The 111188-nt window shown below is 72.0% G+C and carries 108 protein-coding genes, 1 tRNA gene and 1 pseudogene (2 of these 110 only partly in view); 58 read left to right on the plus strand and 52 right to left on the minus strand.

What is annotated here, in order from left to right; genetic code table 11:
* Together GGE06_RS31520 and GGE06_RS31525 are read left to right on the plus strand one after the other, a co-directional pair.
* Positions 1-90 carry the end of an aldehyde dehydrogenase family protein gene (locus tag GGE06_RS31520; RefSeq protein ID WP_184932426.1) on the plus strand. It extends 1302 nt beyond the left edge of the window, so only the last 90 of its 1392 coding nucleotides appear in the window; the start codon falls outside the window, past its left edge; the stop codon is at positions 88-90.
* 20 nt (positions 91-110) lie between these two features.
* Complete coding sequence (locus GGE06_RS31525) at positions 111-1190, plus strand: Zn-dependent alcohol dehydrogenase (protein ID WP_116161817.1); 1080 nt, start codon at positions 111-113, stop codon at positions 1188-1190.
* Positions 1191-1237: 47 nt separating this feature from the next.
* Here the strand turns inward: GGE06_RS31525 and GGE06_RS31530 are convergent, their stop codons facing one another.
* The 10 genes from GGE06_RS31530 to GGE06_RS31575 all read right to left on the minus strand — a co-directional run bounded on the left by GGE06_RS31530 (position 1238) and on the right by GGE06_RS31575 (position 10102).
* Positions 1238-2170, minus strand: a complete 933-nt coding sequence (locus GGE06_RS31530) for a PDR/VanB family oxidoreductase (RefSeq protein ID WP_116161818.1) — start codon at positions 2168-2170, stop codon at positions 1238-1240.
* A 4-nt stretch (positions 2171-2174) separates the two neighbouring features.
* Positions 2175-3626 (minus strand): purine-cytosine permease family protein, encoded by a 1452-nt coding sequence (locus tag GGE06_RS31535; protein WP_181924670.1) that lies wholly within the window; start codon positions 3624-3626, stop codon positions 2175-2177.
* Positions 3623-3934, minus strand: a complete 312-nt coding sequence (locus GGE06_RS31540; RefSeq protein ID WP_116161819.1) for a Rieske (2Fe-2S) protein — start codon at positions 3932-3934, stop codon at positions 3623-3625. Before GGE06_RS31540 ends, GGE06_RS31535 begins: the two co-directional genes overlap by 4 nt.
* Positions 3931-4800 (minus strand): iron-containing redox enzyme family protein, encoded by an 870-nt coding sequence (locus tag GGE06_RS31545; RefSeq protein ID WP_184932427.1) that lies wholly within the window; start codon positions 4798-4800, stop codon positions 3931-3933. The genes GGE06_RS31540 and GGE06_RS31545 overlap by 4 nt, the downstream gene beginning before the upstream one ends.
* Entirely contained in the window at positions 4797-5603 is an 807-nt protein-coding gene (locus tag GGE06_RS31550) for a dihydrodipicolinate synthase family protein (protein ID WP_116161821.1), read from the minus strand. The genes GGE06_RS31545 and GGE06_RS31550 overlap by 4 nt, the downstream gene beginning before the upstream one ends.
* 27 nt (positions 5604-5630) lie before the next feature.
* Positions 5631-6164 (minus strand): DUF6190 family protein, encoded by a 534-nt coding sequence (locus GGE06_RS31555; protein WP_184932428.1) that lies wholly within the window; start codon positions 6162-6164, stop codon positions 5631-5633.
* Positions 6154-7332 carry an aminotransferase class I/II-fold pyridoxal phosphate-dependent enzyme gene (locus GGE06_RS31560; RefSeq protein WP_116161823.1) on the minus strand — a complete coding sequence of 393 codons (1179 nt, stop codon included), beginning with the start codon at positions 7330-7332 and terminating at the stop codon, positions 6154-6156. Before GGE06_RS31560 ends, GGE06_RS31555 begins: the two co-directional genes overlap by 11 nt.
* 220 nt (positions 7333-7552) lie before the next feature.
* Entirely contained in the window at positions 7553-8254 is a 702-nt protein-coding gene (locus GGE06_RS31565) for a DsbA family oxidoreductase (protein ID WP_184932429.1), read from the minus strand.
* 35 nt (positions 8255-8289) lie between these two features.
* Positions 8290-9090 carry an MBL fold metallo-hydrolase gene (locus GGE06_RS31570; protein ID WP_184932430.1) on the minus strand — a complete coding sequence of 267 codons (801 nt, stop codon included), beginning with the start codon at positions 9088-9090 and terminating at the stop codon, positions 8290-8292.
* 73 nt (positions 9091-9163) lie between these two features.
* Entirely contained in the window at positions 9164-10102 is a 939-nt protein-coding gene (locus GGE06_RS31575; protein WP_116161826.1) for a DMT family transporter, read from the minus strand.
* A 121-nt stretch (positions 10103-10223) separates the two neighbouring features.
* Here GGE06_RS31575 and GGE06_RS31580 point away from each other — a divergent pair, with 121 nt between their 5' ends.
* The gene (locus tag GGE06_RS31580) at positions 10224-10892 is read left to right on the plus strand and encodes a TetR/AcrR family transcriptional regulator (RefSeq protein WP_116161827.1); all 669 of its coding nucleotides are present in this window, start codon (positions 10224-10226) and stop codon (positions 10890-10892) included.
* On the opposite strand, the gene GGE06_RS31585 is transcribed toward GGE06_RS31580, so the two are convergent.
* The 4 genes from GGE06_RS31585 to GGE06_RS31600 form a co-directional block, all read right to left on the minus strand.
* Positions 10875-11564 (minus strand): TetR family transcriptional regulator, encoded by a 690-nt coding sequence (locus GGE06_RS31585; RefSeq protein WP_184932431.1) that lies wholly within the window; start codon positions 11562-11564, stop codon positions 10875-10877. The two genes, GGE06_RS31580 and GGE06_RS31585, sit on opposite strands and share 18 nt — an antisense overlap.
* 213 nt (positions 11565-11777) lie before the next feature.
* Positions 11778-12692 (minus strand): DMT family transporter, encoded by a 915-nt coding sequence (locus GGE06_RS31590; protein ID WP_116165620.1) that lies wholly within the window; start codon positions 12690-12692, stop codon positions 11778-11780.
* Positions 12693-12758: 66 nt separating this feature from the next.
* Positions 12759-13454, minus strand: a complete 696-nt coding sequence (locus GGE06_RS31595) for an ArsR/SmtB family transcription factor (protein ID WP_184932432.1) — start codon at positions 13452-13454, stop codon at positions 12759-12761.
* 18 nt (positions 13455-13472) lie between these two features.
* Entirely contained in the window at positions 13473-14162 is a 690-nt protein-coding gene (locus GGE06_RS31600) for a TetR/AcrR family transcriptional regulator (RefSeq protein WP_181924671.1), read from the minus strand.
* 61 nt (positions 14163-14223) lie between these two features.
* Here GGE06_RS31600 and GGE06_RS31605 point away from each other — a divergent pair, with 61 nt between their 5' ends.
* The 3 genes from GGE06_RS31605 (at position 14224) to GGE06_RS31615 (ending at position 16411) form a co-directional block, all read left to right on the plus strand.
* The gene (locus tag GGE06_RS31605) at positions 14224-15375 is read left to right on the plus strand and encodes an acyl-CoA dehydrogenase family protein (RefSeq protein ID WP_184932433.1); all 1152 of its coding nucleotides are present in this window, start codon (positions 14224-14226) and stop codon (positions 15373-15375) included.
* A 61-nt stretch (positions 15376-15436) separates the two neighbouring features.
* Positions 15437-15724 (plus strand): YiaA/YiaB family inner membrane protein, encoded by a 288-nt coding sequence (locus GGE06_RS31610; protein WP_030691197.1) that lies wholly within the window; start codon positions 15437-15439, stop codon positions 15722-15724.
* A gap of 60 nt (positions 15725-15784) precedes the next feature.
* The gene (locus GGE06_RS31615) at positions 15785-16411 is read left to right on the plus strand and encodes a TetR/AcrR family transcriptional regulator (protein ID WP_116161832.1); all 627 of its coding nucleotides are present in this window, start codon (positions 15785-15787) and stop codon (positions 16409-16411) included.
* On the opposite strand, the gene GGE06_RS31620 is transcribed toward GGE06_RS31615, so the two are convergent.
* Positions 16402-16863 (minus strand): MaoC family dehydratase, encoded by a 462-nt coding sequence (locus GGE06_RS31620; protein WP_116161833.1) that lies wholly within the window; start codon positions 16861-16863, stop codon positions 16402-16404. The two genes, GGE06_RS31615 and GGE06_RS31620, sit on opposite strands and share 10 nt — an antisense overlap.
* A gap of 116 nt (positions 16864-16979) precedes the next feature.
* Here GGE06_RS31620 and soxR point away from each other — a divergent pair, with 116 nt between their 5' ends.
* Entirely contained in the window at positions 16980-17450 is a 471-nt protein-coding gene (gene soxR / locus GGE06_RS31625; protein WP_116161834.1) for a redox-sensitive transcriptional activator SoxR, read from the plus strand.
* A gap of 58 nt (positions 17451-17508) precedes the next feature.
* Here the strand turns inward: soxR and GGE06_RS31630 are convergent, their stop codons facing one another.
* The 4 genes from GGE06_RS31630 to GGE06_RS31645 form a co-directional block, all read right to left on the minus strand.
* Complete coding sequence (locus tag GGE06_RS31630) at positions 17509-18087, minus strand: hypothetical protein (protein ID WP_116161835.1); 579 nt, start codon at positions 18085-18087, stop codon at positions 17509-17511.
* Between the two features lie 90 nt (positions 18088-18177).
* Positions 18178-19353, minus strand: a complete 1176-nt coding sequence (locus GGE06_RS31635) for an alpha/beta hydrolase family protein (RefSeq protein ID WP_220378602.1) — start codon at positions 19351-19353, stop codon at positions 18178-18180.
* 127 nt (positions 19354-19480) lie between these two features.
* Positions 19481-20824 (minus strand): erythromycin esterase family protein, encoded by a 1344-nt coding sequence (locus tag GGE06_RS31640; protein ID WP_116161837.1) that lies wholly within the window; start codon positions 20822-20824, stop codon positions 19481-19483.
* Positions 20825-20900: 76 nt separating this feature from the next.
* Entirely contained in the window at positions 20901-22145 is a 1245-nt protein-coding gene (locus GGE06_RS31645; RefSeq protein WP_116161838.1) for an exo-beta-N-acetylmuramidase NamZ family protein, read from the minus strand.
* Positions 22146-22308: 163 nt separating this feature from the next.
* Here GGE06_RS31645 and GGE06_RS31650 point away from each other — a divergent pair, with 163 nt between their 5' ends.
* Together GGE06_RS31650 and GGE06_RS31655 are read left to right on the plus strand one after the other, a co-directional pair.
* Positions 22309-23115: an SDR family oxidoreductase gene (locus tag GGE06_RS31650; RefSeq protein WP_116161839.1), complete on the plus strand. Its 807-nt coding sequence runs from the start codon at positions 22309-22311 to the stop codon at positions 23113-23115.
* Between the two features lie 77 nt (positions 23116-23192).
* Positions 23193-23786 (plus strand): TetR/AcrR family transcriptional regulator, encoded by a 594-nt coding sequence (locus tag GGE06_RS31655; RefSeq protein WP_116161840.1) that lies wholly within the window; start codon positions 23193-23195, stop codon positions 23784-23786.
* 14 nt (positions 23787-23800) lie between these two features.
* Here the strand turns inward: GGE06_RS31655 and GGE06_RS31660 are convergent, their stop codons facing one another.
* The 4 genes from GGE06_RS31660 to GGE06_RS31675 form a co-directional block, all read right to left on the minus strand.
* On the minus strand, positions 23801-25015 hold the full coding sequence (locus tag GGE06_RS31660; RefSeq protein ID WP_116161841.1) for an acyl-CoA dehydrogenase family protein: 1215 nt from the start codon (positions 25013-25015) through the stop codon (positions 23801-23803).
* Between the two features lie 6 nt (positions 25016-25021).
* Positions 25022-26044: a phosphotransferase family protein gene (locus GGE06_RS31665; RefSeq protein ID WP_116161842.1), complete on the minus strand. Its 1023-nt coding sequence runs from the start codon at positions 26042-26044 to the stop codon at positions 25022-25024.
* Between the two features lie 132 nt (positions 26045-26176).
* Complete coding sequence (locus GGE06_RS31670) at positions 26177-27088, minus strand: MBL fold metallo-hydrolase (RefSeq protein ID WP_116161843.1); 912 nt, start codon at positions 27086-27088, stop codon at positions 26177-26179.
* A 126-nt stretch (positions 27089-27214) separates the two neighbouring features.
* Positions 27215-27577, minus strand: coding sequence for a winged helix-turn-helix transcriptional regulator (locus GGE06_RS31675; RefSeq protein ID WP_246532884.1), 363 nt, complete (start codon positions 27575-27577; stop codon positions 27215-27217).
* Positions 27578-27647: 70 nt separating this feature from the next.
* Here GGE06_RS31675 and GGE06_RS31680 point away from each other — a divergent pair, with 70 nt between their 5' ends.
* Positions 27648-28283, plus strand: a complete 636-nt coding sequence (locus tag GGE06_RS31680) for an NADPH-dependent F420 reductase (protein ID WP_116161845.1) — start codon at positions 27648-27650, stop codon at positions 28281-28283.
* 46 nt (positions 28284-28329) lie between these two features.
* Positions 28330-29262, plus strand: coding sequence for an NADP-dependent oxidoreductase (locus GGE06_RS31685; RefSeq protein WP_116161846.1), 933 nt, complete (start codon positions 28330-28332; stop codon positions 29260-29262).
* A gap of 4 nt (positions 29263-29266) precedes the next feature.
* Here GGE06_RS31685 and GGE06_RS31690 read toward each other — a convergent pair whose 3' ends face one another.
* Genes GGE06_RS31690 through GGE06_RS31710 form a run of 5 tightly spaced genes read right to left on the minus strand, consistent with a single transcriptional unit; the run spans position 29267 to position 31985 of the window.
* Positions 29267-29584, minus strand: a complete 318-nt coding sequence (locus GGE06_RS31690) for a DUF202 domain-containing protein (protein ID WP_116161847.1) — start codon at positions 29582-29584, stop codon at positions 29267-29269.
* On the minus strand, positions 29581-29976 hold the full coding sequence (locus GGE06_RS31695) for a YidH family protein (protein WP_116161848.1): 396 nt from the start codon (positions 29974-29976) through the stop codon (positions 29581-29583). Before GGE06_RS31695 ends, GGE06_RS31690 begins: the two co-directional genes overlap by 4 nt.
* 46 nt (positions 29977-30022) lie before the next feature.
* Complete coding sequence (locus GGE06_RS31700; protein ID WP_116161849.1) at positions 30023-30556, minus strand: NUDIX domain-containing protein; 534 nt, start codon at positions 30554-30556, stop codon at positions 30023-30025.
* Positions 30557-30568: 12 nt separating this feature from the next.
* Entirely contained in the window at positions 30569-31333 is a 765-nt protein-coding gene (locus GGE06_RS31705; protein WP_184932435.1) for a glucose 1-dehydrogenase, read from the minus strand.
* A 22-nt stretch (positions 31334-31355) separates the two neighbouring features.
* Positions 31356-31985 carry a TetR/AcrR family transcriptional regulator gene (locus tag GGE06_RS31710; RefSeq protein ID WP_116165621.1) on the minus strand — a complete coding sequence of 210 codons (630 nt, stop codon included), beginning with the start codon at positions 31983-31985 and terminating at the stop codon, positions 31356-31358.
* A gap of 94 nt (positions 31986-32079) precedes the next feature.
* On the opposite strand from GGE06_RS31710, the gene GGE06_RS31715 reads away from it, so the two are divergent.
* Both GGE06_RS31715 and GGE06_RS31720 read left to right on the plus strand, forming a co-directional pair.
* Positions 32080-33735 (plus strand): FAD-binding dehydrogenase, encoded by a 1656-nt coding sequence (locus tag GGE06_RS31715; RefSeq protein ID WP_116161851.1) that lies wholly within the window; start codon positions 32080-32082, stop codon positions 33733-33735.
* Positions 33736-33812: 77 nt separating this feature from the next.
* Positions 33813-34697 carry a TIGR03619 family F420-dependent LLM class oxidoreductase gene (locus tag GGE06_RS31720; RefSeq protein WP_184932436.1) on the plus strand — a complete coding sequence of 295 codons (885 nt, stop codon included), beginning with the start codon at positions 33813-33815 and terminating at the stop codon, positions 34695-34697.
* A gap of 66 nt (positions 34698-34763) precedes the next feature.
* Here the strand turns inward: GGE06_RS31720 and GGE06_RS31725 are convergent, their stop codons facing one another.
* Complete coding sequence (locus GGE06_RS31725) at positions 34764-36161, minus strand: GntT/GntP/DsdX family permease (protein ID WP_116161853.1); 1398 nt, start codon at positions 36159-36161, stop codon at positions 34764-34766.
* Between the two features lie 45 nt (positions 36162-36206).
* A complete protein-coding gene (locus GGE06_RS31730) occupies positions 36207-36731 on the minus strand; it encodes a gluconokinase (protein WP_184932437.1) in 525 nt (174 codons plus the stop codon).
* 156 nt (positions 36732-36887) lie between these two features.
* Between GGE06_RS31730 and GGE06_RS31735 the strand changes: the two genes are divergently transcribed.
* From GGE06_RS31735 to GGE06_RS31750, 4 genes are all read left to right on the plus strand, one after another.
* Positions 36888-37589, plus strand: coding sequence for a FadR/GntR family transcriptional regulator (locus GGE06_RS31735; protein WP_116161855.1), 702 nt, complete (start codon positions 36888-36890; stop codon positions 37587-37589).
* Positions 37590-37771: 182 nt separating this feature from the next.
* Positions 37772-39229 carry an amino acid permease gene (locus GGE06_RS31740; RefSeq protein ID WP_116161856.1) on the plus strand — a complete coding sequence of 486 codons (1458 nt, stop codon included), beginning with the start codon at positions 37772-37774 and terminating at the stop codon, positions 39227-39229.
* A gap of 123 nt (positions 39230-39352) precedes the next feature.
* A complete protein-coding gene (locus GGE06_RS31745) occupies positions 39353-40438 on the plus strand; it encodes an S-(hydroxymethyl)mycothiol dehydrogenase (protein ID WP_116161857.1) in 1086 nt (361 codons plus the stop codon).
* A complete protein-coding gene (locus GGE06_RS31750; RefSeq protein ID WP_116161858.1) occupies positions 40438-41067 on the plus strand; it encodes an MBL fold metallo-hydrolase in 630 nt (209 codons plus the stop codon). Before GGE06_RS31745 ends, GGE06_RS31750 begins: the two co-directional genes overlap by 1 nt.
* Here GGE06_RS31750 and GGE06_RS31755 read toward each other — a convergent pair.
* The gene (locus GGE06_RS31755) at positions 41051-41980 is read right to left on the minus strand and encodes an RluA family pseudouridine synthase (RefSeq protein ID WP_181924672.1); all 930 of its coding nucleotides are present in this window, start codon (positions 41978-41980) and stop codon (positions 41051-41053) included. The genes GGE06_RS31750 and GGE06_RS31755 overlap by 17 nt on opposite strands.
* A gap of 81 nt (positions 41981-42061) precedes the next feature.
* A tRNA-Leu gene (locus GGE06_RS31760) sits at positions 42062-42149 on the minus strand.
* A gap of 210 nt (positions 42150-42359) precedes the next feature.
* Here GGE06_RS31760 and GGE06_RS31765 point away from each other — a divergent pair.
* The 3 genes from GGE06_RS31765 to GGE06_RS31775 all read left to right on the plus strand — a co-directional run bounded on the left by GGE06_RS31765 (position 42360) and on the right by GGE06_RS31775 (position 45012).
* Positions 42360-43685, plus strand: a complete 1326-nt coding sequence (locus tag GGE06_RS31765; RefSeq protein ID WP_116161860.1) for a M20/M25/M40 family metallo-hydrolase — start codon at positions 42360-42362, stop codon at positions 43683-43685.
* 140 nt (positions 43686-43825) lie between these two features.
* On the plus strand, positions 43826-44059 hold the full coding sequence (chpH, locus tag GGE06_RS31770; protein WP_116161861.1) for a chaplin ChpH: 234 nt from the start codon (positions 43826-43828) through the stop codon (positions 44057-44059).
* A gap of 140 nt (positions 44060-44199) precedes the next feature.
* The gene (locus tag GGE06_RS31775) at positions 44200-45012 is read left to right on the plus strand and encodes a chaplin (protein WP_184932438.1); all 813 of its coding nucleotides are present in this window, start codon (positions 44200-44202) and stop codon (positions 45010-45012) included.
* Between the two features lie 79 nt (positions 45013-45091).
* Here the strand turns inward: GGE06_RS31775 and GGE06_RS31780 are convergent, their stop codons facing one another.
* On the minus strand, positions 45092-45280 hold the full coding sequence (locus tag GGE06_RS31780; protein ID WP_017241661.1) for a DUF5703 family protein: 189 nt from the start codon (positions 45278-45280) through the stop codon (positions 45092-45094).
* A gap of 47 nt (positions 45281-45327) precedes the next feature.
* On the opposite strand from GGE06_RS31780, the gene GGE06_RS31785 reads away from it, so the two are divergent.
* Positions 45328-45987, plus strand: a complete 660-nt coding sequence (locus GGE06_RS31785) for a hypothetical protein (protein ID WP_116161863.1) — start codon at positions 45328-45330, stop codon at positions 45985-45987.
* 186 nt (positions 45988-46173) lie between these two features.
* Here GGE06_RS31785 and GGE06_RS31790 read toward each other — a convergent pair whose 3' ends face one another.
* On the minus strand, positions 46174-48564 hold the full coding sequence (locus tag GGE06_RS31790; protein ID WP_312883378.1) for an ATP-dependent DNA helicase: 2391 nt from the start codon (positions 48562-48564) through the stop codon (positions 46174-46176).
* Positions 48561-49538 carry an aldo/keto reductase gene (locus tag GGE06_RS31795; protein ID WP_116161864.1) on the minus strand — a complete coding sequence of 326 codons (978 nt, stop codon included), beginning with the start codon at positions 49536-49538 and terminating at the stop codon, positions 48561-48563. The genes GGE06_RS31790 and GGE06_RS31795 overlap by 4 nt, the downstream gene beginning before the upstream one ends.
* 129 nt (positions 49539-49667) lie before the next feature.
* Between GGE06_RS31795 and GGE06_RS31800 the strand changes: the two genes are divergently transcribed.
* Positions 49668-50717, plus strand: a complete 1050-nt coding sequence (locus GGE06_RS31800) for an LLM class F420-dependent oxidoreductase (RefSeq protein ID WP_116161865.1) — start codon at positions 49668-49670, stop codon at positions 50715-50717.
* A gap of 213 nt (positions 50718-50930) precedes the next feature.
* Positions 50931-51716, plus strand: coding sequence for a ferritin-like domain-containing protein (locus tag GGE06_RS31805; RefSeq protein WP_184932439.1), 786 nt, complete (start codon positions 50931-50933; stop codon positions 51714-51716).
* A gap of 1 nt (position 51717) precedes the next feature.
* On the opposite strand, the gene GGE06_RS31810 is transcribed toward GGE06_RS31805, so the two are convergent.
* On the minus strand, positions 51718-52710 hold the full coding sequence (locus GGE06_RS31810; RefSeq protein ID WP_116161867.1) for a magnesium and cobalt transport protein CorA: 993 nt from the start codon (positions 52708-52710) through the stop codon (positions 51718-51720).
* 213 nt (positions 52711-52923) lie between these two features.
* On the opposite strand from GGE06_RS31810, the gene GGE06_RS31815 reads away from it, so the two are divergent.
* The 5 genes from GGE06_RS31815 (at position 52924) to GGE06_RS31835 (ending at position 59690) form a co-directional block, all read left to right on the plus strand.
* Positions 52924-53613: a histidine phosphatase family protein gene (locus GGE06_RS31815; protein ID WP_116161868.1), complete on the plus strand. Its 690-nt coding sequence runs from the start codon at positions 52924-52926 to the stop codon at positions 53611-53613.
* 67 nt (positions 53614-53680) lie between these two features.
* Positions 53681-54271: an Rv2134c family protein gene (locus tag GGE06_RS31820; RefSeq protein WP_116161869.1), complete on the plus strand. Its 591-nt coding sequence runs from the start codon at positions 53681-53683 to the stop codon at positions 54269-54271.
* Positions 54235-55071 (plus strand): Rv2133c family protein, encoded by an 837-nt coding sequence (locus tag GGE06_RS31825; RefSeq protein ID WP_181924898.1) that lies wholly within the window; start codon positions 54235-54237, stop codon positions 55069-55071. The genes GGE06_RS31820 and GGE06_RS31825 overlap by 37 nt, the downstream gene beginning before the upstream one ends.
* A gap of 217 nt (positions 55072-55288) precedes the next feature.
* Positions 55289-56518, plus strand: a complete 1230-nt coding sequence (gene mshC, locus GGE06_RS31830; RefSeq protein WP_116161871.1) for a cysteine--1-D-myo-inosityl 2-amino-2-deoxy-alpha-D-glucopyranoside ligase — start codon at positions 55289-55291, stop codon at positions 56516-56518.
* Positions 56519-56633: 115 nt separating this feature from the next.
* Complete coding sequence (locus tag GGE06_RS31835) at positions 56634-59690, plus strand: NPCBM/NEW2 domain-containing protein (RefSeq protein WP_184932440.1); 3057 nt, start codon at positions 56634-56636, stop codon at positions 59688-59690.
* A 48-nt stretch (positions 59691-59738) separates the two neighbouring features.
* On the opposite strand, the gene GGE06_RS31840 is transcribed toward GGE06_RS31835, so the two are convergent.
* The 6 genes from GGE06_RS31840 to GGE06_RS31865 all read right to left on the minus strand — a co-directional run bounded on the left by GGE06_RS31840 (position 59739) and on the right by GGE06_RS31865 (position 67267).
* Complete coding sequence (locus tag GGE06_RS31840) at positions 59739-60815, minus strand: PAC2 family protein (protein ID WP_184932441.1); 1077 nt, start codon at positions 60813-60815, stop codon at positions 59739-59741.
* Positions 60816-60957: 142 nt separating this feature from the next.
* Positions 60958-62019: an LLM class flavin-dependent oxidoreductase gene (locus GGE06_RS31845; RefSeq protein ID WP_116161874.1), complete on the minus strand. Its 1062-nt coding sequence runs from the start codon at positions 62017-62019 to the stop codon at positions 60958-60960.
* Between the two features lie 101 nt (positions 62020-62120).
* Entirely contained in the window at positions 62121-63725 is a 1605-nt protein-coding gene (locus GGE06_RS31850) for a glycerol-3-phosphate dehydrogenase/oxidase (RefSeq protein WP_116161875.1), read from the minus strand.
* A 6-nt stretch (positions 63726-63731) separates the two neighbouring features.
* Complete coding sequence (gene glpK / locus GGE06_RS31855; protein WP_116161876.1) at positions 63732-65264, minus strand: glycerol kinase GlpK; 1533 nt, start codon at positions 65262-65264, stop codon at positions 63732-63734.
* 35 nt (positions 65265-65299) lie between these two features.
* Entirely contained in the window at positions 65300-66058 is a 759-nt protein-coding gene (locus GGE06_RS31860) for an MIP/aquaporin family protein (RefSeq protein WP_184932442.1), read from the minus strand.
* A 444-nt stretch (positions 66059-66502) separates the two neighbouring features.
* The gene (locus tag GGE06_RS31865; protein WP_116161878.1) at positions 66503-67267 is read right to left on the minus strand and encodes an IclR family transcriptional regulator; all 765 of its coding nucleotides are present in this window, start codon (positions 67265-67267) and stop codon (positions 66503-66505) included.
* A gap of 245 nt (positions 67268-67512) precedes the next feature.
* Between GGE06_RS31865 and metH the strand changes: the two genes are divergently transcribed.
* From metH to GGE06_RS31885, 4 genes are all read left to right on the plus strand, one after another.
* Complete coding sequence (gene metH / locus GGE06_RS31870; protein ID WP_184932443.1) at positions 67513-71025, plus strand: methionine synthase; 3513 nt, start codon at positions 67513-67515, stop codon at positions 71023-71025.
* Positions 71026-71164: 139 nt separating this feature from the next.
* Positions 71165-71863: an HAD family hydrolase gene (locus GGE06_RS31875; RefSeq protein WP_116161880.1), complete on the plus strand. Its 699-nt coding sequence runs from the start codon at positions 71165-71167 to the stop codon at positions 71861-71863.
* 455 nt (positions 71864-72318) lie between these two features.
* On the plus strand, positions 72319-73908 hold the full coding sequence (locus tag GGE06_RS31880; RefSeq protein ID WP_116161881.1) for an ABC transporter substrate-binding protein: 1590 nt from the start codon (positions 72319-72321) through the stop codon (positions 73906-73908).
* A gap of 67 nt (positions 73909-73975) precedes the next feature.
* The gene (locus tag GGE06_RS31885; RefSeq protein ID WP_116161882.1) at positions 73976-75559 is read left to right on the plus strand and encodes an ABC transporter substrate-binding protein; all 1584 of its coding nucleotides are present in this window, start codon (positions 73976-73978) and stop codon (positions 75557-75559) included.
* A 74-nt stretch (positions 75560-75633) separates the two neighbouring features.
* Here the strand turns inward: GGE06_RS31885 and GGE06_RS31890 are convergent, their stop codons facing one another.
* Positions 75634-76311 carry a response regulator gene (locus GGE06_RS31890; protein WP_030691890.1) on the minus strand — a complete coding sequence of 226 codons (678 nt, stop codon included), beginning with the start codon at positions 76309-76311 and terminating at the stop codon, positions 75634-75636.
* Positions 76312-76359: 48 nt separating this feature from the next.
* Positions 76360-77262, minus strand: coding sequence for a RecB family exonuclease (locus tag GGE06_RS31895; RefSeq protein WP_246532885.1), 903 nt, complete (start codon positions 77260-77262; stop codon positions 76360-76362).
* 181 nt (positions 77263-77443) lie between these two features.
* Between GGE06_RS31895 and GGE06_RS31900 the strand changes: the two genes are divergently transcribed.
* The 3 genes from GGE06_RS31900 (at position 77444) to GGE06_RS31910 (ending at position 80287) form a co-directional block, all read left to right on the plus strand.
* Entirely contained in the window at positions 77444-78577 is a 1134-nt protein-coding gene (locus GGE06_RS31900; RefSeq protein WP_221518781.1) for a site-2 protease family protein, read from the plus strand.
* An 18-nt stretch (positions 78578-78595) separates the two neighbouring features.
* Entirely contained in the window at positions 78596-79483 is an 888-nt protein-coding gene (locus GGE06_RS31905; RefSeq protein ID WP_015032448.1) for a tRNA (adenine-N1)-methyltransferase, read from the plus strand.
* 225 nt (positions 79484-79708) lie between these two features.
* Positions 79709-80287, plus strand: a complete 579-nt coding sequence (locus GGE06_RS31910) for a hypothetical protein (protein ID WP_116161885.1) — start codon at positions 79709-79711, stop codon at positions 80285-80287.
* A gap of 17 nt (positions 80288-80304) precedes the next feature.
* On the opposite strand, the gene GGE06_RS31915 is transcribed toward GGE06_RS31910, so the two are convergent.
* Positions 80305-80616: a ferredoxin gene (locus GGE06_RS31915; RefSeq protein ID WP_116161886.1), complete on the minus strand. Its 312-nt coding sequence runs from the start codon at positions 80614-80616 to the stop codon at positions 80305-80307.
* Positions 80617-80856: 240 nt separating this feature from the next.
* On the opposite strand from GGE06_RS31915, the gene arc reads away from it, so the two are divergent.
* The 5 genes from arc (at position 80857) to prcA (ending at position 86495) form a co-directional block, all read left to right on the plus strand.
* Positions 80857-82623 (plus strand): proteasome ATPase, encoded by a 1767-nt coding sequence (gene arc / locus GGE06_RS31920; protein ID WP_116165623.1) that lies wholly within the window; start codon positions 80857-80859, stop codon positions 82621-82623.
* A gap of 182 nt (positions 82624-82805) precedes the next feature.
* The gene (dop, locus tag GGE06_RS31925; RefSeq protein ID WP_116161887.1) at positions 82806-84317 is read left to right on the plus strand and encodes a depupylase/deamidase Dop; all 1512 of its coding nucleotides are present in this window, start codon (positions 82806-82808) and stop codon (positions 84315-84317) included.
* A 160-nt stretch (positions 84318-84477) separates the two neighbouring features.
* Positions 84478-84690 carry a ubiquitin-like protein Pup gene (locus GGE06_RS31930; protein ID WP_015032443.1) on the plus strand — a complete coding sequence of 71 codons (213 nt, stop codon included), beginning with the start codon at positions 84478-84480 and terminating at the stop codon, positions 84688-84690.
* 160 nt (positions 84691-84850) lie between these two features.
* On the plus strand, positions 84851-85690 hold the full coding sequence (gene prcB / locus GGE06_RS31935; protein ID WP_116161888.1) for a proteasome subunit beta: 840 nt from the start codon (positions 84851-84853) through the stop codon (positions 85688-85690).
* Between the two features lie 52 nt (positions 85691-85742).
* Positions 85743-86495 (plus strand): proteasome subunit alpha, encoded by a 753-nt coding sequence (gene prcA / locus GGE06_RS31940; RefSeq protein ID WP_116161889.1) that lies wholly within the window; start codon positions 85743-85745, stop codon positions 86493-86495.
* A gap of 240 nt (positions 86496-86735) precedes the next feature.
* Here prcA and GGE06_RS31945 read toward each other — a convergent pair whose 3' ends face one another.
* Entirely contained in the window at positions 86736-87770 is a 1035-nt protein-coding gene (locus tag GGE06_RS31945; protein WP_116161890.1) for a LacI family DNA-binding transcriptional regulator, read from the minus strand.
* 119 nt (positions 87771-87889) lie between these two features.
* Between GGE06_RS31945 and GGE06_RS31950 the strand changes: the two genes are divergently transcribed.
* The 13 genes from GGE06_RS31950 (at position 87890) to GGE06_RS32010 (ending at position 101598) form a co-directional block, all read left to right on the plus strand.
* On the plus strand, positions 87890-89170 hold the full coding sequence (locus GGE06_RS31950; protein WP_184932444.1) for an MFS transporter: 1281 nt from the start codon (positions 87890-87892) through the stop codon (positions 89168-89170).
* Between the two features lie 69 nt (positions 89171-89239).
* On the plus strand, positions 89240-90601 hold the full coding sequence (pafA, locus tag GGE06_RS31955) for a Pup--protein ligase (RefSeq protein WP_116161892.1): 1362 nt from the start codon (positions 89240-89242) through the stop codon (positions 90599-90601).
* Between the two features lie 117 nt (positions 90602-90718).
* Positions 90719-91654 carry an FKBP-type peptidyl-prolyl cis-trans isomerase gene (locus tag GGE06_RS31960; protein WP_116161893.1) on the plus strand — a complete coding sequence of 312 codons (936 nt, stop codon included), beginning with the start codon at positions 90719-90721 and terminating at the stop codon, positions 91652-91654.
* 58 nt (positions 91655-91712) lie between these two features.
* Positions 91713-92090: an FKBP-type peptidyl-prolyl cis-trans isomerase gene (locus tag GGE06_RS31965; RefSeq protein WP_116161894.1), complete on the plus strand. Its 378-nt coding sequence runs from the start codon at positions 91713-91715 to the stop codon at positions 92088-92090.
* A gap of 128 nt (positions 92091-92218) precedes the next feature.
* On the plus strand, positions 92219-93175 hold the full coding sequence (locus GGE06_RS31970) for a helix-turn-helix transcriptional regulator (RefSeq protein WP_184932445.1): 957 nt from the start codon (positions 92219-92221) through the stop codon (positions 93173-93175).
* Between the two features lie 16 nt (positions 93176-93191).
* Entirely contained in the window at positions 93192-94145 is a 954-nt protein-coding gene (locus GGE06_RS31975; RefSeq protein ID WP_184932446.1) for a helix-turn-helix transcriptional regulator, read from the plus strand.
* Positions 94146-94222: 77 nt separating this feature from the next.
* On the plus strand, positions 94223-94486 hold the full coding sequence (locus GGE06_RS31980; protein WP_116161897.1) for a CpXC domain-containing protein: 264 nt from the start codon (positions 94223-94225) through the stop codon (positions 94484-94486).
* A gap of 35 nt (positions 94487-94521) precedes the next feature.
* A complete protein-coding gene (locus tag GGE06_RS31985; RefSeq protein ID WP_116161898.1) occupies positions 94522-94719 on the plus strand; it encodes a hypothetical protein in 198 nt (65 codons plus the stop codon).
* Between the two features lie 185 nt (positions 94720-94904).
* Positions 94905-95192, plus strand: coding sequence for a Sec-independent protein translocase subunit TatA (tatA, locus tag GGE06_RS31990; RefSeq protein WP_116161899.1), 288 nt, complete (start codon positions 94905-94907; stop codon positions 95190-95192).
* A gap of 105 nt (positions 95193-95297) precedes the next feature.
* Positions 95298-96197 carry a twin-arginine translocase subunit TatC gene (gene tatC, locus GGE06_RS31995; RefSeq protein WP_184932532.1) on the plus strand — a complete coding sequence of 300 codons (900 nt, stop codon included), beginning with the start codon at positions 95298-95300 and terminating at the stop codon, positions 96195-96197.
* A 161-nt stretch (positions 96198-96358) separates the two neighbouring features.
* Positions 96359-99187, plus strand: a complete 2829-nt coding sequence (locus GGE06_RS32000; RefSeq protein WP_116165624.1) for a DEAD/DEAH box helicase — start codon at positions 96359-96361, stop codon at positions 99185-99187.
* A gap of 165 nt (positions 99188-99352) precedes the next feature.
* Positions 99353-100768: a cytochrome P450 gene (locus GGE06_RS32005; RefSeq protein ID WP_181924673.1), complete on the plus strand. Its 1416-nt coding sequence runs from the start codon at positions 99353-99355 to the stop codon at positions 100766-100768.
* A 26-nt stretch (positions 100769-100794) separates the two neighbouring features.
* Complete coding sequence (locus GGE06_RS32010) at positions 100795-101598, plus strand: methyltransferase domain-containing protein (protein ID WP_116161902.1); 804 nt, start codon at positions 100795-100797, stop codon at positions 101596-101598.
* Positions 101599-101619: 21 nt separating this feature from the next.
* On the opposite strand, the gene GGE06_RS32015 is transcribed toward GGE06_RS32010, so the two are convergent.
* From GGE06_RS32015 to GGE06_RS32025, 4 genes and pseudogenes are all read right to left on the minus strand, one after another.
* Complete coding sequence (locus GGE06_RS32015; RefSeq protein ID WP_116161903.1) at positions 101620-102552, minus strand: ADP-ribosylglycohydrolase family protein; 933 nt, start codon at positions 102550-102552, stop codon at positions 101620-101622.
* 89 nt (positions 102553-102641) lie between these two features.
* A pseudogene (locus tag GGE06_RS44290) lies at positions 102642-102725 on the minus strand (ADP-ribosylglycohydrolase family protein); the annotation flags it as partial.
* A 64-nt stretch (positions 102726-102789) separates the two neighbouring features.
* Positions 102790-103239 (minus strand): ABA4-like family protein, encoded by a 450-nt coding sequence (locus GGE06_RS32020; RefSeq protein WP_184932447.1) that lies wholly within the window; start codon positions 103237-103239, stop codon positions 102790-102792.
* Positions 103236-104144 (minus strand): hypothetical protein, encoded by a 909-nt coding sequence (locus tag GGE06_RS32025; RefSeq protein WP_184932533.1) that lies wholly within the window; start codon positions 104142-104144, stop codon positions 103236-103238. Before GGE06_RS32025 ends, GGE06_RS32020 begins: the two co-directional genes overlap by 4 nt.
* A gap of 206 nt (positions 104145-104350) precedes the next feature.
* On the opposite strand from GGE06_RS32025, the gene GGE06_RS32030 reads away from it, so the two are divergent.
* Entirely contained in the window at positions 104351-105001 is a 651-nt protein-coding gene (locus GGE06_RS32030; protein WP_116161906.1) for a MerR family transcriptional regulator, read from the plus strand.
* 40 nt (positions 105002-105041) lie between these two features.
* Here the strand turns inward: GGE06_RS32030 and GGE06_RS32035 are convergent, their stop codons facing one another.
* Both GGE06_RS32035 and GGE06_RS32040 read right to left on the minus strand, forming a co-directional pair.
* Complete coding sequence (locus tag GGE06_RS32035; protein WP_116161907.1) at positions 105042-105878, minus strand: siderophore-interacting protein; 837 nt, start codon at positions 105876-105878, stop codon at positions 105042-105044.
* Between the two features lie 91 nt (positions 105879-105969).
* Positions 105970-106902 carry a 5'-3' exonuclease gene (locus GGE06_RS32040; RefSeq protein ID WP_184932448.1) on the minus strand — a complete coding sequence of 311 codons (933 nt, stop codon included), beginning with the start codon at positions 106900-106902 and terminating at the stop codon, positions 105970-105972.
* A gap of 253 nt (positions 106903-107155) precedes the next feature.
* Between GGE06_RS32040 and GGE06_RS32045 the strand changes: the two genes are divergently transcribed.
* From GGE06_RS32045 to GGE06_RS32060, 4 genes are all read left to right on the plus strand, one after another.
* Positions 107156-108202, plus strand: a complete 1047-nt coding sequence (locus GGE06_RS32045; RefSeq protein WP_181924674.1) for a quaternary amine ABC transporter ATP-binding protein — start codon at positions 107156-107158, stop codon at positions 108200-108202.
* On the plus strand, positions 108195-110009 hold the full coding sequence (locus GGE06_RS32050) for an ABC transporter permease/substrate binding protein (RefSeq protein WP_116161909.1): 1815 nt from the start codon (positions 108195-108197) through the stop codon (positions 110007-110009). Before GGE06_RS32045 ends, GGE06_RS32050 begins: the two co-directional genes overlap by 8 nt.
* Before the next feature lie 143 nt (positions 110010-110152).
* Positions 110153-110704, plus strand: a complete 552-nt coding sequence (locus GGE06_RS32055; RefSeq protein ID WP_116161910.1) for a helix-turn-helix domain-containing protein — start codon at positions 110153-110155, stop codon at positions 110702-110704.
* On the plus strand, positions 110701-111188 hold the 5' portion of the coding sequence (locus GGE06_RS32060; RefSeq protein ID WP_184932449.1) for a helical backbone metal receptor. It continues 469 nt past the right edge of the window; the window shows 488 of its 957 coding nt (coding positions 1-488); the start codon lies at positions 110701-110703; the stop codon falls past the right edge of the window. The genes GGE06_RS32055 and GGE06_RS32060 overlap by 4 nt, the downstream gene beginning before the upstream one ends.

Here is a 111188-nt window from a genome sequence, read left to right on the forward strand (position 1 = left end):
TTCGGCGGGTACAAGCAGTCCGGCGTCGGCCGGGAGCTCGGCGCGCACGGCCTCGCCGAGTACCTCCAGACCAAGTCCCTGCAGTTCTGAGCGCAGAAGGAGCGAACAGCGTGATCCGCGCCGCCGTCCTGCCCGCCATCGGCTCTCCGCTGGAGATCACCGGCATCGAACTCCCCGAGCCCGGACCCGGTCAGGTCCGGGTCAGGCTCGCCGCCGCCGGGGTCTGCCACTCCGACCTGTCCCTGTCCAACGGCACGATGCGCGTGCCCGTCCCGGCCGTCCTCGGCCACGAGGGCGCGGGCACCGTCGTCTCCGTCGGCGAGGGCGTCACCCACGTCGCCCCCGGCGACGGCGTCGTCCTCAACTGGGCGCCGTCCTGCGGCAGCTGCCACCCCTGCTCGCTCGGCGAGGTCTGGCTCTGCGCGAACGCCCTGACCGGCGCCGCGAACATCCACGCCCGCACCGAGGACGGCAGGGACCTCCACCCCGGCCTCAACGTCGCCGCCTTCGCGGAGGAGACGGTCGTCGCGGCGAACTGCGTCCTGCCCGTCCCCGACGGCGTCCCGCTCACCGACGCCGCCCTCCTCGGCTGCGCCGTCCTCACCGGCTGGGGCGCGGTCCACCACTCGGCCCGGGTCCGGGAGAACGAGACCGTCGCCGTCTTCGGCGTCGGAGGCGTCGGCCTGGCGACTCTCCAGGCCGCCCGGATCGCCGGGGCGTCGACGATCGTCGCCGTCGACGTCTCGCCCGAGAAGGAGGCACTGGCCCGGGCCGCCGGGGCCACCGAGTACGTCGTCGCCTCGGAGACCACCGCCAAGGACATCCGGAAGCTGACCGGCGGCCAGGGCGTCGACGTGGCCGTCGAGTGCGTCGGCCGCGCCGTCACCATCCGCACCGCCTGGGACTCCACCCGCCGCGGCGGCCGCACCACGGTCGTCGGCATCGGCGGCAAGGACCAGCAGGTCACCTTCAACGCCCTGGAGATCTTCCACTGGGGCCGCACGCTGGCCGGCTGCGTCTACGGCAACTCGAACCCGGCCGTGGACCTGCCGGTGCTCGCCGAGCACATCCGGGCCGGCCGCCTCGACCTCGGCGCCCTCGTCACCGAGCGGATCACCCTGGACGGCATCCCCGGCGCCTTCGAGAACATGCTCGCGGGCAAGGGCGGCCGCGCCCTCGTCGTCTTCTGACCGTGGCGAGGACCCGCACCGGCCCCGGGCCGGTGCGGGTCCGTCCGTCACAGATCGAGCACGAGACGCTCGCCCCGCGAGCGCCCCACGCAGATCATCATCGTCGTCCCCGAGGCCTTCTCGTCCTCGCCGAGGACGGTGTCGTGGTGCTCGGGCGTCCCGGCGAGCACCTTCGTCTCGCAGGTGCCGCACCAGCCCTCCTCACAGGAGTACGCCACACCCGGCACCACCTCGCGCACGGTGTCGAGAAGGGTCCGTCCGGGCTCCACGCGCAGGGTCCGCCCGGTCCGCCGCAGCTCGACCTCGAACCCGCCCTCGCCGGAGGCCCGCTCCACCGGAGCCGCACCGAACCGCTCCACGTGCAGCGGTCCCGTCCACCGGTCCTCGACCGCCCGCAGCAGCCCCTCCGGGCCGCAGCAGTACACGGCCGTTCCGGCGGGCTGCTCGGCCAGGACGGCGTCCAGATCGGGCAGCCCCTCCGTGTCCTGCGGGACCAGCGTGACCCCGGGGAGTGCGGAGAGCTCCGCGCGGTACGCCATGGAGGCGAGGCTCCGGCCGCCGTACAGCAGGGACCACGAGCCCGGGGGCAGGGAGCGGACCATCGGGAGCAGCGGGGTGATGCCGATGCCGCCCGCCACGAACAGGTACCGCTCGGCGGGCACCAGCGGGAAGCGGTTGACGGGGCCGCGGACGCCGAGGACCGTGCCCTCCCCGACCGAGGTGTGGATCTCCTCGGAGCCGCCCCGGCCGGCCGGCTCCCGCAGCACCCCGAGCCGGTAGACGCTCCGGTCGGCCGGATCGCCGCAGAGCGAGTAGTGCCGGACCGCCCCGGACGGCAGCGTCACCTCCAGGTGCGCGCCGGGCTCCCAGGGCGCGAGGTCGGCGCCCGTGGGATCCGCCAGGAGCAGGCCCCGTACGCCGTCCGCCTCCTCGGTGACCGAGCGGACCGTCAGCCGGACCGTCGACATGGCGTCGGACATCGCATCACCTCGAAGCTCGTGTCGGCGGAAGCAACGGCTCCGGCCACACCCGGCACAGCACCCCGTACAGCACGGCGGCGACCAGGAAGGAGGCCGGCAGGCTCAGGTCCACGCCGCCCGTGAGGCCGGTCAACGGCCCGGTGTACAAGGGGTTGTTGACCCAGAGGACGCCCACGAAGGCGCCGACCGCGAAGGCCGCGGCCGCTCGCGGGTTGACCCCGCCGGTGTACCAGTACCGCCCGCCGCCGCCCGTGGTGAACGCCCGCAGCGCCTCGGCGTCGTACCGGCCCCGGTGGAGCACGTACCCGACGGAGAGCACGGCCGCCCAGGGGGCCACGACGGTGAGGAGCAGCGTCACGAACGCCGACATGGCGTCCATGGCGTCGTACACCACCGCCCCGAGGTACAGCACGGCCGCCGCGAGCAGCGCGACCACCGTGGTCACGGCGGCCCGCGAGGAGCGCCAGAACACCGAGTTGGCGGAGAGGCCGGCCGCGTACAGGCACAGTCCGGCCTGCGGCAGGGTGCCCGCGAAGCCGAAGAGCACCACGGCCACCGCGAACCAGCCCGGCACCGCGTCCGTGAGGCCCTGCAGCCACGGCTCGTCGGGCACGGGGAAGAGGGTCGTCACGTACGCGCCGGTGAGCAGCGCCGCGAGACTGCTGAGGAACATGGAGATCCCGCTGGCCCGCACCACCCGGCCGGTGGGGGTGGCGGCCGGCATGTAGCGGGTGTAGTCGCCCTGGAAGGTGGCGTACGACAGAGGCACGGTCGCGGACGCGGTCGCCGCGAGCAGCCAGGTGTGCAGGGTGCTGTCGAGTGCCAGGGGCCCGCCGGCGTACCCCGGGTCGAACTTCGGCGCGAGCACGAGGGCCGTGCCGAGCAGGATCGCCCCGCCGGTGACCGCGGTGATCCGGTACGTGCGGACCAGGGTCTCGTGGCCGCGCACGGCGACCAGCGCGACCGCCGCCGCGGTCACGAACATCGCGACGGTCAGCGCGCCCGGACCCGTCGGCGTGGAGAACAGCCGGTGCCCGGCGACCATGACGGCCGTGCCGCCCGTCCACACCGCGATGGCGAAGAAGCCGAGCGCCGTCACCACCGTGATGATGTTGCCGACGACCCTGCCCCGCACCCCGAAGTGCGCCCCGCTCGACACCGGATCGTTGGTGCCGGTGCGGACGCCGAACCGGGCGAGCGGCGCGAGCAGCGCCGTCCCGACGGCGACGCCCACGGCGATCGCGCTCGCCGACGTCCACCAGCCGAGACCGAAGACGACGGGCAGCGCGCCGAGCACCACCGTGCCGAAGGAGAACTGCGCGGAGGGCCAGATCCAGCCGAAGTCGCCCGGGGTCGAGGTGCGTTCCTCCTCGGGCACCGGCGCGATGCCGTCGTGGTCGACCGCCGCACGGGGCGGCGTCACGCTGGACGCCGCCCCGGTCGGTGTGGTGGTCATGAGGCGCCCCCGGCGAGGTCCTCGGGACGGTCCTGGCCGGGCAGCACGTCGACCACCCGGAGGGCGGCGCAGGCCGCCCCCGAGGTGCGCTCGCCGCTGGTCAGGTCGAAGGTCGTGTGGTGCAGGGGGCAGGTGATCCGCAGCCTGTCCCCGTCGACCCTGCCGTACTTGAGCCGGCCCCCGCGGTGGGGGCAGACGGCGGCCGCGAGGACCTTGCGGCCGCCGACCTCGACCAGGACCAGGTCCTCGGTCACCTGACGGACGACGGGCTCGCCGGAGCCCCGCCGCCCGGCGGGCACGGCCGTCATGCGACCGTCTCCCGCGCCAGCGCGATCGCCGCTTCCTGGGCCTCGCCGACGATGTCGGAGGCCAGCCGGACGCCCGCCCAGATCTTCGCGAAGTCCGGCTCGTCGAGCGCGCGGATCGCCGTACGCATGTGGTTGGAGTGGTACGAGTCGATGTACAGGTGCTCGGTGTAGTAGGCGTCGTGGACGATCCCGAGGCGCCGCGCCGCTCGGGCGAAGCTCTGGAAGGCGTACAGGACGCTGGTCTCGAAGTAGGCGTACGCCCCGAGGAAGTACTGCGGGGACGACGCGCGGCTCGCCAGCCAGTGGAACATGTTGACGTACGCGTAGCACTCCGGGGTCGTCTCGTCGAGGTAGTCGTCGAGCTCCAGGCTCATGTCGAACTCGGTGAGCAGGTCCCGGTAGAGCTGGGAGTGCGCCTTCTCCTCGTTGCCGCAGCCGAGTTCGTCGATGAGGACCCGGAAGACCGCCATCGCCGAGCGGTACGGCAGCCGGGGGACGACCGGCAGCAGCGACTCGGACTCGGTGAGCCCGTCGAGCGCGAACTGCCGGACGATCACCTTGAACTGGTCGAGCGTCGCGTGTTCGGCGAGGAAGGTCGCGCTCTCCGGGAGCGCGGCCTCCTCCTCGGCGAGGAACTCCTTGAGCGCCTGGAGCAGTTCGCCGGCCGAGCCGAACGCGGGGGCGGAGTCCTCGTAGGCCCGCGCCTTCGGCAGGATCCAGCGCTCCTCGATCGACGCCATCGAGCCGTAGTCGCCGAGGTTGGGCACCCGCCGGTAGAGGGAGTGGAGTTCGCGGTGGGCCGTCACGGGCGGGGTCGCGAAGGAGCGCGCGGCCACCGGGACGGGCGAGGCGGGGGTGGTGCTCATGCCGCCTTCGCCTCCTCGTGCGTGGTGGGGGAGCTGATCACACCGCGGGTGTGCAGCTCCTTCTTGACCCAGCGGTACCAGTCGTCCTTGAAGACGCCGTACTTCTCGCAGACCGTGTTGATCTCGGCCTGGCGGTCCGGGGTCGGGTCGACCAGCATCGCGTTGCACAGGGCGGGCTCCAGGTTGGCCAGCGGGCCGATGAAGCCCTGGATGCCGCGGGCGTCGACGAGGAGGTTCTCCCAGCCCTCGAAGACCGGGATGCCGGTGCCGGCCTCGGCCATCCTGCGGGTGAAGGCGGCGTCGCCGCTCGACTCCTTGATGCCGACGATCCCGGGGATCTCCTTGCAGATCCGGATCAGGGTCTCGAACTCGATGCGATTGCCCGACAGCGCCTCCTCGTTGTAGAGGAAGATCGGAATGTCGAGGGCCGCGCGGATCGCCTGGTAGTGCTCGACGATCTGGTCCTGCGTCACGTCCGCGCCGAACGGCGTGGTGACGACGACGGCGTCGGCGCCGATCTCGGCGGCCGTGCGGGCCCGGTCGATCACCGAGGCGGTGTCGGGCAGCTGGATGCCGGCGAGCACGGGGAGGCCGGCCGCGTGCTTGACCGTGTACGTGACGACGTCCTGCCACTGCCGGGCGTCGAGCTTCCAGCCCTCGCCGGAGGTCAGGGCCGGCATGAGGCCGGTGACCTCGGCGCGGATGTGGTCCAGGAGCCGGACGACGCTCTGCTCGTCGACGGTGCCGTGCTCGTCGAGGGGCGTGATCAGGGGGACGACCGTACCGGAGTAGGTGTCAGGCATGAGTGGGGTGCCCTTCGGAAAAGGTCTTCAGAGGGTGTCGGAGTCGACCGTCAGCACCAGCGAGCGCCGGTAGAGGTCCTCCAGGTACGCGGGGAACGAGGGCTCCGCGGTGGCGCCGACCGGCACGACGGGCAGGCCGGTCGTGCGGAGCAGCCGGGGGCTCGCCGTGTGCAGCTCCCCGCCCCGGCCGATGACCTGGGCGAGCAGCAGGCGCTCGTGCGTGGGCAGGCCTTCGAGCGCGGGGGTGGTGAAGGCCTGCCGCAGGTCGTCCTCGTCGTACGGGACGCGGTCGATGGCCAGGTCGGTGTGGAGGACGTCCATGAACGGGTAGTACTCGTCCTGGATCTTCCGCTCGTAGCCCCACACGAGGTCGTCGCAGCGGCCGACCTGCTCCCAGTTCATGACGACCCGGCCGGCGTCCCCGGCGGCCAGCCGGCCGGCGAAGAAGGCCTTCGCGCCGGTCCGGACGGCGTCGTCCGTGCTGTGCATGCCCATGAAGAGCGTGGCGTCGATGAACACCGTGGGGGCGTGGTCAGTCGCGTCGGGGGCGTCAGGCCGCATAGCGCTCGAGCACCTTCCGCATCCGCTCCATCGCGCCGGCGAACACCTCGGGCTCGCGGGCCAGGGCCAGGCGGACGAAGCGCTCGCCCTTCTCCTTGGCGTTCCAGTAGAAGAAGGTGCCCGGCAGGACGTACACCTCCTCGTCGAAGAGGACGGCCTGGAGCTGGGTGGCGGTCAGGTGCTCCGGCTTGATCCGGAACCAGGCGACGCTGGTGCCGACGACCGGCTCCTGGAACTCCAGGATCGTGCCGTCGAGGGCGGCGCGGGCGGCGTCGCCGTTGGTCTTGATGATGTCGCGGACCGAGGCGAAGCCGTCCTCGATGGAGTCCTCGATGTACTGCGTGACCATGTTGAGGACGAACGGCGAGACGTTCAGCAGGACGCTGGTGTGGAGGTTGTAGACCTCCTCCTGGATGTCCCGGCTGGCGGTGATCATGGCGCACTTGGCGTCCTGGATCGGCCAGGTCTTGCCGGTGTCCTCCATGACCATGTAGGTGACGCCGGACTCCTCGAGCAGCTTGTAGATGTCGACGCGGCCGATGCCCTCGTCGCACAGCGCGAAGGAGGCGAAGCAGAAGTCCATCACCAGGACCTTGTCGTGGTCCACGCAGTAGCGGACGACCTCGCGGAAGCCCTCCAGCTTCTCGGCGAGCAGGGTGAAACCGGTCGGGTTGTTCGGGTCGACCAGGTAGATCGCGTCCGCGTGGACGGCCTCGACCAGGCGCTCGTAGATGGAGTCCTTGTCGTGCAGCACGGACTCGTCGACCGGTCCCAGCGGCACCTGCATGTTGCGCAGCAGGTCGACCAGGTTGTCGAAGCAGGGCTCCACCAGCTGCACGGACATCCCGCGCTGCTTGAGGAACATGCCGGCGACCATCGTGGAGACGCTGGCGGAGTAGGAAAGGAGGGTGCGGTCCATCGCCCGGGCGGTGGGCTGCTGGTGCAGGCGGAAGAAGGCGTCGACGAACAGGCGCTCGAAGTGGGCCTGCTGCTTCGACTCGGACTCGTGCCAGAGCTCGGGGAGCCGCGAGACGATCTGCTCCTGCGAGGCGGACTGACGCTGGTGCGTGTGGGCGTCGGCCAGGTTGAACCGGGTCTTCAGCGCCTCGATCTCGTGCTGGGTGAGGTCGACGAAGGTGCTGACGTCTGCCTTGTCGGTCAACGACATGAAGAACTCCCGCTGTCGATACGAAACTCGTCCGGAATTCCGGCGGCGTAAACGACTGTAGGAGCTTCGAGCGGCCTTGCGAATAACGGCCGGGTCACGCAATTAATAATCACCGCGATGTTCTGCGGAAGAAAAAAGGGAACGACGGCCAGGCATTCCTCGAAAAAGGAATGCCTGACCGTCGTTCCCATTATGTGGCCGCCGGCGGCGGCTTATACGGTTATTCCGTGGCGGCCCGCAGCAGGATGTCCTCGTACACCTTCGGGTCGTCGGAGGCGATCACCGGCCAGCCGATGCCGTACGCGCCCTCCCAGCCCACGTCGATGCCGGGGTTGGCGTGGTCGGAGCCGTCGGGCAGGAACAGGTGGGGGCTGCAGTTCACGCGGTCGCTCTTGGACAGCGCGGCCTGGTCGGAGAGGGCCCGGCGGGCCCGCCCGTCGTCCAGCGCTTCGGTGAGGGCGTCGACGTCGACGGCGCCCGTCTCCGCGGCCACGTCCAGGATCACCTTGCGGTGGCTGATGCACCGCGACTCGGCCCAGAAGGCCCGGCGAAGCCCGAGGTCGAGCTGCTCCGAGGCGTTCAGGCTCTGCTCCTTGGCGGCGAGCACCGCCTCCAGGGCGGGCAGCGTCGTCGAGGGGTACAGCCAGTCCTTGGCCTGCCACAGCTGCCAGCCGGCGGCCGGCTCCAGGCTGGCCATCCGGGCGACCTCGCTGTCCGTGCCCGGGCGCGGGCTCGGGGCGTCGTTCAGCAGTTCCAGCGGGAAGGCGCGCAGGTCGAAGGAGACCTGCTCCTCCAGGCCGAGGCGGGCCCGGGTGGCGTGCAGCCGGTGGATGGCGATGTGCGCGAAGGAACACCAGATGTCGGAGAAGACGGTGACGACTCCGCGCGGCGGGGTCAGATCGGCGGTGGTCGGGTCGGACATGGTTCTCCTCGGTTCAGGTGCGGGCGGAGCGGTGCTCAGCCGGCGGTGGACTCGTGGGCGTCCAGCGCGGCCTCGAGGTCGAGGTCGGCGCCGGGCAGCCAGGCGGGCAGGGACGGGATGCGGGCCATCGCGTCGAAGAGCCGGGGCACGGCGCTCTCCTCGACGGTCGGTCCGTGGGCGCTGAGCAGCCGCGCGGGGCGCAGCGCGGCAAGGTCGTGCACGGGCTTCAGGAACTTCGCCTCGTCGACCAGCGCGGTCCACGGGGCAATGGCACGGTTCAGGACCTCGAAGCCGTGGAAGAATTCCTCCTCGGAAAGGTCGGTGAAGTCCTGCTGAATTTCTTCGACGACGGTGCCGAAGCTGTCGGAGCTGTAGAGCGTTCCATCGGAGTGGTCGAACACGGCGAGCGTTCCGGGTGAATCGAAGGTGGGCGGCCGGTGAAAACTCAGCTCACGATCGCCGACTTTCACGCGACTTCCCGGGTTCGCGGTTACTACCCGTTCCTGCGGAATGCTGAACTCTTCGGATATTCGCGTCAGTGATATCGCGTTGGCGAGCACCTTCGCGTTCGGCGCGGCGTCGAGGATCGCGCGGAGCGCGCCGGTGTGGTCGCGGTCGTCGTGGGTGACGACGACCCAGCGCAGATCGGCCGGGTCGATCAGCTTCCAGAGGGAGTCCAGGAAGCCCTCCCGGTCGACGGGCATGCCGGTGTCCACGAGGAGCGGCTGTCCGGACCGTACGAGGAAGGCGTTCACCGGCTGGTCGCCGAGGCCGGGGATGGGCAGGGCCGAGGGGAGGACGTGGATGTCCGGCCCGGCGGAGTAGGTCGTATCCATGGCAAACCTTTCGTGACGCACCGAGCGGGCCGGGGGCCCCCGGGCGGGGACCCGGGGGAGACGCCGGCCTCGGTCAGACGAGCTGGATGGTCAGGGAGCCGGCGATCAGCAGGGCGAGGCCCAGGGCGCGCGGCTTGGTCAGGGACCGCTGCGGGAGCTTGAACAGGCCCTTGTGGTCGATCAGCGCGGAGGTCAGCTGCTGTCCCGTCACGGTGAGGGCGATGGTCACGGCCGCGCCGATGGTCGGGATGAGCAGGAAGGTGCCGGTGACGTACGCGGCGGCGCAGGCGCCACCGAGCCAGCCCCACCAGGGCATCTTCTTCAGCGGGGCGATCTTGGGCTTCGGGGTCTTCCGGGTCGCGTACAGCACGAGCAGGACGACGGCGATGGTGAAGGTCGCGACGGCGAAGCTGATCACGGCGACCGTGATGGGCTGCTTCAGCTGGGCGCGCAGCTGGGCGTTGACCGCGCCCTGCACCGGCAGCACGCCGCCGGCCACGATGCCGAGGACGAGCCAGCCGACGCGGCCGGCGCTCGACATCTTGGGGGCGCCGGGAGGGGCGGCGGCCTTCATGCCCCGGATGATCACGACGATGCCCGCGAGGACGGCGAGGGCGCCGAGGACGATGCCGACGCTCAGGTCCTTCTGCTTCAGGCCGAGGAGGCCGAAGAGGTCGAGGGCGAGCGAGGCGAACATCTGGCCGGTGACGAAGAGTCCGACGGCGGCGAGGGCGCCGAGCCGTGGGAACAGCAGGATGCCGCTGGTGATGTAGAGCGGGCTGGCGAGTCCGCCGAGCAGCTGCCACCACTCCACGTCGGGCAGTTTGCCGAGCGCGCCGAGCGCGCCGGCGGCCACCGCGAGCACGACGAGCAGCGTGGTGGCCACGCCGAGCTGGATGGTGGAGGCACCGTACGGGGTGCCGACGGCCGCGTTGAGCTGGAGGTTCACCGAGGCCTGGACGGCCAGGAGGCAGCCGACCAGCAGGGCCGCGGCGAGGAGCGCGGTGTGCATCTGGATCTCCCTGGGGCGGGATGGCGAGCGGATAAGTGGACACTGAGTCCGTTTAGCATGCCACGCAACATGGCAAACGGACAAGGTGTCCACTTAGCTTCAGGGGAAGTAAGGTCGATCCATGAGCGACGACGAGCAGCGAGGTCGTGGAGCCGCCTCCGTGCACCGGGTCGGCGGACTCCTCGGTGATCTTCAGTCCGCGGACGACCAGCCGGTCGCCCCGCGCAGGCGCGCCGACGCGGAGCGCAATCGCGCCCAGATCCTTTCCGCGGCCGAGCAGCTCTTCGCCGAACAGGACCCGCGGTCGGTCACCATGGGGGAGATCGCCAAGGCCGCGGGCGTCGGCCGCGCCACGCTCTACCGGAGCTTCCCCGACCCGTCCTCGGTCGCCGTGGCGCTGCTCGACGAGCACGAGCGCCGGCTGCAGGGGCAGCTCATCTACGGACCGCCGCCGCTCGGACCCGGCGCACCCGCCGGGGAGCGGCTCGCGGCGTTCTACCTGGCGATGCTCGATCTGCTCGAACGGCATCTGCCGCTGGCGCTCGGGGCGGAGACCGGCCCGGCGCGGTTCCGGACGGGCGCGTACGGATTCTGGCGCGTCCACGTCCGGACCCTGCTGGTCGACCACGGGGTCGAGGACCCGGACCCGCTGATCGACATCGCGCTCAGTCCGCTGTCACCCGAGCTCTTCCAGTTCCAGCGGCACCAGCTCGGCCTCTCGGCCGAGCGCATCGGAGGTTCGCTGGCGGTCTTCGCCCGCCGGCTCCTCGAGTCAGGAGGCGGTCGCTGACCTGCCCTCCGAAGGCGCCTTCGACGGCGCCGGGGCCGCCGGGTGGACGAGCCCCGGCAGGATCAACTCCCAGATGCGGCCGAGCCGTTCCTCGGCCGGATCGTGCAGGGCGCCGCTCTCCGTCGGCCAGGGCCCGTCGGACGGCGCGCTCGGACGGCGCATCTCCAGCTCCACCCCGGTGATCACATAGCCGATCAGCGCCGCCACCGCCGTCGCGTCCACGCCCGGCCGCAGGGCGTTCTCCGCCACCGCGTACCGCGCGAGCCGGCACACCTCGCGCCGCCAGGGGCACTCGTGCCCGGGGCCGGGGCCGGTCGGCTGCAGCTCGCGGGAGAGCCGTTCGCCCGCCCGCGCGACGGGATCGGTCTCGAAGAGCCGGATCAGGGCGTGGGTGGTGATCACTAATTTGTCGATCGCGGTGCCGCCCACGCCCTCCGTGGACAGGCAGGCCGACTCGACCGTGACCCGCGTGACCGCGCGGGCCCGGCAGCGCACCGCGGTCGCCAGCTCCGCCTTGGTCGCGAAGTGGAAGACGAGGGCGCCGGTCGTCAGCCGGGCCTCGCCGGCGATCCTGGCGAGCGACGCCCGCTCGTAGCCCACCCTGTCGAACACCTGCGCGGCCGACGACAGGATCGACTGTCTCGTCCGCTCCGCCCGCTGCTGAATCGCCATGAGCTCCCCCGTGGACTTGCGAGAAGGGCCGGAGGGTTGTGTTCCGGCCCGCGCCTGTGACCGTCTCGAAACTATCCGGCCGGGGGGCGGTGAAACGCGGTGTTCCGTCCGGGCGGCCGGAACTGGGGCTTGACACCCGTCTTCCTCCCAGGTCGCGGGCGCCCGCCCCGCACGGGCCGCCCGCGAACTGACCGGAACCGGAGGTATGACCTGTCAGGTGGATTCGGCCGTTCCGGCGGTCGCGGCGGCCCGCGCCCGGGAGCGGGATACGGCCACGCCCGCGAGGCACAGCGCACCCCCGGCGAGCGTCAGCAGACCCGGCAGCTCACCCAGGAACACCCAGGCGAGGACCACCACGAGGGCGGGCACGGCGTACGTCGTCGCGCCCATCCGGCCCGCGGTCGTACGGGCGAGGGCGTACGCCCAGGTCGTGAACGCGAGAGCGGTCGGGAACACCCCCAGGTAGACCATGTTCAGGGTCGCCGACAGCGGGGCCCGGCCCACCTCCTCGACCAGCTGCCCGGCGAACGGCAGGCAGGCCGCCGCGCCCACCAGACACCCGAAGGCCGTCACCTGGAGCGCGCTGCCGTGCGCGAGCGCCGGCTTCTGGGCCACGACCCCGCCCGCGTACGCCATCGCCGCGAGCAGGCAGAGGGCCACCCCGAGCACGGAGGCGTGGCCGCCCGAGCCGCCGCCGGACATCGACAGGCCGACGGTCACCGCACCCGCGAAGGAGACCGCCATGCCGGCGAGCAGCCGGGGCGGCAGCGACTCCTTGAGGAACCGCGCGCCGAGCAGGGCGATCAGGATCGGGCCGATGTTCACGACCATCGCCGCCGTGCCCGCGTCGACCTCCTGCTCGCCCCAGTTCAGGACCACCATGTACACCCCGAACCAGAGCAGCCCCGAGGTCACGATCCCCGGCCAGGCGGCTCGCGGCGGCAGCCCTTCCCGTCGTGCGAGCAGCACGGCCCCGAGCACCAGCGACCCGGCGAGCAGCCGGCCGAGCGCGAGTGCGCCGGGGGAGTAGGCCGCCCCGGCGCTGCGGATCGAGACGAAGGCGGAGGCCCAGAGGACGACGGTGACACCGGCGGCGCCGAGCGCGAGCCGGGAGGATTGCTTCTGCATCCCCCGACGGTAGGCCGCGAACGGTTCGGCGCTCACCGCAATATCGGGCGGGGCGGTGCGGCCCGCTCAGCGCAGCGCCGCCGCCGGGACGCCGAGGACGTCCCGCAGGGTCGTCTCGCCCTTCGGGGTCACCTTCACCGCCCGCTCCGACCCGATCCGTACGCACCACCCCGCGTCGAGCGCGTGCCGGCACAGTGCGGCGCCCGCGAGTCCCGCGAGGTGCGGGCGGCGCTCGGTCCAGTCGAGGCAGCCGCGGGCGACGGGCCGCCGCCCCTTCCGTACGAGGGCGATGCCCTGCTCGTCGAACCAGGCCAGGCCCCGGTCCGTGAGCGCGAACCCGGTGTCCTGGCGCAGCAGCCCGCGGTCCGTCATGGCGTCGGTGATCGCGATGCCGAGCCGTCCGGCGAGGTGGTCGTAGCAGGTCCGGCCGCGTGCCATCGCCCGCCCGGCGCTCGCGGCCCGCAGCGAGCGCGGCGGCGCGGGCACCTCGGGCTCGGACCGGGCGGCCAGGTCCTCGACGAGGTGCGCGATGCCGGGGTCGGCGAGGCGTACGTACCGGTGCCGGCCCTGCCGTTCCTCCGCGAGCACCCCGCCCGTGACCAGTTTCCCGAGGTGCTCGCTGGCGGTGGACGGCGCCACCCCGGCGTGCCGGGCGAGCTCCCCGGCGGTCCAGGCCCGCCCGTCGAGCAGGGCGAGCAGGAACGCGGCGCGGCTCTCGTCCGCGAAGAGCGCCGCGAGTGCGGCGAGATCACTGGCTGCCATGGGGCAAGCCTGCCGCACTCACGCTTCGGCGGCGGCCGAAACGTGAGGGGTCCGGGGGTGGGCCGGGAGTGCCTCGTACTGGAGGCGCAGGCCGTCGAGCAGTGCCCGCAGGCCCGTCTCGAAGGCGCCCTCGTCGACCTTCTGGCGGTGTTCCGCGAGGAGGTGGGCCTGGCCGAGGTGCGGGTAGTCGGCCGGGTCGTAGGCCGTCTCGTCGTCGACGAAGCCGCGGGCGAAGGAGCCGAGGGCGGAGCCGGTGATGAAGTACCGCATCAGCGCGCCGATGGAGGTGGCCTGGGCGGGGGGCCAGCCCGCGCGGACCATCCCGCCGAAGACCGCGTCGGCGACCTTGAGGCCCGCCGGGCGGCGGCCGGGGCCCTGGGCGAGGACCGGGACGATGTGCGGGTGGTCGGCGAGGGCGGCGCGGTAGGAGACGGCCCAGTCGTGGAGCGCCGTCCGCCAGTCCCGGGCGTCGCCCTCCGTGAACATCGACAGGTCGATCTTCGCGCTCACGGCGTCCGCGACCGCGTCGAGGATCTCGTCCTTGGTGCGGAAGTGGTTGTAGAGCGAGGGCCCGCTCACCCCGAGCTCGGCGGCGAGGCGCCGGGTGGAGAGCGCCGCGAGGCCCTCCGCGTCCACGAGCGCGCCCGCCGTCTCGACGATGCGTTCTCGGCTGAGCAGGGGCTTGCGCGGTCGGGCCATGGCGCACATAGTAGGCCCGCACAACAAAAACTAGCAGTGGTAATTAAATGGTCGAGTGGGGTGGCACCGCATGAATCTGGAACTGAGCGAGGAGCAGGAGGCCGTACGGCGGCTCGCCGAGGACTTCGTCGCGCGCGAGGTCGCCCCGCACGCTGCCGCGTGGGACCGTGCCGAGGAGGTGGACCGGGGCATCGTGAAGAAGCTCGGCGCCGTCGGCTTCCTCGGACTCGCGATCCCCGAGGAGTACGGCGGCTCGGGCGGCGACCACCTCGCGTACTGCCTCGTCACCGAGGAGCTGGGCCGCGGCGACTCCTCCGTGCGCGGCATCGTCTCCGTCTCCCTCGGCCTGGTCGCCAAGACCATCGCCTCCTGGGGCAGCGAGGCGCAGAAGCGCGAGTGGCTGCCCCGGCTCGCGGCCGGCGAGGCGCTCGGCTGCTTCGGCCTCACCGAGCCCGGCACCGGCTCCGACGCCGGGAACCTGGCCACCCGCGCCGTCCGCGACGGAGACGCGTACGTCGTCAACGGCAGCAAGATGTTCATCACCAACGGCACCTGGGCCGACGTCGTCCTGCTCTTCGCCCGGACGAACGACACCCCCGGCCACAAGGGCGTCTCCGCCTTCCTCGTCCCCGCCGACACCCCCGGCCTCACCCGCCGCCCCGTCCACGGCAAGCTCGGCCTGCGCGGCCAGGCCACCGCCGAACTGGTCCTGGAGGACGTCCGCGTCCCCGCGGACGCCCTGCTCGGCCCCGAGGGCAAGGGCTTCGCCGTCGCCATGTCCGCCCTCGCCAAGGGCCGCATGTCGGTCGCCGCCGGCTGCGTCGGCATCGCCCAGGCCGCCCTCGACGCGGCCCTGCGGTACGCGGGGGAGCGCGAGCAGTTCGGGCAGTCCATCGCCTCCTACCAGCTGGTCCAGGAGCTCCTCAGCGACATCGCCGTCGACGTGGACGCCGCCCGGCTGCTGACCTGGCGGGTCGCCGACCTGATCGACCGCGGCCAGGACTTCGCCACCGCCGCCTCCAAGGCCAAGCTGTACGCCTCCGAGGCCGCCGTCCGCGCTGCGAACAACGCCCTCCAGGTCTTCGGCGGCTACGGCTACATCGACGAGTACCCGGTCGGGAAGCTGGTGCGCGACGCCCGCGTCATGACCCTGTACGAGGGCACCAGCCAGATCCAGAAGCTCATCATCGGCCGGGCGCTGACGGGGGTCTCGGCCTTCTGAGTACCCCGCTGAGTACGCGGACGGATGTGGCGCCCGCCACATCCGTCCGATCCTTGGCGGCATGAGCGACACACCGGTCAAGCAGCAGAACACCGCCGCGTACTACATGCAGGCCGTCATCTCCTTCGGGATCGCGATCGCGGCCGTGGGCATCGGCATCTTCCAGCTCGACGCCAGCGCCTGGGTCCGGGCCTTCCTGGCGATCTCGGTCCTCTATCTCACGACCTCGGCCTTCACCCTCGCCAAGGTCGTCCGCGACCGCCAGGAGGCCGGCCAGATCGTCAGCCGGGTCGACCAGGCCCGCCTGGAGAAGCTCCTCGCCGAGCACGACCCCTTCCAGAAGCTCTAAGCGCTTGCTCACCCTCGTTGTATGGTGTTCGTCCTGACGGGGACCGAGAGGGAGTGTGGGATGAGCGCGGCGGAGGAGACGCCCGGGACCGAGGACATGCCCTGGGGCGAGGTCACGCCCGAGGCGGCCCGGCGGCTGCTCGTGGCCGCCGTCGAGGCGTTCGCCGAGCGCGGCTACCACGCCACCACCACCCGGGACATCGCCGGCCGCGCCGGGATGAGCCCCGCCGCGCTCTACATCCACTACAAGACCAAGGAAGAGCTGCTCCACCGGATCAGCCGCATCGGCCACGACCGGGCCCTGGAGATCCTCAAGGCCGCGGCCGACCGCGAGGGCACCGCCGCTGAGCGGCTCGCCGACGCCGTGCGCTCCTTCGTCCGCTGGCACGCCGAGCGCCACACGACCGCGCGCGTCGTCCAGTACGAGCTCGACGCGCTCGGCCCCGAGCACCGCGCCGAGATCGTGCAGCTGCGCCGCGAGTCCGACGCGACCGTGCGCCGGATCCTCGAAGAGGGCGCGGCGGCGGGCGAGTTCGACGTGCTCGACGTGTCCGGCACCGCGGTCGCCGTGCTCTCCCTCTGCATCGACGTCTCGCGCTGGTTCAACACCCAGGGCCGCCGCACCGCCGACGAGGTCGGCGTGCTCTACGCCGGCCTCGTCCTCCGCATGGTCGGCGTTCAGAAGTAGTAGCGCGAGACCGACTCGGCCACGCAGACCGGCTTCTCGGAGCCCTCGCGCTCCACGGTCACCGCGGCAGTCACCTGCACGCCGCCGCCCGCCTCCTCGACCTTCGTCAGGACGGCGGTGGCGCGCAACCGCGAACCGACCGGGACCGGGGCGGGGAAACGCACCTTCTCCGTCCCGTAGTTGAGGCCCATCTTCATGCCCTCCACCCGCAGCACCTGCGGGACGAACAACGGCAGCAGCGACAGCGTCAGATAGCCGTGCGCGATCGTCGAACCGAACGGGCCCGTGGCGGCGCGCTCCGGGTCCACGTGGATCCACTGGTGGTCCCCGGTCGCCTCGGCGAAGAGGTCGATCCGCTTCTGGTCGATCTCCAGCCAGTCGCTGTGCCCCAGCTGCTCGCCCACCCCCGCGCGCAGCTCCTCGGCGGAGGTGAAGATCCTCGGCTCGGCCATGTGTCCTCGTCCCTTCTCGTACGACATACCGGTCGGTATCTAAGCGCTTGCTCAGCATGTGGGGTCGGCGGGCCGCTGTCAACGGCCGCCGCCGGCGCACCAGTAGGGTTCTGCGGGTGCCGCAGATTCCAGAGAAGATCCACGAACTCACCGTCGGCCAGCTCTCCGCCCGCAGCGGGGCCGCCGTCTCCGCCCTGCACTTCTACGAGACGAAGGGGCTCATCACCAGCCGCCGCACCAGCGGGAACCAGCGCCGCTACGGCCGCGACACGCTCCGCCGCGTCGCCTTCGTCCGGGCCGCGCAGCGGGTCGGCATCCCCCTCGCCACCATCCGGGAGGCACTGGCCCAGCTCCCTGAGGAACGCACGCCCACGAACGAGGACTGGGCGCGGCTGTCGGGGGCGTGGCGCACCGAACTCGACGAGCGCATCAAGCAGCTCGGGCGGCTCCGCGACCATCTGACGGACTGCATCGGCTGCGGGTGCCTCTCCCTGGAGACCTGCGTCCTGTCCAACCCCGACGACCGCTTCGGCGAGCAGATGGCGGGCTCCCGCCTCCTCCCGGTCCGCCGCCCGCCGGCGGACTGACCGGCGCCCGCGCGGGCCCCGGCCGCAACGGGCGGCGGGGCGCGGTCCGCGAGCCGGGTTACGCCGCCGGGGCCAGGGGGCGGCGGGCCCGGGTCAGTGCCCCCGTCGTCAGGACCGCCCGGGGGACACCCACCCCGCAGTCGCCGCACGCCGGGCCGAGCCCCGCCCATTCGATCCGCGGCCCCCCGCACACCGGGCACTCCTCGCCCGGCCCCCGCTCAAGCGCGGTGATCAGCCGCCGCAGCACCTCCGGCAGCGGGTCCGAGGGGTGGACCGCCGGGTCCCCGCAGCGGACCACGCCGTTGCCGCCCCAGACGCGCCGGTGCCAGTCGTCGAGCGCGCCGAGCCCGCGCAGCCCCTCGTGCTTCTCGCGCCGCCGCCGCGCGGCGAACCGCTCCTCGTACGCGAGCCACACCGCCCGCGCCTCCTCCAGCTCGTCGAGCGCGGCCACGAGCCGCTGCGGGTCGAGCTCCCGGTCCTCGGGACCGAATCTGTGTCTGCGGCACAGATGGTCCCAGGTCGCGCGGTGCCCGTAGGGCGCGAACCTCTCCAGGCACTTGCGCAGTGAGTACCTGCGCAGTGCCGTGTCGCACCCCGGATCGCGCACCTGTCTCGCGAGACTCCGGAAACCGGCCATCCCTCGCCACCTCCGCCGCTGGTCCTTCCGCGCTATCAGAGGGACGAACGGGAGCCCCGCCGTGTTCCATCGAAATTCCGATGGCAGCCATCACCGGCCGGTGCGGGACGCCGAGACCACCACCTCCGCCAGCTCGGGACGGCAGATGTCGCTGTGCGAGAGGACCACCTCGGCCGCGTCCACGCTCACGCATCCGGCACCCGGAACCCCCGCGCGCAGGGCCTCGGCGATGCTCAGGCCCACCGTCCCCGGCACCGCCTGCACGCCGTCGTGTCCGATCGCGCCCCAGCGCGGGTCATCCGTGCCGAGCAGCGACTCGGAGTCGTTCGCGAGCCGGGACGCCAGCGGGTACACCACCCCGAGCGCCCTGTCGTGCCGCGAGTAGCAGGCGACGACCGGCCCCCGGACCCGGTTCTGGAGATCCCGCAGCGAACCGGGGCGGCCCGGGTCGTGCGGCAGCCGCGCCGCGAACGCGTAGTGCGAGAAGGCGCCCTGGAGGAGCGTCACGGACGCGACCGGCCGGGCCCCCGCGGGCAGCCCCCGCAGCGCGTACGCGACGAGCCGGGCGCCCATGCTGTGCCCCACGAGGTGGACACGGAGCCCGGGGGCGCTCCGGGCGACCTCCCCGAGCAGCGGCCCGAGCCCGTGCTCGCCGACCTGCCCGGCCCGCTTCTTCATCACGTAGTACGTGGCCTGCCGCAGCACCTCCTTGGCGCCCTTCCAGTACTTCTTCAGCCCTTCGCCGAAGAAGGCCTCCTCATGTGAGTCCTCGAGGGCCCCCGTGAACAGGGCGCACACCTGCACCGGGTCCCCCACCAGGAACTCCGGCACCGGCTCCCGTACCGCCACGGACTCGGCGTCCACGTCCGTCAGCTCCCGCACCAGCGCCCCGAACTCCGCGAACGCCGCCTCCTCCGCCGGCGCCGCGTCGAGGAGTTCCGTGAGCCGCCCGATGACCGGCTCCTTCTCCGGGAGGACCGTCACGAGCGCCCGGAAGTCGGGCACCGGTTCGTCCGTGAACATCATCGAGGGCCAGATCACCCCCGCGTACCCCATCTCGGTCCCCGGCGCGAGCAGCCCGGGGAAGGGGGCGAAGAAGTCGGAGCAGAGGCGGGTGGCGCCGGACGGGGAGTTGTTCCATCCGTGCGCGAACAGCACCAGGTCGCCCACCCCCTGGCGCGCCAGCGCGGCCAGCGCGGAGGCCTGGCCCGGCGGCCCGTCGCCGTCCTTGTCGAAGGTGATCTCCCGGTACGGCTCCACACTCATCCCGGTCACGGCCAGACCCGTCCCTCCACGTCGAGGGGGCCGCAGCGCCGAGTGCGCCCCGTGCGCGGGCGGCGGCTCCTCGGCCAGCATGCCCGCGCACGGCCCCGTCCAGACGTGCGACGGCGGGTCAGCGCAGCCGCGCCGCCGAGATCCGGGGGAAGTGGATCAGGAGGTCGTACGCGGTGGAGAGCCGCATCGGCACCGTGTCGCCCGGCCAGGGGAACACCGTCCCGATGTGCCGGACCGGCCGGGCCGCGCCCAGCCAGTCGCGCGCCGCCGGAGTCGTGTGCCGCATGTCCAGCCAGAAGGGGCCGGACGCGACCCGGTCCAGGGTGGCGGCGCTGCTGTCGGGTCCGAGCGGGGCGACGGTGAAGGTCCGGATCGGCTCGCCGGGGGCTCCGGTGTCGTGCGCGTTGAAGGAGCCCCGGCCGAAGGAGGCGCCGACGCTCAGGTAGTCCCTGCCGAGGAGGTCCCGCAGGAAGGCGCCCTGGAGCCGCGGGTACTGGTCGGGCTTCGGCGTCTCGTAGCCGACGTGCCCGTTGTGCGCGGAGAGCACCATCCGGTCGCCGGTCCGCCGCTGCCACCACACGGTGTTCTCGGCCATGGTCCGGTCGCGGTAGAGCATCGCCGCGGCGACGCCCTCGGGAGTCGTCAGGTCATGGGCGTACTCGGTGCCGACCTGGGCGATCGCGCGCGCGTGCTGCACCGCCCACGCCTGCGCCTCCCGCGCCCCGGGGCCCTCGCCGGGGCCCCGCCGTTCCAGGAGGGCGAGGGCGCGGTTCACCTCGTCGGCCATCCGCCGCCGCTCGGCGCGCGGCTTCTCCATGTAGCCCTTCATCCAGGCCTCCACCTCGCCGGTGGGCCGGGAGTCGCGGTACAGCTCCCGGAAGCGGGGCAGGAGGTCCGGGTGGACGCGGGCGACGTACGAGGTGACGGTGTCGAAGAGGTTCGGTCCCGCGTACCCGAGGTCGTTCCCCATGAAGTGCACCGGGCGATCGGGGTGAAGCCGGTTGTACTCCCGCATCCATCGGAACAGGTCGAGGTACTCCTCGGTGTTCCAGAGGCGGTACGACTCCTGGAACTCGTCCCGCATGATCGCCTTGATGTCGCCGCGGCCGGTGCGGACCCAGTCGTCGACGAGGAGCCCGGTGGACCAGGGGGCCTCCAGGGCGAAGGTGGTGAAGCCCCGGGACTCCACGAGGTGTTCGAAGATCCGGTGCTTGGCGGTGAAGAACTCGGCCGAGCTGTGGGTGGCCTCGCCGAGGCCGACGATCTTGGCCGAGCCGATCATCCGGTCGAGCGGACGCAGATCGGTCAGGGGCCGGGCGGAGCGGGCGAGTTCCCGCGCGGGGTCGGGGCCGGCCGGGACCCCGGCGGCACGGGCCGCGGGCGCGAGGGCGCCCAGGCAGGCGGCGAGGAGGAGCCCGACGAGGGGCAGCCGGGACGGACGGCGTCGTAACGAGAGGTTCATGGGCCCAGCCTGGTCGGCGGGACGTCCCGGGGGACATCCCGCCGGCACCCGTACGGGCCGGGGGCCAACCCCACCCTCACCGGTACAGCAGGTACTCCTCCCGCACCGCCCGGAACGCCGCCAGGTCCGTCTCCCACGCCCCGACGACCTCGTCCACGCCCGCGCCCGCGTCGATCAGGGTCCGTACCCGGGTCGAGCCGGTCAGCTTGTCGATCCAGTTGTCCGCCCGCCAGGCGAAGCCGGACCAGGAGCTCCTGGCGGTGACCAGGAGCCCGATGCCCGTCCGTACCGGGTCGAAGGACTCCCGGTCGTCGACGTGCAGCTGCACCCCGCCGACGGTCTTCCCCTGGAACTTGGAGAAGGTCGGGGCGAAGTACGCCTCGCGGAAGCGGACCCCGGGCAGTCCGAGGGCGTTCGCGGCCTCGGCCCACCTCCGGTCGATCCCCTCGGCGCCGAGGAGTTCGAACGGCCGGGTGGTGCCGCGTCCCTCGGAGAGGTTCGTGCCCTCGAAGAGGCACGTGCCCGCGTAGACGAGCGCGGTGTCCGGCGTCGGCATGTTCGGGCTGGGCGGCACCCACGGCAGCCCGGTGGCGTCGAAGAACTCCGTCCGCCGCCACCCCGTCATCCGTACGGTCTCCAGGGCGACGGGCTCGGTCAGGAACGCGCCGTTGAACAGCCCGGCCAGCTCGGCCACCGTCATGCCGTGCGCCTGCGCGATCGGCTCCCGGCCGACGAAGGTGGCGAACGCCCGGTCCAGGACGGGGCCGAGCGCCGCCCGCCCGGTCACCGGGTTCGGCCGGTCGAGGACCACGAACCGCTTCCCGGCGAGGGCGGCGGCCGCCATGCAGTCGTACAGCGTCCAGATGTACGTGTAGAAGCGCGCGCCGACGTCCTGGATGTCGAAGACGACCGTGTCCACGCCGGAGGCGGTGAAGACGTCCGCCAGCGGCTGCCCGCTCTTCAGGTACGTGTCGTAGACGGGCAGTCCGGTCGCCGGATCGTCGTACCGCCCCTCGGAGCCGCCCGCCTGGGCGGTGCCCCGGAAGCCGTGCTCGGGGCCGAAGACGGCGACCAGGTCCACCCGGTCGTCCGCGTGCATCACGTCCACGAGGTGGCGGGCGTCCGGGGTGACGCCGGTGGGGTTGGTGACGACGCCGACGCGGTCGCCCGCGAGGAGCGCGTACCCGTCGGCCGCGAGCCGCTCGAAGCCGGTCCGCACCCGGCCGTGACCGGGTGCGGCGGAGGCGGGGGCCGTGGACGCGGCCGCGACCGCCCCGAGGGCGCCTCCGGCGGCCAGCAGACTCCGTCGCGACAGGCTCATGCGGGACCTCCTCGGTGTGACGGGAGTGACATGGGCACGCACGCTAGCGCTCCTGACCGCCCCGGGGAACGAGGCGTGCGGAACGGGTCTTCCGCCCCTCCATACCGACCGGTTAGTCTGTCCCGGTCCCGACAGCGGGTCGTCACAGCCGAGAGGTGGGTCCATGACCGCGGACAGGAACGAACCCCGGAGCGCCGGCGCCGACGGGCTCCAGGGCGCCGGAGTCGTCGTCACCGGAGCGGGCGGCGGCATCGGCGCCGCCCTCGCCCGCCGCTTCGCCGCCGAGGGCGCCCGCGTCGTCGTCAACGACCTCGACCCCGAGCGGACCAAGGCCGTCGCCGAGGAGATCGGCGCCCTCGCCGTCCCGGGCGACGCCTCCGCCGTCGTCGACGAGGCCCGCGAGGCCCTCGGCGGCACCGTCGACGTATGGTGCGCCAACGCCGGACTCTCCTCGCCCGGCGACGCCTTCGCCGACGAGGACGTCTGGGCCGCCGCCTGGGACGTCAACGTCATGGCCCACGTCCGCGCCGCCCGCGCCCTCCTCCCGGAGTGGCTGGAGCGCGGCAGCGGCCGCTTCGTCTCCACCGTCTCCGCCGCCGGACTGCTCACCATGATCGGCGCGGCGCCGTACAGCGTCTCCAAGCACGGCGCGTACGCCTTCGCCGAATGGCTCTCCCTCACCTACCGCCACCGCGGCCTCAAGGTCCACGCCATCTGCCCCCAGGGCGTCCGTACGGACATGCTCACCGCCGCCGGATCCGCCGGCGAGCTCGTCCTCGCCCCCACCGCCATCGAGCCCGAGGACGTCGCCGACGCCCTCCTCGACGCCATCGCCGCCGACCGCTTCCTCGTCCTGCCCCACCCCGAGGTCGCCGGCTACTACCGCAACCGCGCCACCGACCCCGAGCGCTGGCTCGGCACCATGAACCACGTCCAGCGGACCTGGGAGACGGGCGCCGGTCGGCCGTAGCGCCGGCGGATGGGAAGATCTAGCGGCGGGATCGCGTTCCCGTGACCGAAAACGATCATCGAGGAAGGCGGCGGAGCATGGCCAGGACGACGGAAGGGAGCGGCGTCCCCGTCCCCCAGAGGCTCCTCGCCGCCGCCACCCGGCTCTTCGCCGAGCGGGGCTACGACCGGACCTCCGTCCAGGAGATCGTCGAGGCCGCCGGGGTCACCAAGGGCGCGCTCTACCACTACTTCGGCTCCAAGGAGGACCTCCTCCAGGAGGTCTACTCCCGGGTGCTGCGGCTCCAGCAGGAGCGGCTCGACGCGTTCGCGGACGCCGACGCGCCCGTCGAGGACCGGCTGCGCGACGCCGCCGCCGACGTCGTCGTCACCACCATCGAGAACCTCGACGACGCCTCCATCTTCTTCCGCTCCATGCACCACCTGAGCCCCGAGAAGCACAAGCAGGTGCGGTCCGAGCGGCGCCGCTACCACGAGCGCTTCCGCGCCCTGATCGAGGAGGGCCAGCGGGCGGGCGTCTTCTCCTCCGCCACGCCCGCCGACCTCGTCGTGGACTACCACTTCGGCTCCGTGCACCACCTGTCCACCTGGTACCGCCCGGACGGCCCGCTGACCCCGCAGCAGGTCGCCGACCACCTCGCCGACCTCCTGCTGCGGGCCCTGCGCCCGTAGGGCCCGTCCGGCGGCTACAGGTACTGCTTCAGCTCCCGGCGCGCCAGCGACCGCTGGTGCACCTCGTCCGGGCCGTCCGCCAGCTTCAGCGTCCGCGCCGCCGCCCACAGTTCGGCCAGCGGGAAGTCCTGCGAGACGCCGCCCGCCCCGTGCGCCTGCACGGCCTTGTCGATGATGTCGACGACCGCGCGCGGGGTCGCGATCTTGATGGCCTGGATCTCGGTGTGCGCGCCCCGGTTGCCGACGGTGTCCATGAGCCAGGCCGTCTTCAGGACGAGGAGCCGCAGCTGCTCGATGGTCACCCGGGCGTCGGCGATCCAGTTCTGCACGACGCCCTGCTGGGCGAGCGGCTTGCCGAAGGCGGTACGGGAGACGGCGCGCCGGCACATCAGCTCGACCGCCCGCTCCGCCATGCCGATGAGCCGCATGCAGTGGTGGATGCGGCCGGGGCCGAGCCGGGCCTGCGCGATGGCGAAGCCGCCGCCCTCCTCGCCGACGACGTTCGCGGCCGGGACCCGGACCCCATCGAAGACCACCTCGGCGTGGCCGCCGTGGGAGTGGTCCTCGTACCCGTACACCTGCATCGCCCGCCGGACCTCGACGCCCGGGGTGTCGCGCGGCACGAGGATCATCGACTGCTGGCGGCGCGGGTCGGGCCCGTCGGGGTCGGTCTTGCCCATGACGATGAAGATCCGGCAGTCGGGGTTCATCGCCCCGGAGATGTACCACTTGCGGCCGTCGACGACGTACGAGTCCCCGTCCCGCCGGATCCGGGTCTCGATGTTCGTCGCGTCGGAGGAGGCGACCTCGGGCTCGGTCATCGCGAAGGCCGAGCGGATCTCGCCGGCGAGCAGCGGCTCCAGCCACTGCTTCTTCTGCGCCTCGTCGCCGAACTGGGCGAGCAGCTCCATGTTCCCGGTGTCCGGGGCGGCGCAGTTGAGGGCGGTGGGGGCGAGGTGCGGGCTGCGGCCGGTGATCTCGGCGAGCGGCGCGTACTGGAGGTTGGTCAGCCCGGCGCCGTACTCCGCGTCCGGAAGGAAGAGGTTCCAGAGGCCCTGCCGCTTGGCCTCGGCCTTCAGCTCCTCCACGACCGCCGGGGTGTCCCAGGGGGAGGCGAGCCGGGCGCGCTGCTCCTCGGCGACGGCCTCGGCCGGGTAGACGTGCTCGTCCATGAAGGCGAGGAGCTTCGCGCGCAGGTCCTCGGTGCGCGCGTCGTAGGAGAAGTCCATGGCGGTTCAGCCCTCCTGAAGGGTGGTCAGGCCGTGCTCGATGAAGACGGGGACGAGCTCGCCGATCCGGTCGAAGCCGGCCCCGACGGTCTGCCCGAGGGTCCACCGGTAGTGGATGCCCTCCAGGATCACCGCGAGCTTGAACCACGCGAAGGCCGTGTACCAGGCGAGTCCCGAGGTGTCGCGGCCGGAGCGGGCCGCGTAGCGCTCGACCAGCTCGGCGGTGCTCGGATGCCCGGGGGCGGTGGCGGTCGTGGAGATGGGGGAGTCCGGCAGGTCGAGCGGCGTGCTGTACATGACGAGGAGGCCGAGGTCGGTGAGCGGGTCGCCGAGGGTCGACATCTCCCAGTCGAGGACGGCCCGGATCCGGCCGTCCTCGCCGGCGAGGACGTTGTCGAGCCGGTAGTCGCCGTGGATCACGGTGGGCGGGGGAGAGGCGGGCAGCGCACGCCCGAGGGCCGCGTGCAGCTCCTCGATGCCCGGCAGCTCGCGGCCGCGCGAGGCGTCGAGCTGCTTCCCCCAGCGGCGCAGCTGCCGGTCGAGGAAGCCCTCGGGGCGCCCGAAGTCGCCGAGCCCCACCGCCTCCGGGTCGACGGCGTGCAGGTCGACGAGGGTGTCGACCAGGCCGAGGACGGTGGCGCGGGTGCGCTCGGGGCCCAGCGGGGCGAGCTCACGGGCCGAGCGGTACGGCGTCCCGTCGACGAAGTCCATCACGTAGAACGGCGCGCCGAGCACCGACTCGTCCTCGCAGAACAGGACCGTCCCGGGGACGGGCACGTCCGTCGCGTGCAGGGCGCTGATGACGCGGTGCTCGCGCCGCATGTCGTGCGCGGTGGCGAGGACGTGGCCGAGCGGGGGCCGGCGGACCACCCACCGGCCGGTGCCGTCGCTCACGACGTACGTCAGGTTCGACCGGCCGCCCTCGATCAGCCGGGCGTCGAGGGGACCGGAGAGCAGCCCGGGCCGCTCACGGTCGAGGTACCGGCGCAGCTGCTCGGGGTCGAGTCCTGGGGGCGGGGCGGAACTCACGTGGGGGTACCTCCGGATCGTCTTCGGCGACGACCATTGTGACCGACCAGTCGGTATGTAGTCCAGAGCCCGCGCCCCTGTGGGCGGTGCCCCCGGCCCGCGTGGGGCACGGAAGCGCCGCCCGCGACGGGACTACGCGTGGCAGGCCACCGGGACCCCGCCGTTCATCGTCGCCATGTCCGAGAACACCGTCACGGGATCCAGCGGCGACCCCTCCGGCAGGCCCTCCAGTTCCGCGTACGCCCGGTGCAGGTTCGCCACGAGCCGCTCGCTCTCCCGCCACGCGGCGAACTCGCCGAGCTCCGCGCGCTGCGCCGTCTCCAGCGGGCTCGCCCCCTTCGCGTACCCCTCGACGGCGAGTTCCCGCACCCACAGCAGGTACCGCTCCGTGGTGTCGTACACCGAGGGATCGGTCACCCGCCCGTGCCCGGGCACGACCGTCGGCGCGTCGAGGGACCGCAGCAGGTCGAGCGCGCGCAGCGACCCGGCGAGGGAGCCCATCGGCAGGAACGGCGTCCCGCCGTGGAAGACGAGGTCGCCGGTGAACACGACCCCCTGCTCGGGGAGGTGGACGATCGAGTCGCCGGTCGTGTGCGCGGCGCCCGGGTGGAGCAGCCGCACCTCGATCGCGCCGACGTACAGCGTGAGCCGCTCGCTGTACGTCACGGACGGCGGCAGGATGTCGACCCGGCCGAAGTCGGTCTGCGGCCACAGCAGATGGAGCTGGTGCCCGGCCGCGAGCTGCTCGGACCGGCAGTTCTCGTGGCCCACGATCCGCGCCTCGGGGCGGAACACCCCGTTGCCGTAGGTGTGGTCGCCGTGGTGGTGGGTGGAGACGATGGTGCGCGGCAGCGGCAGCCCCTCGGCGAGCACCGCGTCGCGCAGCAGCAGCGCGCGCCGCTCGGTGGCGGCGGTGTCGACGAGCAGCGTCTCGTCGACGTCGCCGATGAACCCGGCGTTGTTCAGGCACCAGCCGCCGTCGGGCTGGACGAAGGCGTGCACGTGAGGCGCGAGCGTGACGACATAGGGATCGGTGGCAGACAAGGGATTCCCCCGGATGAGAGCCCGACTGGACAGGGGAAGAGTGCCAGTCGGCCCCGGGCCCAGGGAAGTCGGAACGGACCCCTCCGGGAACGGCGGAAACGGCCGGGACGCGCAGGCCGGAGCCGACTACCCCTCGTCCCACCCCTGCGCCGCCGCGAACTCCTCCCCGTACTCCGCCGACCACCGCCCCAGCGCCTCGATCGGCCCGAGCAGCGAACGCCCGAGCGCGGTCAGCCCGTACTCGACCCGGGGCGGCGCCTCCTCGTACGCCCGGCGTTCCACCAGCGCGTACCCCTCGAGACGTCGCAGGGTCTCCGTCAGGACCTTCGCGCTGATCCCGCCGATCGCCGTCCGCAGCTCGCCGGGCCGGCGCGGCCCGTCCGCGAGCGCGTAGAGGACGACGCCGTTCCAGGTGTTGGCCAGCAGGTCGAAGCCGAGCCGCGCCCGGCAGTCCGCGAGGACCCGGTCGGGAGCCCTGTCGGGAACCAATTGGTAAGTCGCCCCCCGCCTACGGTCGTTGATGACAGCACGCACAACGGTACGTGAGGGAGGACGCCCCATGCGGGTGGGAATACTGGGTACGGGCGCGATGGCGCGGGCGCTCGGCGGAGGATGGGTCCGGGCGGGCCACGAGGTGCTCGTCGGCGGCCGCGACCCGGAACGGACCGCCGCGCTCGCGGCGAGCACGGGGGCCCGCCCGGGCACCCTCGCCGAGGCCGCCCGCTTCGGCGACGCGACCCTGCCGGCCCTGCCGTACGACGCCGTCCTGCCGGCCCTCGGCTCGGTGGGGCCCGTCGACTCGTTCGGCGGGCGGATCCTGATCGACTGCACCAACGCGGTCGGCCCCGGCCCCGTCCTCACCACCGGCGAGGGCCCCGGCGCCGCCCGCACCCTCGCGGCCGCGACGGGCGCCCGGGTCGTGAAGGCCTTCAACCACGTGACGCCGGCGGTGTGGAGCCGCACCCCGCCCGTCTTCGCCGACGGCCCGGTCGCCGTCCCCCTCTGCGGGGACGACGAGGAGGCCCTCGCCCTCGTCTCGACGCTCGCCGCCGACCTGGGCTGCGCCCCCTTCGTCGCCGGCCCGCTGGCCCACGCGGACCTCCTGGAGGCGACCACCGCCTTCCTCATCGGCCTGTGGACCTCGGGCCGTGACCCGCGCGCCATGCTCCCGCCGCCGGCGGCGCTCGGCGGCTGACGCGCCCCGGCTTGCGGGCCGGCCCGGACACCCGGAGGGTCGAGGTATGAAGGCGATCAGCTACAACCGGTACGGCGGCCCCGAGGTCCTGGAGTACGGCGAGCTGCCCGACCCCAAGGTCGGCCCCGACGAGGTCCTGGTCAGGGTGCGGGCGGCCGCCGTCAACCCCGTCGACTGGAAGGCGCAGGCCGGCTATCTCGACGGCATGCTCGACGTCGTGTTCCCCGTCGTGCCCGGCTGGGACGTCTCCGGCGTCGTCGTCCGGACCGGCGTCTCCGTCCCCGAGTACGACGCCGGGGACGAGGTCATGGGGTACGTCCGCGAGGACGTCCTCGCGCACGGCACCTTCGCCGAGTACGTCTCCGCGCCCGTCCGCACCCTCGCCCGCAAGCCCCGCAGCCTCGGATTCGAGGAGGCCGCGGCCCTCCCGCTCGCCGGCCTCACCGCGTACCAGGTGCTCCAGGCACAGGCCCTCGCGGTGCGCCCCGGGGACACCGTCCTCGTGCACGCGGCGGCCGGCGGGGTCGGCTCGATGGCCGTGCAGATCGCCCGGCACCTCGGCTGCCGGGTCCTCGGCGCGGCCAGGGACGCGGGCCTGGAGCGGGTCGCGGAGCTCGGCGCCGAACCCGTCCGCTACGACGAGGGGACGTTCGCCGAGCAGGTCCGCGCCCTCGCCCCGCAGGGCGTGGACGCCGTCCTCGACACCATCGGGGGCCCGTTCCTCGAACTCTCCGCCCGGCTCCTCGCCCCGGGGGGCCGCCTGGCGTCCATCGCCGACGGGGAGGTCCTCGCCCTCGGCGGCCGCTACTTCTGGGTCCGCCCCGACGCCGCCGACCTCGCGGCCCTCGCCGACCTGGCCGACGCGGGCGTCCTCACCGTACGGGTGGCCAGGACGTTCCCGCTGGAGCGGGCGGCCGACGCCCAGCGCGCCAACGCGGCGGGCGGGCTGAACGGCAAGGTCGTCGTGACCGTGCCCTGAGGGGTCACCAGATCACCGCCGCGCCGAAGACCGCGAGCGCGATCGTGCACACCACCGCGAGCAGCGCGCCCCGGTGGGAGAGCGGGAGCGGCCGGGCCGGCCCGAGGGAACGGATCCGGCGGTGGGCCACGGCCAGGAAGGCGATCCACACCAGGGAGGAGAGCGCCCACCCGGTCACCTCCTTGGCCGTGACCTCGTCGCTGACCGTCGCCTTCATCGCGAGCACCGCGACGACCGTGCACGACAGGGTCGTACGCCGCCACGCGAGCCGGGTCCGCTCCGGCTGGAGCCCCGGATCCCGTGCCTCGTCGGCCGGGCTCACTTCCCGGCCCAGCCGAAGACGACGAGCACCACCATGGCGAGCGCCACGACGGCCACCGCGAGGCTGAGCACCGCAGGGAAGCGGGACACCGGCAGGTCCTCGTTGCGCCGCATCGCCCGCTCGCAGCGCACCCAGTGGTTCACCGCCCGCAGGGCGCACAGCACACCGGCGACGAGCAGCGCGAGCGCGAGCCCGACGCGGACGCCCCAGCGCAGGTCCGGCAGGAACTGGTCGACGGCGAAACCGCCGCCGATCAGGGCGAGCGCGGTCCGGAGCCAGGCGAGGAAGGTCCGCTCGTTGGCGAGGGAGAAGCGGTAGTCGGGGGTGTCGCCCTCGTCCCGGATCCGCTGCGGCGCGAACCACAGCCGCAGACTCTGCACGAAATCGCTCACCCGTGCACCCTAACGGCCGGAAGATCGCCCCGCCCGACGCCGGAAGTCAGCCCGCCGTGTGGCCCTCCGCCCGCAGCAGCTCGTACGCCGCGAGCCCGTCCGGTACCCACTCCCAGGCGTCCGCCGTCCCCGGCAGCCGCCGTTCCAGTTCCTCGTCCGTGAGGAAGCCGTGCCAGGCGACCTCCTCCACCTGGGGGCTGACCGGCAGTTCGCAGCGGACCTCGTAGACCGCCGACCACCACTTCCCGGCCACGCCACCGGAGTCGTACAGGAAGCGCGTCACCGGCTCGGGGCGGGGCAGCCCGGAGACCCCGAGCTCCTCCTCGGCCTCCCGCAGGGCCGCCTCGTCGTAGGACTCGCCCGCGCCGACGACGCCGCCGACGAACATGTCGTACATCGAGGGGAAGACCAGCTTCGTCGGCGTCCTGCGGTGGACGAAGACCCGGCCCTCGGCGTTCCGGACCCGGATGAAGACGCAGCGGTGGATCAGGCCCCGCGCGTACACCTCACCGCGTGGGGCCCGCCCGACCACCCGGTCGTTCTCGTCGACGACGTCGAGGATCTCTTCGGAGGCGCTCATGCACCCATGAAATCACTGGCCCATGACGTACTTGACCGTCGGACCGGTCGTCCAGCCGCCGTCCACGGCGAGCTCCGCGCCCGTCACGTAGGAGGCGGCGTCCGAGAGCAGGAAGACGACCGCGCCCGCGATCTCGTCGGCCTCGCCGACCCGGCCCATCGGCGTGTTCGGGTACTTGCCCTCGCCGCGCTCGATGCCGACGGAGGCCGTCATCGGGGTGTAGGTCATGCCGGGGTGGACGGAGTTGACGCGGATCTTCGCCGTGCCGAGCTCCACCGCGCCGATCTTCGTCAGGCCGCGCACGCCCCACTTGGAGGCGCCGTACCCGGCGGTCAGGGCCAGGCCCATCAGGCCGGCGGCCGAGGAGATGTTGACGATCGAGCCGCCGCCGGCCTCCTTCATCGCCGGGATCGCGGCCTTCATGCCGATGAAGACGCCGGTCAGGTTGATGTCGAGGACCTTGCGGAAGTGCTCGACGGACTCGGTCTCCAGGAACGCGCCGGTGGAGATGCCGGCGTTGTTCACCAGACCGTGCAGCCCGCCGAACTCCGCCACCGCGAAGGCGACGGCCGCCGCCCACTCCTCCTCGGAGGTCACGTCGTGGTGCAGGAACCGGGCCCGCTCGCCGAGCGCCTCGGCGGTGGCCTTGCCGTCCTCGTCGAGGACGTCGGTGATCACGACGTTCGCGCCGGCGGCGACGGCCAGCTCGGCGGCCTCGGCGCCCAGGCCGCGGGCGCCGCCGGTGATGAGCACGGTCTTGCCGGTGAGGTCGTTCATGTGAGGTCCCTTTCAGCGGGGTTCAGACGCTCCGGGGCTGTGCGGCCCGGAGAAGCGCGGTGGTGGTCTCGACGAGGTCGGCGAGGAAGAGCGGCTCGCCGGTGAGGGGCTCGGTGCCGTCGAGGTACTGCCGGGCCCGGTCCGCCATCGCCGCGCCCACCACGGTCAGCGCCAGGTCGAGGCGCTCCAGGAGCAGCGGCTCGGGGAGCCCGCCGGCGGCCAGGCGGTCGGCGATCCGCTCGATCAGGCTCCAGTAGGAGGTGCCGGCGAGCGTGGGGTGCGGGGTGCGGGTGCGGACGCCGCTCTCGTGGCTGAGCTGCGCGGAGATCCGCAGGCAGCGGCGGCCCCGGTCGGTGCCCAGCTCGGTGGCCTCGGCGGTGACGAGCGCGGCGACCAGCTGCCGGAGGTCGTCGCCCGCGCCGGCCAGAAGAGGAGCGAGCACCTGTTCCGTACGGGTCTGGCGGCCGGCCATGACCGCGTCGAGCAGTCCGGCGCGCGAACCGAAGTGGTACTGCACGGCGGAGGGGTTGGCCTGTCCGGCCAGCGCCACGATGTCCCGCAGCTGTGCGCCGTCGACACCCTGTGCGGCGAAGAGCTCCTCCGCCGCGCGGATCAGTTTCTCCCGGGTCTCGGGCCCTGACGTCCTTGCCATACCCACATATTAATGCTCGACATTAGAAAACGGAAAGGTCGAGGAAGGGCTCGGACGGTTGACTCGATACATTCGTGTATCCAAGATGCGGTCCATGTCCTACGACGCTGATGTGATCGTGATCGGGGCGGGCCTCGCCGGCCTCGTCGCCACCGCCGAGCTGGTCGACGCCGGCCGCTCCGTGATCCTCCTCGACCAGGAGCCGGAGCAGTCCCTCGGCGGTCAGGCCCACTGGTCCTTCGGCGGCCTGTTCCTCGTCGACTCGCCCGAACAGCGCAGGATGCGCGTCAAGGACAGCCACGCCCTGGCCCTCCAGGACTGGTACGGCACCGCCGGCTTCGACCGCGACGAGGACCACTGGCCGAGGAAGTGGGCCGAGGCGTACGTCGACTTCGCCGCCGGCGAGAAGCGCGCCTGGCTCCACGCGCGCGGGGTGCGCTTCTTCCCCGTCGTCGGCTGGGCCGAGCGCGGCGGCTACGACGCGAACGGCCACGGCAACTCCGTACCCCGCTTCCACATCACCTGGGGCACCGGACCCGGCCTCGTCGCCCCCTTCGAGCGCAGGGTCCGCGAAGGAGCCGCCCGCGGCCTCGTCGACCTCCGCTTCCGCCACCGCGTCACTGGCCTCGGCCGCACGGCAGGAACCGTCGACACCGTCTCCGGCGAGATCCTGGAACCCTCCGCCGCCGCCCGCGGCACCGCCAGCGGCCGCGAGGTCACCGGCACCTTCGAGCTGCGCGCCCAGGCCGTGATCGTCACCTCCGGCGGCATCGGCGGCAACCACGACCTGGTCCGCGCGCAGTGGCCCGCCCGCCTCGGCACCCCGCCCGCCAAGCTGCTCTCCGGCGTCCCCGCCCACGTCGACGGACTGATGCTCGGCGTCGCCGAGAAGGCCGGCGCCCACCACATCAACCGCGACCGGATGTGGCACTACACCGAGGGCATCGAGAACTGGAACCCCATCTGGGCCCGGCACGGCATCCGCATCCTGCCCGGACCGTCCTCCCTCTGGCTCGACGCCACCGGCAAGCGGCTGCCCGTCCCGCTCTTCCCCGGCTTCGACACCCTCGGCACCCTCGAACACATCATGCGGACCGGCCACGACCACACCTGGTTCGTCCTCGACAAGCGCATCATCGGCAAGGAGTTCGCGCTCTCCGGCTCCGAGCAGAACCCCGACCTCACCGGCAAGTCCGTCCGCGACGTCCTCGGCCGCGCCCGCGCCGACGTACCGGCACCCGTCCGGGCGTTCATGGACCACGGCGTCGACTTCGTCGTCGAGAACGACCTCTCCGCCCTCGTCCGCGGCATGAACGCCCTCACCGACGAGCCGCTCATCGACGAGGCCGCCCTGCGCCGCGAGATCACCGCCCGCGACCGCGAGATCGCCAACCCCTTCACCAAGGACCTCCAGGTCACGGCGATCCGGGGAGCCCGCAAGTACCTGGGCGACAAGCTGATCCGTACGGCGGCGCCGCACCGCCTCCTCGACCCGAAGGCGGGCCCGCTGATCGCCGTACGCCTCAACATCCTCACCCGCAAGTCCCTCGGCGGCCTGGAGACCGACCTCGACTCCCGCGTCCTCACGGAGGGCGGCGAGCCCCTGGACGGCGTGTACGCGGCGGGCGAGGCGGCGGGCTTCGGCGGCGGCGGGGTCCACGGCTACCGCTCCCTCGAAGGCACCTTCCTCGGCGGCTGCATCTTCTCGGGCCGCGCGGCGGGCCGGGCGGCGGCGAAGGCGGTGGGCTGAGCCGCAGCCTCCCTGTGGTGCGGGTCACACACCAGGCCCTTCGTGTCGTGGGCCGCCCCCCTGCCCAGGATGAGGCCATGGACATAGGCATCGCCCTGCCGCAGTACGGCACCCACGCCCGCGCCGACCTCATCGCCGCCTTCGCGCGGGACGCCGAGGAGGCCGGGTTCGACTCGCTCTGGGTCGGCGACCGCGCCCTCACCCCGGTCGACCCCGGCGACCTCTATCCGGGACACACGCCCGAGAACCCGTACCCCCACCAGTACAAGACCTTCCTCGACCCGCTCACCGTCCTCACAGTCGCCGCCACGGCGACCGGCCGCGCCCGGCTCGGCACGAGCACCCTCAACGGCCCCTGGTACCCGCCGGTCCTCCTCGCGCGCTCGCTGACCTCGCTCGACCAGGTGAGCGGCGGCCGCCTCGACGCCGGACTCGGGATCGGCTGGCTCCGCGACGAGTACACCGCCGTCGGCGCCGACTTCCGCCGCCGCGGCGCCCTCCTCGACGAACTCCTCGACGTCCTCCACGGCATCTGGACCGAGGAGCGGTTCGGCCACGAGGGCCCGCACTGGACCATCCCCGCCTCGTACGTCGGTCTGCGCCCCGTCCAGCCGGGCGGCCCGCCCGTCTACCTGGGCGGCTTCAGCCCCGCCGCGCTGCGCCGGGTCGGTCGCCGGGCCGCCGGCTGGGTCGGCACCGTCCTGCCGCCCGCCATGGCCGGGCACCTGTGGGACGAGGCCCGGCGTGCCGCCGAGGAGGCCGGCCGGGACCCCGGCGCGCTGCGCCGCGAGATCCGCCACAACCCGGCCCCGGGCGCCACGGCGGACTCCGTCGCCGCCGTCCTCGCGGGGGTACGGGACACGGGCGCCGAAGGCTGCTTCGTCGACCTCCAGCAGTGCGTGGACGAGCCGGGCGAGGCCCTGGAGTTCGGCGTGAAGGTCCTGTCGCTGCTGCGGGGCTGAACGCGTACGCACGGGAGCCCCGGACGTCCAGAAGGACTTCCGGGGCTCCCGCGTACGCCCGGTCGCCTACAACACCAGTGACAGCAGCAGGACGAACACGATGCCGACGACCGAGATGATCGTCTCCATCACCGACCAGGTCTTGACCGTCTGGCCGACGTTCATGCCGAAGTACTCCTTCACCAGCCAGAAGCCGGCGTCGTTGACGTGGCTGAAGAAGAGCGAACCGGCACCGATCGCGAGGACGAGCAGCGAGACCTCACCGGTCGACATGCCCTCGGCGAGCGGGGCCACCAGGCCGGCCGCCGAGATCGTCGCCACCGTGGCCGAGCCGGTCGCGAGCCGGATCGCGACCGCGATCAGCCAGGCGAGCAGCAGGGCCGGGATCGACCAGCTCTTCGAGAAGTCGAGGATCATCTGGCCGACGCCGATGTCGATCAGGGTCTGCTTGAAGCCGCCGCCCGCGCCGACGATCAGCAGGATGCCCGCGATCGGGGCGAGCGACCTGTCGACGGTGGAGGACAGCTGCTCCTTGGTGAAGCCGGCCGCGCGGCCCATCGTGAACATGGCGACTATGACGGCCGCGAGCAGGGCGATCAGCGGCGAGCCGATGACGTCGGTGACCTTCTGCACGCCGTTCTCGGGGTCGTCGACCACGATGTCGACGAGCGCCTTGACCAGCATCAGGACGACGGGCAGCAGGATGGTCGCGACGGTGATGCCGAAGCCGGGGCGCTTCTCCAGGTCCGCGGAGGGGCGCGCCGGGATCATCTTCTCCGGGGCCTGGATGTCCACCCAGCGGGCGGCGTACTTGGAGAAGACCGGACCGGCGATGATCACGGTCGGGATGGCGACGACCAGGCCGAGCGCGAGGGTCACGCCCAGGTTGGCGCCGACCGCGTCGATCGCGACGAGCGGGCCGGGGTGCGGCGGGATCAGGCCGTGCATCACGGACAGGCCGGCCAGGGCCGGGATGCCGATCCGCATCAGCGAGTAGTTGCCGCGCTTGGCGACCATGAGGACCACCGGGATCAGCAGCACGATGCCGACCTCGAAGAAGAGCGGCAGGCCGATCACGGAGGCGATGAGGACCATCGCCCAGGGCATGCCCTTCTTGCCGGTCTTCGCCAGGATCGTGTCCACGATCTGGTCGGCGCCGCCGGAGTCGGCGAGCAGCTTGCCGAGGATCGCGCCGAGCGCGATGAGCACGCCCACGCCGGCGACGGTGTTGCCGAGACCGGTGCTGAACGACTTGATGGTGTCCGCGAGCGGGGCACCCGCGAACGCGCCGAGCGCCAGCGACCCGATGGTCAGCGCGAGGAACGCGTGCAGCTTGAACTTGGTGATGAGCAGGACGATGACGGCGATGCCGGCGAGCACGGCGATCCCGAGCTGGGCGTTGCCTGCCGAGGTGATCGGTTCGGCGGCGTCCGCTGCCAGGATCTCGACGCTGAGACTGGTCACGGTGGTGTCCTTCGTACGGGCAGGAATCGGGGGACGGGGGAGGGGTCAGCCGGCCAGGCCGCGCAGGGCGGCGACGGCGCGGGCGGTGATCTCCTCCGGGGTGCCGGAGACGTCGACGGCGACGCCGGCCTCGTCCTCCTGCAGCGGCTGCAGGGTGGCGAACTGGGAGTCGAGGAGCGCCGTGGGCATGAAGTGGCCCTTGCGTGCGGCCATCCGCTCCTCGATGAGCTCCCGGTCACCGGTCAGATGCAGGAAGACGACCCCGGGCGCGGCGGCACGCAGCCGGTCCCGGTAGACCCGCTTGAGCGCGGAGCTGCTCACGACCCCGCCGAGCCCGGCCCGGCCGTGCGCCCACTCCCCGATGGCGTCGAGCCACGGCCCCCGGTCCGCGTCGTCCAGCGGGACGCCGGCCGACATCTTGGCGACGTTGGCCGCCGGGTGGAAGTCGTCGCCCTCGGCGTACGGCAGGCCCAGCGCCTCCGCGACCAGCGGACCGACGGTGGTCTTGCCGGTCCCGGCGACGCCCATCACGACGACGACCGGGGGAGCGGTGAGGGGGGTGGTGCTCATGGGGGTGCCTCGCTGTCTTCTTCGACATCGATTCGGTGAATCCGTCGCGCTCATGAAACCCATTGGGTACGACTTATTCAAGAGACTGTGACTCAAAAGTCGTACTTTTAATTCCCGGATGTGATCACGCGCGCCCGCGCGCATAGGCTGGCCGTCATGACGACACCGGCCCAGGGGCTCCACTCACACGTCCTGGCCACCCTGGGCCTCGCGATCACCGCCGGGGAGTACCCGCCGGGCACCGTGCTGCGCACCGACGAGCTCGCCCAGCGCTTCGACGTCTCCCGGACCGTCGTCCGCGAGGTCGTCCGGGTCCTGGAGTCCATGCACCTCGTCGAGTCCCGCCGCCGCGTCGGCGTGACCGTGCTCCCCACGGCCAGCTGGAACGTGTACGACCCCCAGGTCATCCGCTGGCGGCTGGCCGGCGCCGACCGCCCCCGCCAGCTCCGCTCGCTCACCGTGCTGCGCTCGGCCGTCGAGCCCGTCGCCGCGGGGCTCGCCGCGCTGAACGCCACCCCCGAGCAGTGCCGCGAACTGACCGAGCAGGCCCTCGGCATGGTCGCCACCTCGCGCGGCCGGCGCCTGGAGGAGTACCTCGTCCACGACATCGCCTTCCACCGGGTCGTCCTCGTCGCCTCCGGGAACGAGATGTTCGCCCGCCTCGGCGACGTCGTCGCCGAGGTCCTCGCCGGCCGCACCCACCACCACGTGATGTTCGAGGACCCCGACCCGGCCGCCGTCACCCTCCACGTCCAGGTCGCCGAGGCCGTACGGGAGCGGGACGCGGCCCGCGCCGAGGAGCTCACCCGCCAGATCGCGGTCGGCGCCCTCCAGGAGCTGGACGTCCTCGCCCCGTAGCACATCGGCAGTTACTCGCCCGTAAAGCTCTGAACTAGCTCAAATATGGGCGTTCAGTGATGTGCGTCACAGTCAGTCAGGCGCTGTTGCCGTGAGTATGTGCGCTGGCCGTGCCGGGGACACCCCCCGTTCAGGTACGGCCGGGTACCGCACCACTCACCCTCACGAAGGCGAACAACTCCATGACTGACCGCGTCACCGCGGCCGAGCCGCTGTCCGCCGCTCCGGCGAACCCGGCCGCCTCCCCCCACGTCGACGCAGGCGACGCCGGATACCGCAAGGACCTCAAGTCCCGGCACATCAACATGATCGCCATCGGCGGCGCCATCGGCACCGGTCTCTTCCTCGGCGCCGGCGGCCGGATGTCCCAGGCGGGCCCGTCCCTCTTCATCGCGTACGCCGTCTGCGGCGTCTTCGCCTTCTTCGTGGTGCGCGCCCTCGGCGAGCTGGTGCTCTACCGCCCCTCCTCCGGCGCCTTCGTCTCCTACGCCCGTGAGTTCATGGGCGAGAAGGGCGCCTACACGGCCGGCTGGCTGTACTTCCTCAACTGGTCGACCACCGCCGTCGCCGACATCACCGCGGCCGCCACCTACGCCCACTTCTGGGCCATGTTCAGCGACATCCCGCAGTGGGTCCTCGCCCTGATCGCCCTCGCGGTCGTCCTCACCGCCAACCTCATCTCTGTGAAGTACTTCGGCGAGATGGAGTTCTGGTTCGCGATCATCAAGGTCGCCGCCCTCGTCGCCTTCATGCTCGTCGGCATCTTCCTCGTCGTCACCTCGCACGACGTCGGCGGCCACACCCCGGGCCTCGCCAACATCACCGACAACGGCGGCATCTTCCCCAACGGCATGATGCCGATGCTGCTGCTCATCCAGGGCGTCGTCTTCGCCTACGCCTCCGTCGAGCTCTGCGGCGTCGCCGCCGGCGAGACCGAGAACCCCGAGAAGATCATGCCGAAGGCGATCAACTCGATCATGTGGCGCGTGGGCCTGTTCTACGTCGGCTCCGTGGTCCTGCTCGCGCTGATCCTCCCGTACACCGCGTACTCCGGCGACCAGAGCCCCTTCGTCACCGTCTTCGACAAGCTGGGCATCCCCGGCGCCGCCGGCGTGATGAACCTCGTCGTCCTCACCGCCGCCCTCTCCAGCCTCAACTCGGGCCTCTACTCCACCGGCCGCATCCTGCGCTCCATGTCGCTCTCCGGCTCCGCGCCCAAGTTCACCGGCGTCATGAACAAGGGCGGCGTCCCCTACGGCGGCATCCTGCTCACCGCGGGCTTCGGCGTCGCCGGCGTCTTCCTCAACTACGTCATGCCCGGCGAGGCCTTCGAGCTGGTCCTCAACTTCGCCTCCATCGGCATCATCGGCACCTGGGCCATGATCATGATCTGCTCGCTGCTCTTCGTGCGCAGCGCCAGGCAGGGCAAGCTCACCCGCCCCGGCTACCAGCTGCCCTGGGCCCCGTACACCCAGATCGTGACCCTGGTCTTCCTCGCGGCCGTCCTCGTCCTGATGTGGATGGACGGCGGCATCAGCCGCACCACCGTGAACTGCCTGCCGCTCATCGCGGCCGCGCTCACCGGCGGCTGGTTCCTGGTCCGCCGCCGCGTCCGCGCCACCTCCGCGGCACAGGACTGAGCCTCCCCCACGGGAGACGGCGGGACCCCCACAGGCACGGCCTGCGGGGGTCTCGCCTTTTGTCAGGAGATAGTGGTACGCAAGAGCCTTACAAGATCCGCTTGAAGGGAAGGGAAGTTCGCGATGCCGCAGCACGTCCAGGGGGTCATCGCCCCCGGCAGGAACGAACCGGTACGCGTCGAGACCATCGTGATCCCCGACCCCGGCCCCGGCGAGGCCGTCGTCAAGATCCAGGCCTGCGGAGTCTGCCACACCGATCTCCACTACAAACAGGGCGCGATCAACGACGAGTTCCCCTTCCTGCTCGGCCACGAGGCCGCAGGAATCGTCGAGTCCGTCGGCGAGGGCGTCACCGACGTCACCCCCGGCGACTTCGTGATCCTCAACTGGCGCGCCGTCTGCGGCACCTGCCGCGCCTGCACCCGGGGCCGCCCCTGGTACTGCTTCGCCACCCACAACGCGAAGCAGAAGATGACCCTGCTCGACGGCACGGAGCTCTCCCCGGCCCTCGGCATCGGCGCCTTCGCCGAGAAGACCCTCGTCGCCGCCGGCCAGTGCACCAAGGTCGACCCCTCCGTCGCCCCCGAGGTCGCGGGCCTCCTCGGCTGCGGCGTGATGGCCGGCATCGGCGCCGCGATCAACACCGGGAACGTCGGCCGCGGCGACACCGTCGCCGTCATCGGCTGCGGCGGCGTCGGCGACGCGGCCGTCGTCGGCTCCCGCCTCGCCGGAGCCGCGAAGATCATCGCCGTCGACATCGACGACCGGAAGCTGGACAAGGCCCGCGAGATGGGCGCCACCCACACGGTCAACTCCCGCACCGCCGACGCCGTCGAGGCGATCCGCGAGCTCACCGGAGGCTTCGGTGCCGACGTCGTCATCGAGGCCGTCGGCCGCCCGGAGACGTACGAGCAGGCCTTCTACGCCCGCGACCTCGCCGGCACCGTCGTCCTCGTCGGCGTCCCCAGCCCCGAGATGAAGCTCGAACTCCCGCTCCTCGACGTCTTCGGCCGCGGCGGCTCGCTCAAGTCCTCCTGGTACGGCGACTGCCTGCCGTCCCGCGACTTCCCGATGCTCATCGACCTGCACCAGCAGGGCCGCATCGACCTCGCCGCCTTCGTCACCGAGACCATTGGCCTCGGCGACGTCGAGAAGGCCTTCGCCCGCATGCACGAGGGCGACGTCCTGCGCTCGGTGGTGGTCCTCTGATGGCCGCCCGGATCGACCACCTCGTCACCTCGGGCACCTTCAGCCTCGACGGCGGCACCTGGGACGTCGACAACAACGTCTGGATCGTCGGCGACGACACCGAGGCCATCGTCATCGACGCCGCCCACGACGCCGACGCGATCCTCGCCGCGCTCGACGGTCGCGCCCTGCGCGCCATCGTCTGCACCCACGCCCACGACGACCACATCGACGCCGCCCCGGCCCTCGCGGCCGCCACCGGCGCCCGGATCCTGCTCCACCCGGCCGACCAGCCGCTGTGGAAGCTCACCCACCCCGACCACAGCCCGGACGGCGAGCTGGCCGACGGCCAGGTCCTCACCATCGCCGGCACGGACCTCACGGTCCTCCACACCCCGGGCCACGCCCCGGGAGCGGTCTGTCTGTACGCCCCCGAGCTCGGCACGGTCTTCTCCGGCGACACCCTCTTCCAGGGCGGCCCCGGCGCGACCGGCCGGTCCTACTCGGACTTCCCGACGATCGTCGGCTCGATCCGCGAGAAGCTCCTCACCCTGCCGCCGGAGACGGTCGTCCGCACCGGCCACGGCGACACCACCACGATCGGGGCCGAGGCCCCGCACCTGGAGGAATGGATCAAGCGCGGTCACTGAGAGCCAGCCGGCTCTCGAACCGCACCTCGTCACCCGTGAACGGGTCGGTGAACTCCAGCGTCCGCGCGAGCAGTCGCAGCGGACGCGTGAAGTCCTCCGGCCCGTCCTCGCGGACCACCGGATAGACCGGATCGTCGAGGATCGGCAGCCCCAGGCCGTTCATGTGCACCCGCAGCTGATGGGTCCGCCCGGTCACGGGCACGAGCCGGTACCGCCCGAGCCCTCCCGCGTGCCCGAGGAGCTCGATCCGGCTCTCGGCGTTCGGCTCGCCCGGCACCTCCCGGGCGGCCATCACCCCGCGCTCCTTCTCGATCCTGCTCCGCACGGTCACCGGCAGCGCGACCGCCGGGTCGTACGGCGCCACCGCCTCGTACTCCTTGCGCACCACCCGGTCCCGGAACAGCGTCTGGTACGCCCCCCGGTCCTCCGGCCGTACGACGAACAGCACGAGCCCCGCCGTCAGCCGGTCGAGCCGGTGCGCGGGCTGGAGGCGCGCAAGCCCCAGGTCACGCCGGAGCCGGGCGAGCGCGGTCTCCGTGACGTGCCGCCCGCGGGGCATCGTCGCGAGGAAGTGCGGCTTGTCCACCACCACGATCCGCTCGTCCCGGTGCACGATCCCGATCTCGAAGGGCACCGGCGTCTCGGCGGGAAAGTCCCGGTGGAACCAGAGGTACCGCCCCGCGGCGTACGGCTCGTCGGCCCCGGCGGCCCGGCCGTCGGCCCCCACGAACCGCCCCTCGCGCAGCATCGCCCGCACCCGCTCGGCCCCCACGGCCCCCGCGTACCGCTCGACGAGATGGTCCCCGACGGTCTCCCAGGCCCCCTCGGGGTCCTCGGGCAGCCGCACCCGCACCGGGTCGATCCCCGCCCGCTGGGGGAGCGGCGCCTCCGGCGTCTTCCTTCTGCGTCCCACGCGTCCTACCGCCGTAACCGCCGTGACATAACGAGGTCGTGACATGACGAGAAAGGCCCCACATGACGTGGGGCCTTTCGCTGGTGTCCGAGGGGGGACTTGAACCCCCACGCCCGATAAAGGGCACTAGCACCTCAAGCTAGCGCGTCTGCCATTCCGCCACCCGGACAGGTGATCTCGTCTTCCGGGCTGTTGTGCCCTTCCGACGAGGAAAACCATAGCAAACATTCGGAGTGGTCGATCACCACCCCTGTTCGGCCCCTGTCATGTGACAGCCGCATGTCGGGGGACCGGCGGCCTTGGGCGCCGAGGGGGCCACGCGGGAGGATGGGGGCGACCACCAAGCAATCACGTGGGGCACGTAGTGGGAGGAAGCAGCGTGAGCGAGTCGAACACGGCCCGGAGCGTCAGCGGCGAGAATGAGGTGGTCGACCTCTGTCGCGACCTCATCCGCATCGACACCAGCAACTACGGCGACCACTCCGGCCCGGGAGAGCGGGCGGCGGCCGAGTACGTCGCCGAGAAGCTCGCGGAGGTCGGTCTCGAGCCGAAGATCATCGAGTCGCACAAGGGGCGGGCCTCCACCGTCGCCCGGATCGAGGGCGAGGACCCGTCGCGTCCGGCCCTGCTCATCCACGGCCACACCGACGTCGTCCCGGCCAACGCCGAGGACTGGACCCACCACCCCTTCTCCGGCGAGATCGCCGACGGCTGCGTCTGGGGCCGCGGCGCCGTCGACATGAAGGACATGGACGCGATGACCCTCGCGGTCGTCCGCGACCGGCTGCGCAGCGGCCGCAAGCCCCCGCGCGACATCGTCCTCGCCTTCCTCGCCGACGAGGAGGCCGGCGGCACCTACGGCGCCCGGCACCTGGTCGACAAGCACCGCGACCTCTTCGACGGGGTCACGGAGGCGATCGGCGAGGTCGGCGGCTTCTCCTTCACCGTCAACGAGAACCTGCGGCTCTACCTGGTCGAGACGGCCCAGAAGGGCATGCACTGGATGCGGCTGACCGTCGAGGGCACGGCCGGCCACGGCTCCATGACCAACGACGACAACGCCATCACGGAGCTCTGCGAGGCCGTGGGCCGCCTCGGCCGCCACCAGTGGCCGGTCAGGGTCACCAAGACCGTGCGGAGCTTCCTCGACGAGCTCTCGGACGCGCTCGGCACCCCGCTCGACCCCGAGGACATGGACGGCACCCTCGCCAAGCTCGGCGGCATCGCCAAGATGGTCGGCGCCACCCTGCGCAACTCGGCCGCCCCGACGATGCTCGGCGCCGGCTACAAGGTGAACGTCATCCCCGGCCAGGCCACGGCCCACGTCGACGGCCGCTTCCTGCCCGGCTACGAGCAGGAGTTCCTGGCCGACCTCGACCGGATCCTCGGGCCCCGCGTGAAGCGCGAGGACGTGCACGGCGACAAGGCCCTGGAGACCAGCTTCGACGGCGCCCTGGTCGACGCCATGCAGCTGGCGCTGCGCGCCGAGGACCCGATCGCCCGCGCCGTGCCGTACATGCTGTCCGGCGGCACCGACGCCAAGTCCTTCGACGACCTCGGCATCCGCTGCTTCGGCTTCGCCCCGCTCCAGCTGCCGCCGGAGCTCGACTTCGCCGGCATGTTCCACGGCGTGGACGAGCGGGTCCCGGTGGACGGCCTGAAGTTCGGCGTCCGCGTCCTGGACCGGTTCATCGACGCCTGCTGAGGAACCCCTCGGATTCGTCCGCCCGTTTGTATGTGACCGGAAAGAGTGAATGCACTCGGGGGCTCGTAGCCCCCATCATTCCCCCTCGTTACAGGTGATGCGGTCCGCGGCTGGGACCGCATTGCCAACTAGGAGGAATAATGATCAAGAAGGTCGTCGCCGCTGCGGCTGCCACCGGCGGTCTCGTTCTCGCGGGCGCGGGCATGGCCGCTGCCGACGCGGGTGCCCAGGGTGCCGCCATCGGTTCCCCCGGCGTGCTCTCGGGCAACGTCGTCCAGGTGCCGGTTCACGTCCCCGTGAACGTGTGCGGCAACACGGTCTCCGTGATCGGCCTGCTGAACCCCGCCTTCGGCAACACCTGCGTCAACGCCTGACGTTGTGCCTCGCCCCGTGAGGGTGTGAGCCGGTCCGGCCCCGGAGTGCGTGCCATGCACTCCGGGGCCGGTGGCCATTTCCGCCCCGGGCCGTCCGCCCGGTGGCACTCTTTCGAAGCCGAGCAGGCAGGGAACAAGCTATGCGACAGGTCACGCGCAAGGGCCTCATCACCGTCGCGGCCGCCGGAGGCGTTTTCGCCGCCGTCGGCGGCGGATATGCGCACGCCGATTCCGGCGCGTACGGTACGGCCATGAATTCCCCGGGCGTCGCGTCCGGGAATTCCGTCCAGGTCCCGGTGCACGCACCGGTGAACGCCTGCGGAAACACCGTCAACGTCATCGGGCTGCTCAATCCGTCCTTCGGCAACACGTGCGCCAACTCCTCCGGGGCGAGCGGAGGCTCCTCCGCCGGCGGCCACACGGGCAACTCTCCCGGCGTGGGCTCCGGCAACACCGTCGAGGTGCCGATCGACGCCCCGGTGAACGTGTGCGGCAACAACGTCACGGGCGTCGGCCTGGGCAACGCGGTCATGGGCAACGACTGCGCGAACGGCGGGGACACGGGGTACGGGGAGGAGACTCCGGGGACCCCTGGTACGCCCGGCACTCCTGGGACCCCCGGCACCCCCGGTACGCCCGGCACTCCTGGGACCCCCGGCACCCCCGGTACTCCGGGGACACCTGGCACTCCGGGGACCCCGGGTACTCCGGGCACCCCCGGTACGCCTGGCACCCCCGGCCACCCGGGTACGCCTGGGACTCCCGGTACTCCGGGCACTCCGGGGAACGAAGGCGGGCACAACACTCCCGGTACCCAGGTCGTCACTCCGCCGCGGGCCGTCGAGGAGCTCGCCGAGACCGGCTCCGGTCCGCTCGGCGTGATCGTCCCCGCCGGCGCCGGGATGCTGCTCGCCGGCTCGCTGATCTACCGCCGCGCCCGCAGCGCCGCCTGAGCCACCGCGCTCACGCACCACGCACAGGGGCCCCGCACACCGCGGGGCCCCTTCTCGATTATCGATGCTCCGGTCCTCGCTACCAGGTCGCCCGGATCTGGCGGATGATCCGCCGCTTCAGCCGCACTCTGCGGCTGCCGTCCCGGTGCAGGCTCAGGCGGTCCAACTCCCAGTGTCCGTACTCGGCATGGTCGGTCAGGAGCCGCGTCGCCTCCTTGCGGGAGACACCGCGCGGCACGTACACGTCGACAAATTCGTATTCCGGCATCGCATCTATTGTGCGGGCACGGGCCCGGTACGGATAGCGTCTGTCCCATGTCTGATGCTGCGCAGCCGACCGCTGCCGAGGTACGTGCCGCCGCCGAGGCGGTCAAGACCGCACTGGACCGTCACCTCGCGGCGGTCGAACGCCGCACGGGAGACGACGACACGGCCGTGTTCGAGGCCTTCAACGCCCTCGCCTCGGCGGCCGAGGCGTACGACGAACTCCTCTACGACCGCTACGACGAAGTCACCCCCTTCGAGATCCCGGGGGCCGACGGCAACCTGCCGCCGTACGCCGGACCTGACGAACCTCACGCCCTCAGCCTCCTGATCCGCCGCGACTACGCGGTGGCCGAGCCGCAACGGCTGCTCGCCCAGGCCCGCCGGGTCGCCGAGCTCGACGACGACGCGGACACCCGTGCGGTCGCCAAGGCCGGGGCCTCGCCGCTCGCCGCGCTCGGCGTGCTGTTCGGCGAGTACGAACCGGACGAGATCGCCTCCCGGCACAAGGAGTTCGGCCTGGAGGAGGGGGACTCCACGCTCTGGGTCACCGCCGCCGAGGAGCTCCCGGAACCGGGGGAGTGGCTGGCCGCCCCCTTCGACCACGCCGACCCGGAGCGGATCGTCTGCCGCTTCGACGTCAGCTCCGTCTTCGACGAGGAGGACGAGGAGGAGCCCGTGGACGCGGGAGCCCGCGGCGCGGACGTCTGACGGGCGGCCTGGGGGCGCGTGGCAGGACGCCTGACCGGACGTGCCTCCGGGGGCGTGACGGGACGGGCTTCCGGACGCCGATCCGGGACACCTCGACCGGACGCGTTTCCGGACGCCTTTCCGGACGGCGGAGGGCCGGGACACCGCGTGCGGTGTCCCGGCCCTCCGCCGTCGTCCCGGTGCGCCCTACTCCTCGTCGGCGGCCAGCAGGCCCTCCAGGAGTGGCCGCAGGCGCGTCGTGCGCTCCGGGACCACGCCCTCGGCCACCGCACGGGCCAGCGCCTGGTCCACACCGTGCACGACCGACAGATGGCGCTCCGCCCGGCCGAAGGCCGTGTACACCCACGGCCGGCTCAGGCCGCCCGCGGCGTCCCCGGGCAGCACCACGACCACCGCGGGCCAGCGCGTCCCGGCCGCCTGGTGCGCGGTGAGCGCCCAGCCGTGCCGCAGCACCGACTCCACCCGCTCCTTCGGTACGAGGACCTCCTCGTCCCCGCACCGCAGCCGCAGGCCCTCGGCGTCGGCCCCCAGGACCGTCCCCGTCACCGTGCGCCCCGGCGCGGGCGCGTACGCCACCCGGTCACCGGGGTCGTAGCCCCCGAAGCGGCCCGGTCCGGGGTTGAGCCGCTGCTTCAGGGCGGCGTTCAGCGCGCGCGTACCGGCGGAGCCGCCGTGGCCGACCGTGACGACCTGCGTCTGCTCGGACGGCACCCCGATCGCCCGGGGCACCGAGTCGGCCACCAGCTGGACCGTACGGTGCACGGCCTCGCCCGCGTCCCGCACCGGGACGATCACGATCTCCTTGCCGGGGGCCTCGACCTGGTTCAGCTCGCCGACGCCGATGCCCGACACCAGCTCGCCGAGCGGTCCCGGGTCGGGGACGCGGGAGGCGACCCGGGGGCACACCCGGGCCGCGAGCACGTCCGCGAAGACCCGGCCGGCGCCCGGCGCGCCGAGCACCTCCGGGTCGCCGCTCAGCACCAGCCGGCAGCCGTCCGGCAGCGACTCCACGAGCATCGCGCCGGTCTCCACGTCCAGCTGCGGCGCGTCGAGGACCACGAGCAGGTCGAGGGCGAAGGCGCCGTCCTCGTCCCGGCCGGGACCGGCCGCGCCGGACAGCAGCGCGGCGACCGTCACGGCCTCGGCCCCGGCGGCGCGTCGCCCGCCGTCCGCGTGGACGGCCACCAGGGTGCGCAGCCCGCGCTCCCGGGCCGCGGCGGCGAGCGCCACCGGCTCGGTGCGGGAGGCCTCACCGCCGGTGTGGAGGACGAGCCCGTGCGCCCCAGCGGCGCGCTCGAGCTCGCTGCCCTCCCAGGCGTCGGCCTTCGCGGTCCTCACGAGGCGGGCGAGACCGTCCGCGAGGCTCTCCTCGGCGAGCGCGTACCGGTCGAGCCCGATCAGCACGGGCGCGGCGGGCTCCTGCTCCTGTTCCTGTTCCTCGGAGCTCTCCTCCTCGGACTCCTCGGCCGTCTCCTCCTCCTGGAAGACGAGGACCGCGCCCTCGGAGACCGCCGTCTCGACGGCCTGCTCCGGATCGGGCACGGCGTGTCCGGCGAGCCCGGCGCGCACGGCCTGGATCTCCAGGGCCGTGTGCCCCTGGAGGGCGGCCCGTTCGAGGAGCCACGCCGTCAGGGCGACGGCGCGGCGCGGGTCGCCGGGGCCGCACGCGGGGCCGAGCAGGGCGCGCGCGAAACCGTCGGCCTGCTCCGGGCGGACCCCGGACACCGCGAGCAGCTGCCACGGGTCCTCGCGCAGCGCCGCGGCCGCGCCCTCGCCGAGCGCGGCGGCGACCTGGCCGGCCAGCGCCTCGGGGGCGCCGCCCTGGGCGAGGACCTCGCGGACGGCGGCCGTGGCGCCGGGCGCCGGGGCCGCCGGCCGCTCCGGTGCGGGGGGCCGCACGGTCATCGGCGGGGCCGTCTCGGCGGCGGGGCGGCGGGGGGCGGGCTCGGGTGCCTCGTAGAAGGTGCTGCCCGAGGCGGTGCCGCCCTCGACGGCCCGGACGGCGGCGAGGAGATCGGCCGCGGTGCCGCTCAGCTTGGTGCCGCCGGCCACCGGTCCGCTCTTCTCGGCCTTCCGGGCCTCGATCCTGGCCCGCAACTCCCGCTGAGCGGCAAGCTCGGCCTGGGCGTCACTCAACTCGGCCGCGTCCCCCTCGACGCCCCCGGCCTCCGTACCGGCCTCGTCGGCGGAACCGGCCTCGCCGCCGGTAGCGGTCTGCTCGGCGGAACCGGACTCTTCGCCGGAGCCGGGCTCGTCGCTGCTGCCGGACTCGTCGCCGGAGCCCGGCTCATCGACGGCGCGGGCTTCCTCGGTGGAGCGGGCTTCCTCGGCGGCGCCGGCCTCGTCGCCGGCGCCGGCCCCCTCGGCCGCCCCCGACTGCTCATGGGCGTCCGGGCCCTTGCCCGTACCCGGCTCCTCGGCCGCCCCCGACTGCTCATGGGCGTCCGGGCCCTTGCCCGTACCCGGCTCCTCGGCCTCACCCGGCCGGTCGTCGGAGGCCGGGGCCCCGGGGGCCTCCCCCAGGTCCTCGGCAGGGGCCACGGCCTCGGGCGCGGTCTCCCCGGAAGGCTCGGTCACAAGGTGCTCCAGTCGTGATCCGGATAGCGGTGCACGGGCGCCGACACATCGTCCAGCGCCCGACAGATCTCGTCAGGAAGACTAAGCGCCTCCACTGACAACGCGGCCGTGAGCTGGCGCGCCGTGCGCGCGCCGACGATCGGGGCCGTCACTCCGGGGCGGTCGCGCACCCACGCGAGCGCGACGTGCAGCGGGGTCGTCGCCAGTCCGTCCGCCGCCGTCGTCACCGCGTCCACGATCCGGCTCGCGGCCTCGTCCAGGTACGGCTCCACGAAGGGCGCCATCGTCTCCGAGGCGCCCCGCGAGTCCGTCGGCGTGCCGCTGCGGTACTTCCCCGTCAGGACCCCGCGCCCCAGCGGGGAGGAGGGCAGCAGGCCTATGCCGAGGTCCATCGCGGCCGGCAGCACCTCGCGCTCGATGCCCCGCTGGAGCAGCGAGTACTCGAGCTGGGCGCCCGCGAGCCGGGTCCGGTCGCCGCCGAGCTGCCAGGTGCCCGCCTTGGCGAGCTGCCAGCCGCAGAAGTTCGCCACGCCCGCGTACCGCGCCCGCCCGCTGCGTACGGCGATGTCGAGCGCCTGGAGCGACTCCTCCAGAGGCGTGTACGGGTCGAAGGCGTGCAGTTGCCACAGGTCCACGTGGTCGGTGCCCAGGCGGGCGAGGGAGGCGTCGAGCGCGGCGAGCAGGTGCCCGCGCGAGCCGTCCGTGCGCCGGTCCGGGTCCGGGACGCTGCCGGCCTTGGTGGACAGGACGAGGTCCTGCCGGGACACCAGGCGCTCCATCAGCCGCCCGAGCAGATACTCCGCCTCGCCCCCGCCGTACACGTCGGCGGTGTCCACGAGCGTGCCGCCCGCGTCCCAGAACGCCTTCAACTGCTCGGCGGCGTCGTGCTCGTCGGTGTCCCGGCCCCACGTGAGGGTGCCGAGTCCGATGCGCGACACGCGCAGGCCGGTACGTCCGAGATGCCTCTGCTCCATGGGCGCGAGAGTACTGGCCAGGGCACCACGCGGAGAGAGCCTGTGGACAACCGCGTCCTGACGGATGGCTCGTACGCGCGCTAGAGTCCCGCCCACAGAGACGTTACCGATGGGTAAGGGGTGCGTGGAATGCGGCTCGGCATCAACCTCGGCTACTGGGGCGCCGGCATGGACGGCGACAACCTCGCCGTCGCCCAGGAGGCGGACCGCCTCGGCTACGACGTCTGCTGGGCCGCCGAGGCCTACGGCTCCGACGCCCCCACCGTCCTCGCCTGGGTGGCGGCGAAGACGGAGCGGATCGACGTCGGCTCCGCGATCATGCAGATCCCGGCCCGCCAGCCCGCCATGACGGCGATGACGGCGGCCACCCTGGACTCGCTCACCGGCGGCCGCTTCCGCCTCGGCCTCGGCGTCTCCGGACCGCAGGTCTCCGAGGGCTGGTACGGCGTGAAGTTCGACAAGCCGCTCGCCCGGACCCGCGAGTACGTAGAGATCGTCCGCAAGGCCATGACCCGCGAGCGGCTCAGCTACGACGGCGAGCACTGGACCCTGCCGCTCCCCGGCGGCCCCGGCAAGCCCATCAAGCTCACGGTCCACCCGCAGCGCGAGCACATCCCGCTGTACATCGCCGCGATCGGGCCGAAGAACCTGGAGCAGACCGGCGAGATCGCCGACGGCGCCCTGCTGATCTTCCCCTCCGCCGAGCACCTGGAGGAGACCGCGCTCCGGCACCTGCGCGCGGGCCGCGAGAAGGCCGGCCTGACGATGGACGGCTTCGACGTCTGCCCGACCCTGCCGCTCGCCCTCGGCGACGACGTGACCGCGCTCGCCGACGTGTTCCGCCCGTACACCGCGCTGTACGTCGGCGGCATGGGCAGCCGGAAGCAGAACTTCTACAACCAGCTCGCGCAGCGCATGGGGTACGAGAAGGAGGCCGCCGAGATCCAGGACAAGTACCTGGCGGGCGACAAGACCGGGGCCGCCGCCGCCGTGCCCCACTCCCTGATCGACCAGACGACGCTGCTCGGCTCCGTCGAGCGGATCGCCGAGCGGATGACGGCCTACGCGGAGGCCGGGGTCACCACCCTCACCCTCGCCCCGGCCGGCTTCACCCTGGACGAGCGCCTCGCGGCCCTGCGGGCGGGCGTCGAGGCGATGGAGCACGCGGGCCTCGCCTAAGGAAAGCTCTGCGGCCGTGGTGGGGGCTCGGGGGTCTTCCCCGCCACGGCCGTCATGCAGCACAACGCGCCGCCGGGCCCCCCGGTTACGCCCGGGGGCCTCACTCTTTCGGCCGAGCCTCCACGTCCTCCTGTTGCCCGCCGCCCGGGACCCGACTTGACTCGTTCTTCCCGGACGTACCGGAGTACGGGCGTCCGCACGGAGGTGGCGGCGATGCTCACGGCCAAGGGCCTGTTCCAGGAAATCATCGACGACGACGAGTCCTTCCGGCTCTTCTGCTCCATCGCCGCGAGCGGCGAGTCCCAGGGCGGCTGGGAGAACGCCCGGATCGCGGCCCTCGTCGCGCCCGGCATGCGCGCCCTCGCGCCCAAGATCACCCGGCACGGCGCCGACGAGGACAAGCACGGCCGGATCTTCAACGCGTTGATGAAGAAGCGCGGCCTCGAACCCGTCCCCGTGCCGCCCGACACCGACTACACGATGCTGCTCGAACAGCGCGGCATCGGCCTCGCACACGAGAAGCTCCGCGCCGACCGGCCGCTGACCGAGGAGGACGTGGTCGTCTACCTCGCCCACAGCCGGGTCACGGAGGAGCGCGCCGCGGAACAGATGCAGCTGCTCGTGAAGTACTTCGGCGACCACCCGGAGCTCGGCAAGGCCATCCGGATGATCTGCAACGACGAGGACAACCACCTCGCCTACTGCCACGAGGAACTGCTCCGGCTCGCCCGCCAGGGCCACGGCCGGCTCATCCAGCGGACCCTGCGCGAGTCGGCCCTCGCCGAGATCCGGGTCTACCGCGACGTCAGCCTCGCCGTGATGCGCCACATGGGCCGCATCCTGAAGTGGCCGAAGCCCAAGGCGGCCGCCCTCGCCGCCGGGATCCACGCCGTGTACGCGTACGAGCGGGCCGCCGGCTGGCACAGGATGGTCGACCTGCGGATGCCCGAGCGGCTGGACGCCCTCGGCGGCCCCGCGGCGCCCGCGCCCGCGTTCTGACTCACAGCCAGCCGCGCCGCTTGAACACCCTGTACAGCGTGACGACGATGCCCGCCATCAGGACGATCACCGCCGGGTACGAGCCCACCCAGCGCAGCTCCGGCATGTGCTCGAAGTTCATCCCGTAGATCCCCGCGACCATCGTGGGGACCGCGGCCATGGCCGCCCAGGCCGAGATCTTCCGCATGTCGTCGTTCTGCCGGACGCCCATCTGCGCGAGGTGCGCCGACAGCATGTCGGACAGGAGCCGGTCGAGGCCCTCCACCTGCTCGTTGGAGCGCAGCAGATGGTCGTTGACGTCACGGAAGAACGGCTGCGAGCGCTCGCTGACGAACGGGAGGGACCCGGACGTCAGCCGGGCCATCGGCCCGGCCAGCGGGCCGCCCGCCCGCCGGAACTCCAGGACCTGCCGCTTCGCCGTGTAGATCCGCTCGGCGGTGTTGGACGGATTGCCGCCGGTGGGCGCGAAGACGTCCGCCTCCAGCTCCTCCAGGTCGACCTGGAGCTCGGCCGCCACGTCGAGGTAGTGGTCCACGATGGCGTCGCTCACCGCGTACAGGACCGACGTCGGCCCGTGCTTCAGGACCTCCGGGTCGGCCTCCAGGCGCCGGCGGACCTCCGCGAGCGGCGCGCCCTCGCCGTGCCGGACGGTCACGGCGAACGAGTCGCCCATGAACACCATGAGCTCGCCCGTGGACACCCGGTCGCTCTCCGGCTCGTACACGACCGGCTTGAGCACCACGAAGAGCGAGTCGTCGTAGACCTCCAGCTTGGGCCGCTGATGGGCCTTCAAGGCGTCCTCGACGGCCAGCGGGTGCAGCGCGAACTCCGAGGCGACATGGTCGAACTCCGCCTCCGAGGGCTCGTGCAGCCCCACCCACAGGAACGCGTCCCCCGTCGCCCGCGCCTCCGCCAGGGCATCGGAGAGGTCGGCGGGCCCGTCCGTACGGCGCCCGTCCCGGTAGATGGCAGAGTCCACGATCACGCGGCGCATTCTGCCCCGACACACCCCCACCACGCACGCGCCCGGGGAACCCGGCCCGGGTGGACACGGCCACGCGCGCGTGGGGCACCCGGCCCGATGGACACCGGCACGCATCCGCGTGGGGTGCCCGGGTCCCGTGCGCACGGCGCACACGCGTGCGGCCGACCCCGGGCGTCCCGCACGCCCGCACCCTCCGTACCCGCACCGCCTAGGCTGGCCCGCATGGCCACGTTGATCCTCGTCCGGCACGGACGTTCCACCGCCAACACCTCCGGGGTCCTCGCCGGGCGCACGCCCGGGATCGCGCTCGACGAGCGGGGGGCCGCGCAGGCCGCCGCGCTGCCCGGGCGCCTCGCGGACGTGCCGCTCGCCGCGGCCGTCACCAGCCCGCTCCAGCGCTGCCGCGAGACCCTGCGCCCGCTCCTCGACGCCCGCCCCGGCCTCCCGCTGCACGTCGAGGACCGGATCAGCGAGTGCGACTACGGCGACTGGTCGGGCCGCAAGCTGGCGGAGCTCAACGACGAGCCGCTGATGGAGATCGTCCAGGCGCACGCCTCCGCCGCCGCCTTCCCCGGCGGCGAGTCCATGCGCGCCATGCAGAACCGCGCCGTCGAGGCCGTCCGCGACTGGAACGCCCGGATCGAGTCCGAGCACGGCGAGGACGCCACGTACGTCATGTGCTCCCACGGGGACATCGTGAAGGCGATCGTCGCCGACGCCCTCGGGCTCCACCTCGACCTCTTCCAGCGCATCCACGTCGACCCCTGCTCGGTCACCGCGATCCGCTACACGCGCCTGCGTCCCTTCCTCCTCCGCCTCGGCGACACCGGGGACTTCGCCGGCTTCGCGCCCCGGGAGCACCCCGGCGGCAGCGGGGCCGCGGAGGTGGGTGGTGGTGCGGGCGCACCGTGATCCCTTTGCGCAGTAGGGTGGACGCGCCGCTGTAGTACGACTGTCGAGACTCAAGGGAGCCGGGAACGTGTCCCGTCAGGTGTTCCTCTACGACCCACCGGAGCGTTTCGTGGCCGGCACGGTCGGGCTGCCTGGCCGCCGTACCTTCTTCCTCCAGGCGTCCGCCGGCGGCCGGGTCACCAGCGTCGCCCTGGAGAAGACGCAGGTGGCGGCCCTCGCCGAGCGCATGGACGAACTCCTCGACGAGGTCGTCCGCCGCACCGGGGGCAACGCGCCCGTGCCCGCCGTCGCCCCCGCGGAGATCGCGGACACCGCCCCCCTCGACGTGCCCGTCGAGGAGGAGTTCAGGGTCGGCACCATGGCCCTCGCCTGGGACGGCGAGGAGCAGCGCATGATCGTCGAGGCGCAGGCGCTCGTCGAGCTCGACGCGGATTCCGAGGAGGACCTCGCGGAGGCGGAGGAGCGGCTGCTCCAGGACGAGGAGAACGGCCCGCCGATGCTCCGGGTCCGCCTCAGCGGCGCCCAGGCCCGGGCCTTCGCCAAGCGGGCCCTGGACGTCGTCAACGCCGGCCGGCCGCCGTGCCCGCTGTGCAGCCTGCCGCTCGACCCCGAGGGGCACGTCTGCCCGCGCCAGAACGGATACCGCCGCGGAGCATGAGCAGCCCCGAGAGCCCGCGCGACACGGAGCTGCTCGCGCGCGGTGAGCTGACCGTGCGCGGCCAGATCCGCGAGGCGTCGAACGCCGTGCTGTACTGCTCCGTCGCCCATGAGGGCCGGGAAGCCGCCTGCGTGTACAAGCCGGTCGCGGGGGAGCAGCCCCTGTGGGACTTCCCCGACGGCACCCTGGCCCAGCGCGAGGTCGCCGCGTACGAGATCTCCGAGGCCACCGGCTGGGGCCTGGTCCCGCCGACCGTGCTCCGCGACGGTCCGTACGGGGAGGGCATGGTCCAGCTGTGGATCGAGGCCGACCCCGGGGCGCAGCTCCTGGCGCTCACCGAGGACGAGGAGGCGGGCGAGGGCTGGAAGGCCGTGGGGCCCGCGCAGATCGACGAGGAGCGCACCGCGCTCCTCGTCCACGCGGACACCCCGGAGCTGCGCCGGCTCGCCGTCCTGGACGCCGTCATCAACAACGGCGACCGCAAGGGCGGCCATCTGCTGCCGGCCCCGGGCGGGCGGCTGTACGGCATCGACCACGGGGTGACGTTCCACGTCGACGACAAGCTGCGCACCCTGCTGTGGGGCTGGGCGGGCGAGGAACTGCCCGCGGAGGCGGCCGGCGTGCTCGACGGGCTCGGCCGCTCCCTGGCCCCGGGAGGGCCGCTCGCCACCCGACTGGCGGAACTCCTGACGGAAGCCGAGGTCGAGGCCGTACGCGCCCGCGTGAAGGCCCTCCGCGCCACCGGCCGCCACCCGGAACCCTCGGGCCGGTGGCCCGCGATCCCCTGGCCGCCGGTCTGAGGCCTCGGTCACACCGCGGACCGTCCCGGCCCGCCCCCGGCCCCACCAGGGACGGTGCCGGTCGCGCCCGTGACCGAAGGTTTTCGGCCACACCTCGCCGAGGGGTGTGAACCCCTGGGGGGTACGCACGCGAGCCTCCGACCCGCAAGAGCGCCTAATCGGTCAAGATCCCGGATCCGGTTCGTATCCGGAACACCTGTCCGGTTACGCTCGGGTCATGCATGCCTGGCCCGCTTCTGAGGTCCCCGCCCTTCCCGGCAAGGGCCGCGACCTCCGGATCCACGACACCGCGACCGGTGGACGAGTGACCCTCGCCCCCGGCCCCGTCGCCCGTATCTACGTCTGCGGCATCACGCCGTACGACGCGACCCACATGGGTCACGCGGCGACCTACAACGCGTTCGACCTCGTTCAGCGCGTGTGGCTCGACACCAAGCGGCAGGTGCACTACGTCCAGAACGTGACGGACGTGGACGACCCGCTCCTGGAGCGCGCGATCCGCGACGGCATCGACTGGGTCGGCCTCGCCGAGCGCGAGACCGCCCTGTTCCGCGAGGACATGACCGCCCTGCGGATGCTGCCCCCGCAGCACTACATCGGTGCGGTCGAGGCCATACCCGGCATCATCCCGCTCGTCGAGCGCCTCCGGGACTCCGGCGCCGCCTACGAGCTGGACGGCGACATCTACTTCTCCGTCGAGGCCGACCCGCACTTCGGCCAGGTGTCGAACTACGACACCGAGCTGATGCGCCACCTCTCCGCCGAGCGCGGCGGCGACCCGGACCGCCCGGGCAAGAAGAACCCGCTCGACCCGATGCTCTGGATGGCCGCCCGCGAGGGCGAGCCGAGCTGGGACGGCGGCAGCCTGGGCGCCGGCCGCCCCGGCTGGCACATCGAGTGCGTCGCCATCGCCCTGGACCACCTCGGCATGGGCTTCGACGTGCAGGGCGGCGGCTCCGACCTGATCTTCCCGCACCACGAGATGGGCGCCTCCCACGCCCAGGCCCTCACGGGCGAGTTCCCCATGGCCAAGGCGTACGTCCACGCCGGCATGGTCGCCCTGCACGGCGAGAAGATGTCGAAGTCCAAGGGCAACCTGGTCTTCGTCTCCCGGCTCCGCCGCGACGGCGTCGACCCGGCCGCGATCCGGCTCGCGCTGCTCTCGCACCGCTACCGCGACGACTGGGAGTGGACCGACCAGGTCCTGGAGACGGCCGTGGAGCGGCTCGGCCGCTGGCGCGCCGCCGTCTCGCGCCCCGACGGCCCGTCCGCCGACGCGCTCGTCGAGGAGCTCCGCGAGGCCCTCTCCGACGACCTGGACACGCCCACCGCGCTGGCCGCGGTCGACCGCTGGGCGGTGCTCCAGACGGCCGAGGGCGGCACGGACGAGTCCGCCCCCGGTCTCGTCTCGCGCGCCGTCGACGCCCTCCTGGGTGTCGCCCTGTAGCACCCTCCGGGGAGCAACTTCCTTTTGTGCAACCGCCCTTGGACTTCCTGACGAAGTCCGGGGGCGGTTCCTTTTTGTCCTGTCCCCATGCTCGAATCTGCGCTAAAGAAGCCCCATGCAATCATCAATGCGCATGAGAGCAGCAGCCGTCGGTGCACTCCTCGGGTTCGTCGCCACCCTCGCGGGACCCGGTGCCACCGCCACGGCCGCGCCGTCCGACACCACCGTCGGCGAGGTCACTGGCTTCGCCGCCGACGGGGCCGTCTACCGGCTGACCGCCGGCCACACGGAGGCCCGCGTCTCCTTCGTCACCGCCGACACCTTCCGCATCGAACTCGCCCCCGACGGGAAGTTCACCGACCCCACCGGCAGCGACATCACGCTGCCCCAGGGCCCGCCCCCGGCCACCCACTGGCGCGACCTCGGCGACCGGTACGAGCTCGCCACCGCCGAGGTGACCCTGCGCGCCACCAAGTCGCCCCTGCGCTTCTCGGCCGTACGCGCCGACGGCACCCCGCTCTGGACCGAGACCCAGGGCCTCACCTGGAACCAGGACCGCACCGTCCAGACCCTCGCCCGCGGCGCCGACGAGCAGTTCTACGGCGCCGGCATGCAGAACGGCCGCGGCAACACCTCCCACCGCGGCAAGACCGTCGAGGTCGGCGTCGACTACAACTGGAACGACGGCGGCCACCCCAACTCCGTCCCCTTCTACCTCTCCTCCGCCGGCTACGGCGTCTACCGCAACACCTACGCCCCCAACACGTACGTGTTCGGCGAGCCCGTCACCACCACCGCCCGCGAACAGCGCTTCGACGCCTACTACTTCACCGGTGACGGGAAGGACGCCGTCAAGGACGTCATCGGCCAGTACACCCGGCTCACCGGCAAGCCCTTCATGCCGCCCGTGTACGGCCTGGAGATCGGCGACTCCGACTGCTACCTGCACAACGCCAACCGGGGCGAGCGCCACACCCTCGACGCCCTGAAGGTCGCCGACGGCTACGTCGCGAACGACATGCCCAACGGCTGGATGCTCGTCAACGACGGCTACGGCTGCGGCTACGAGAACCTCGCCGAGACCACCGCGGGCCTCGGCGAGCGGGACATGAAGCTCGGCCTGTGGACCGAGGACGGCATCGACAAGCTCGCCGACCAGGTCAAGGCCGGCCAGCGGGTCGCCAAGCTCGACGTCGCCTGGGTCGGCTCCGGCTACAAGTTCGCCCTCGACGGCTGCAAGGACGCCCACGCCGGCATCGAGGCCAACAGCGACGCCCGCGGCTTCACCTGGGCCCCCGAGAGCTGGTCCGGCGCCCAGCGCTGCGGCGTGCAGTGGTCCGGCGACCAGTCCGGCAGCTGGGAGTACATCCGCTGGCAGATCCCCACCTACGCGGGCGCGTCCATGTCCGGACTCGCCTACACCACCGGTGACGTCGACGGCATCTTCGGCGGCAGCGCCAAGACGTACACCCGCGACCTCCAGTGGAAGACGTTCCTGCCCGTCACCATGACCATGGACGGCTGGGCCGCCAACGACAAGCAGCCCTTCCGGTACGGAGAGCCGTACACCACGATCAACCGCGCCTCGCTCAAGCTCCACGAGGCCCTGCTCCCGTACATCTACAGCCACGCGTACCGGGCCACGAAGACCGGCGTCGGCCTCGCCCGGCCGCTCGCCCTGGAGTACCCGGACGACCCGAAGGCCGCGACCGAGGCCGCGAAGTACGAGTTCCTCAGCGGCGAGGACTTCCTCGTCGCACCCGTCTACCGGGACGCGGTGGAGCGCGACGGCATCTACCTGCCGAAGGGCACCTGGATCGACTACTGGAACGGGCGCGTCCACGAAGGCCCCGTCACCCTCGACCACTACAGCGCCCCGCTCGACACCCTGCCCCTCTTCGTACGGGCCGGGGCGGCCGTCCCCATGTGGCCCGGCTCCGTCCGCTCCTACCAGGACCGCGCCCCCGGCGACCCGATCGCCTGGGACGTCTACCCGAAGGGCAGCTCCTCCTTCGAGCTGTACGAGGACGACGGCGTCACCCGCGAGCACCGCACCGGGAGGTACGCCACCCAGCGCGCCGACGTCGGCGCGCCGGAGGCCGGCCGCGGCGACGTCACCGTCCGCGTCGGCGCCAGTACCGGCTCGTACACCGGCAAGCCCGCCGCCCGGCCGTACGCCTTCACCGTCCACACCGGCGACGCCCCCGACGCGGTGAAGCTCGACGGGCGCCCGCTGCCCGCCCTCACCTCCCGCGCCGCCTTCGACGCCGCCGCACAGGGCTGGTGGTACGACCGCGACGAGCGCGGGGGAGTGGTCCGGGTCAAGACCGCCGCCCTGTCCACCGACCGCGCCTTCGAGCTGCGGCTGACCGGGACCAGCGCCGTCGGCGGGGCCGTCCCCGGCGCCTCCGCCGTCCTCGCCGCCCCCACCGGGCAGGAGCTCGGCGCCGGCACGCCCGGCACCGTCGCCGTGGACGTCACCGCGGGCACCCGGGACGCCACCGACGTACGGGTCTCCCTGGACGCCCCGGCGGGCTGGCAGGTCACCCCGGCCGCCCCGATCGCCCGCGTCCCGGCCGGCACCACCCGCCGGGTCGAGGTCGCCGTCACCCCGGCGGCGGACGCGAAGCCCGGCGAGGCCACCCTCACCGCGACCGCCCGCCACCGCGCCGCGGGCACCGACCGCACGGCCGTCCAGCGGTTCGCGGTCGGCGCGATGCCCCCGGCACCGACGGCCGACGCCTGGGCGAGCGACCTCGCCTGGCTGCGCGCGACCAACGGCTGGGGACCGGCCGAACGCGACCGCTCCAACGGCGAGTCCGCCGCCGGCGACGGCCACGCCCTCACCCTGGCCGGGCAGACCTACGCGAAGGGCATCGGCGCCCACGCCGACTCCGACATCGAGGTCTACCTCGGCGGCCGCTGCACCACCTTCACCGCCGACGTCGGCATCGACGACGAGATCAACGGCTACGGGGACGTGGCCTTCTCCGTCGAGGCCGACGGCCGGGTCCTGTGGACCTCGCCCCGGCTCACCGGGGCCTCCGCGACCCTGCCCGTGAACGTCGACGTGACCGGCGCCAAGCACGTCCGGCTGAAGATCACGGACACCAACGGGTCGAAGAGCGGCGACCACGGCGACTGGGCGGCGGCCCGCTTCGGCTGCGCCTGACGCACGAACGGGAGGGGCGCCCTCGGGCACCCCTCCCGTTCCGTCCGTCTACTCTCCGGTCTCGCCGTCGGGCCCTTCGCCGGATTCCTCGGAAGGACCTTCGTCGGCGTCCGTTCCGGCATCCGTCCCGGCATCCGTCCCGGCGTCCGTCCCGGCATCCGTCCCGGCGTCCGCCCCCGGCACCGACTCCGGGCCCGGCTGCTCCGGCTTCGGCGGCCGCGTCCGGCCGCTCCCGGGGTCCCGCAGGAACTCGCCGCCCTCGGTCGCGACCCCCGGGCCCGTGCCCGGCTCGCGCCGCCGCAGATAGCGCTCGAACTCGCGGGCGATCGCCTCGCCCGAGGCCTCCGGCAGCTCCGCCGTGTCCCGCGCCTCCTCCAGGGTCTGCACGTACTCGGCGACCTCGCTGTCCTCGGCGGCCAGCTGGTCCACGCCCAGCTGCCAGGCCCGCGCGTCCTCCGGCAGCTCGCCCAGCGGGATGCGCAGCCCGATCAGGTCCTCCAGGCGGTTGAGCAGCGCCAGGGTCGCCTTCGGGTTCGGCGGCTGCGACACGTAGTGCGGCACCGCCGCCCACAGGCTCACCGCCGGCACGCCCGCGTGCGTGCACGCCTCCTGGAGGATGCCCACGATGCCCGTCGGGCCCTCGTACCGGGTCTCCTCCAGGTCCATCGTCCGCGCCAGGTCGGGATCGGAGGTCACTCCGCTGACCGGGACCGGACGGGTGTGCGGGGTGTCCCCGAGCAGCGCGCCCAGGATCACCACCATCTCCACGCCCAGCTCGTGCGCGAAGCCCAGCAGCTCGTTGCAGAAGGAGCGCCAGCGCATCGACGGCTCGATCCCGCGCACGAGCACCAGGTCGCGGGGCTTCTCGCCGCCGACCCGGACCACGGAGAGCCGGGTCGTCGGCCAGGTGATCTTCCGGACGCCGTTGTCCAGGAAGACGGTGGGCCGGTTGACCTGGAAGTCGTAGTAGTCCTCGGCGTCGAGCGCCGCGAAGACCTCGCCCTTCCATTCCCGGTCCAGGTGGGCGACCGCGGTGGAGGCGGCGTCGCCGGCGTCGTTCCAGCCCTCGAACGCGGCCACCATGACCGGGTCGATCAGCTCGGGTACCCCCTCGAGCTCGATCACCCAGCGCCTCCTTATTCGAAGTTCCTGTCGTACGGCCCCACCTTACGGCTTTCCGGCGGGCCGCCCGCAGTCCCGGGACGTCCCCGAAAACCCGTGCGGCCTTGATCGACTACCCAGGAACTCGCCTCCGCACACGGCGGAGTCACTCCTCCCACAGGGTGCTCGGCGCCTCCCTCCGCACCACCGGCGCGATCTCCTCGGCGAAGCGCTGGAGGGTCTCCTGCTGCTCGGCCGTCGACTGGCCGAAGGCGTCGACCGTGACGGACTGCAGGTCGTGCCCGTAGTGCGCGTGCCAGCCGAGGATCTTGTCGATGATCTGCTGCGGCGAGCCGATCAGCTGGGGGCCGTCCGCGACGGCGTCCTCGATCGTGCGGAACGGGGTGTTGTACCCGGCCTTGCCCTCCAGGTCCGGCCTGAAGCTCTGCCGCACCTTCGCCTCGTACAGCTCCTTGTACCGGGCGATCGCCTGCTCGGGGGTGTCGGCGATGAGCAGCCCCCCGGAACCGGCCGCCACGCGCGCGTGGGCCGGATCGTGCCCGTACTCCTCGAACTTCTCGCGGTAGTGGGCGATGAGTCGCGTGTACGCCTCGCGCGGCTGGATCGCGTTGGCGGTGAAGAGCGGATCGCCGTGCTTGGCCGCGAGCTCGGGGGAGCGGAGGCTGGTGGCCGAGCCGTGCCAGATCCGGGGCGGACCGGCGTACGGCCGGGGGACCGTGGTCACGTTCTTCAGCGGCGGCCGGAACTCTCCCTCCCAGTCGACGCCCTCCTCCGTCCAGAGCCGGCGAAGGAGCTCGTACTTCTCCTTCTGGAGGTCCCACTGCCGCTCCTCGTCCAGGCCGAAGAGGTCGAAGTGGCCGGCCTCCGCGCCCTTGCCGACGACGAGTTCGAGCCGGCCCCGGGAGAGCTGGTCGAGCGTCGCGTAGTCCTCGGCGACCCGGACGGGGTCGAGGATCGCGACGACGGTGACACCGGTGAGCAGCCTGATCCGGCGGGTGCGGGCGGCCAGCGCGGCCAGCAGCACGGTCGGGGAGGAGGAGAGGAACGCGCCCGCGTGCCGCTCGCCGACCGCGTACGCGTCGAAGCCGAGGCGTTCGGCGGTCTCGCCGAGGGTGACGACCTGCTCCAACCGGTCGGCGGCGGACAGCAGTTCGCCGGTGATCGGGTGCGGGGAGTGGTGGACGATCGAGAGCACCTGAAACTTCATGCACCCCACTCTGCGCGCCGAGTGTTGCGGCCGTGTGGACGGCGCATGGCACGCGTCAGGGGCGGCCCCTCGAAGAGGAACCGCCCCTGCGCACGCGGGAGTTACTTCCGCAGCATCGACTCGACGCCGGCGCGGATCTCGTCCGTCGCGAGACCGCGGATGGTCAGGGTCGTACGGCGGCGCAGCACGTCGTCCGCCGTCTCGGCCCACTCGTGGTCGCGGGCGTAGGCGACCTGCGCCCAGATCTCCGGCGCGTCCGGGTGGATCCGGCGGGCGAGCTCCGGGTCCTCGTTCGCCATGCGGGCGATGTCGAAGGAGAGCGAGCCGTAGTGCGTGGCCAGGTGCTTGGCGGTGTCGGCGGCCATCCGGGGACCGGGCGCCGGGCCGTCGACGAGCAGCCGGTGGGCGACCGCGTTCGGGTTGGCTATGCCGGGCAGCGGCAGCCGCTTCGGCAGCGCCGACACCGGCTCGTAGTCCTCGCCGAGCGGGCGGCCGGGGAGCTGCTCCAGCTTCTTCATGACCGTGCGGCCGATGTGGCGGAAGGTCGTCCACTTGCCGCCGGCCACCGACAGCATGCCGCCGCGACCCTCGGTGACGACCGTCTCGCGCTTGGCCTTGGACGTGTCGCCGGGACCGCCCGGGAGCACCCGCAGACCGGCGAAGGAGTACGTGATCAGGTCGCGGGAGAGCTGCTGGTCGCGGATGGAGAAGGCGGCCTCGTCCAGGATCTGGGCGGTGTCCTTCTCGGTGACCTCGACCTGGCCGGGGTCGCCCTCGTACTCCTCGTCGGTGGTGCCGAGGAGCAGCATGTCCTCCCAGGGGAGGGCGAAGGTGATGCGGTACTTGTCGATCGGGGTGGCCAGCGCGGCCTTCCACGGGGAGGTCCGCTTGAGGACCAGGTGCGCGCCCTTGGAGAGGCGGATGGAGGGGGCCGCGTTCGGGTCCTCCATCTTGCGCAGGTGGTCGACCCACGGGCCGGTCGCGTTCAGCACGAGACGGGCGTCGACGCCGAACTCGTCGCCGGTGGTGCGGTCCTTCAGCTCCGCGCCGGTGACCCGGCCGCGGGTGAAGCGGAGCCCGGTGACCTCGGCGTGGTTGAGGACGGTGGCGCCGGCGTCGACGGCGGCGCGGACGGTCATGAGCGCCATCCGGGCGTCGTTCATCTGGTCGTCGCCGTAGACGGCGACGGCCTTCAGGTTGTCGGTGCGCAGCTCCGGCACGTCCTGGGCGGCCTTGGCGGGGGAGAGCAGGTGCCCGACGCCGTCGCCGAAGGCCGAGAGGGCGCTGTAGGCGAAGACGCCGGCGCCGAGCTTGGCCGCGCCGTGCGGGCCGCCCTTGTAGACGGGCAGGTAGAAGGTGAGCGGGTTGGCGAGGTGCGGTGCCACCTGGCGGGAGACCGCACGCCGCTCGAAGTGGTTCTCCGCCACCAGCTTCACCGCGCCGGTCTGCAGGTAGCGCAGGCCGCCGTGGAGGAGCTTGGAGGAGGCGGAGGAGGTGGCGCCGGCGAAGTCGCCGGCGTCCACCAGGGCCACCCGCAGGCCCGACTGCGCGGCGTGCCAGGCGGTGGAGATGCCCAGGATGCCGCCGCCGATCACCAGGAGGTCGTACGTCGCCTTGGAAAGCTGTTCCCGGGTCTCGGCGCGGCTCGGCAGGGAACCGGCAGCCGGGTGCGTCCCGAGGGCAGGGACGCTCTGCAGGGTGGTCATCTCGTATTACTCCTCGGTCGAATCATCGAGCCAGCCCATGGAGCGTTCGACGGCCTTGAGCCAGCTCTTGTACTCGCGGTCACGCTTGTCGGCGTCCATGCGAGGGGTCCATTCCGCCGCCCGGCGCCAGTTGGCGCGCAGCGCGTCGGTGTCCGGCCAGAAGCCGACGGCCAGACCGGCGGCGTAGGCGGCGCCGAGGCAGGTGGTCTCGGCGACCATCGGACGCACGACGGGCGCGTCCAGGAAGTCCGAGAGGGTCTGCATCAGCAGGTTGTTGGAGGTCATGCCGCCGTCGACCTTGAGCGCGGTCAGCTCGACGCCGGAGTCCTTCGTCATGGCGTCGGTGATCTCGCGGGTCTGCCAGGCGGTGGCCTCCAGGACGGCGCGGGCGATGTGCGCCTTGGTGACGTACCGGGTGAGGCCGGCGATGACGCCGCGGGCGTCGGAGCGCCAGTACGGGGCGAACAGGCCGGAGAAGGCCGGCACGAAGTAGGCGCCGCCGTTGTCCTCGACCGAGGACGCGAGGGTCTCGATCTCGGCGGCGGACTTGATCAGGCCCATCTGGTCGCGCATCCACTGCACCAGGGAACCGGTGACGGCGATCGAGCCCTCCAGGGCGTAGACCGGCTTCGCGTCGCCGATCTGGTAGCCGACCGTGGTCAGCAGGCCGCTGTAGGAGTTGATGATCTTGTCGCCGGTGTTCATCAGCATGAAGGTGCCGGTGCCGTACGTGGACTTGGCCTCGCCCTCGGCGAAACACGTCTGGCCGAACAGGGCGGCCTGCTGGTCGCCGAGCGCGGAGGCGACCGGGACGCCGTCGAGGATGCCGCCCTTGACCGTGCCGTACACCTCGGCGGAGGAGCGGATCTCCGGCAGCACGGCGGCCGGGATCTCCATGGACTGCAGGATCTTCTCGTCCCAGGTCATGGTGTGGAGGTTCATCAGCATGGTGCGGGAGGCGTTGGTGACGTCGGTGACGTGGTGGCCGCCGTCGACGCCGCCCGTGAGGTTCCAGATGACCCAGGAGTCCATGGTGCCGAAGAGGATGTCGCCGCGCTCGGCGCGCTCGCGCAGGCCCTCGACGTTGTCGAGCAGCCAGCGGACCTTCGGGCCGGAGAAGTAGCTCGCGAGGGGCAGGCCGGTCTCGCGGCGGAAGCGGTCCTGGCCGACGTTGCGGCCGAGCTCCTTGCAGAGGGCGTCGGTGCGGGTGTCCTGCCAGACGAGGGCGTTGTGGACGGGCTCACCGGTGTTCTTGTCCCAGAGCAGCGTGGTCTCGCGCTGGTTGGTGATGCCGATGGCCTTGACGTCCGCGGCGGTGATGTTGCCCTTCTCCAGGGCGCCGGCGACGACCTCCTGGACGTTGGCCCAGATCTCGGCGGCGTCGTGCTCGACCCAGCCCGGCTTCGGGAAGATCTGCTCGTGCTCCTTCTGGTCGACCGAGACGATCCGGCCGTCCTTGTCGAAGACGATGCAGCGCGAGGAGGTGGTGCCCTGGTCGATGGCCGCGATGAAGGGGCCGGAGGTGTGTGCGTCGGTCACGGTGTGCTCCAAGGGAAGTCTGGAAGAAGGACGGCTCAGGCGAACGCGATGTTGTAGATACCCGCCGCGAGGGCGCCACCGATCAGCGGACCGGCGACCGGGATCCAGGAGTAGCTCCAGTCGGAGCCGCCCTTGTTCGGCAGCGGGAGCAGGGCGTGCACGATGCGCGGGCCGAGGTCACGGGCCGGGTTGATGGCGTAACCGGTCGGGCCGCCGAGCGAGAGGCCGATGGAGACCACGACGAAAGCGGTGATCAGGGCGCCGAGGACGCCGAGGCCCTTGCCGCTGTCGTTCAGGCCCTGGGTGAGCACGGCCAGGACCAGCACGACGGTGCCGATGATCTCGGTGGCCAGGTTCTGCCAGGTGTTACGGATCTCGGGGCCCGTGGAGAAGACGCCGAGCACCGGGCCGGGTCCCTCGATCGGCTTCTCGCCGACGGTCTCCGGGTCCGTGAGGTGCGCCTGGAACTGGCCGTAGTAGGCCACCCAGACCAGCGCCGCGCCGATCATCGCGCCGAGCATCTGGCCGGCGATGTAGACCGGGACGTTGCTCCAGTCCCCGTCCTTGATCGCGATGGCGATCGTGACGGCGGGGTTCAGATGGGCGCCCGAGAGGGAAGCGGTCATGTAGACCGCCGTCATGACGGCGAAGCCCCACCCGAAGGCGATCGCGAGCCAGCCCGCGTTGCGGGCCTTGGAGTTCTTGAGCGTGACGGCGGCGCACACACCGCCGCCGAGCAGAATGAGTACGGCGGTACCGATGGTCTCGCCGAGGAAGATGTCGGAGCTGGGCACCCGCGACTCCTTTGTCCTTCGTCCAGGGGAAGGCGAACCCCGGGTCCCTCCGGTGGTCCGCGCCCTCGTGTGAGGGCGTTGCCGGCCCTTGGCACTGTGACACCTTAGCGCGATTGCCGGTAGGTGTTCGACAATGCCGACCGATGAACGGAAGTTTTGCCCCGGGGTTAACAGCGCGTCAAGGGTCTGGGAAGTGAAAAACCCGCCGATAACGCGATCGTTACCGGCGGGTTCGGTTCTGCTGTACGGGCTGCCGCACGCGGTCGTACGGAGGGTGGCCGGGCCGCGCTCGCACGGGCGGGTCGGGGCCGCGCTCGTGCGGGCGGGTCGGGGCCGCGCTCGTGCGGAAGGCGGGGCCGCGCTCGTACGGGAGGGCAGGGGTGCGGCCGTACGTAAGGCAAGGGTGCGCTCGTACGGAAGGCGGGGGTGCGCCCGTGCGGGCTCTCAGAAGCGGCCGGCCCCCAGGTCCCGGGAGACCGCGCGGGCGCAGTCCCGCACCGCCGCCACCAGCTCCGGGCGCAGCTCCCCGCCCGGGCAGACCCGCTCCACGGCGCCCGTGACCGCCACCGCGCCCACCGGCATCCGCCGCCGGTCGTGGATCGGCGCCGCCACCGAGGCCACGCCCTCCCAGGTCTCCTCCACGTCCGCCGCCCAGCCCCGGGCCCGCGTCATGTCGAGCAGCGACTCGAAATCGCCCAGCTCCGTGGTCGTCCGGGGCGTGAACGCCTCCCGCTCGACCTCCAGGACCTCGCTGTGCGCCACCGGGTCGTACGCCGAGAGGACCTTGCCGAGCGCCGTGGAGTGCAGCGGCTGCATGGCCCCCACCTCCAGGACCTGGCGGCTGTCGTCCGGCCGGAAGACGTGGTGCACGATCAGCACGCCCCGCTGGTGCAGCACCCCCAGGTGCACGCTCTCGCCGCTGGACCGGGCCAGGTCGTCCGTCCAGACCAGGGCGCGCGCCCGCAGCTCGTGCACGTCCAGATAGCTGTTGCCGAGCCGCAGCAGCTCCGCGCCCAGCTGGTAGCGGCCCGAGGCCGCGTCCTGCTCCACGAAGCCCTCCGCCTGGAGGGTGCGCAGGATGCCGTGGGCCGTTCCCTTGGCGAGCCCGAGCGAGGACGCGATGTCGGACAGACCGAGCCGGCGCTCGCCACCCGCGAGCAGTCGCAGCATGGCCGCCGCTCGTTCAAGCGACTGGATGTTCTTCGCCATCGCCCGGCCCCTCACCCTTCTCACACTGTTCGACAATGCTGAACACTATCGGTCGATGCCGACCTCGCGTCACACCACACAGTGTCGGTCAAGGAGGGGCAGGACCGGGAGTCCCCGCACACAGGATGCCGTCCGGCCCGTGGGACGCCTTGTCCACCCCGGCTCAAGCGCGGTTACGCTGGCCCCGTGCACCCTCCCCCCGAGAGTGCAAAGCCGACAGCCGTCGCATCCCAGGGAGCTCATCCATGGCCTCGTTGCCGACCCCTTCCGCTGACAGCCGGACCCGCGCCGCCGCCCTCCGTGAGGCACTCGCCAGCCGAGTCGTCGTCGCCGACGGAGCCATGGGCACCATGCTCCAGGCCCAGGACCCCACCCTCGAGGACTTCCAGAACCTCGAAGGATGCAACGAGATCCTGAACGTCACCCGGCCCGACATCGTCCGTTCGGTGCACGAGGCGTACTTCGAGGTCGGCGTCGACTGCGTCGAGACGAACACGTTCGGCTCCAACCACTCGGCCGCCGGCGAGTACGAGATCGCGGACCGGATCCACGAGCTCTCCGAGGCGGGCGCCCGGATCGCCCGCGAGGTCGCCGACGAGTTCGGCGCGAAGGACGGCCGCCAGCGCTGGGTGCTCGGCTCGATCGGCCCCGGCACCAAGCTGCCCTCCCTCGGCCACATCTCGTACGACGTGCTGCGCGACGGCTACCAGCAGAACGCCGAGGGCCTGCTGGCCGGCGGCGCCGACGCCCTGATCGTCGAGACGACCCAGGACCTGCTGCAGACCAAGTCCAGCCTCATCGGCGCGCGCCGCGCGATGGACGCCCTGGGCGTGGACGTGCCCCTGATCTGCTCGCTCGCCTTCGAGACCACCGGCGTCATGCTGCTCGGCTCCGAGATCGGCGCGGCCCTGACCGCCCTGGAGCCCCTCGGCATCGACCTGATCGGCCTGAACTGCTCGACCGGCCCCGCCGAGATGAGCGAGCACCTGCGCTACCTCGCCCGCCACTCCCGTACGCCCCTCATGTGCATGCCGAACGCCGGCCTGCCCGTGCTCACCAAGGACGGCGCGTACTTCCCGCTCACGGCCACCGAGATGGCCGACGCGCAGGAGAACTTCGTCCGCGACTACGGCCTGTCCCTGGTCGGCGGCTGCTGCGGCTCCACGCCCGAGCACCTGCGCCAGGTCGTCGAGCGCGTCCAGGGCATCACCCCGCCCGAGCGCTCCCCCCGCCCCGAGCCGGGCGCCGCCTCCCTCTACCAGACGGTGCCGTTCCGCCAGGACACCTCGTACCTGGCGATCGGCGAGCGGACCAACGCCAACGGCTCGAAGAAGTTCCGCGAGGCCATGCTCGAAGGCCGCTGGGACGACTGCGTCGAGATGGCCCGCGACCAGATCCGCGAGGGCGCGCACATGCTCGACCTGTGCGTCGACTACGTGGGCCGCGACGGCGTCGCCGACATGGAGGAGCTCGCGGGCCGCTTCGCCACCGCCTCCACCCTGCCGATCGTCCTCGACTCCACCGAGGTGGACGTCCTGCGCGCCGGCCTGGAGAAGCTCGGCGGCCGTGCCGTCATCAACTCGGTCAACTACGAGGACGGCGACGGCCCCGAGTCCCGCTTCGCGAAGGTCACCCGTCTGGCCCAGGAGCACGGCGCCGCCCTCATCGCCCTCACCATCGACGAGGAGGGCCAGGCCCGTACCCCCGAGCACAAGGTCGCCGTCGCCGAGCGCCTCATCGAGGACCTCACCGGCAACTGGGGCATCCACGAGTCCGACATCCTCATCGACACCCTGACCTTCACCATCTGCACCGGCCAGGAGGAGTCGCGCAAGGACGGCATCGCCACCATCGAGGCGATCCGCGAACTGAAGCGCCGCCACCCGGACGTCCAGACCACCCTGGGCCTGTCGAACATCTCCTTCGGCCTCAACCCGGCCGCCCGCATCCTGCTCAACTCGGTCTTCCTCGACGAGTGCGTCAAGGCGGGCCTGGACTCGGCGATCGTCCACGCCTCGAAGATCCTGCCCATCGCCCGCTTCGACGAGGAGCAGGTCACCACCGCCCTCGACCTGATCTACGACCGGCGCGCCGAGGGCTACGACCCGCTGCAGAAGCTGATGGCCCTCTTCGAGGGCGCCACCGCCAAGTCGCTCAAGGCCGGCAAGACCGAGGAGCTCCTCGCCCTGCCCCTGGACGAGCGCCTCAAGCGGCGGATCGTCGACGGCGAGAAGAACGGCCTGGAGGCCGACCTCGACGAGGCCCTCGTCCAGCGGCCCGCCCTGGACATCGTCAACGACACCCTCCTCGACGGCATGAAGACGGTCGGCGAGCTGTTCGGCTCCGGCCAGATGCAGCTGCCGTTCGTGCTCCAGTCGGCCGAGGTCATGAAGACGGCCGTCGCCCACCTCGAACCGCACATGGAGAAGTCCGACGCCGAGGGCAAGGGCACGATCGTGCTCGCCACCGTCCGCGGCGACGTCCACGACATCGGCAAGAACCTCGTCGACATCATCCTCTCCAACAACGGCTACAACGTCGTCAACATCGGCATCAAGCAGCCGGTCTCCGCGATCCTGGAAGCCGCCGAGGAGCACAACGCCGACGTCATCGGCATGTCCGGCCTCCTCGTGAAGTCCACCGTGATCATGAAGGAGAACCTGGAGGAGCTGAACCAGCGCGAGCTGGCCGCCAAGTACCCCGTGATCCTCGGCGGAGCCGCCCTCACCCGCGCGTACGTCGAGCAGGACCTCCACGAGATCTACCAGGGCGAGGTCCGCTACGCCCGGGACGCCTTCGAGGGCCTGCGCCTCATGGACGCGCTCATCGGCGTCAAGCGCGGCGTCCCCGGAGCCGTGCTCCCCGAGCTGAAGCAGCGCCGCGTCGCCAAGAGCGCCACCGCGGCCCTCCAGGTCGAGGAGCCGGAGCCCGGCGGCCGCTCCGACGTGGCCACCGACAACCCCGTGCCCACCCCGCCGTTCTGGGGCACCCGCGTCGTCAAGGGCATCCCGCTCAAGGAGTACGCCTCCTGGCTCGACGAGGGTGCGCTCTTCAAGGGCCAGTGGGGCCTCAAGCAGAACCGGGCCGGCGACGGACCGGCGTACGAGGAACTGGTCGAGACCGAGGGCCGGCCCCGGCTGCGCGGCTGGCTGGAGCGCCTCCACACCGAGAACCTCCTGGAGGCGGCCGTCGTCCACGGCTACTTCCCCTGCGTCTCCAAGGGCGACGACCTGATCATCCTGGACGAGGCGGGCAACGAGCGGACCCGGTTCACCTTCCCGCGCCAGCGCCGCGGCCGCCGCCTGTGCCTCGCGGACTTCTTCCGCCCGGAGGAGTCCGGCGAGACCGACGTCGTCGGCCTCCAGGTCGTCACCGTCGGCTCGAAGATCGGCGAGGCCACGGCCAAGCTCTTCGAGTCCGACTCGTACCGCGACTACCTGGAGCTGCACGGCCTCTCCGTCCAGCTCGCCGAGGCCCTCGCCGAGTACTGGCACGCCCGCGTCCGCGCGGAGCTCGGCTTCGGCGGGGAGGACCCCGAGAACGTCGAGGACATGTTCGACCTCAAGTACCGCGGTGCCCGCTTCTCGCTGGGCTACGGCGCCTGTCCCGACCTGGAGGACCGGGCGAAGATCGCCGAGCTGCTCCGGCCGGAGCGGATCGGCGTCCACCTCTCCGAGGAGTTCCAGCTCCACCCCGAGCAGTCCACCGACGCCATCGTCATCCACCACCCCGAGGCGAAGTACTTCAACGCACGGTGACCGCGCGGTGACGCCGCAGGGTAAATACGCGCTTTCCCGTTGATCGCGACGTACACTTGTCGGTCCAGTGCAGGCCGGTCATCCTCCCCGTACCGGGGAGGATGACCGGCCTTCTCGTCCCTCCATGGAGGTGTGCCGGATGACCAGTACGGTCCCCGCGTCCCTGTTCCGTACGAACGGCAGCTCCGCCCTGCAGGCGGTCTTCCTCGACATGGACGGGACCCTCGTCGACACGGAGGGGTTCTGGTGGGACGCCGAGGTCGAGGTCTTCGCGGACCTCGGGCACCGGCTGGACGAGGCCTGGCGGGACATCGTCGTCGGCGGCCCGATGACCCGCAGCGCGGGCTACCTCATCGAGTCCACCGGCGCCGACATCACCCTCGAAGAGCTCACCGTCCTGCTCAACGAGAAGTTCGAGCAGCGCATCGACCGGGGCGTGCCCCTCATGCCGGGCGCCGAGCGACTGCTCGCCGAGCTGGCCCGGCACTCCATCCCCACCGCCCTGGTCTCCGCCTCGCACCGGCGGATCATCGACCGGGTCCTCGGCTCGCTCGGCCGCGACCGCTTCGCCCTCACGGTCGCCGGCGACGAGGTCGAGCGCACCAAGCCGCACCCCGAGCCGTACCTGACGGCCGCCCGGGGCGTGGGCGCCGACCCCGTGCTCTGCGCCGTCATCGAGGACACCGCGACCGGTGTGGCGGCCGCCGAGGCGGCCGGCTGCCGGGTCGTCGCGGTGCCCTCCGTCGCCCCGATCGCGCCCTCCCCGGGCCGGGTCGTCGTGCGCTCCCTGGAAGAGGTCGACGTACCGTTCCTGCGTACCTTGATCACGGGAATTTGAGCTTTATCTGAGGAAAGCGATCCGGCTGAAGTCCGGCCGAAGAGAGCGGGCCATTCACCGAAAAGCACCTGAGTGACCTTGGTCACCCAGAGTGCCGGACGGCGGGTGGCCCGTTCTCGTCCCCTGTCTCAAAAGCGGATGTTTCGACGCCCCCTGTGTCCTGATTGGTTAACCGTCGTCCGCAACGTCCGGCGCATGGTTATCGAGTCCGGCGCATTCATGATCACTCTTCGATTACGCCCCCGTGCGGCCCCGGTCAAGGGATACCGGCTCCGCCCATTAATCTTTCGCGAGTACTTCGCCGCATAACCGCGTGCACCGGCGCACACCCAAGTCGCCGTGAACACAGGACCGATCGCAACACCCGGCCCGATCGCTCCCGCCCCGACCGGGCGGCAGGCGGCGGAGTTCCACTGACCGCTGTACCCCAGTGCCGGATGAGGAGATCGTCCCTGATGAACCGCAAGACCCTGGTGCTGCCGGCCGTGGCCGGACTGCTCGTCCCCCTGCTCGCCGGCTGCGGCGGCAGCGAGGAGAGCCGATCGATCGTCGTCGGCACCACGGACCAGTTCATCGCCACCGGGGACGCACCCGCTCCGCTCGACCCGGCCTACGCCTACGACACCGGCGCCTGGAACATCCTCCGCCAGACCGTGCAGACCCTGCTGCACGTGCCCCGCGGCGGCGGCGAGCCCGTCCCCGAGGCCGCCAAGACCTGCGGCTTCTCCGACAAGGCCAGCGAGAGCTACCGCTGCACGCTCCGCGAGGGCCTCACCTTCGCCGACGGCACCCCCATCACGGCCGAGGACGTCAAGTACTCCATCGACCGCGTCCTGAAGATCAAGTCGGACAACGGCACCGCCGCCCTCCTCGCGAACATCGACACCGTCGAGACCCAGGGCACCGACGGCGTCGTCTTCCACCTCAAGACCCCCGACGCGACCTTCCCGTACAAGCTCTCCACCCCTGTCGCCGGCATCCTCAGCAAGGACAAGTACGCCGCCGACAAGCTCCGCGACGGCTTCGACGTCGACGGCTCGGGCCCGTACACCATGAAGGTCGAGCGCGAGGGCGACAAGGCCACCCGCTTCGTCTTCACCAAGAACCCCGCCTACAAGGGCGACATCACCCTGCGCAACGACAAGGTCGAACTGCGCCCCTACGCCGACGCCGGCACCATGGGCGCCGCCCTGGAGCGCGACGACATCGACATGATGGCCCGCTCCCTGTCGCAGAAGCAGATCAAGGACCTCACCGAGACGCCCAAGGACAACATCCGCGTCACCGAGGTCCCCGGCCTGGAGATCCGGTACCTCGGCTTCAACACCGACGCCCCCTCCGTCGAGCAGAAGGCCGTGCGCCAGGCCATGGCCTCCGTCGTCGACCGGGGCGCCCTCGTCAACCTCGTCTACGGCCCCACCGCGGAGCCGCTGTACTCGCTGATCCCCTCCAGCATCACCGGCCACGCCACCCCCTTCTTCGACGAGTACGGCGAGCCCGACCCCGTCCGCGCCGCCAAGCTCCTCAAGGACGCGGGCGTCAAGACCCCGGTCAAGGTGACCCTCAACTACACCACCGACCACTACGGCGCCGAGACCGCCCAGGAGTTCGAGGCGCTCAAGAAGCAGCTCGTCGCCAGCGAGCTCTTCGACGTCAAGATCCAGGGTGCCGAGTGGTCCACCTTCCGCACGGCCCAGAAGCGCGGCGACTACGCCGTCTACGGCCTCGGCTGGTTCCCGGACTACCCGGACCCCGACAACTACATCGCGCCGTTCCTCGACAGCGACAACTTCCTCAACACCCCCTACGTGAACAAGACCGTTCGCGAGAAGCTCATCCCGCGCTCGCGCCGCCAGGCCGACCGCAACGCCGCAAGCCCCGTCTACGCGCAGATCCAGAAGATCGTCGCCAAGGACGTCCCCGTCCTGCCCCTGTGGCAGGGCAAGCAGTACGTCGCCGCCCGCGACGACCTCAACGGAGTCGAGTACGCCCTCAACACCTCCTCCGACCTGCTGCTGTGGGAACTGGGCCGCGGCACCGCCTGACCCCTTCGTTGTCCCGGCCGCGCGCCCCTGCGCGGCCGGCCTGACAAGAGATCAAGAGGCAAGTTCTGTGAAGGCACGAAACAAGTGGCTGACGGCCCCGCTCGCCGCGGGCCTGTCCGCCGCCCTCCTCAGCGGCTGCGGCACCGAGCAGGGAAGCGGCTCCGGAGGCTCCGGAGACGGGATACGCGTCGGCATGTCCGACGAGATCCTCGCCACCGACCCGGCGGCCGGCTACGACCCCGGCTCCTGGCTGCTGTTCAACAACGTCTTCCAGTCCCTCCTCGCCTTCCCCAAGGGCGGCTCCGAGCCCGAGCCCGAGGCCGCCGACAAGTGCGAGTTCTCCGCGGGCAGCAAGGTCTACACCTGCACCCTGCGCGACGGCCTCACCTTCTCCAACGGCAACAAGCTCACCTCGGAGGACGTCAAGTACTCCTTCGAGCGGGCCCTCAAGATCGCCGACCCCTCGGGCCCGGCGCCGCTGCTCTCCACCATCCAGAGCATCGAGACCCCCGACGAGAAGACCGTCGTCTTCCGCCTCAAGGTCCCGGACGCCACCTTCCCCAGCAAGATCGCCTCCGGCGCCGGCTCCATCGTCGACCACCACGACTACCCCGCCGACGCGCTGCGCACCGACGGCAAGGCCACCGGCTCCGGCCCGTACAAGCTGGACTCCTTCGGCGAGTCCGAGGCCACGTTCTCCGCCAACCCCGGCTACAAGGGCAACGCCAAGCCCAAGAACGGCGCCGTCACCCTCAAGCTGTACCGCGGCGACCGCGCCGCCCTCGCCAAGGCCTTCACCGACGGCGACATCGACGTCGCCTACCGAGGCCTCTCCGCCGACGACATCTCCGCCCTGGAGAACTCCGCCACCACGGCCGACAAGGGCATCGAGGTCGTCACCGGCAGCAGCGCCGAGGTCCAGCACCTGGTCTTCAACATGAAGGACCCGGTCGTCGGCAAGCTCGGCGTCCGCAAGGCCATCGCCCACCTCGTCGACCGCGAGGCCCTCGTCGAGAACGTCTACAAGTCGACGGCCACCCCGCTCTACTCGATCGTCCCGGCCGGCATCGCCGGACACAACACCGCCTTCTACGACGCCTACGGCACCCCCGACACGGCCAAGGCGAAGAAGGCCCTCCGCTCCGCCGGCATCACCGACAAGGTGAAGCTCACCCTCTGGTCCACGCCCAGCCGCTACGGCCCGGCCACCGACCAGGAGCTCAAGGCCATCGCCGAACAGCTCAACGCGAGCGGCCTCTTCGACGCCGACGTGAAGTCCGTCGCCTTCGACCAGTACGAGAAGGACATCGCCGCCGGCAAGTACGGCGTCTACGTCAAGGGCTGGGTCCCCGACTACCCCGACGCCGACAACTTCACCAGCCCCTTCTTCGGTGAGGGCAACGTCCTCGGCAACCACTACGAGAACCGCACCATCACCGGCACCCTCCTCCCCGAGACCGCCGCCGTCGCCGACCGCGCCGGCACCGCCGACGAGTACGGACGCCTCCAGGACCTCGTCGCCGAGGAGCTCCCGGTGCTGCCGCTGTGGCAGGGCAAGCAGTACGCCGTCGCCCGCGAGGACGTCACCGGCCTCGAATGGACCCTCGACGCCTCGACCGTCTTCCGCTTCTGGGAGATCCGCAAGGGCTGACACCCCCGTCCCCACGCACGAGGGCCCGGTACGCACCACGCGCACCGGGCCCTCGCCGCACCCACGGCCGATCGCTACTGGCCGCCGGCCCCCGGCCGCACCAGACCGCTCTCGTACGCGTACACCGCGGCCTGCACCCGGTCCCGCAGACCCAGCTTCGTCAGCACATGGCCCACGTGCGTCTTCACCGTCGTCTCGCTGACGAACAGGTCCGCCGCGATCTCCGCGTTCGACAGGCCCCGCGCCACCAGCTTCAGCACCTCCACCTCGCGGTCGGTCAAGGTGTTCAGCGTGTCCGGCACCTGCTCCTCGCCCGTCGGCAGATGCGCCGAGTACTTGTCGAGCAGCCGGCGCGTGATCGACGGGGCCAGCATCGCCTCGCCCGCCGCCACCACACGGATCGCCTGCACCAGCTCGTTCGCCGGAGCGTCCTTCAGCAGGAAGCCGCTCGCCCCCGCCCGCAGCGCCTCCACCACGTACTCGTCCAGGTCGAAGGTCGTCAGGACCAGTACCTTCGCCGGACCGTCCCGCCCCGGGCCGGTGATCTGCCGGGTCGCCTCCACCCCGTCCATCCGCGGCATCCGGATGTCCATCAGCACCACGTCCGGCTGCAGCGCGCGCACCTGCTCCTGCGCCTGCAGACCGTCGCCGGCCTCACCCACCACCGCGATGTCCTGCTCCGCCTCCAGAATCATCCGGAAGCCGGTCCGCAGCAGCGGCTGATCGTCGACCAACAGGACGCGGATCGTCACAAGGGCTCCTTCACGGGGCTGGGCCCGGCCCTTTCACGCGGGCTGGGCTCAGGAAGACGGCTGGGCCGGGTCCATTCTGCCCTGCCCGGATTCACCCGACTCCGGCGGGCGCGCGGAAACGATCTTCAGGGGATAGACCGGGGGAGTACCCCCGAACTCGGGACAGACCGCCTGATGGTCGCACCAGCCGCACAGCTTCGTCGGCCGCGGCCGCCAGTCGCCCGACTCCGTGGCCAGCCGGATCGCGTCCCACAGCGCCAGCAGCTTCCGCTCCACCCGCAGCAGATCCGCCTCCACCGGGTCGTACGTCAGCACCTCCCCGCTGCCCAGGTACACCAGCTGCAGCCGCCGCGGGATCACCCGCTTCAGCCGCCACACCACCAGCGCGTAGAAGGTCATCTGGAACAGCGCGCCGTCCCGGTACTCCGGCCGCGGCGCCTTCCCCGTCTTGTAGTCGACGATCCGCACCTCGCCCGAGGGCGCCACGTCGACCCGGTCGATCACCCCGCGCAGCCGCAGCCCCGACTCCAGCTCCGTCTCCACGAACAGCTCGCGCTCGGCCGGCTCCAGCCGCGTCGGGTCCTCGAGCGTGAACCACCGCTCGACCAGCTGCTCCGCCTCGCCCAGCCAGCCCGCCAGACGCTCCCCGCCCGGATCCTCCGCGAACAGCTCGGCCAGCTCCGGCTTCGCCTCCAGGAGCCGCTCCCACTGCCCCGGCACCATCGACCTCGCCCGCGGCGCCGTCCGCTCCGCCGCCGGATCGTCGAAGAGCCGCTCAAGCACCGCGTGCACCAGCGTGCCCCGCGTCGCCGCCGCGCTCGGCTTCTCCGGCAGCCGGTCGATCACCCGGAACCGGTACAGCAGCGGACACTGCATGAAATCGCTCGCCCGCGAGGGCGACAACGACATGGGCGCCCGGGGCTCCGCCGGCACCTGCTCGCTCGTACTCATGACGAAGACCCTACGACCCGCCACCGACAGCGAGCGGAATACCATCGACCTGGGACCCCGTCGCACTGCATGATCGAACCGTGACACATCCGACGCGGGTCACCCCACGCGACGAAAGGAACCCGTGAACCAGGACGAGCCCAAGCCGCAGCGGACCGAGGAGCCCGGCGGCGGGATCCTCATGGGACGGCCCTTCGGCGTGCCCGTCTACGTCGCCCCCAGCTGGTTCGTCGTCGCCGCCCTCATCACCTGGGTCTTCGGCGACCAGATCGAGCGTGTCCTGCCCGAGCTCGGCGCAGCCCGGTACCTGGTCTCCCTCTTCTTCGCCGTCGCCTTCTACGCCTCCGTGCTCGTCCACGAGCTGGCCCACACCATCGCCGCGCTCCGCTTCAAACTCCCGGTGCGCCGCATCCAGCTCCAGTTCTTCGGCGGCGTCTCCGAGATCGAGAAGGAGACCGAGACCCCCGGCCGCGAATTCGTCCTCGCCTTCGTCGGCCCCCTCCTCTCCCTCGTCCTCGCCGGCGTGTTCTACCTCTCCCTGTACGCCGTCGAGCCCGGCACCGTCCCCGGGGTCCTCCTCGGCGGCCTGATGATCTCCAACCTGATCGTCGCGATCTTCAACCTGCTCCCCGGCCTCCCCCTCGACGGCGGCCGCATGCTCCGCGCCGTCGTCTGGAAGATCACCGGCAAGCCCATGAGCGGCACCGTCGCCGCCGCCTGGGTCGGCCGCGCCCTCGCCGTCCTCGTCCTCGTCGGCCTGCCCCTGCTCACCCGCACCGGCCTCCTCGGCAACTCCACCGAGGACATCGGCGGCTTCGAGACCGTCACCGACGCCCTCCTCGCCGCGATCCTCGCCGCCATCATCTGGACCGGCGCCGGCAACAGCCTCCGCATGGCCCGCCTCCGCGAGCACCTCCCCGAACTCCGCGCCCGCGCACTCACCCGCCGCGCCATCCCCGTCGAACCCGCCACACCGCTCTCCGAGGCCCTCCGCCGCGCCAACGAGGCCGGCGCCCGCGCCCTCGTCGTCGTCGACGGCGCCGGCGAACCCACCGGCATCGTCCGCGAGGCCGCCATCGCCGCCGTACCCCAGCACCGCCGCCCCTGGGTCGCCGTCAGCACCCTCGCCCAGGACCTCACCGACGGCATGCGGGTCCCCGCCGAACTCACCGGGCAGCCCCTCCTCGACCACCTCCGCGCCAGCCCCGCCACCGAGTACCTCGTCGTCGAGGACACCGGCGAGATCTACGGGGTCCTCGCCACCACCGACGTCGAACGGGCCTTCGTCCAGGCCATGGCACGACCGTCCACGTAACCCCGGTACTCTGGTCGCATGTCCGAACCGACCGGTGCCGCCCGCCGACGCGGGCCCTTCAAGGTCGGGGACCAGGTTCAGCTGACCGACCCCAAGGGCCGTCACTACACGTTCACGCTCGAAGAGGGAAAGAACTTCCACACCCACAAGGGTTCTTTCCCGCACGACGAACTGATCGGCGCCCCCGAGGGCAGCGTTGTCCGTACCACCGGAAACGTCGCCTACCTCGCGCTGCGCCCCCTGCTCCCCGACTACGTCCTGTCCATGCCCCGCGGCGCAGCCGTGGTCTACCCCAAGGACGCGGGGCAGATCCTGGCCTTCGCCGACATCTTCCCCGGCGCCCGCGTCGTGGAAGCGGGAGTGGGCTCGGGATCGCTGAGCAGCTTCCTCCTGCGCGCCATCGGAGACAGCGGCATGCTGCACTCCTACGAGCGCCGCGAGGACTTCGCCGAGATCGCGAAGGGCAACGTCGAGCGCTACTTCGGCGGCCCCCACCCCGCGTGGCAGCTGACCGTCGGCGACCTCCAGGACAACCTGTCCGACACCGACGTCGACCGCGTCATCCTGGACATGCTCGCCCCCTGGGAGTGCCTGGAGGCCGTCTCCAAGGCCCTCGTCCCCGGCGGCATCCTCTGCTGCTACGTGGCGACCACCACCCAGCTCGCCCGCACCGTGGAGTCCATCCGCGAGTTCGGCTGCTACGCCGAGCCGCAGCCCTGGGAGTCCATGATCCGCAACTGGCACGTCGAGGGCCTCGCCGTCCGCCCCGATCACCGCATGATCGGCCACACCGGCTTCCTCGTCACCGCCCGTCGCCTCGCGGACGGGGTGGAGCCCCCGATGCGCCGCCGCCGCCCCGCGAAGGGCGCCTACGGCGAGGACTACGAGGGCCCCAACAAGGGCTGACGTTCCGACATCCAGACCGCGCCGCCGTCGAGTTCCCCGCCCACGCGGAGGAACTCGACGGCGGCGTCCTCATGTTCACGGCGGCGCCTGCCCTCCGTCGGCCCCCGTCGGTCCGTCGCCTTCGGAGACCGGCCGACCCAGCCCCACCCCAGCTGTTCCGTCCCCCTGTGACGTATGGCACGATGCCGGAAACCCCGCCGCACCACCCCACAGGAGACGTCTCGCGTGCAGCACTCCGCCGCCCCGGACCTCGCGGACCTCGCCCACACCCACGCCCGGCCGGCCCACTGGCTGGCCACCGCCACCGCGACCGCCGCGGTCGTCGCCCTCGCCGGATTCCTCCAGCCCGGCCCCGCCTCGGCGGGCGCCGCACCGGCCGCCGCCCCGCGCCCGGCACCCGCCCCCGACGCCGCCGGAGCCGAGTACCCCCTGGAATGCGGGGGAGCCCGCCACACGGTCGCGAAGCGGGTCTCCGGAGACCTCGACGGCGACGGGAACCCCGAGACCGTTGCGGTCGTGCACTGCGAAGCCGGCTCCGGCACCCCGCCGAGCGCCGTCTACGTCCTCACCCGCGGCAAGGGCGGCGGCACCCCCGCGCGCGTGGTCGCCACCCTCGTCGCACCCGGGCAGCACCGGAACGTCACGGAGCTCTCCGTACGCGACGGAGCCGTACGCGCCACCCTGCTCGGCTACTCGTCCCCCGACGTGCCCAGCTGCTGCCCCGACGAGAAGGAGCAGGTCAGCTGGCGCTGGCAGGGCGGCGCCTTCGTCCGCGGCGACCAGACGGACGCGCTCGGCGTCTGAGACGGACGCCCGGTCCGCTACTCGGCGTCGGGGCCGTACACCTCGACCCGGTCCGAGACCCGGCGCACATGGATGCAGTCGCCCGGGCACTCCTTCGCGGAGTCCACCACGTCCTGGAGCAGCGGCAGCGGCACCGGCGTGGTGGCCCCCGCGTCCTGGAGGAGCTCGTCGTCGGCGCTCTTCACATAAGCGAGCCCGTCGATGTCGAGCTCGAAGACCTCGGGAGCGTACTGCGCGCAGATCCCGTCCCCGGTGCACAGGTCCTGGTCGATCCAGACCTCCAGCGCCTCCTCGGCGCCCGTCGCCGGGCCCTCGTGCTGCACGGTCATATCTCCTGCCGTTTCTGCTTCGCGCGATAAGTCGGGCCACCCCTGACGGGTGTTGACCAAAGACGACGATACAACCGCCCGCTTTCAAGCGGTGAAGGGTGGGTATTCCCCTGGCGAGAGGGGAAGCGCAAGGGTGAAGATCGGACACACCCCGGAGTCTTTTTGATCTAGGGGTTTCAATCACCACCCACGCAGGTAGGGTCAGGAAGCGTCCAGCTCCCCTTGGAGGAGGTGAGGACCGTGGCAGCCCACGACGACGACATCAACCGCGGCATCCGGCCGGGGCGGGGGTCTGAAGACCCCGCCGGTCAGGTTGCCTATCTCGAGCAGGAAATCGCCGTCCTGCGCCGCAAGCTCGCCGACTCTCCGCGCCACACGAGGATTCTCGAAGAGCGGATCGTCGAGCTGCAGACCAGCCTGGCCGGCGTGTCCGCGCAGAACGAACGTCTGGCGAACACGCTCCGTGAGGCCCGCGACCAGATCGTGGCCCTCAAGGAGGAGGTCGACCGGCTCGCACAGCCGCCGGCCGGCTTCGGTGTCTTCCTGCAGGCCAACGAGGACGGCACGTGCGACATCTTCACCGGGGGCCGCAAGCTCCGGGTGAACGTCAGCCCGAGCATCGAGCTCGAAGAGCTCAAGCGCGGCCAGGAAGTCATGCTCAACGAAGCGCTCAACGTGGTCGAGGCCATGGAGTTCGAGCGCGCCGGGGACATCGTCACCCTCAAGGAGATCCTCGAGGACGGCGAGCGCGCCCTGGTGGTGGGGCACACCGACGAGGAGCGGGTGGTGAGGCTCGCCGAGCCTCTGCTGGACGTCACCATCCGCGCCGGCGACGCCCTGCTGCTCGACTCCAGGTCCGGCTACGTCTACGAGGTGGTCCCCAAGAGCGAGGTCGAAGAGCTCGTTCTGGAAGAGGTCCCGGACGTCGACTACGACAAGATCGGCGGTCTGGGCAACCAGATCGAGCTGATCCGCGACGCGGTCGAGCTCCCGTACCTCTACCCGGACCTCTTCAAGGAGCACGAACTGCGGCCGCCCAAGGGCATCCTGCTCTACGGCCCGCCCGGCTGCGGCAAGACGCTGATCGCGAAGGCCGTGGCCAACTCGCTGGCCAAGAAGGTCGCCGAGGTGACCGGCCAGCCCGCGGGGAAGTCCTACTTCCTCAACATCAAGGGCCCCGAGCTCCTCAACAAGTACGTCGGAGAGACCGAGCGGCACATCCGCCTCGTCTTCCAGCGTGCCCGGGAGAAGGCGAGCGAGGGCACCCCCGTCATCGTCTTCTTCGACGAGATGGAATCCCTCTTCCGCACCCGCGGCTCCGGTGTCAGCTCGGACGTGGAGAACACCATCGTCCCGCAGCTGCTCGCCGAGATCGACGGCGTGGAAGGCCTGGAGAACGTCATCGTCATCGGCGCCTCCAACCGCGAGGACATGATCGACCCCGCGATCCTGCGGCCCGGCCGGCTCGACGTCAAGATCAAGATCGAGCGTCCGGACGCGGAGGCCGCGAAGGACATCTTCGCGAAGTACCTCACGGAGACCCTGCCGCTCCACGCGGACGACATCTCCGAGCACAGCGGCTCGAAGGCCGCCGCCGCCCACGGAATGATCCAGTCGGTCGTCGAGCAGATGTACGCGGAATCCGAGGAGAACCGCTTCCTCGAAGTCACGTACGCCAACGGCGACAAGGAAGTCCTGTACTTCAAGGACTTCAACTCCGGCGCGATGATCCAGAACATCGTCGACCGGGCCAAGAAGATGGCCATCAAGGCCTTCCTCGACCACAACCAGAAGGGCATCCGGGTCTCCCACCTCCTCCAGGCTTGCGTGGACGAGTTCAAGGAGAACGAGGACCTGCCCAACACCACCAACCCCGACGACTGGGCCCGGATCTCCGGAAAGAAGGGCGAGCGGATCGTCTTCATCCGCACGCTCGTCACCGGAAAGCAGGGCGCGGACACCGGACGCTCCATCGACACGGTGGCCAATACCGGTCAGTACCTGTAAAACGCCCACCGGCTGCGGATGTCCGGAAACCGGGCATCCGCAGCCGACGCATTCCATCCAGCATTTCCCCCGGCATCACAGGGAAATACCGCAATCGATCTCCCCACCAGCGCGGAGCCGTTCTAGGCTCATCGGTACCGCCGAGTCGCGCACAGTGAGCGCCGCCGGGCAAGGAGGGCCGCATGACCGTACGGCGAGTAATGGGCATCGAGACGGAGTACGGGATCTCCGTCCCCGGACACCCGAACGCCAATGCCATGCTCACCTCGTCCCAGATCGTCAACGCCTACGCGGCGGCGATGCACCGGGCGCGCCGCGCCCGCTGGGACTTCGAGGAGGAGAACCCGCTGCGGGACGCCCGCGGCTTCGACCTCGCCCGCGAGGCCGCCGACTCCAGCCAGCTCACCGACGAGGACATCGGCCTGGCGAACGTGATCCTCACCAACGGGGCCCGCCTCTACGTGGACCACGCCCACCCCGAGTACAGCGCGCCCGAGGTCACCAACCCGCGCGACGCCGTCCTCTGGGACAAGGCCGGCGAGCGGATCATGGCCGAGGCGGCCGAGCGCGCCGCCCAGCTCCCGGGGGCGCAGCCCATCCACCTCTACAAGAACAACACCGACAACAAGGGCGCCTCCTACGGCACGCACGAGAACTACCTGATGAAGCGGGAGACCCCCTTCTCGGACATCGTGCGCCACCTCACCCCCTTCTTCGTCTCCCGCCAGGTCGTCACCGGCGCGGGACGGGTCGGCATCGGCCAGGACGGCCGGGAGAACGGCTTCCAGCTCAGCCAGCGCGCCGACTACTTCGAGGTCGAGGTGGGCCTGGAGACCACCCTCAAGCGGCCCATCATCAACACCCGGGACGAGCCGCACGCCGACGCCGAGAAGTACCGCCGCCTGCACGTGATCATCGGTGACGCGAACCTCTCGGAGATCTCCACCTACCTGAAGCTCGGCACCACCGCCCTCGTCCTCTCGATGATCGAGGACGGCTTCATCACCGTCGACCTCGCCGTCGACCAGCCGGTCCGGACCCTGCACCACGTCTCGCACGACCCGACGCTCCAGTACCTCATCACGCTGCGCAGCGGCCGGACGCTCACCGCGGTCCAGCTCCAGATGGAGTACTTCGAGCTGGCCAGGAAGTACGTGGAGGAGCGGTACGGCTCGGACGCGGACGAGCAGACCATGGACGTCCTCACGCGCTGGGAGGACACCCTGGGCCGGCTCGAGACCGACCCGATGAGCCTCTCCGGCGAGCTGGACTGGGTCGCCAAGCGGGAGCTCATGGAGGGCTACCGGCGCCGCGACGGCCTGGACTGGGACGCGGCCCGGCTGCACCTGGTGGACCTCCAGTACGCGGACGTACGCCCCGAGAAGGGCCTCTACAACCGCCTGGTGGCCCGCGGGCGGATGAAGCGGCTCCTGGACGAGACCGAGGTGGAGAGGGCCGAGACGGCGCCTCCGGAGGACACCAGGGCCTATTTCCGGGGCCGCTGCCTGGAGCAGTACGCCGACGACGTCGCCGCGGCCTCCTGGGACTCGGTGATCTTCGACCTGCCCGGCCGGGACTCCCTCCAGCGCGTCCCGACCCTGGAGCCGCTGCGCGGCACCAAGGCCCATGTGAAATCGCTCCTGGACCGCTGCCGCACGGCGGAGGAACTGGTGCGGGTCCTCTCGGGCGGCTGAAACAGCCGCCCGGCACGGGCCTGAAATACCCGGGCACTGGGAATCATGGAATCAGTGCCCGGGCGTTGTGGAAACTGCGGGGCCGAAGTCAGACCCGACCTATAGGGTCTGATCTTGTACGGACTCAACCGAGCGGGCCGATTCGAGCGGGGTGAGGGATATGGCGACCAAGGACACCGGCGGCGGACAGCAGAAGGCGACGCGATCCACGGAGGAGGTCGAGGAGACCACCACCGAGGCGAGCTCCGACCTCAAGGAACGCCAGGAGAAGCTGAGCGACGACGTGGACTCCGTCCTGGACGAGATCGACGACGTGCTCGAGGAGAACGCCGAGGACTTCGTGCGCTCCTTCGTTCAGAAGGGCGGCGAGTAGCCGCCCCACGCGCCTGTCGTCCTCCGTCCCCGGAACCCTGGTGAAAGCCGTGGGTCCGGGGACGGATGACAAGCGGTGGCACGGGTAAGGTCCGTGCACAGCATCCAAGATCAGCCGGTGCTTCCCACGACCGGCCGACTGTCCCACCGGAAGGAATCGCGTGGAAGCCAACCCTCGAAGCACCGGGCGTCTGCCGGCGGCCTTCCTGACGCCGGGCTCGTCCTCGTTCATGGACTTCCTGGCCGATCACTCGCCGGAACTGCTCCCGGGGAACCGGAAGCTGCCCGAGGGGATCGTCGAGGCCCCGCACGGCACGACCATCGTGGCCGCCACGTTCCCCGGCGGGGTCGTGCTCGCCGGTGACCGGCGGGCGACCATGGGGAACATGATCGCGCAGCGGGACATCGAGAAGGTGTTCCCGGCCGACGAGTACTCGGCCGTCGGCATCGCCGGCACCGCCGGTCTCGCCGTGGAGATGGTCAAGCTGTTCCAGCTGGAGCTGGAGCACTTCGAGAAGGTGGAGGGCGCGACGCTCTCCCTGGAGGGCAAGGCGAACCGCCTCTCCACCATGATCCGGGGCAACCTGGGCATGGCCATGCAGGGGCTCGCCGTCGTCCCGCTCTTCGCGGGCTGGGACGAGGGCAAGGAGAAGGGCCGGATCTTCTCGTACGACGTGACCGGCGGCCGCTCCGAGGAGCACGGTTTCGCCGCCACCGGCTCCGGCTCGATCTTCGCGCGCGGCTCGATGAAGAAGCTGTACCGCGCCGACCTCACCGAGGAGCAGGCCACCACGCTGGTGGTGCAGGCGCTGTACGACGCGGCGGACGACGACTCGGCGACCGGTGGTCCCGACATGGCCCGCCGGATCTTCCCGATCGTCACCGTCATCACCGACGAGGGCTTCCGCAGGCTCACCGAGGCGGAGTCCTCCGGGCTGGCCCGATCGGTCACCGAGCGGCGTCTGGAGCAGCCCGACGGGCCGCGCGCCGCACTGCTCTGACCGCTCGTCGCCCGTAGAAGCCCTTCAGACCGGAAGAAAGGGACGGTAGCCGGTGTCCACGCCGTTCTATGTCTCACCCCAGCAGGCCATGGCCGACCGGGCCGAGTACGCCCGCAAGGGCATCGCCCGCGGCCGCAGCCTGGTCGTCCTCCAGTACACCGACGGCATCGTCTTCGTCGGTGAGAACCCGTCCCGTGCCCTGCACAAGTTCAGCGAGATCTACGACCGGATCGGCTTCGCGGCCGCCGGCAAGTACAACGAGTACGAGAACCTCCGCATCGGCGGCGTGCGCTACGCCGACCTGCGGGGTTACACCTACGACCGGGACGACGTCACCGCGCGCGGCCTGGCCAACGTCTACGCCCAGACCCTGGGCACGATCTTCTCCAGCGCGGGGGAGAAGCCGTACGAGGTGGAGCTCGTCGTCGCCGAGGTCGGCTCGGATCCGGAGGGCGACCAGATCTACCGGCTGCCGCACGACGGCTCGATCGTGGACGAGCACGGCTCGGTCGCGGTCGGCGGGAACGCGGAGCAGATCAGCTCCTTCCTGGACCAGCGGCACCGGGATGGCATGTCCCTCGCCGAGGCCCTGAAGCTGGCCGTGCAGGCGCTGTCGCGGGACACCAACGGCACCGAGCGGGAGATCCCCGCGGAGCGCCTGGAGGTGGCGGTCCTGGACCGTACGCGTCCGCAGCAGCGCAAGTTCAAGCGGATCGTCGGCCGTCAGCTGTCGCGCCTCCTGGAGGCGGACAACGCGGCGGCGGCGAAGACGGACGAGCCTTCGGACGAGGCTCCCGAGGAGTAGTCGGCGGTACCCGAAGGGGCCCCGGTCCGCGTGCGAGCGGCCCGGGGCCCCTTCGGCGTACGCGGGCCGGGGCCCTTCGGCGTACCCGGGCTCGCGAAGGGCGGGCCGCGTGGGGCCTTCGCCGCGGGCCGCGCGGCGCCTGGCGGAGGCCGTTCGGCGCGGGCCGGTCGCGCAGCCGGTGGGGACCGTTCGGCGCGGGCCGGTCGCGCAGTCCGTGGGGACCGTTCCGCGTGGCGCCCGTCAGACGGCCGGTGCGGGGCCCGTGGAGCCGCGGGGGACGAGGTCCACGGGCAGTGTGACCGGCGGGGCCTGTTCGCCCGCGAGGACGGCGAGGAGCGCCTCCATGCCCCGTCTGCCGAACTCCTCGGCGGGCAGCCGGACCGTGGTGAGCTCGGGTTCAACCGCCGTGGCCAGGGCCATGTCGTCGAAGCCCGTGACCGAGAGGTCCTCCGGGACGCGCAGCCCGAGGCGGTGCGCGGCCTTGCCGACGCCGACGGCGAGGATGTCGTCGTCGCAGATCACCGCGGTGGGGCGCGGGCCGGGGGCGGCGAGGGCCAGGTGGGCGGCCTCCCGCGCGTCGGCGACGTTCAGCGGCGCGCGCACGGTGCGGAGCTCCGTCCCCCGCAGGGCGTCGGCGAGGGCGGCGGCCCGTACGTCGAAGGTCCAGGACGGGACGGCGGACGCCAGGTGCAGGAAGCGGCGGTGGCCCAGGCCGAGCAGGTGCCGGGTGACCCGCCGCATGCCGTCGGCGACGTCGAGGTTCACGTGGGCGGCGGCGCCGGGGTCGGCCGGGTCGCTGTCGAGCATGACGAGGGGCAGGCCGGTGCCCCGGAAGGCCTTGAGGGCGTCGGCGGCCATGGAGGAGGCGATCACGCCGTCCAGGGCGGCCTGGGCCGAGGCGAAGGGGTCGCGGGTGGGGCCGACGCCGTCGGGCGAGGGGTAGAGCACGACGCCGAAGCCGTGGCGTGCCGCGACGGCGGCGGCGCCGGTGTAGACGTGGGCGAAGAACTCGTTGGTGAGCGCGGGGACGACGAGCAGCGCCGTACGGGTGCGGCCGAGGCGCAGGTTGCGGGCGGCGAGGTTGGGCCGGTAGTCGAGCTCGTCGGCGGCGTGGCGGACCGACTCGGCGGTGCGCTCGGAGACCCGGCCGCGCCACTTCTCGCCGAGGACGAGGGAGACGGTGGCCTGGGAGACGCCCGCGGCCCGGGCCACGTCCCTGCTGGTCGGGCGGGCGCCGCCGAGGGGTTCGTGGGACTGCACGGGGAGCCTCCGCATGGGACGGTGGTCGGGGGTCGTGGGTGCGGGCTGGACCCGGTTCACGCCGACATGGTACGTATGACCCCGGACGTTATACGTAAAACCTCGGCGCTGGCCCGAGGCGAGGGGAGAACGACATGGCCACCGAGGCCCCCGCGCACGGCGGCTATCTCGACATACTCCGGGCGCCCCACGCGGCCCGGCTCCTCGCCGGGACCCTCGTCGGGCGCCTGCCCAACGGCACCGGACCCATCGCCATGACCCTGTTCGTCCGCGACCAGGGCGGCAGCTACACCCTGGCCGGCGGGCTGATCGCGGCCTACGGCGTCGCCAACGCCGTCGGGCAGCCGCTCCTCGGCCGCGCCGTCGACCTCAAGGGCCAGCCCCGCGTCCAGCTGCCCGCCGCCGTGCTCTCCGCCCTCGGCATGGCCCTGTTCGCCCTCGCCGGCATCGGGAACCTGGCCCTCGCCTACGCCGCCGTCGTGGTCGCCGGGCTCTTCACCCCGCCCCTGGAGGGCGGCCTGCGCGCCCTGTGGCCGAGCGTCCTGGGCCGTGAGGACCGGGTCCACCGGGCGTACGCGCTCGACGCCGTCGCGCAGGAGGTCATGTTCACGGTCGGCCCGCTCCTGGTGACGCTCCTGGTCGCCCTGTGGTCGCCCGCCGCCGCCCTCCTCGTCATCAACGCCCTGGGGATCCTCGGCGCCCTCGCCGTCGTCCTCTCCGAGCCCTCCCGCACCTGGCGCTCCGCCGCCCGCGAGGCCCACTGGCTGGGCGCCCTGCGCTCGCCCGGGCTGCTCGCCCTGCTCGGCTCGTTCTTCTTCGTCGGCCTCGCCCTCGGCTCCATCACGGTCGCCGCCGTGGCCTACGCCGACGACCGGGGCACCCCGTCCGTGTACGGCTGGCTGATGGCCGCCCTGGGCCTCGGTGCCCTGATCGGCGGCGTCGTCTACGGCGGCCGGCGGTGGACCGGGGCGCCCGAGCGGCGGCTGCGGGCCCTCGTGGCTCTCCTCGCGCTCTGCTACCTGCCGCTGATGCTGACCCCCGGCCCCGTCGCCATGACCGGCCTCGCGGCGCTCGCCGGGGTCTTCCTGGCCCCCGTCCTCGCCTGCGCCTTCATCGTGGTCGACCGGCACGCCCCGCGCGGCACGGTCACCGAGGCCTTCTCGTGGCTCGTCACCACGTTCGGCGTCGGCGCGGCCCTCGGCTCCGCCGTCGCGGGGCCCGCGGTCGAACTGGCCGGAACGGTGGCCGGGTTCGCCGTGGCCGGCGCGGGCGGCCTCGTCGCGCTGCTCGTCCTGCTGGCCACCGGCCGTGTCCTGGCCGCTCCCGACACGCCCGGCGGTCCCGGAGACGCCGCGCGACACGCCGACGGAGAGGTGGTCCCCGGCGCCGTACACGCCGAAAAGAACACGCACTGATCGGAAAATGATCGAAACGGGAACGTCCAACCCGGTTTCAGCGCACGCCGTCAGGCGTAATGTTCAGACATGGACCGCCGCATTTTCGGGCTGGAGAACGAGTACGGCGTCACGTGCACGTTCAGGGGACAGCGCCGACTGTCTCCTGACGAAGTGGCGCGCTACCTCTTCCGCCGTGTCGTGTCATGGGGCCGCAGCAGCAATGTCTTCCTGCGGAACGGCGCCCGCCTGTACCTGGACGTGGGTTCGCATCCGGAATACGCCACACCGGAATGCGACAACGTGACCGAACTGGTCACCCACGACAAGGCCGGCGAGCGCATTCTCGAGGGCCTGCTCGTCGACGCCGAACGCCGCCTGCACGAGGAGGGAATCGCGGGCGACGTCTACCTCTTCAAGAACAACACCGACTCGGCCGGAAACTCCTACGGCTGCCACGAGAACTATCTCGTCGCCCGTCACGGTGAGTTCTCCCGGCTCGCGGACATCCTCATTCCGTTCCTCGTGACGCGGCAGCTCATCTGCGGCGCGGGAAAGGTCCTCCAGACCCCGCGTGGCGCGGTCTACTGCGTCTCCCAGCGTGCCGAGCACATCTGGGAGGGCGTCAGCTCCGCCACCACCCGCTCGCGGCCCATCATCAACACCCGGGACGAGCCGCACGCCGACGCCGAGCGCTACCGCCGGCTGCACGTCATCGTCGGCGACTCCAACATGTCCGAGACGACCATGCTGCTCAAGGTCGGCGCCACCGACCTCGTGCTCCGCATGATCGAGGCGGGCACGGTGATGCGCGACCTGACCCTGGAGAACCCGATCCGGGCCATCCGAGAGGTCAGCCACGACATCACCGGCCAGCGCAAGGTCCGCCTCGCCAGCGGTCGCGAGGCCTCCGCCCTGGAGGTCCAGCGCGAGTACTACGAGAAGGCCGTGGACTTCGTCGACCGCAGGGGCATCCGCTCCGGCACGGTCGCCCAGGTCCTGGAGCTGTGGGGCCGTACGCTCGACGCGATCGAGAGCGAGCAGCTCGACCGGATCGAGACCGAGATCGACTGGGTCATGAAGCACCGGCTCATCGAGCGCTACCGGGCCAAGCACAACATGACCATGTCGAACCCGCGGGTCGCGCAGATAGACCTCGCCTACCACGACATCCACCGTCGCCGGGGGCTGTACTACCTGCTGCAGAAGAACGGGCAGGCGGCGCGGATCTGCAACGACCTGAAGATCTTCGAGGGCAAGTCGGTGCCCCCGCAGACCACTCGGGCCCGGTTGCGCGGCGACTTCATCCGCCGTGCGCAGGAGCAGCGGCGGGACTTCACCGTCGACTGGGTCCACCTCAAGCTCAACGACCAGGCGCAGCGCACGGTGTTGTGCAAGGACCCGTTCCGTTCCGTCGACGACCGGGTGGAAAAGCTGATCGCCGGAATGTAGGCAGGTCATATCGGTCCCCGGAGCCCCGCGCGTTCGACGTGCGGGGCTCTCGACGTGACAGGAGGAACGCCTAGAGTGTCGGCACAACTACTGTGCCGTCTGAGATCTGAGGAACACGTGCGCCGACTTGCCGGCCTTCTCGTCGTCCCGCTGCTGCTGCTCTCCACAGCGGCCTGCGGCAGCGACGGGGGCTCCGATTCCGCCTCGATGAAGAACGGACTGCCCGCCATCACGGCGGGAGAGAAGTTCGGGGAGAAGCCGACCCTCGCCAAGGGCGAGGGCGACCCGCCCAAGGAACTGAAGGTCAACGTCATCAGCGAGGGCACGGGCGCGGTGACGAAGAAGGGCGACGCCCTCCAGGTGAACTACCTGGGGCAGGCCTGGGACTCCACCACCCCCTTCGACAACAGCTTCGACCGCGGTCAGCCCTTCGACCTCACGCTGGGCGCCGGCCAGGTCATCAAGGGCTGGGACCAGGCCCTGGAGGGCCAGAAGGTCGGCAGCCGCATCGAGGTCGGCATCCCGCCGGAGCTCGGTTACGGCGCGCAGGGCCAGGGCGACATCAAGCCCAACGCCACCCTCGTCTTCGTCGTGGACATCCTGAAGGCCGTGACGATCCCGAAGTCCGCCACGGGCACCCCGGTCGCCCAGGACGACAAGGACCTGCCGAAGGTCGGTACGAACACCGACGGCAAGGCGCCCTCGCTGACGGTCCCGAAGACCGACCCGCCGACCAAGCTCGTCTCGAACTACGTGCTGGAGTCCAAGGGCGAGGCCGTCAAGGCGACCGACACGGTCGTCGTGAACTACGTCGCCGCCCTGTGGAAGGACGGCAAGGTGTTCGACTCGACCTACACCACGGGCAAGCCCGCGAACTTCCCGCTCCCGCAGCTGACGCTGAAGGGCCTCAAGAACGGTCTCGTCGGCAAGAAGATCGGCAGCCGCGTCCTGATCGTCGCCCCGCCGTCGGAGGCCTTCGGCAACGAGGAGAAGCAGGGCATCCCGAAGAACTCCACGCTGGTCTTCGCCGTCGACATCCTGGCGAAGATGTAAGACTGTCCCGTTCGCGCGGCTCGTCGCCGCGCAGTTCATCGGTTTGAGGAGCAGTGCAGTGAGCATCGAGAAGCCCGAGATCGACTTCCCGGGTGGCGAGCCGCCGAAGGACCTGGAGATCAAGGACCTCTGGGAGGGTGACGGCGAGGTCGCCAAGGCCGGCCAGTTCGTGAAGGTCCACTACGTGGGTGTGGCCTTCTCCACCGGCGAGGAGTTCGACGCCTCCTGGAACCGCGGCACCCCGCTCGACTTCCAGCTCGGTGCCGGCCGGGTCATCTCCGGCTGGGACAAGGGCATCCAGGGCATGAAGGTCGGCGGCCGCCGCCAGCTGATCATCCCCGCGCACCTGGCGTACGGCGACCGTGGCGCCGGCAACGCGATCGCCCCGGGCGAGACGCTGATCTTCGTCTGCGACCTCGTGGCCGTGCAGGGCTGACCTGATCCAGGTCCCTCCGAGGGCCCCCGCCGTTCGCGGCGGGGGCCCTCGGCTTTGGTCCCGACACCCCGGTGGCGGTACGGTCGGACGTCCGAGAAGTGGAACCGGCGGAAGGGTGCAGGGCGTCGATGGCGATTGCCAAGTCCGAGCGGCTGATGAATCTCGCGCTGTGCCTGCTCGGGACGCGCCGCCCGCTGAGCAAGCGGGAGCTCCGCGGCTCCATCGAGGCCTACATGGAGGCGAGCGGGGACGAGGCCTTCAACCGCATGTTCGAGCGGGACAAGGACGACCTCCGCGAGCTCGGTCTGGTCATCGAGACCGTCGAGAACCTGGAGGGCGAGATCGGATACCTCGCCCGCCGCGACTCCAACCGGCTGCCGCCGATCACCCTCGACGCCGAGGAGGCCGCCGCGCTCGGCCTCGCCGCCAAGGTCTGGCAGCAGGCCCGCCTCGCCGGAGCCGCCAGCGGCGCGCTCCAGAAGCTCCGCGCCGCCGGCATGCCCGAGGCCGAGGACTCGTACGACACCCAGCCCAGCGCCCTCGAACCGCGCATCCCGGTCCACGAGGCCGCCTTCGAGCCGCTCATGCTGGCCTGCCGCGACCGCCGGCCCGTCGTCTTCGACTACCACAAGGCCAACGCCGCGCGCCCCGAGACCCGCCACGTCGAGCCCTGGACCCTGGAGTGCTGGCGCGGCCACTGGTACCTGGCCGGCTGGGACCGCGACCGCGGTGCCGAGCGCGTCTTCCGGCTCTCCCGCATCACCGGAAAGGTCCGCTCGCGGGCCGGCGCCTTCACCGCGCCCGTCCCCGACGTCGTGACCGTCCGCGAGACCGTCGAGAGCTGGGCCGGCGAGACCGCCACCCGCTCCGCCCGGATCCGGCTCCGCGCCGGCTGCGGCTACCCGCTGCGGGCCCGCGCCCAGGCCGTGACCGAGGGCGGCGACGGCTGGGACGAGCTGGAGATCCCGTACGGGCACGGGCTCGACGCCTGGCTCGTCGAGTTCGGCCCCGACGTCGTCGTACTGGAACCGGCCGATCTGCGGGCCGATGTGGTGGAGCGGCTGCGCGCCGTGGCCAAGGGCTGAGGGGGAGACGTACCGCATGGCTGCCAACGCGATCGACCAGACGAGGCGGATGCTCTCCCTCGTCACCTATCTCCGCGAGCGCCCCGGCGCCCACGTCGCCGACGTGGCGCGCGCCTTCGGGATCACCGAGGACGAGCTGATCTCCGACCTGGACGTGCTGCCCATGTGCGGCACCAGCTTCCGGGGCGGCGACCTCCTCGACATCGACACCGACGGCGACCGGATCTGGTGGCACAACCCCGACGACGTCGCCGAGCCGCTGCGGCTCGCCGCCGACGAGGCCACCGCGCTGCTCGTCGCCGCCCGGGCCGTCGCCACCCTGCCGGGGCTCCGAGAGAGCGACCGGGACGCCCTCCTGCGCGCCACCGCCAAGCTGGAGGCGGCGGCCGGCGAGGCCGCCGGGGCCAGCGCCCGGCTCTCCGTGACCTTCGAGTCCGAGGGCGGGGTCTTCGCCGAGGTCGACCGGGCCATCTCGGAGCGCAGGCGGCTCTGGGTGCGCTACTACTCGCCCGCGCGCGACGAGCTCACCGAGCGCGAGGTCGACCCGATCCGGCTCTTCGCCGTCGGCCACACCTACATGGAGGCGTGGTGCCGGCTCTCCGAGGCGCGCCGCACCTTCCGGCTCGACCGGGTCGCGGAGATCCGGATCCTCGACGAGCACGCGGCGCCGCCGGAGCTGGAGCTGCGGGACCTCTCCGAGGGCTTGGTGCAGCCGTCCGCCGGCGACCCGGAGGTCGTGGTCGAGGTGGGGCCCGGTGGGCGCTGGGTCGCCGAGTACTACCCGCACGACCGGGCCGAGGAGCTGCAGGACGGCGGACTGCGGATCACGCTGCGGACGCCGGACCCGGCCTCGCTGCGCCGCCTCGCCCTGCGCCTGGGCAGCGACGGGCGGATCGTCGCGCCGGCGGAGCTGGCCGACAGCGCGCGGACGGCCGCCGCGGCGGCGCTCGCGGCGTACGAAGGCGTGTGACGTCGTCGCGTACGCACGCGTGTGACGTTCCCCGCCCGGCGGACGCTGTTACTGACGTGATGCCAGAGTCGAGAGAGATGAGGGAGATGTCCGTGATGCACGGTTTTGCGGCTACCATGGCCCCGGTCCTCTTCAAGGCCGCCTGCCCCGACTGCCGCTCGCGCTTCGAACTCTCCGCGAGCGCCCTGCGCCTCGCCATCGGCGCGAGCCGTCGCACCACCTTCTACTCCTTCACCTGCCCCGAGTGCGGCAGCTCCGTCCGCAAGCCCGCGGGCGAGCGCATCGTCGAACTCCTCACCGGCGGCGGCGTCCGCACCCTCCGCCTGCACACCACCGTCTGAACGACCCCCACCTGCCCAAGGTCTAGGCTCAGCACATGTTCTGGCCCATGCTCGCCGTCGCACTCGGCTTCCTCGGCATCGCCGTCCTCGGCGTCCTCGCCGTCAAGGTGTTCCTGGAGGTCCAGCGCCTCGGCCGTCAAGTGGCCCACACCACACAGCGGATCCAGTCGGCCGCCGAGGAGCTCGAGAGCGCCGCCGTCGGCCTCGCCCGAACCGGCGAGACGCTCCGCTGAGCAGGTGCCGTACGCTGCGCGAAGCGGCTTCGGTGAGAGCTGGCGCGACGCAATCCGGAGTATGCAGGGGCATTGCCCCGCGTTTACTCCTGCGGGTTACGATCGCAGGCAGCGCGGTGGCCGGACGCACGTCCGACCCGCCGGGCACGCACTCCCTGTCGCCTCGGTGAAGAAGGTAAACAGCTATGGGTAGGCTCGGCCCCACCGAGATCATTCTCATCCTCGTCGTCGTCATCCTGCTGTTCGGCGCCAAGAAGCTCCCGGACATGGCGCGCTCGCTGGGCAAGTCGGCCCGCATCCTCAAGAGCGAGGCCAAGGCGATGAAGGCGGACGACCAGCAGAGCGCCCCCGCCGACCCGCCGCACGCCGGGACCGGCACGCAGGAGCCCGCCGCGCGCACCATCCAGGCCGCTCCCGGCGACGTGACCAGCGCGCGTCCCGTGACCGAGCCCTCGGACACCACCAAGCGCTGACCCGGTCCGCCGCGGCCGCCGCACCGTGCGGCGGCCTGCCGCACGAGATGAGGACGTGGGTTGCCCAAGTCTGCCCGCAAGCAGGTCAAGGATCCCGAGGGTCGGATGCCCCTCGTGGAGCACCTGCGTGAACTCCGCAACCGACTGGCGAAGGGTCTCCTCGCCATCGCAGCGGTGACGATCGTGGCCCTCGTGTACAGCGAGGAGCTCATGCAGTTCCTGACGAGATCCGTGCCCACCTGCGCACAGGGCGTCAGCAGCAACGGCGGCAACTGCGCGATCGTCTCCTTCAACACGCTGATGGCCCCCTTCAGCACGACGATCCAGCTGTCCATGACGGCGGGCCTCGTCGTCGCCAGCCCCGTCTGGCTCTACCAGCTGTGGGCCTTCGTCGCGCCCGGACTGCACAAGAACGAGAAGAAGTACACGTACGCGTTCGTCGGCGCGGCCGTGCCGCTGTTCGCGGCCGGCGCCTACCTCGCGTACCTCATCCTCCCCGTCAGCGTGAAGGTCCTCATCAGCCTCACGCCCGAGGGTTCCGCGAACATCCTCTCGCTCGGCGACGTCCTCGACTTCACCCTGCGCATGGTGCTCGTCTTCGGCCTCGCCTTCGAGCTCCCGCTCGTCCTGGTGATGCTCAACCTGACGGGTGTCCTCAGCGGCCGTCGCATGGCCCGCTGGTGGCGCGGCGTGATCATGGGCGTCTTCGTCTTCGGCGCCGTGATCACCCCGACCACCGACCCCGTCGGCATGATGGCCCTGGCCGGGCCCATCAGCATCCTCTACTTCGGTGCGGTCGGCTTCGCGCTCCTGAACGACCGGCGCCGCCGGCGCGCCAACCCGGACGCCGAGCTCGACGACGACGAGGCCTCCTCGCTCGACCTCACCCCCGAGGCCGTCGGGGCCGTCGAGCCCGTGGTCACGGCCGGTGCCCTGCCCGAGCAGGCCACCGGCGAGCACGGCGCGAGCGCGCAGCGGCTCAACGGCTACGACGACATCACCTGATCGCGTAGACGGCGTCATCCGATCGCCGAGGGGCCCCGGACCCGGTCCGGGGCCCCTCGGCGTGTCCCGGGGCCCTCGGCGCATCCCGGAACCGAGCCCTCCGCATCCCCTCGTTAAAGATCGCGTCACTGTCACAGGTGGCGGGTAGGCTCGACAACAAGATGACAGAGGACCTCACACCAGCCCAGGCGTACGCGGCCGCCCGCGCCCGCAACGCCGAGCAGCGCACCGCCCTGGCACCCTTCCGCGAGCTGTACGACTTCGGTCTGGACCCCTTCCAGATCGAGGCCTGCCAGGCGCTCGAAGCGGGGAAGGGCGTGCTCGTCGCCGCGCCCACGGGCTCCGGCAAGACCATCGTCGGCGAGTTCGCCGTCCACCTCGCCCTCGCCCAGGGCCGCAAGTGCTTCTACACGACCCCCATCAAGGCGCTGTCGAACCAGAAGTACGCCGATCTCGTCAAGCGGTACGGCGCCGACAAGGTCGGCCTGCTCACCGGTGACAACAGCGTGAACGGCGACGCCCCGATCGTCGTCATGACCACCGAAGTCCTCCGCAACATGCTGTACGCGGGCTCCCAGGCCCTCTCCGGCCTCGGATACGTCGTGATGGACGAGGTCCACTACCTCTCCGACCGCTTCCGCGGCGCCGTCTGGGAGGAAGTGATCATCCACCTCCCCGAGTCCGTCACCCTCGTCTCGCTCTCCGCGACCGTGTCCAACGCCGAGGAGTTCGGCGACTGGCTGGACACCGTCCGCGGCGACACCGAGGTCATCGTCTCGGAGAGCCGCCCCGTACCCCTCTGGCAGCACGTCCTCGCCGGACGCCGGATGTACGACCTCTTCGAGGAGGAGACCGACCACGGCGGCCGCGGCGCGTCCCGGCGCGAGCTCAACCCCGACCTCCTCCGCCTCGCCCGCACCGAGAACACGCGCACGTACAACCCGCGCGACCGGCGGCGCGGCAAGATGGTCCGCGAGGCCGACCGCGAGCGCGAGCGCCGCCAGCGCTCCCGGATCTGGACCCCCGGCCGGCCCGAGGTCATCGAGCGCCTCGACGCCGAGGGACTCCTGCCCGCCATCACCTTCATCTTCAGCCGCGCCGGCTGCGAGGCCGCCGTCCAGCAGTGCCTCTACGCCGGACTCCGGCTCAACGACGACGACGCACGCCTGCGCGTCCGCGAGATCGTCGAGGCGCGCACGGCCGCGATCCCCACCGAGGACCTCCACGTCCTCGGCTACTACGAGTGGCTCGAAGCCCTGGAGCGGGGCATCGCCGCCCACCACGCCGGCATGCTCCCGACCTTCAAGGAGGTCGTCGAGGAGCTCTTCGTCCGCGGCCTCGTCAAGGCCGTCTTCGCCACCGAGACCCTCGCCCTCGGCATCAACATGCCCGCGCGCACGGTCATCCTGGAGAAGCTCGTCAAGTGGAACGGCGAGCAGCACGCGGACATCACCCCCGGCGAGTACACCCAGCTCACCGGCCGTGCCGGCCGCCGCGGCATCGACGTCGAGGGCCACGCCGTCGTGCTCTGGCAGCGCGGACTCGACCCGGAGCACCTCGCCGGACTCGCCGGCACGCGCACGTACCCGCTGCGCTCCAGCTTCAAGCCCTCGTACAACATGGCGGTCAACCTCGTCGAAGGGTTCGGGCGGCACCGCTCCCGCGAGCTCCTGGAGACCTCCTTCGCGCAGTTCCAGGCCGACCGCTCCGTCGTGGGCATCTCGCGCCAGGTCCAGCGGAACGAGGAGGGGCTCCAGGGCTACCGCGAGGGCATGACCTGCCACCTCGGGGACTTCGAGGAGTACGCGCGGCTCCGCCGCGACCTCAAGGACCGCGAGACCGAGCTGGCCCGGCAGGGCGCCGCCCAGCGCCGCGCCCAGGCCGCCAGCTCCCTGGAGAAGCTCAAGCCCGGCGACGTCATCCACGTCCCCACCGGCAAGTTCGCGGGCCTCGCCCTGGTCCTCGACCCCGGCATCCCGGCCGGCCGCACCAACGGCCACCGTGGCTTCGAGCACCACGACGGACCGCGCCCCCTCGTCCTCACCGCCGAGCGGCAGGTCAAGAGGCTCGCCTCCATCGACTTCCCGGTCCCCGTCGAGGCACTGGAGCGCATGAGGATCCCCAAGTCCTTCAACCCGCGCTCCCCGCAGTCCCGCCGCGACCTCGCCTCCGCCCTGCGGAGCAAGGCCGGGCACATCAACCCCGAGCGCCACCAGCGGCAGCGCGCCGCCGCCGCCGACGACCGCGAGATCGCCCGGCTGCGCACCGAGATCCGCGCGCACCCCTGCCACGGCTGCGACGAGCGCGAGGACCACGCCCGTTGGGCCGAGCGCTACCACCGCCTCCAGCGCGACACCCAGCAGCTGGAGCGGCGCATCGAGGGCCGCACCAACACCATCGCCCGCACCTTCGACCGGATCGTCGCGCTGCTCACCGAGCTCGACTACCTGCGCGGCGACGAGGTCACCGACAACGGCAAGCGGCTCGCCCGGCTCTACGGCGAACTCGACCTGCTCGCGAGCGAATGCCTCCGCGACCGGGTCTGGGAGGGCCTCACCCCGGCCGAACTCGCCGCCTGCGTCTCGGCCCTGGTGTTCGAGGCGCGGCAGGCCGACGACGCCGTCGCACCCAAGCTGCCCACGGGCAACGCCAAGGCGGCGCTCGGCGAGATGGTCCGGATCTGGGGCCGGCTCGACGCCCTCGAAGAGGAGTTCAAGATCAACCAGGCGGAGGGCGTCGGGCAGCGCGAGCCCGACCTCGGCTTCGCCTGGGCCGCCTACCAGTGGGCCTCCGACAAGAGCCTCGACGAGGTGCTCCGCGAGGCGGAGATGCCCGCGGGCGACTTCGTCCGCTGGTGCAAGCAGGTGATCGACGTCCTCGGACAGATCGCCGCGGCGGCCCCCAAGGAGAACAGCACGGTCGCCAAGAACGCCCGCAAGGCCGTGGACGCGCTGCTGCGCGGCGTCGTCGCCTACAGCTCCGTGGGCTGACGGACCGGCGGTCGTCGAGGGGCCCGTGGCGTGCGCGCCACGGGCCCTTGGCATACCGCCGACAGAGGTTGTCCACAGGTGGCTGTCCACAGGGGTGGCGTGTGCGGGGCCGTTCCGCTTGCATGGACTCGCAAGCAGGGAAGGTCAGTTGGGGAGGGGACGTACATGGCCACGCAAGCAGGTCATTCGCATGCCGGGACACGGGACGAGGGGCGGCCGACGGGGGAGGAGGCCTCGACGGAAGCTCCGGTTGTCGTCGAGGGGCCGAGGGGGGTGCCCTTCCTCGGGAACCTGCCCGCCTTCGGGAAGAACCCCCTCGCGTTCTTCGAGGAGCTGCGGGGGCGGGGTGACTTCGTCCGCTGGCGCTTCGGCGCCAAGCCCTCGCTCTTCATCGCGGACCCCGAAGCCGTCGGCGAGCTCCTCACGGAGGTCGAGCGCACCTTCGACCAGCCCGACCTGGGCATCGCCTTCCGTACGCTCCTGGGCAACGGCGTCATCGTCTCCAAGGGCGCGGACTGGCGGCGCAAGCGGTCCCTCGTGCAGCCCTCCGTCCGCCCGAAGCAGGTCCGCTCCTACGCGGCGACGATGGCCGAGTGCGCCGTCGCCCTCGCCGACCGGTGGAGCGACGGGCAGCGGGTCGACGTCAAGAAGGAGATGGCCGCCCTCACCCAACTCGTCGCCGTCCGCACCATCTTCGGCGTCGACACGGCGGCGGACGCCGAGGCCATCGGGCAGGCCATGGACATCGCGCAGAAGGAGATCGGGGCCGAGTTCAGCGGCATCGGAGCGGTCCTGCCCGACTGGGTCCCCACCCCCGGCCGCGCCCGGATCAAGCGTGCCACCGCCGTCATCGACGCGGAGGTCGCCCGCGTCGTGTCCCAGCACCGGGACGGCGAGACCGAGCGTCCCGACCTGCTCAGCCGTCTGCTCGCCGCAAGGGACGAGACCGGCGCGGCGCTCTCCGACCAGGAGATACGGGACGAGACCGTCACCCTCTACATCGGCGGCCACGAGACGACGAGCTCCACCCTCGTCTGGGCCTGGTACCTGCTCTCCCGCAACCCCCGGGTCCGCGAGGCGCTCACGGACGAGCTCGACCGGGTCCTCGCCGACCACGAGCCCGGCTACGACGACTACGCGTCCCTGACGTACACCCAGGCGGTCATCAAGGAGACCCTCCGGCTGTACCCCACGATCTGGCTGCTCACCGGCCTGGCGAAGGAGGGCGCCACCCTCCGCGGCATGCCCGTGCCCGCCGGCACCCGCGTCTGGTCCAGCCAGTGGGCGACCCACCGCGACCCCCGGTGGTACGGCGACGCCGAGGCCTTCCGCCCCGAGCGGTGGATCGACCAGGAGGGCGAACCGGCCCAGGAGATACCCGAATACGCCTGGTTCCCCTTCGGCGGCGGCCCCCGGGTCTGCCTCGGCACCCGCTTCGCCCTCGTCGAGGCGGTCCTCGTCCTCGCGGTCCTGGCCCGCCGCTACCACCTGGACCTCACGACGGACGAGATCCTCCCGGTCCCCAGCCTCACCCTCCAGCCGGACCGCGACGTCCTCGCCACGGTCCGGGCGCGGAAGTGAGACGCGGCTGACGTTATCGTCGCGGAATGGCTCAAGATCACGAAAAGTTCGACACCGCGATGGCCACCTGGCAGGAATGGCAGGACGCCCCCTGGGGCCGCCTCCGCTACACGCTCGCCGAGGCGAACCTGATGCGCCACCTCGACGAGGGCCCCGGGGGCGGGCCGCTGCGGATCCTCGACCTCGCGGGCGGCGACGGCGGTGACGCGATGCGGCTCGCCGCGCAGGGTCACCACGTCACCGTCGTCGACCTCGCGCCGGCCATGCTGGCCGCGGCGGAGGCGCGGGCCGAGGAGAGGGGGCTGACGGAGCGGGTGACCTGTGTCAGGGCCGATGTGCACGCACTGCCGGCGGAGATCACCGGGGGCGGCTTCGACGTGGTGCTGTGCCACAACCTGCTGCAGTACGTGGACGACGTGCCCGACACCCTGGCGACGGCGCTGGCCCCGCTGAAGGAAGGAGGCTTGTTCTCCGTGATGGCGATCAACCGGCACTCGGCGCCCCTGAACATCGCCGTCCGGGAGCTGGACCCTGCCGCCGCCCTGGCGGCCCTGGATGGCAACCGGCTCCGGAACGAGATGTTCGACTCCGACCTGGCCCTCCACACGGCGGAGGAGATCATCCCGGTCCTGGAGAACCTCGGCTGCCAGGACGTTCGCCACTACGGCATCCGCAGCTTCTGCGACTACCTCACCGACGACGCCCGCAAGTACGACCCGGCGTACTACGCGGACCTGGAACGCCTGGAACTCGCCACGACCGCGCGTGCTCCCTACATGCACACGGCACGACTCTTCCAGCTCACGGCGCGGAAGGGGACGACCGTCTGACGGGCCGTCGGCCCCGTGCGGTCAGCGCCCGGCCGTGGCGAGGGATTCGGCCAGGTGTCGGAGGTCCTCGGCGGTGAGGACGCGGTCGGCGGAGCCGGGGAGGGGGACGTGGAGGAGGGGCGTCCAGCGGGTGGGGATGGCGTCGGGTCCGTACACCGCGCCCGCGAGGGTGCCCGTCACGGCCGCCACCGTGTCGGTGTCGCCGCCGAGGTCGACGGCGGCGGCGAGAGCCTCCTCGAAGGAGCCGGTGGTGCGCAGCGCCCAGACCGCCGAGCCGAGACAGGGCCAGACCGCCCCGTTGAACTCGGTGGCGTCGGACGGCTGCCAGTCGGGGGCGAGGGCGGTCGCCCAGCGCTCGCGGTGTGCGGGGGTCACCTCGGCCAGCGTGGCGGGCACTGCGGCGAGCGGGTCCTCGCCGAGGAGGGCGACCCGGACCAGTTCGTGGAGGATCGCCGTGCCCTCCCAGGCGGCGCCGTCGCCATGCGTCAGGGCGGCGATGCGCCGGGCGGCCTCCATCGTGTGGTCCCGGCCCCGCGTCGCGAAGTAGACGGCCGAGGTCGAGGCCCGCATCAGCGAACCGTTCCCGGCGGCGCGCCCGTTGACCTGGAAGTGAAGCGCGGCCGCGACGTCCCAGGGGTCGCCGCCCAGGAGGACCTGCTCGGTCTGCAGGCCGATGTCCTTGGGGGCGGCAGCCGCCCAGCGCTGGAAGCGGGCGAAGACGTCCGGCAGGTCGAGGCCGCCCCGTTCGAGGAGGGACTCCCCGACGAGGACCGCCATCTGCGTGTCGTCCGTCGCCTCGCCCGGATCCCAGCCCCCGCCCCCGCACAACTCCCCGACGCCGTCGGGGAATCGCTCCCGGAAGACACCGGGCAGGCCGAACTCGAAGGGAGCTCCCAGCGCGTCCCCGACGGCGGAACCCAGTACGGCGCCCACGGCGCGGTCGATGTCCGGCATCCGGTCAGGGTAGACCGAGCGGCCACCTCGCCCCCGCCCCCGCACAACTCCCCGACGCCGTCGGGGAATCGCTCCCGGAAGACACCGGGCAGGCCGAACTCGAAGGGAGCTCCCAGCGCGTCCCCGACGGCGGAACCCAGTACGGCGCCCACGGCGCGGTCGATGTCCGGCATCCGGTCAGGGTAGACCGAGCGGCCACCTCGTCCCCGCGGTGGCCGGTGGTCCGCCCCCAGGACGTCACGCCCGTACGAGCGACGGTTGTTGCTTCCTCCTGGACGTCCAGATCGCGCGGACGGCCAGGAACAGGGGCAGCCCGATCGGCGAGAGGAGGATGGTCACGAGGAGCACCGGGGCCATCAGGAGCGGGGAGATCGAGAGCCGGCGGGACTCGCGGTACATCCACTGGCCGAGGAGGAGGTCCCAGGCGATGACCTGGGCCCAGAGGGCGCCCGCGCCGTTCGCGAGGGCGGTGAGGTCGCGGAAGACGTCGATGTCGGGGCTGCTGACCGCCGCCCACAGTTCGGGCAGGACCGGGGCGGCGAACACCGCCCACAGGGCCAGGATCGGCAGGACGGTCAGCGGTGAGGCCGCGAGCCGTTCTGTGACCCGCCGGCGCGGCGCGAAGATCATCAGCAGCCAGACCGGCGCCGCGAGGAGGAACGTGAGCTCGAAGAGGAAGCCGGTCATGCCGTGACCTTCTCGGTGCGGGAGGGGGAGGTGGTGGTCTTGGGGGTGCGGAGGGACAGCGCCGCTGCCGCCCCGCCCACGAGCACGATCGCGGCCGCGCCCGCCAGCGTCGCGCCGTCCGGTGCGAACAGCGCCTGACCGCGCAGGGCCTGCCAGGTCAGCAGGACGAAGGTCGCCGCGTACGCCGCCGAGGCCGTGAGCGTGAGGCGCAGCCGTACCCGCTCGTCGGCCAGGCGGACCAGGCCCGGGAATCGGGTGGCGAGGGCGGCCAGGGCGATCAGCAGCAGCGGGAGCAGCTGGAGCGCGTGCATGCCGAAGAAGTGCGGGATCCGCAGGTCGCCGCCATTGCTCGCCCAGCCGGTGATCGGCATCGACGGGCCGCCGTCCGGGACGCCGACGCTGTGGGCGCCGACGATCGTCGGGTTGTCGGTGGCCAGCTGTTCCGGCGTCGGACGGACCATCAGGAAGCCGACGGCCGCGCCCGCAAGGGCGATCAGGGAGGACAGTCGGACCGCCCAGGCCATCGCCCGGTCGAGGATCCGGGCGCGGAGCAGGAGCACCGCGATGACCAGGGCGCACAGCCAGAGCACGGCGACGGTGCCGCCCATGATCTGGAAGACGGCGGTGTCGAAGGGGGTGGCCTGGTTGAAGTGGCTCTGGGTGCCGCGGACCACCTGGAGGGTGATCAGCACCATCTCGACGACGCTGGCGACGGTGAGCACCGTCCCGGCCCACCAGCCGGCCCGCCGGCCGCGGGGGAGCAGTGAGAGCATCCAGGCCAGCGAGAGCCCGTAGGCGACGAACGAGACCGAGAACTTGAACGGCTTGGTCCAGATGGGGACGCCGACCAGCATCCGGTCGTCGACGACGATGCCGACGGCGGAGACGACGGCGAGGACGGCCATCGAGGCGGAGAACCAGACCAGGGGGCGGTGAAGCCGGGCCGGTGGCGTGACCGAGGTGTGCGGGCGTGACGAAGACGGTGACGAAGACATACGGATCCCCCCGTGATCTATGGATAGTGGCACTCGCCGCTATCTGATAGCGCCACTATCTATGATGGAGTTGTCGGTCGGCAAGGCCGGAGAGGAATCTGGAAGGTGAACGCGCTGTGCGCATCGGAGAGTTGAGCCGCAGGACCGGGGTGTCGGTGCCGACGATCAAGTTCTACGTACGGGAAGGGCTGCTGCCCGCCGGTGAGCTGACGAGCCCGAACCAGGCTTCGTACGGAGAGACGCACGTGCGGCGGCTCCGCCTGATCCGGGCGCTCCTCGACGTGGGCGGCCTGTCGGTGGCGGCGATCCGGGGCGTGGTGGTCGCGGTCGACGATCCCGAGGAGTCGGTGCACGACGTGCTGGGCGAGGCGACCAAGCCCTTGGTGCCGCGCTACGACCGCGAGCCCGGGGACGGCGTCGAGGAGGCGCGGAAGACGGTCGCCGGGCTGATCGCGGCGCGCGGCTGGCACGCCGACCCGGCCGGACCGGCGGCGGAGGCCCTCGCGGTGACCCTCGTGGCGCTCGCCGATCTCGGGCACGGCCGGTTCGTCGAGGTCCTGGACACGTACGCGGACGCGGCGGAGAAGGTCGCGCGGGCCGACCTGGAGTACGTGGCGCAGCACGTGGCGCGGGAGGAGTTCGTCGAGAGCGCGGTCGTCGGCACGGTCCTCGGCGACGCGATGTTCTCCTCGCTGCGCCGCCTGGCCCACATGGACGCCTCGAACCAGGTCTTCGGCCCGCAGGAGCAGGGCGGGGGAGCGGAGTGACGAAGGGGCCCGGGGCTTTCGCCGCCCCGGGCCCCTCGTCTCAGTTCTCCTGCTCGCGCTCCACCTGGTCGTTCCACTCGCGCTTCATCGCGCGCCAGCCCTCGTCCGTCTTGCCCAGGCGCCAGTAGCCCGAGATCGACAGGCGCTCCCGGGGCACGCCCCGGTCGAGCCGCAGGTGCCGGCGCAGCTCCTTGACGAAGCCCGCCTCGCCGTGGACGAAGGCGTGCACGTCGCCCGCCGGGAAGTCCAGGGTCGTGACCGCCTCGACCAGCGCCTCGCCCGTCGGGCGGTCGCCCCGGTGCAGCCAGGTGACGTCTATGCCCGTCGCCGTGGCCAGCTTCTGCTCCTCGGCCGCGTCCGCGATCTCGATCAGGACGTGCGCCCTGGCCCCCTCGGGCAGCTGCTCCAAGGCCACCGCGATCGCCGGCAGCGCGCTCTCGTCACCGGCGAGCAGGTGCCAGTCCGCCGCGGCGTCCGGCGCGTAGCCGCCGCCGGGGCCGAGGAAGCGCACGGTCTCGCCCGCCCGGGCGCGCGCCGCCCACGGGCCCGCCAGGCCCTCGTCGCCGTGGACCACGAAGTCGATGGTCAGCTCGCGGTGGACCGGGTCCCAGGCCCGCACCGTGTACGTCCGCGTCGTCGGCCACTGCTCCCGGGGGAACTCCGCCCGGATCCGCTCCATGTCGAACGGCTCCGGGTAGGAGACGCCCTCCGGGGCGAAGAGCAGCTTCACGTAGTGGTCGGTGTACGTGTCCGCCGCGAAGCCGTCGAGTCCGGGACCGCCCAGCACGACCCGCACCATGTGCGGGGTGATCCGCTCGGTGTGCACCACACGCGCTTCGGTGGCCTTCGGTGCCTTGCGGGCCGGCTGCTCTGCCACGACGGGCTCTCCTGACTCTGCGTACTTAGGTATGCCTAAGCTAGCATCCCGTGGCAAGTGGGGCCCAGAGCCGCCGGTGAGACCCGCGTGCTCAGCGCTCCAGGACCGGCAGGAGACGGCCCACGGCGCCGCCCAGACCCCAGCGCTTCACCAGCGCCTCCAGGGCCGCCGGATCGCGGGGAGCGGCCGGCAGCGCCGGGTCGAACTCCGGGAGCGGCGCGTCGGCGGCGACCCGCACCACCGTCGGCGCCACGTCCAGGTACGCGGCCGCCTCCACGATCCCGCGCCGCTTCGCCGGCGTCAGCTTCGACGTCCGGTCCTCCGCCGCCGCCCGGACGCCCGCCAGGTCCCCGTACTCCGTGATCAGCTGCGCGGCCGTCTTCTCGCCGATGCCCTTCACCCCGGGCAGCCCGTCGCTGGCGTCCCCGCGCAGTGCCGCGAAGTCGGCGTACTGGTCGGGCCGCACCCCGTACTTCGTCCGGATCAGCTCCGCGTCCACCAGGTCGCAGTCGCCGACGCCCTTGCGCGGGTAGAGCACGCGGATGCCCCGGGCGTCGTCCACCAGCTGGAACAGGTCGCGGTCGCCGGTGACGATGTCCACCGGCCCGCCGGCGCGCGCCGTCAGCGTCCCGATCACGTCGTCCGCCTCGAACCCCGCCGACCCGACCCGCGCGATGCCGAGCGCCGCCAGGACCTCCTCGATCACCGGCACCTGCGGGGACAGGGTGTCGGGGACCTCCTCCTCGTCGGGGCCCGTCTCCGTCTCCACGGCCACCCGGTGCGCCTTGTACGAGGGGATCAGGTCGACCCGCCACTGCGGCCGCCAGTCCTCGTCCCAGCAGGCCACCAGATCGTCGGGGCGGTGGTCCTGGACGAGCCGGGTGATGAAGTCGAGCAGCCCGCGCACGGCGTTCACCGGGGTGCCGTCCGGCGCCCGGACGGAGTCCGGCACGCCGAAGTACGCGCGGAAGTAGAGGCTGGCGGTGTCGAGGAGCATCAGGCGTCGCGTCACACCCCCGATCATGCCGCACCCCACCGACAGTGCCCTCCGGGCGACAGGCCGTCGCGCGCTCCCCACCTCGGACCCGCCCGCGTGACCCCCGTCACCTTTGCGTTTGCAGCCTGTGAAGCCGGGCAGGCGCGAGCCCGGAGCGGAACCCGGTACGGAATTCAACGAAAAGGAATCCCGTACGCGACGGGCTCGCGGGCCGATCCCGCCCGCTCCACGGCCCAGCCGCGCGGGGGTGGTGGGGCCGTTCTTCATTGCTACCCGTGAGGTGTATGTGTCCAGGCTCCAGGCCGACCATCTGTACAAGGTGTTCGGCAGACGACCCGACGAAGCCGTCCGCCGGCTCGCCGACGGTGCCGACCGCGACGAGCTGCGCGCCGAAGGGACGACCGCCGCGGTCGTCGACGCCGGCTTCACCGTCGACCCCGGTCAGATCTTCGTCGTGATGGGCCTGTCCGGCTCCGGGAAGTCCACCCTCCTCCGCATGCTCAACGGCCTGCTGGAACCCACCGCGGGGCGCGTCCTCTACGACGGCAACGACCTCACCGCGCTCTCCCCCCGCGAGCTGCGCGAGGTCCGCTCCACCAAGATCAGCATGGTCTTCCAGCACTTCGCGCTCTTCCCGCACCGAAACGTCCTGGAGAACGCCGCCTACGGCCTGGAGGTCCAGGGCGTGCCCCGCGCCGAGCGCGAGACCCGCGCCGCCGAGGCCCTCGAACTCTGCGGTCTCGCCGGCTGGGAGAAGTCCTGGCCCGACGAGCTCTCCGGCGGCATGCAGCAGCGCGTCGGCCTCGCCCGCGCCCTCGCCACCGACGCCGACCTGCTCCTGATGGACGAGTCCTTCAGCGCGCTCGACCCGCTGATCCGCCGCGACATGCAGGACCAGCTCCTCGTGCTCCAGCAGCGCCTGAAGAAGACCATCGTCTTCATCACCCACGACCTCAACGAGGCCATGCGCCTCGGCGACCGGATCGCCGTCATGCGCGACGGCAGGATCGTCCAGCTCGGCACCGCCGAGGACATCCTCGTCCGCCCCGCCGACGACTACGTCGCCTCCTTCATCCAGGACGTCGACCGCTCCCGGGTGCTCACCGCCGCCGCCGTCATGACCGCGCCCACCGGGCCCGTCGCCCCGGACGCCCCGGCCGTCGGCCCCGACACCCTCCTCGCCGACCTCTGCGCCCTCGCCGCCGAGGGCCCGCACCCGGTGGTCGTCCAGGACTCCGGCGGCTCCGCCCTCGGAGTCGTACGGAAGGAAAAGCTTCTCGCCGTGCTGGGCGGACTGGCGTCCCAGGAGGTGACCGCCCATGCCTAGGCTCCCCCTCGGCCAGTGGGTCGACAGCTCCGTCGACTGGCTCCAGGCCCAGTTCTCCTGGCTCTTCGACGCCGTCAGCACCGGCGTCACCGGCCTCTACGACGGCATCGACGCCGTCCTGTCCGCGCCCCAGCCGCTGCTCTTCGCCGGCATCCTCGCCGTCGTCGCCTGGTGGCTGCGTGGACTCGCCGCCGGTGTCCTGGCCTTCGCGGGCTTCGTGCTCGTCGACTCGGTCCAGCTGTGGGACGAGGCCATGGCGACGCTCTCCCTCGTCCTCGTCTCCACCCTCGTCACCCTGGTGATCGCCGTCCCTCTCGGCATCTGGGCGGCCCGCTCGAAGACCGTCAGCGCCGTCCTGCGGCCCGTCCTCGACTTCATGCAGACCATGCCGGCGATGGTCTACCTCATCCCCGGCATCATCTTCTTCGGCGTCGGCGTGGTCCCCGGCATCATCGCCACCATCGTCTTCGCGCTGCCCCCGGGCGTGCGCATGACCGAGCTGGGCATCCGCCAGGTCGACGGCGAACTCGTCGAGGCCGCCGAGGCGTTCGGCACCACCCCGCGCAACACGCTGCTGCGCGTGCAGCTGCCGCTCGCCCTGCCGACCATCATGGCGGGCGTCAACCAGGTCATCATGCTCGGCCTCTCCATGGTCGTCATCGCCGGCATGGTCGGCGGCGGCGGGCTCGGCGGCGCCGTCTACCGCGCCATCGGCAACGTCGACATCGGCCTCGGCTTCGAGGCCGGCGTCTCCATCGTCGTCCTCGCCATGTACCTGGACCGGATGACCGGCGCGCTCGGCCGCCAGGTCTCCCCGCTGGGGCGCCGCGCCGCCGCCAAGGCCCGCGCCGCGCTCGGCGCGAAGCGGGTCGGCGCGAAGCTGTGGGCCCACCGCCCGCAGCCCGTCACCGCCCTCGTCGGCGTCGTCGTCCTCGCCCTCGCCGCCGGCGGCATGGGCTTCCTCGGCGGCTCCGGCGGCGCGACCTCCACCACCGCCTCCGGTACGAACGGCGGCCACGGCAAGAAGGTCAGCATCGGCTACATCCCCTGGGACGAGGGCATCGCCTCCACGTACCTCTGGAAGGAGCTCCTGGAGCGCCGCGGCTACGAGGTCGAGACCAAGCAGCTGGAGGCCGGCGCCCTCTACACCGGCCTCGCGGGCGGGCAGCTCGACTTCCAGACCGACGCCTGGCTCCCCGTCACCCACGCCCAGTACTGGAAGAAGTACCAGAACAAGCTGGAGGACCTCGGCTCCTGGTACGGCCCCACCTCCCTGGAGCTCTCCGTCCCCTCGTACGTGAAGGGCGTCGACTCCCTCGCCGACCTCAAGGGGAAGGCCGGGCAGTTCAAGGGCCGCATCGTCGGCATCGAGCCCAGCGCCGGAATGATGGGCATCCTCAAGGACAAGGTCCTCAAGGAGTACGGCCTGGAGGGCGAGTACAAGGTCGTCGACGGCTCCACGCCCGGCATGCTGGCCGAGCTGAAGCGGGCGTACGACCGCAAGGAACCCGTCGTCGTCACCCTCTGGTCCCCGCACTGGGCCTACTCCGCCCACGACCTGAAGAAGCTCAAGGACCCCAAGGGCTCCTGGGGCGAGGGCGACGGCGTCCACACCCTCGCCCGCAAGGGATTCGCCGCGGAGAACCCCGAGGTCGGCGCCTGGCTGAAGAACTTCTCGCTGACCGAGAAGCAGCTCACGGACCTCGAGGCCGTCATCCAGGAGACCGGCAAGGGCAAGGAGCAGCAGGCCGTCCGCACCTGGCTGGACCGGAACCCGGGCCTCGCGGAGAAGCTCACCCCACAGTGACCCGTCTCTTCCTCACTGGCTGAAAAGGGGTGGTCGCCGAACGTGTTCGGCGACCACCCCTTTTCGTCACGACGCGAAACCCCGACCCAAAGCTGCGTAAGGTTCAGGTAACCGACCGGTACGAGCAGAGGGAGGGAGTCGACATGGACGAGAAGGAAGCACCCCGCGTGGGCGCGGCCGTCAAGAGGCGCCGCAGAGCGCTCCAGCTGACCCTGGCCGTCGTCGCCTCCCGCAGTGGCCTCTCCGTGCCCTTCCTCAGCCAGGTCGAGAACGAGCGCGCCCGCCCCAGCCGCCGCTCCCTCGAACTCGTCGCCGAGGCCCTGGAGACCACCGCCGGCGAACTCCTCGCCGCCGCCGAGGCCTCCCGCACGGTCGACGTCGTACGGGCCGGGGAGCGCACCCCGGGCATGCCCCCGGGCGTCCGCGCGCTGGTCCGCGGCCGCCACCAGCTGCACGCCCTGGAGTTCACCGGCGAGCAGGACGCGGGGCGCGAGTTCCAGCACCGGAACGACGAACTCCTCTACGTGGCCGACGGCGCCGCCGAGGTCGAGGCCGAGGGCCGCGCCCACCGGCTCGGCCGCGGCGACACGTTGTACCTCTCCGGCGGGGTACGGCACCGCTGGCGCGCCACCGAGCCCGGCACCCGCCTCCTCGTCGTCGCCATCGGGGACCACGTCGAGGCCGAGGTGGAATGACGGCCGTCCGGGGGACCGTGCGGAGGGTCGTCTCCCTCGTGCCGTCCCTCACCGAGACCGTCGCCGTGACCGCGCCCGGCCTCCTCGTCGGCGCGACGGACTGGTGCAGTCACCCCGCGGGGCTCGACGTCGCCCGCGTCGGCGGCACGAAGAACCCCGACGTCGCGGCGATCACCGCGCTCCGGCCGGACCTCGTCCTCGCCAACGAGGAGGAGAACCGCGCCCCCGACCTCGACGCGCTGAGGGCGGCGGGACTCGACGTCCTCGTCACGGAGATCCGCACCCTCGACCAGGCCTTCCGGGAACTGGAACGGGTCCTGGCGGCGTGCGGGGCGCCTGCGAGGCCCCGGTGGCTGGTGGAGGCGGAGGAGGCCTGGGCGGCGGTGGAACCGGTGGGACCGGTCGCCTCCGGCGGGCCGGTGGGGCCGATCGGTGCTGCGGGGCCGCCGGGGGCGACCGGCGCCGTGGGGCTGCCGGGGTCGGC

Source organism: Streptomyces nymphaeiformis (genome assembly GCF_014203895.1).
GTDB classification, from domain to species: Bacteria; Actinomycetota; Actinomycetes; order Streptomycetales; family Streptomycetaceae; genus Streptomyces; species Streptomyces nymphaeiformis.

What these genes read in the sequence shown, in the direction of transcription:
- GGE06_RS31915 (WP_116161886.1), bottom strand. Translation starts at nt 80,616, where the DNA reads ATGACCGTGCAGCACGAGGGCCCGGCGACGGGCGCCGAGGAGGCGCTG.
- GGE06_RS31805 (WP_184932439.1), top strand. Translation starts at nt 50,931, where the DNA reads ATGCTCACGGCCAAGGGCCTGTTCCAGGAAATCATCGACGACGACGAG.
- GGE06_RS31775 (WP_184932438.1), top strand. Translation starts at nt 44,200, where the DNA reads ATGCGACAGGTCACGCGCAAGGGCCTCATCACCGTCGCGGCCGCCGGA.
- GGE06_RS31875 (WP_116161880.1), top strand. Translation starts at nt 71,165, where the DNA reads ATGACCAGTACGGTCCCCGCGTCCCTGTTCCGTACGAACGGCAGCTCC.
- GGE06_RS31610 (WP_030691197.1), top strand. Translation starts at nt 15,437, where the DNA reads ATGAGCGACACACCGGTCAAGCAGCAGAACACCGCCGCGTACTACATG.
- GGE06_RS31555 (WP_184932428.1), bottom strand. Translation starts at nt 6,164, where the DNA reads ATGCGGCCTGACGCCCCCGACGCGACTGACCACGCCCCCACGGTGTTC.
- GGE06_RS31545 (WP_184932427.1), bottom strand. Translation starts at nt 4,800, where the DNA reads ATGAGCACCACCCCCGCCTCGCCCGTCCCGGTGGCCGCGCGCTCCTTC.
- GGE06_RS32050 (WP_116161909.1), top strand. Translation starts at nt 108,195, where the DNA reads ATGCCTAGGCTCCCCCTCGGCCAGTGGGTCGACAGCTCCGTCGACTGG.
- GGE06_RS31710 (WP_116165621.1), bottom strand. Translation starts at nt 31,985, where the DNA reads ATGGCAAGGACGTCAGGGCCCGAGACCCGGGAGAAACTGATCCGCGCG.
- GGE06_RS31865 (WP_116161878.1), bottom strand. Translation starts at nt 67,267, where the DNA reads ATGGCGAAGAACATCCAGTCGCTTGAACGAGCGGCGGCCATGCTGCGA.
- GGE06_RS31650 (WP_116161839.1), top strand. Translation starts at nt 22,309, where the DNA reads ATGACCGCGGACAGGAACGAACCCCGGAGCGCCGGCGCCGACGGGCTC.
- dop (WP_116161887.1), top strand. Translation starts at nt 82,806, where the DNA reads ATGACCGTACGGCGAGTAATGGGCATCGAGACGGAGTACGGGATCTCC.
- GGE06_RS31985 (WP_116161898.1), top strand. Translation starts at nt 94,522, where the DNA reads ATGTTCTGGCCCATGCTCGCCGTCGCACTCGGCTTCCTCGGCATCGCC.
- GGE06_RS32055 (WP_116161910.1), top strand. Translation starts at nt 110,153, where the DNA reads ATGGACGAGAAGGAAGCACCCCGCGTGGGCGCGGCCGTCAAGAGGCGC.
- GGE06_RS31735 (WP_116161855.1), top strand. Translation starts at nt 36,888, where the DNA reads ATGACGACACCGGCCCAGGGGCTCCACTCACACGTCCTGGCCACCCTG.
- GGE06_RS31680 (WP_116161845.1), top strand. Translation starts at nt 27,648, where the DNA reads ATGCGGGTGGGAATACTGGGTACGGGCGCGATGGCGCGGGCGCTCGGC.
- GGE06_RS31740 (WP_116161856.1), top strand. Translation starts at nt 37,772, where the DNA reads ATGACTGACCGCGTCACCGCGGCCGAGCCGCTGTCCGCCGCTCCGGCG.
- GGE06_RS31600 (WP_181924671.1), bottom strand. Translation starts at nt 14,162, where the DNA reads ATGTGCGCCATGGCCCGACCGCGCAAGCCCCTGCTCAGCCGAGAACGC.
- GGE06_RS31730 (WP_184932437.1), bottom strand. Translation starts at nt 36,731, where the DNA reads ATGAGCACCACCCCCCTCACCGCTCCCCCGGTCGTCGTCGTGATGGGC.
- GGE06_RS31585 (WP_184932431.1), bottom strand. Translation starts at nt 11,564, where the DNA reads ATGGCGATTCAGCAGCGGGCGGAGCGGACGAGACAGTCGATCCTGTCG.
- GGE06_RS31635 (WP_220378602.1), bottom strand. Translation starts at nt 19,353, where the DNA reads ATGAGTGTGGAGCCGTACCGGGAGATCACCTTCGACAAGGACGGCGAC.
- GGE06_RS32010 (WP_116161902.1), top strand. Translation starts at nt 100,795, where the DNA reads ATGGCTCAAGATCACGAAAAGTTCGACACCGCGATGGCCACCTGGCAG.
- GGE06_RS31850 (WP_116161875.1), bottom strand. Translation starts at nt 63,725, where the DNA reads ATGACCACCCTGCAGAGCGTCCCTGCCCTCGGGACGCACCCGGCTGCC.
- GGE06_RS32005 (WP_181924673.1), top strand. Translation starts at nt 99,353, where the DNA reads ATGGCCACGCAAGCAGGTCATTCGCATGCCGGGACACGGGACGAGGGG.
- mshC (WP_116161871.1), top strand. Translation starts at nt 55,289, where the DNA reads ATGCATGCCTGGCCCGCTTCTGAGGTCCCCGCCCTTCCCGGCAAGGGC.
- GGE06_RS31535 (WP_181924670.1), bottom strand. Translation starts at nt 3,626, where the DNA reads ATGACCACCACACCGACCGGGGCGGCGTCCAGCGTGACGCCGCCCCGT.
- GGE06_RS31595 (WP_184932432.1), bottom strand. Translation starts at nt 13,454, where the DNA reads ATGGCAGCCAGTGATCTCGCCGCACTCGCGGCGCTCTTCGCGGACGAG.
- GGE06_RS32025 (WP_184932533.1), bottom strand. Translation starts at nt 104,144, where the DNA reads ATGGCCGTCCTCGCCGTCGTCTCCGCCGTCGGCATCGTCGTCGACGAC.
- GGE06_RS31530 (WP_116161818.1), bottom strand. Translation starts at nt 2,170, where the DNA reads ATGTCCGACGCCATGTCGACGGTCCGGCTGACGGTCCGCTCGGTCACC.
- GGE06_RS31570 (WP_184932430.1), bottom strand. Translation starts at nt 9,090, where the DNA reads ATGGATACGACCTACTCCGCCGGGCCGGACATCCACGTCCTCCCCTCG.
- GGE06_RS31630 (WP_116161835.1), bottom strand. Translation starts at nt 18,087, where the DNA reads ATGGCCGGTTTCCGGAGTCTCGCGAGACAGGTGCGCGATCCGGGGTGC.
- tatC (WP_184932532.1), top strand. Translation starts at nt 95,298, where the DNA reads ATGCCCCTCGTGGAGCACCTGCGTGAACTCCGCAACCGACTGGCGAAG.
- GGE06_RS32020 (WP_184932447.1), bottom strand. Translation starts at nt 103,239, where the DNA reads ATGACCGGCTTCCTCTTCGAGCTCACGTTCCTCCTCGCGGCGCCGGTC.
- GGE06_RS31645 (WP_116161838.1), bottom strand. Translation starts at nt 22,145, where the DNA reads ATGAGCCTGTCGCGACGGAGTCTGCTGGCCGCCGGAGGCGCCCTCGGG.
- GGE06_RS31580 (WP_116161827.1), top strand. Translation starts at nt 10,224, where the DNA reads ATGAGCGACGACGAGCAGCGAGGTCGTGGAGCCGCCTCCGTGCACCGG.
- GGE06_RS31810 (WP_116161867.1), bottom strand. Translation starts at nt 52,710, where the DNA reads ATGCGCCGCGTGATCGTGGACTCTGCCATCTACCGGGACGGGCGCCGT.
- GGE06_RS31560 (WP_116161823.1), bottom strand. Translation starts at nt 7,332, where the DNA reads ATGTCGTTGACCGACAAGGCAGACGTCAGCACCTTCGTCGACCTCACC.
- GGE06_RS31845 (WP_116161874.1), bottom strand. Translation starts at nt 62,019, where the DNA reads ATGAAGTTTCAGGTGCTCTCGATCGTCCACCACTCCCCGCACCCGATC.
- GGE06_RS31900 (WP_221518781.1), top strand. Translation starts at nt 77,444, where the DNA reads ATGGGACGGCCCTTCGGCGTGCCCGTCTACGTCGCCCCCAGCTGGTTC.
- GGE06_RS31640 (WP_116161837.1), bottom strand. Translation starts at nt 20,824, where the DNA reads ATGAACCTCTCGTTACGACGCCGTCCGTCCCGGCTGCCCCTCGTCGGG.
- GGE06_RS31615 (WP_116161832.1), top strand. Translation starts at nt 15,785, where the DNA reads ATGAGCGCGGCGGAGGAGACGCCCGGGACCGAGGACATGCCCTGGGGC.
- GGE06_RS31975 (WP_184932446.1), top strand. Translation starts at nt 93,192, where the DNA reads ATGGCTGCCAACGCGATCGACCAGACGAGGCGGATGCTCTCCCTCGTC.
- pafA (WP_116161892.1), top strand. Translation starts at nt 89,240, where the DNA reads ATGGACCGCCGCATTTTCGGGCTGGAGAACGAGTACGGCGTCACGTGC.
- GGE06_RS31800 (WP_116161865.1), top strand. Translation starts at nt 49,668, where the DNA reads ATGCGGCTCGGCATCAACCTCGGCTACTGGGGCGCCGGCATGGACGGC.
- GGE06_RS31550 (WP_116161821.1), bottom strand. Translation starts at nt 5,603, where the DNA reads ATGCCTGACACCTACTCCGGTACGGTCGTCCCCCTGATCACGCCCCTC.
- GGE06_RS31750 (WP_116161858.1), top strand. Translation starts at nt 40,438, where the DNA reads ATGGCCGCCCGGATCGACCACCTCGTCACCTCGGGCACCTTCAGCCTC.
- chpH (WP_116161861.1), top strand. Translation starts at nt 43,826, where the DNA reads ATGATCAAGAAGGTCGTCGCCGCTGCGGCTGCCACCGGCGGTCTCGTT.
- GGE06_RS32015 (WP_116161903.1), bottom strand. Translation starts at nt 102,552, where the DNA reads ATGCCGGACATCGACCGCGCCGTGGGCGCCGTACTGGGTTCCGCCGTC.
- GGE06_RS31950 (WP_184932444.1), top strand. Translation starts at nt 87,890, where the DNA reads ATGGCCACCGAGGCCCCCGCGCACGGCGGCTATCTCGACATACTCCGG.
- GGE06_RS31835 (WP_184932440.1), top strand. Translation starts at nt 56,634, where the DNA reads ATGCAATCATCAATGCGCATGAGAGCAGCAGCCGTCGGTGCACTCCTC.
- GGE06_RS32000 (WP_116165624.1), top strand. Translation starts at nt 96,359, where the DNA reads ATGACAGAGGACCTCACACCAGCCCAGGCGTACGCGGCCGCCCGCGCC.
- GGE06_RS31565 (WP_184932429.1), bottom strand. Translation starts at nt 8,254, where the DNA reads ATGTCCGACCCGACCACCGCCGATCTGACCCCGCCGCGCGGAGTCGTC.
- GGE06_RS31620 (WP_116161833.1), bottom strand. Translation starts at nt 16,863, where the DNA reads ATGGCCGAGCCGAGGATCTTCACCTCCGCCGAGGAGCTGCGCGCGGGG.
- GGE06_RS31540 (WP_116161819.1), bottom strand. Translation starts at nt 3,934, where the DNA reads ATGACGGCCGTGCCCGCCGGGCGGCGGGGCTCCGGCGAGCCCGTCGTC.
- GGE06_RS31705 (WP_184932435.1), bottom strand. Translation starts at nt 31,333, where the DNA reads ATGAACGACCTCACCGGCAAGACCGTGCTCATCACCGGCGGCGCCCGC.
- GGE06_RS31590 (WP_116165620.1), bottom strand. Translation starts at nt 12,692, where the DNA reads ATGCAGAAGCAATCCTCCCGGCTCGCGCTCGGCGCCGCCGGTGTCACC.
- GGE06_RS31720 (WP_184932436.1), top strand. Translation starts at nt 33,813, where the DNA reads ATGGACATAGGCATCGCCCTGCCGCAGTACGGCACCCACGCCCGCGCC.
- GGE06_RS31605 (WP_184932433.1), top strand. Translation starts at nt 14,224, where the DNA reads ATGAATCTGGAACTGAGCGAGGAGCAGGAGGCCGTACGGCGGCTCGCC.
- GGE06_RS31660 (WP_116161841.1), bottom strand. Translation starts at nt 25,015, where the DNA reads ATGGACTTCTCCTACGACGCGCGCACCGAGGACCTGCGCGCGAAGCTC.
- GGE06_RS31745 (WP_116161857.1), top strand. Translation starts at nt 39,353, where the DNA reads ATGCCGCAGCACGTCCAGGGGGTCATCGCCCCCGGCAGGAACGAACCG.
- GGE06_RS31575 (WP_116161826.1), bottom strand. Translation starts at nt 10,102, where the DNA reads ATGCACACCGCGCTCCTCGCCGCGGCCCTGCTGGTCGGCTGCCTCCTG.
- GGE06_RS31700 (WP_116161849.1), bottom strand. Translation starts at nt 30,556, where the DNA reads ATGAGCGCCTCCGAAGAGATCCTCGACGTCGTCGACGAGAACGACCGG.
- GGE06_RS31945 (WP_116161890.1), bottom strand. Translation starts at nt 87,770, where the DNA reads ATGCGGAGGCTCCCCGTGCAGTCCCACGAACCCCTCGGCGGCGCCCGC.
- GGE06_RS31880 (WP_116161881.1), top strand. Translation starts at nt 72,319, where the DNA reads ATGAACCGCAAGACCCTGGTGCTGCCGGCCGTGGCCGGACTGCTCGTC.
- GGE06_RS31780 (WP_017241661.1), bottom strand. Translation starts at nt 45,280, where the DNA reads ATGCCGGAATACGAATTTGTCGACGTGTACGTGCCGCGCGGTGTCTCC.
- GGE06_RS31970 (WP_184932445.1), top strand. Translation starts at nt 92,219, where the DNA reads ATGGCGATTGCCAAGTCCGAGCGGCTGATGAATCTCGCGCTGTGCCTG.
- GGE06_RS32040 (WP_184932448.1), bottom strand. Translation starts at nt 106,902, where the DNA reads ATGATCGGGGGTGTGACGCGACGCCTGATGCTCCTCGACACCGCCAGC.
- tatA (WP_116161899.1), top strand. Translation starts at nt 94,905, where the DNA reads ATGGGTAGGCTCGGCCCCACCGAGATCATTCTCATCCTCGTCGTCGTC.
- GGE06_RS31980 (WP_116161897.1), top strand. Translation starts at nt 94,223, where the DNA reads ATGAGGGAGATGTCCGTGATGCACGGTTTTGCGGCTACCATGGCCCCG.
- metH (WP_184932443.1), top strand. Translation starts at nt 67,513, where the DNA reads ATGGCCTCGTTGCCGACCCCTTCCGCTGACAGCCGGACCCGCGCCGCC.
- GGE06_RS31655 (WP_116161840.1), top strand. Translation starts at nt 23,193, where the DNA reads ATGGCCAGGACGACGGAAGGGAGCGGCGTCCCCGTCCCCCAGAGGCTC.
- GGE06_RS31905 (WP_015032448.1), top strand. Translation starts at nt 78,596, where the DNA reads ATGTCCGAACCGACCGGTGCCGCCCGCCGACGCGGGCCCTTCAAGGTC.
- GGE06_RS31930 (WP_015032443.1), top strand. Translation starts at nt 84,478, where the DNA reads ATGGCGACCAAGGACACCGGCGGCGGACAGCAGAAGGCGACGCGATCC.
- GGE06_RS31715 (WP_116161851.1), top strand. Translation starts at nt 32,080, where the DNA reads ATGTCCTACGACGCTGATGTGATCGTGATCGGGGCGGGCCTCGCCGGC.
- GGE06_RS31895 (WP_246532885.1), bottom strand. Translation starts at nt 77,262, where the DNA reads ATGAGTACGAGCGAGCAGGTGCCGGCGGAGCCCCGGGCGCCCATGTCG.
- GGE06_RS31785 (WP_116161863.1), top strand. Translation starts at nt 45,328, where the DNA reads ATGTCTGATGCTGCGCAGCCGACCGCTGCCGAGGTACGTGCCGCCGCC.
- GGE06_RS31685 (WP_116161846.1), top strand. Translation starts at nt 28,330, where the DNA reads ATGAAGGCGATCAGCTACAACCGGTACGGCGGCCCCGAGGTCCTGGAG.
- GGE06_RS31815 (WP_116161868.1), top strand. Translation starts at nt 52,924, where the DNA reads ATGGCCACGTTGATCCTCGTCCGGCACGGACGTTCCACCGCCAACACC.
- GGE06_RS31795 (WP_116161864.1), bottom strand. Translation starts at nt 49,538, where the DNA reads ATGGAGCAGAGGCATCTCGGACGTACCGGCCTGCGCGTGTCGCGCATC.